We start from the raw sequence: 115,343 nt of genomic DNA, 5'->3' as shown, positions 1-115,343 counted from the left end.
TGACCTAAAGGCCTTTGAACCATTCGGGGTGCTAGCGTTCGTTACTCCCACTTAAACAACTTGATATACCCGTTTTTGAAGTGGGAGTCTTACGGACGGTTGCTCCGGGATGAAAATGAGATTGCCCAATTACCATTTCGGAAAATCGGTTCTGTTTTTCCAGATGGTGTGATCCCATCAATATCCATTGTTTCCGAACCAATCATAAAGTCTTCGTGGACAAGACTATCATTTACCCCATGATGATCCAGTTCATCATCAGACATCTCCGATCCGTTTTCAATAGTGGTCGGGTAAGCTTTCCCTAAAGCAAGATGACAGGAGGCATTTTCGTCAAAGAGTGTATTATAAAAAATCAATCCTGATTGAGATATTGGAGACTGGTGCGGTACAAGAGCAACTTCTCCTAACCTTTTGGCTCCTCCTTGATCTGTTTCTAATAAATTGTTAAGTGCTTCTTCTCCCGTTTCTGCAGTATATTCGATCACTTTTCCGTCTTTAAATGTTAGTGAGAAGTGATCAATTATTGTGCCACCATAGCTAAACGGTTTGGTGCTAGTAACCGTACCATTCACCCCATATTTGTGCGGCGTGGTAAAGACTTCTTCGGTTGGGATGTTTGCATTGAATAGAATACCTTCAGCAGATTTCCCTGCCCCTCCATGCCATATATGTCCTTTCGGTAACTCCATTTCCAAATGGGTACCTTCTGCTCGGAAAATTAGTTTCTCATATTGTTTTTCGTTTAGATACGTTCTTGCTTGACGAAGCTGTTCATTATGTTCGTTCCAAGCTACAATCGGGTCCTCCTGGTCGATTCGGGTAATCGCAAAGATTTGTTGCCAAAGTTTTTCTTGTGCGACCTCATCGGATAAGTCAGGAAATACTTTTTTCGCCCAAGCCATGGTTGGATAACCAATCAGTGACCATGTAACACGATCATTCATGACATAGTTACGATATTCACTTAACGCACGTGCACTTGCCTGACTTGTGGCTTGAATTCGTTCTGGCTCAATCCCATTCAATAGATCAGGATCTGGTCCATAGACAGATAACAGGGAATAGCCTTTTTTAACCATTGCTAGTAACCCATCTGCACGCCATTGGGGAAAGTTAGAAAGTACTTCCATTGGAGCATGTGCCATTTTTAAATAGGTTAACATATCATCACCCCACTCGATATGTACATCCTTTGCTCCTTGGTCGTATGCTTCCTTTACAAGTACACGAACAAAATCAACCGCTTCGATTGGAGCATTAATAATCAAGCCTTGATCTTTTTGTAGATTTACACCGTTCACAATTGCCAAACGTGCGTATTTTTGCAGAGAATGTTTCATTGTCATCTCTAGTCCTCCTCTTAAAATTGTCCTATTCCCCTCCAAGCATTGGGGATATGCTTCATTATCCAAAACTATTATTTCACACTTGGTTCTCTATTTATACTATTTTGTTAAGGACAGGTCCCAACGAAAATGCTATAATCAATATTGATATAAAGTGAAACTGTGATCAGTGGAGGTTAGTATGTATTTCGCCACTAATTGTTATCTAAAGACTTCGGGCGCTAGCACCTGTTACTCCGGCTAGAACAACTTGACCTTCTTGTTGCTTTGATTGGTAGTCATATGAAGGTTTGTTCCTGGATAGAACTCACATAAGAGGATACATCCAAAATGCCCTAAAGCGGTCAGCAGATTAGCTCCATTGACCTCATTTTTTTGTTTTTTGAACAAGTTTATTATTTTTATTTTGTTACGAAGAAGGATGTGGACGTTTTGACAGAGAAAAAGGTTTTTCGTTTTTTAGTAATCGCTGTTTTGTTTTTTACTTTGATGTTTTTAATGTCTATTACTAGCTTTATTTTTATGCCGATTGGAGCTTACTTAGCAGCAATCGCTGTACCTATTGTAGGTTCAGGTATTTTATATTATATTACAAACCCTCTTGTGAACCTTTTAGAGAAATATAAAGTGCCTCGATTGGTTGGGATTTTAATTGTCTTCCTCCTCTTGATTGCCTTTGTATTTTTTAGTGTGAATGTTCTAATTCCAATTGTACAAGAGCAATTTAATAAATTAGTCGCAAACACACCAAATATGGCTCGATCCATGGAAGAGTTTTTTGTCCTTTGGCAAAACCGTCAAAATTATTTACCAGAAAGTATTGAGAATGCCATTCAAAATGTGATCGATAATTTAAATACGTATGTCGAAGGAATTACTGGTTTCTTATTTAGTTTTATCGGACAAATTTTCTCGTTCTTATTTTCATTTGTTTTAATTCCTTTTTTCTTGTTTTTCATGTTGAAAGATGGAAAAAAGTTCGTTCCATTTGTTACTAGTTTTTTGAGTGATAAAAAAGCAAAAAGTCTTGCTGTTCTATTGAAAAATGTAAATAAGACGCTTTCATCCTTTATCCAAGGACAGTTTATTGTTAGTTTTAGTGTCGGAATCATGTTATTAGCCGGTTATTTAATTGTCGATTTAAATTACGCCGTGATGCTTGCATTATTTGGACTGGTAATGAACTTAATTCCGTTTGTTGGCCCGTGGATCTCAGCAATTCCTGCTGTAATTATTGGCTTTTTCCAAGATCCGATGGTTGGTTTATGGACTGCAGTGATTATGATTGTGGCACAGCAAATTGAAAGTAACTTAATTTCACCTAATGTCATGGGAAGAGTTTTGAAGATCCATCCATTAACCGTAATTACGTTAATATTGGCTGCCGGTGCCATTGCAGGTTTCATCGGATTGTTGTTCATTATCCCATCTTATGCAGTATTCAAAACGGTTATTAGCCATTTTTATCATGAATGGCAAGAGAATCAACCGGTTGGTGAAAAGAAATTATTTTAGACAATTTTGTGCCTATTGGGAAGAAACGGAAAGAAGCTCTAGTAGAAAATAAACTGCTAGCTTCTTTCTTTTTTTGATTAAGATCGTTTGATTTCCATGTTAAAATAGAAAAAGATTCTATGATTAAAGGATGAACCAATGTATGCTAGATCAAGCAAAAAAGATGTTAAAAGAATATTATGGCTATGATAATTTTCGCAAAGGACAAAGCGAACTTATAACCCATGCACTAAATAAGCAAAACACGTTAGGCATTATGCCAACTGGTGGCGGGAAATCCATCTGTTATCAGATACCTGGGCTATTACTGCCTGGGACAGCAATTATTATTTCTCCACTTATTTCGTTAATGAAAGATCAAGTTGATGCCCTAGAAGCATTGGGAATAAGGGCTACCTATATAAATAGTAGTTTATCTACTGAAGAATATCATCAACGTATGCGTGAACTACAAGCTGGACGATTTGACTTTATTTACGTTGCGCCTGAACGATTTGATAGCCCTTCCTTTTTACGCACAATTGAAACGATCGATATATCTTTTCTAGCGTTTGACGAAGCACATTGTATCTCACAATGGGGACATGATTTCCGTCCAAGCTATCGTTCGATCATTTCGACATTAGATCAACTATCCAACATCCCTTTTCACGTTGCATTAACCGCTACTGCTACACCAGAAGTGATCCGAGATATTCAAGAATTGCTCACTATCCAAGATGATAAAGTTGTGAATACTGGCTTTGCGAGAAACAACCTCGCTTTTCATATGATTAAAGGACAAGATAAGCAAGGATTTATCGTTAACTATCTCCAAGAACATAAACAAGATTCTGGAATTATTTATGCTCCAACGAGAAAGCTTGTTGAATCGACAGCATCCTACCTTACTGAGCTCGGCTATTCGGTTGCGAAATATCATGCTGGATTAGATGAAGAAACGAGAAAGCACGAACAAAATACGTTTATTCAAGATGAAGCAAACGTTATGGTGGCGACCAATGCTTTCGGTATGGGGATTGATAAATCCAATGTTCGTTTTGTTATTCATTATAGTCTACCAATGAATATTGAAGCCTATTACCAGGAAGCAGGAAGAGCAGGAAGAGACGGGGAACCTAGTGATTGCATTCTCTTATTTTCAGGACAAGATAGTCATTTACAGAAATTTCTCATTGAACAGTCAGGATTAGAAGAAGATAAGAAAATATTAGAATACAAAAAGTTACAAGCGATGATTAATTATTGTCATACCGACAACTGTTTGCAAGCGTATATGCTTGATTATTTTCATGACCACACCAAGATCGAAAATTGCGGACGCTGTACACAATGCACGAGCACAGGGGAAAAGGTTGATCGAACAAAAGATGCGCAAATGGTTCTTTCCTGTGTTATGCGGATGGAACAACGGTTTGGTGCTGGTTTGACGGCCAAAGTTTTAAAAGGTTCCAAAGATAAAAAAATCAAACAATTTCAACTAGATCGCTTGTCCACATACGGATTAATGGCGGCAAGGACAGAAAAGGAAATTACAAATTTCATACACTTCCTTGTTGCGGAACAATATCTCACGACTGGTGATCAACGCTTCCCTATTTTACAACTAACGAAAAAAGCAGCTGATGTATTAAAAGGGAAAGAACAAGTTTGGATGCGGCAAGAGAAAATTCAACAGACAGAACAAGTGGATTATCACACCAAACTATTTGAACAGTTACGGGCATTGCGTAAAGAAATTGCCGATCGAGATAAAGTGCCTCCATATGTTCTATATTCTGATGCCACCTTAAAAGACCTGAGTCGATATTTACCGAAATCCCGTGAAGATATGTTAGAGATCAAAGGAATTGGTGTTAAAAAGTATGAACAATATGGAGAACCTTTTCTGGAAATCATTCAACAATTCGTCGAAGAAAAAAGTTCAGAAACACCTAGTTATTTAATCAGCTACCTGTTATATGAAAAGGGAGAGCCGATTGAACGGATTGCGAAAAAGAGAGGCATTCAAGATCAAACAGTTGCTACTCATTTGTTCCAAGCGTATCAAGCTGGCAAATCGATCAATTGGATTGATTTTTTTACCGAAGAAGAGGAAGCGATCATTTTAGAGGCCCAGCAAAACGTGAAAGAATCTGGATTACGGGCTTTAAAAGATGAACTTGGCGATGATTACAGTTATCCAATGATAAAGGCAGCATTGGCGAAGCATCATCTTATTCACATCTAAACAGTGAAAAATGCCTCACAAAGCCTGTGAGGCATTTTTTATTGTTACAGCGCCCAAGCGCCCTTACGGAAGACTGGTTCTATTTTTCCATCTGCTGTAACTCCATCAATATCAAGTTCTGCTGAGCCAATCATAAAATCAACGTGTGTTAAACTATCATTTACTCCGTGTTTATCAAGTTCTTCATCGCTCATTTCTGATCCACCTTCTAAGTTGGTCGGATAAGCTTTTCCTAATGCAATATGACATGATGCATTTTCATCATATAAAGTATTATAAAAAATTAATCCCGATTGAGAGATTGGTGAAGCATCTGGTACTAGTGCCAGTTCCCCAAGACGCATTGCTCCTTCATCTGTCGCTAGTAAATGTTTTAATGTGTCATAGCCTTGTTCTGCTTGATAATCAACGACCTTACCGTCTTTGAAAGTTAGGCTAAAGTTATCAATCATGTTCCCACCATATATTAATGGTTTCGTACTCGCGACTGTTCCATTTACCCCGTACTTATGAGGCAATGTAAATACTTCTTCTGTTGGCATATTCGGATTAAAGTGACGTCCATCCGCTGTTTTCGCGCCTCCACCTTTCCAAATATGTCCTTCCGGTAAATCAAACGTAATATCTGTGCCTGGAGCTTTAAAAATTAATTGTTTGTATTGTTTTTTGTTTAATACTTCTCGGCCATCTTTTAGGGATTGGTTGTGTTCATCCCAGGCTGCGATTGGGTCTTCTTGATCGACACGAACAATTTTAAAGATTTGTTCCCACAGACTTTCGATTGCATCTTCTTTCGATTTGTTTGGGAAGATCTTTTGCGCCCAATCTCCTGTTGGAATCGAGATAATCGACCATGCAATGCGATCGTTCATCGTATATTTACGGAATTCTTGCATTGCTTCTGCTGATGCCTTTTGTGCTTTTGCAACTTTAGCTGGGTCAACATCTTTCAGTAAATCTGGGTTTGTTGAACGAATCGATAATAATGCTGCACCATCTTCTGCATAGGATAAGTATTTGTCTACTTGCCACTGTGGAACATCGGTTAACACTTCTTCTGGAGCATTTTGAAACTTTACTAACGTTAACTCATCATCTTGCCAGTTAACCAATACATCTTTCGCTCCTAATTCATAGGCTTTTTTTACAACAATACGTGTAAAGTCCGCTCCTTCAATCGATGAGTTGATCATCAGAGCTTGATCTTTTTGTAAGTTAACACCTGTACGCAGTGCTAACTCTGCATATTTCTCTTGCATTTGTACATCTGCCATCTTCTATCCCTCCAAATTTTTAATCCTTTTCTATTATTACATAATTATTTCGGATATTGAAATAGTTACACTTATTTTTCTAGCTCTTCAACTAAAAGGGATAATGTTTCCCATCGTTCCATTTTTTCTTCTAAAGCAGTTTCTAATTCTAGTTGCTTCTGATAATTGGATTGAACTTTTTCCGAGTCGCTTCCCGCCTCTATGATCGCTATTTTTGTCGCTTCAATTTTTGCTTCAAGTTCAGCAATTTGATCCTCGATTTGCTCCCATTCTTTTTGTTCCTTGTAGGAGAGTTTCTTTCTTTTGCTTTTTGATTCTACGGGTTTGGGTTTCGCAATTACTTTTTGTTTGCTTTCCTGTTGAATAGTTTTCGCTAAATACTCCGTATAATTCCCGAAGAAATTATTCGTTTTTCCTGGTGCATCAAAAACGATCAGTTGATCAACAACACGATCTAGAAAATAGCGATCGTGTGAAACGGTAATTACAACGCCTGGAAATGCATCTAGATAATCTTCAAGAATTGCTAGCGTTTGGGTATCGAGATCGTTGGTAGGCTCATCTAATAATAAAACGTTGGGTTCTTGCATTAAAACTTGCAGTAAATAGAGGCGACGCTTCTCTCCTCCAGATAATCTGCTGATGTAGGTCCACTGCTGTGCACGTGGAAACAAAAATCGTTCCAACATTTGTTCTGCAGTTATTGTGCCACCATCCTTCGTATGAATGACCTCGGCTGTCTTTCGAATATAATCAATGATTCGTAATTCTTCATCCATTTCTCGATGATCTTGTGTATAATAACCAAAATGTACAGTAGAGCCGATCTCCATTTCCCCATCATCTGGAGTGATTCGACCGGCAATAATATTTAAGAGTGTTGTTTTCCCGCTCCCGTTTGCGCCAACGATTCCGATTCGATCTTCTGGCTTGACTAGTAAATCGAATTGATCGACGACACGTAAACCTTGATATGCTTTCGTGATATTGTTTAATTCAATTACACTTTTGCCTAGTCGCTTCGACCCTACTTGAAATTCCAGTGATTCTGACTTTGTGTTAAATTTCTTTTCTTTCATTTCTTCTACTCGATCAATTCGAGCTTTTTGTTTCGTCGAACGAGCTTTGGCTCCTCGTCGTAACCATGCCAACTCTCGCTTCAGTGTATTGGCGTGTTTTTGTTCATTCTGTTGTTCTAGCTGCATCCGTTCTTCTTTTTTCTCCAAGTACGTTTGATAATTACCAATGTATGTATATAGATTTCCTTTATCTAATTCATAGATCCGATTGGTCACCCGATTTAGAAAATAACGATCGTGGGTGACAAGAATGATTGAGCCTTGATATTTTGGTAAATATTGTTCTAACCATTCAATCGCTGGATGATCTAAATGGTTGGTTGGCTCATCAAGAATGAGTAAATCAGCTGGTTGGATTAACGCTTTTGCTAAGGCTACTCGTTTCTTTTGTCCACCAGATAAATTTGCGATTTTTTGGTCAAAACCAGTAATCCCTAGTTTTGTTAAAATTGTCTTGGCTGTTGTATTCGCATCCCACGCTTCTAATTGATCCATTTTTTGCTGTTGTTGGAGAAAACGATCTTGAATTTTTGGATCATCTGGGTTTGTAGTAAGATCAAGAAGCACTTGTTCATATTGGCGAAGTGCGACCATAATTTCTGCATCTCCGGAATAGATCTCATCCAGAATCTTTTTTTGTTCTGCAAGGTCTGGTTCTTGTGCCAAGTAGGCAATCGTAAAATCCTTTGCATGCGTAATAGAACCACTATCCCTATCTTCTTCTCCAGCTAATATTTTCAACAAACTTGATTTCCCTGTTCCGTTCACACCAACAAGTCCAATTCGTTCTTGTTTGGCAATGGAAAAGGAGAGGTTATCAAATAATATTTTGTCTCCATACGATTTTGTTAAATTTTCAATCGATAATATTTCCATACATTCACCCTCTTTTTGTAAACAACTTTCTTTGCCTAGTATAGTATAGACAGTGAATTCAGACAAATTTTTGTTTGAGCTTTTAGTGATTAGATATGGAGTGTGGAGTGTGGAGTGTGGAGTGTTTTAATTTTGCGTGCATTCTCTGGGATTTGCGTGCATCTTTTGGATTTTGCGTGCATTCTCTGCAATTTGTTCACATCTTTTCTGATTTGTTCGCATTCTCTGCGATTTGTTCGCATCTTTTCCGATTTATTCGCATTCTCCGCGATTTGTTCGCATCTTTTCTGATTTGTTCGCATTCTCCGCGATTTATTCGCATCTTTTCTGATTTATTCGCATTCTCCGCAATTTGTTCGCATCTTTTCTGATTTGTTCGCATTCTCTGCGATTTGTTCGCATCTTTTCTGATTTGTTCGCATTCTCCGCGATTTGTTCGCATCTTTTCCGATTTGTTCGCATTCTCTGCGATTTGTTCGCATCTTTTCTGATTTGTTCGCATTCTACGCGATTTATTCGCATCTTTTCCGATTTGTTCGCATTCTCTGCGATTTGTTCGCATCTTTTCCGATTTGTTCGCATTCTCCGCGATTTGTTCGCATCTTTTCTGATTTGTTCGCATTCTCCGCGATTTGTTCGCATCTTTTCCGATTTATTCGCATTCTCTGCGATTTGTTCGCATCTTTTCCGATTTGTTCGCATTCTCCGCGATTTGTTCGCATCTTTTCCGATTTGTTCGCATTCTCTGCGATTTGTTCGCATCTTTTCTGATTTTTTCGCATTCTCTGCGATTTGTTCGCATCTTTTCTGATTTGTTCGCATTCTCCGCGATTTGTTCGCATCTTTTCTGATTTGTTCGCATTCTCTGCGATTTGTTCGCATCTTTTCTGATTTGTTCGCATTCTCTGCGATTTCTTCGCATCTTTTCCGATTTGTTCGCATTCTCCGCAATTTCTTCGCATCTTTTCCGATTTATTCGCATTCTCCGCGATTTGTTCGCATCTTTTCCGATTTATTCGCATTCTCCGAGATTTGCTTGCGACCTATTACCATATTCCCACACAAAGACTTGACCAAAAAAAGATCAGGACTACATACATAGCATTCTCCTGACCTTTTTTTAAAAAAATTATAAAATTGGTGCAATCAAACGTGCAACGGCTTCTTTGAATTTGATCGATAACGATCTTTGTTTATATGCTTCATAAGTGAATAATGTTGAGTTTATCATATCTTGTTTGAAATCTTCTACAAGTTGGGCAGTGATTTCTTCGTTGTACAGAAAAGCATTGATTTCAAAATTCAACCGGAAACTTCGAACATCAATATTTGCTGTACCAACTGAGGAAATTTTATCATCGACCATGATTGTTTTTGCGTGAAGAAAACCATTTTGATAAATATATACCTTCGCCCCTGCTTCTAGCATATTTCCGATATACGAGTAGGTAGCCCAATAAACAAACGGATGATCTGGTTTATTCGGGATCATAATCCGAACATCAATTCCCGATAAAATAGCAATTCTAATAACATCTGCTAAACTCTCATCCGGAATAAAATATGGGGTTTGAATATAAACATATTCTTGTGCTTCCATAATCATTTTTATGTAGCCGTTTTTAATTTGCTCCCATTCTGAATCGGGGCCACTAGACACGATTTGCATTCCTACATTACCCGTTGGTTCGGCGTTGTAGTAGAGTTGCTCATATTGTTCAATTTGATCACGTGAAGCTTGATTCCAGTCGAGAATAAAACGAGTTTGCATATTGCGGACAGATTCCCCGACCACACGCAAATGGGTATCGCGCCAATAACCGAATTTCAGTGACTCTCCCAAATATTCATCTCCAATATTAAAACCACCGATATAACCGATCTTGCCGTCAATTATTGCTAGTTTTCGGTGATTACGGTAATTGATTTTAAAATTAACCTTTGGAATTAATGGAGGAAAGAAAGCAGCTACTTCAACTCCAGCTTCTTTCAGTTTTTTTATGTAACTTTTTCCTATTCTCCTTGAACCCATGTCATCATACAAAAAGCGAACCTTTACTCCTTGCTGTGCTTTTTTGATAAGTAGATCTCGTATTTTTCGACCTAAATGATCATTGCGAATAATATAATAGAGGATATGGATATGTTCGGTTGCAGATTCGATATCTTCCAATAATGCATCAAACTTATCGTTTCCATCATTAAATATCTTCACTTCATTTTTTTGCGTCAAAATGGCATCATTGTTCCGTAAATGCAAATAAAATAAATCTTTATGTGGCAAATAGTTTTCCGGTATCGGGAAACTGTCCTCTTCTAAAAGTTGCAGCTGGGTTTCGACAGCCTTCTTGACACCAAGCTTACTTTTGTTATCCCAAATGAAGAGTTTTTTTCTGCTCAACTTTTGTCCAAATATTAAATAAAGAAAGAATCCTACTACTGGAACAAAAGTCAAAACTAATAACCATGCCCATGTAGAGGTAGGATTTTTTCTTTCTAGAAAGACAATGGCAAAAGCTAGAATAAAATTAAAAAAGAAAATAGTACCTAAGATAAATGCTGTTATACTCATGTAATCGCCCCCTCTAGAATCCTACATCCACAATATAACATAATATGACACATTATATGTTGTTTTTTGCATTCTCATCGAAAGAAAATAGCCGACTGGAAATCTTCCAATCGGCTATTCTATTCTTAATTGTGTTGTTTTTTGCTGTGGTTTTGGTCCGCGAACAATTAATATTCCATTTTCATAAATGGCTTTCGTTGTTGATTGATCAACTGGGTATGGCAATTGAATGGTTCGTTCCCTGTGCATATATCTGTGTTGATGATAATGATAATTTGCTTTTTCATCATCTACTTCTGTTGCCTGCTCATTTTTCGTTTGAACATGCAATTTATCTCCAATAATATTCAAATGAATATCTTCTTTTCGTAAACCGGGAAGTTCTAACTCTACCACCCATTCTGTTTGCGTTTCATAAACTTTTACTGGAATGCGACCAAATGCATTACTTTGCTGAAAAAAAGAATCAATCGACTCTAGAAAGTTATTATTTGGACGGTTAGCAAATAAATTATCCATCCTTTTAATTAGATCTTGCCCTACTTCCCATATTTCTGACTTTTTCTCGTTTTTATTTTCCATACAAAAATTTCACTCCTTGTCATTATATTAATTTCTTCATTATTTTATGCATCGTTAATAAAGTTTGCTAATTCAAATTCTCTAATCATTAATTGAAAGAATATTCTCATTCATCAAAAAAATATCTTGACGTACTGGTAACTTTCCCCTATAATCCAAACTAACATGAATAGCTCTTATCAAGAGTGGCAGAGGGACTAGGCCCTATGAAGCCCGGCAACCAGCAAATCTATTTTGTTAAGGTGCCAAATCCTACAGGTGATCATTTTCATCTGATAGATAAGAGGAGGAAATCGGTGTATAAACCTCTTCTTACGCAGAAGGGGTTTTTTGATTAGAGCAAACAGAAATCAAGTGGGAGGAATGTCAAATGTCAGAAAAAGTTTTTTCATTTCAGGGAACAGAAACACAATGTATTCACGGAGGTCAACAGGTAGATCCGACAACTGGAGCACAAGCAGTTCCAATCTACCAAACCACATCTTATGTATTTAAAGATACAGAACACGCTCAGAACTTATTTGCTTTAGCTGAAACCGGTAACATCTACTCTCGAATTATGAATCCAACGCTTGATGCCTTCGAACAACGAGTCGCTTTATTAGAGGATGGTGTCGCGGCAGTTGCTACAGCTTCGGGGATGTCAGCGATTACGCTAGCGATCCTAAACTTAGCAAACAGTGGGGATGAAATTCTAGCAGATAGCAATTTGTATGGAGGAACGTATAATTTATTTGCAAAAACCTTACCTAAATACGGAATTCATGTGAAGTTTGTCGATGGTACAGATCCTGAGAATTTCCGTGCTGCCATAACAAAGCAAACAAAAGCCATTTTTGGCGAAATCATTACGAATCCATCTTTAAACGTCTTTGATGTCGAGAGTGTTGCGACTATTGCACATGAACACAACATTCCTTTAATCATCGATAATACATTCGCTAGCCCTTATGGTGCAAAACCAATTACATGGGGAGCGGATATTGTTATTCATTCAGCAACCAAATGGATTGGTGGTCATGGAACTTCGGTTGGTGGTATTGTTGTTGATGGTGGACGTTTTAATTGGAATCAAGAAAAGTTCCCAGGATTCACCGAACCTGATGATAGTTATCATGGTGTTCGTTTTGGTATCGATGTTGGACCTGCGGCGTTTGCAATAAAACTTCGTGTTCAATTGTTACGGGATATCGGGCCTACCTTAAGTCCGCAAAATGCTTTTTACTTCCTACAAGGCCTTGAAACATTAAACTTGCGGATCAAACAGCACAGTGAGAATAGTGTAAAAGTTGCAAAATACTTAGTGGAACATCCACAGGTGGAATGGGTCAACTATCCAGGATTAGAGGAACATCCTTCTCATGCCTTAGCAGATAAGTATTTGACGGACACTTACGGCTCTATTATTACTTTTGGAATCAAAGGCGGTCGGGATGCAGGTAGAAAAGTTATTGATCAGGTGAAGCTATTCAGTCATGTTGCCAATGTTGGTGATGCAAAATCCTTAATTATCCATCCAGCGTCTACCACTCATCAGCAATTAAGTAGTGAAGGTTTAAAAGCAAGCGGAGTAACAGAAGAGCTAATTCGTTTATCGGTTGGGTTAGAGAGTATTGAAGATATTTTAGCTGACTTAGATCAAGCAATCGCTAAAGCCACAAATACTACACCAACGATTAGTGTAACAGAAGAGCAAGCCATTCGTTGGGCTCTTCAATCTCCTTTTGCACGTGAAGACGGTCAAATACGCCCGAAGAATTTTGTCGTTGTTGGCGATAAAACACAACATCGTTGCTTAACCAAATTAGAAAAGCTCGGTTATCAATTTACAGATTACAATCAGAATGAGGCAGTGATTGATTTATTATTTATTGCTGATCCAGAAGGGCTTGAAACGCTTCCTACTGATGCAAAAATTGTTTGGTTCCGAACATCTAAAGATTATACAACACTGAAAAATCAAGCAGAAGAAAATAATCAAATTATTGTAGAAAACAAATGCTTGTTTGGTACAGCGGATAAAATTCGTCGTAACCCAAATAATAAGTAGAATTTCTTTCGAACGAATGGGTCTTGTCTATTAAGACACTCCATTCGTTTTTTTGCTTTCCATTGCAATTATACCTTTTAGACCCTTATAATAAGAAAATAACCCTTCGTTTGAAGTGTTTGTTTTATTTTCTTATTAACGGGAATATATATATTCACATAATCTAAAATAAACGGGTGTTTATGTTATGACAAAACGAAAAAAGAGACAACTGATTGCTTTACTTTTTTTCCTTTTTATTCTAGCTATTATCATTTTTCTTAGTGTTCGACCTCTTCAAATATACCAAACCACCACGACTCAGCCTGAAGAAGACAATATTCAACAGGTAATTGAGCAAGTTCAAGAAAAAGATGAAGAAGCAAGCTCTCCAGCAGATGAATTATCCTTAAATCTTCGAGAAGCCGTTGATCAAGCATTAAATATTTTTGCTAGCCAAGACTTTCATATCACCGCGATTGGTGATTCTTTGACCCAAGGAGTCGGTGATGAAACCAATAGTGAGGGTTATGTCGGAGTTCTTAAGAACAAATTGTCTAATGAAGGCTATCGACTTCAATTTAATAATTTCGGAAGAAGAGGGAATCGAACCGATCAATTGATTGTTCGTCTAGAAGAAGAATCCGCGCTACAACGTTCTATTTCAAACAGTGATATTGTTTTAGTTACGATTGGGGCTAACGATATCATGCGTATCGTTCGGGAAAACTTTCTTAACTTACAAGAAGATATTTTTATTAATGAGCAATTAGAATACGAAGAACGATTAAATACAATCTTTGAGATGATTATCGATCTGAATGATCAAGCACATGTGTTTTTAATAGGTTTTTTTAACCCATTTGAAGGGTATTTTGATGAAGTAGAAGAATTGAGTACTATCTTAACAAGCTGGAATCAATCAGGCGAACAGTTAACAAATAATTACCCACTAATTCAATACATTCCGATCGATGACTTGTTTCAAATTGGTGGAGTCAATTTATTAGCAGAGGATAACTTCCATCCAAACTCTACTGGATACTCCTTAATCGCTTCCCGCGTACTGAATTATCTTCAACCAGCCCTTGAGGACATAATATTAGAACGGACGGCTCAGGCTCAATAAGGAATAAGGTTATGTATGGGGGAGATGTTGTTCTCCCCTATTACTCATTCGTTTTGGTTGAAGCACACTAGAGCAGGGTACTGATTAGAATAGGAGGGTGATGAAATGACAAACGAAAAACCGAAAAAAAAACGAAATTGGCGCTTACTTTTCCTCTCCTTACTTGGAATTAATATTTTTATCCTTATTGTAATTTTTATTTTAATTTTTTCGCCTACTCCAAACCAGCGCGAAATTCCTGATCCCAACTTCACACAGGATGATCCTGGGGCAGAATTTACGATTCAATCTACAAAACAAGATTTAAATGATTTAATCAACAACTATCTCGATCAAATACTTGTGGCCGACAATGCGAGGTTTAATGTTCATATTGATGAAGATGTTCACTTAATTGGTGCACTTACTGCATTTAATACAGAAATCCCATTATCAATCAGAATGGATCCTGTAGTTCAACCAAATGGTGACTTGATTTTAAAGCAAACAGAGATGTCGCTAGGCTTATTACATTTACCTAGGAACCGGATTATTCATTATGTAGGTATGCAAGTAGACACACCAGATTGGCTATATTTCGATTCAGAAAATGAACAGATTTATTTAGCTATTTCTCAGGTTGAAATACAAGACAATATGAGGATTCGTGTACAAGAACTAGACTTGGATAATGATTCTATTCATTTCCGCCTTCGTATTCCCTCATTGGTAGAGATGACAGAATAATGGAGCCTTTTGTGAATAATTACTTTAAAAGACAACTCCCCACTGATTGAAGGTTCTCTTTATCCATTCGACAAATGTGACATGCATTAGTATGACCGTTACTTCAAATTGAAAAAGACAGATGACTATAAACGGTCATCTGTCTTTTTCAATCATAAGAAGCTATCGTCATTCCTTGCTGTTCATATAGGATAGGAGAAATATTTACCAAACGCGAATATTTACACTGCCTATATCGACACTTGCTTCGATCGATGGTCCTCCAACCCCTACTTGTTCACTATGCTGCCTTGATCCGGGCTGGTTTAACTGATTAAAATCTCTAATTCGGAGATCGCCTAGACCAGCCTTAACATCTATTCGATATGCTTCAGGTTCTTCTGGAACTGTTACCGAAACTTCACCGATATTAACTTTTGCTTGAATGTCTTCATTCCATTGATCCATCTGAATGGATATATCTCCTATATCTGTTTTAACACCCCAACTACCGATTGCCCGATCTACTTTAACCTCACCCACATTTACGGAAATTTTACTATTTTGGGATACGATGGAGGACACCTCGACTGAACCTACATTTGTTTCTAAATCTAACGTATCAAACAGCCCGTCCCTTACTTGCAACTCTCCTACATCTAATTCTACTTTTAGCCTTTGATAGGATTGCTCCGGCAATGCAACAACTAATTGGACATTACTGTTGCCACCTATCGATAACCACGATAACCATATCTGTCTTTTTCGATTTAGTTCAATCCGCACTTCTTCACCATTATCTTCCACCGATAAATGTAATCTTTTTTTGTTTTGCTTAGAAATGTTCCCAACTAATGATACATGAATATCTTGATCACTACTTTTTTCGATTGAAACAGAACCTACATCCGCTTTTACAATAATGGATTCTTTGTCTGTTGCATCAATCGTTTGTTGCTCACTTACCGCTTCTGTTGCATTGGTAATAAAAAATTGATTCCCAAACATAAACAATCCCGCGACACCCAAAACAATGGACAATAAACCGATCATCGCAAACTTCTTCATCCGCTCACCCTCTTGCCAATTGATTCATCCAATTGAAGTATTTTTTACCAATTTGAAAACTAAACCTTGTTGCATAATACATCGCAATGCCTACAAAAATACCAATTCCAAATAAAATTAAAAGAATAGATAATTCACTTAGAACATGTTGAGGTATTCCCCATATAAAAGAAACGGACCATAAGATTGGGCTTGAAATAAATGCGATTGATACCGCCCAACCACCGATTAAGATACCGAATAATCCAAAGGCAGGTCCCAATACAAAAATTAGATTAAACAGTAATAAAAGAATAATAATTGCCACGTTAGGACTCTTTGTATTAGTTGTTGGTTCTTCTGTTTTACTAGATCCACTTAAGTCTGAATCATACCTTATGGCGAGTTCTTTTTCTGCAATTGCTTTAGGCTGTCCAAGCTCCAAAACAATATCTTGATCATTTTTCCCATCAATTGCTCCTATTTTAAAATGATCTTCATAGGTTTCAAGAATAGTTGCACGTTCCTGACTTGGTAGTGTGCGTAAATGATAAGCTAACTCACGAAGGTAGCGTTTTTTATCCATCACAATCCCTCCTTTTTACTGACCTACTAAATGATGTTGGTGAGCATAAATCGCTGCTTGGGTTCGATCATTTACCATCAGCTTACTTAAGATATTGCTCACATGTACTTTCGTTGTTTTTAACGCGATAAACAATAGATCAGAAATCTCTTGATTTGATTTTCCCTCTGCAATTAATAAAAGGATCTCTTTTTCCCTCGTTGTTAACGTCTCGTGTAAAGGGACCTCTTGGTTTGACCTCATTTTTGCTAATACTTTACTCGTTACCTCCGATTCAAAAACGGATTCCCCTTTATGGGTAGCACGAATCGCATCAGCAATGTCACTAGCCTTTGAGGTTTTTAATATATAACTCGTTGCCCCGGCATCTAAAGCTGGATACACTTTATCGTCATCAATAAAACTAGTCACCATCAAAATTTTTGCTTCTGGCCATTTGGCAATAATCTCTTTCGTTGCTTGCACCCCATCCATTTTGTCCATTACAATATCCATTAAAATGATGTCTGGACGAAGCTCTAAAGCTAAATCGATTGCGGTTATTCCATTATCCGCTTCTGCAATTACATTGATATCTGGTTGTGTGGATAAATACGTACTTACTCCAATACGAACCATTTCATGATCATCAACAAATAACACATTAATCATTACGAATCACCTACTCCTTTATCATTGGCACACGAACCTCAAGCTTTGTACCTTTATTTGGAATACTTATTATTCGAAAGGTTGCTCCAATTTCAGCCGCGCGTTCTTTCATGTTCGATAAACCATAGGAGCTCGTTTGATTGTCATTCATGTGAAAACCAATTCCGTCGTCGATTACGGTTAGAATCGCAAAACCTTCTCGTTTCAACAATAAAATATCTACTTGATTAGCTTTTGCGTGACGCAACGCATTTGAAACAGACTCTTGTAAAATCCGAAACAAATGGTCTTCCACTCCCCTGCTCGTCTCGATTTCCTCAATCCGCCATGAAATTGCAAGCGATACTTTTTCACTTAATTCCGCTAACAGCATATCAATTCCTTCTTTTAGCGTACTGTCTTTGAGTGCAATTGGTCTTAAATGCAACAATAGTGCACGCATTTCTAATTGCGCTTGTTGAATCATACTTTCCACTTGTTGAATCGGTTTTCTTATTTGGTCTTCTTTGGCGATCGGCATCTCATTGATTGCTGAAACTAACATGGAAGTAGCGAACAGTTCTTGACTAACCGAGTCATGTAATTCTCTCGCCAACCGATTTCTTTCTTCCGTAATTCTCTCTTCAATCGCCTGTTCTTGATCTTCGACACGATCACTAATCAGTTTTTGCGTCCGCTTTGTTTGCGCTTGAATGTTTCGTTGGATATCACTAATTTTATCCATCACCAAGGATATTTCCAGCGTTTTTCCTGGATAGAATAACTTCTCTTCACCAGATCCTCGTTGCAATACTTCTAAAGCATCGCTTACCGATGACAACTCTTTTTTCCAAGCTAGACCGTGCATCATTCCGCTTATCGCACCAATAAAAATACTAATAAAAAGAACAATTAGGATAAAAGGTACTTGCCAAACGGTACGTAGCCAAATGGACATCCAACTATCTACTGGAAAATGAATGAGGAAGATGCTTAGCAATAGACTAGTAAACAACAAACTACGAAAAATTTCTTTGAGCACAAGCATGTGTATGGCTCTTTTCATCCGCGTTTCACCTCAATCTTACCAGCAATCATCGAAGTGAAAATTTTCACCCGTTGATTAGATGATGGATAATCCGGTGTCTCGAGGTGGATTGTACGATTGGTTATTTGATTGTCACTATGTCCTAATAAATCAACCGAACCCGCTAAGACGGAATGGTGAATACTAACCTCGACATCAAAAGGTACGATGATCGTAATCGTTCCGGCGAGTTGTCGCACCATGATAATCGGCTCACCTTTAGGCAAAACAGTTTGATTTAGATCAATAATGGTTTCCCCAATGATCGATTGAATATTAATATCTCTCCATTGATAAGCATTTCGGTCCGTTTCTTGTTTGCCAAACCATTTATTTGTAAACAGTGTTTTTTCTTCTTTCCAATCATTATTATTGGACGGAAACTGTGGTTGATGATGGGTAGTCATTTCTTTCGACTGATACCAATGAAAAATCAGGATAGCAATTCCAGCAAATAAGATAAACTTAAAGATGGTCGTGTTCAATACGATAATACATAGAATGACCGCACCTACCCAGAACAGCGCTCTAGCATCTGAACGGTAATAATATTGCCAAGCGAGATAGGTAATAACGGACCAGATAACTAACCAAATGAACGTACTCGTCTGAATGAAAATTAATTCAAACAAGAAAAATAATACGAGTGCAATCAAAAGATAGTGGATTGTATTTCGATTATCGTGATTGAACATAGCGTTTCCCCTCTTTTTTCATTATCATAGGTAGTTAAGCTGATCAACACTTCCAAAACTTAACTACCTATAGCGTACACGATCTTATCTTGAAATAGAATCCTTTTTTTCTAATTCCGCAAATCTCGCATCCAATGTATGCAGTCGATAATTTGTTGTTACTTGTTGTTCCAGGCGTTCAATGTATGATTCCGCCTCACTAAACTTCGACGCGCTACGCTCTATATGTTCCGTGTGTAAAACTTTATTGATCCCTTGATGAACCCGAGCGATGTTTTCTCTGCCTTTTAACTCTAACCTTTTTACATACAAATTTTTCAGTTGATGTTGCATTTCTATATATTTCATTTCGATTTGTTCAATTTGTTTCGATGCAGCATCATTCATCTCGTGCAGTTGATCAAGACGCGTTTGGTACTTCGCTCGCTCCATGGATGCTTCTTGCTGTAGTTCTGTCTCACTCATTTCTTCCGCTAATTGTTCCTGACGAGTCCGTTTTTCCACCATCATTTTCGCTTGTTGCAATTCTTTCTTATATTCTTGCTTAATCACATATTGCTTTTCAATTAATAACTTTAGCTTTTTTACTTCATCTTCACAATTACGAATATATTGATTCAGGTGAGTCATCGGGTGTTTTTGCTCCTTCTGATCCAACAATTCATGAAAATCTGCCACAATTGTATCTTTTACTCTTGTAAAAATATTTGCCATGTTCATTCGCTCCCTTTTGTTTTATTCCATAATCCAGCCATCCGTTTTTTCGTATTCCACAGGTTTCTTCCAACAGCGATACGTATAATAAAGCAACACACATGCCACGATCCCAACAAACGCTGCTGAGTTAGAAATCGATAGCGACAAACCAATTAAACTGACAATCGCCCAACCGAGTTTACTGCCAAATGATTGAGCCAAAATAAATCTACGAATGGCATAATAGAGAATCGCTAGCGTAAGTACTAACGTAATTATTGGGGCTAACGTAGCCAATAAGATGATCCCAGTAACCATTACAACAAAAATAAGTAACAATGTTCGCATTCCCTTGCCCTCCTTCCTTGTAATTCAAGCTTAACGGAATTCATTTTATTTCTTAACAGGCTAAGGCTATATCTTTAACTAAGACCGGAGGCTTATTTTCTTTTTCTATAGCGGTTATATAACAGTGTTGTTCAGAAATAGCTTACTCAAGCAGTGAAAAAAACGCAGCGCTCCGGTTGAAAACGTAACAACTGAAGCGAATCAATAGAGGTAAGGGAATTGCGTTCTGCTTGCTAACCGATAAAGTGAAACTTCAATCAGTGGGGGTTTTTAGGTATTCCCCCACTGATTGTTAGCCCTAAAGGATGACCTAAAGGCCTTTGAACCATTTGGGGTGCTAGCGTTGATTGCTTCGTGGAGTTGCTCTACTTTTGTCGATCAGAACTGAACGTGGTTATATCTGTTGATTCGACTTGCTCAACGATTCCTAGCCATTAAAAAAACTCGGCAAGTTTTAGCCGAGTTTTACTGGTGGTTCTTGATATTCTAATTGAGCCGATTGCTCTTGACCATCGATAGTATAAAGATATTCTTGTAAACTTCCATGATATATTAATTTTAACTCATGCCAGGATTTTAAATCTTGTGGTCGAATCAATCCTGGTGGTTTCGGTAACTGGTAAGCCCCACAATCTTGCAATAATGTCGCAACAAATTGCGAACAGAAAAATGCATTGTCTCTCTGAAACTCTTTGTTTAAGATGATGCCGAATAGCCCTAAAAAATTATAACGGTATAAGTGCTTATGACTTTCCATCAGCATAATGCGTTGTTGCAATACTTCATATTGACTTTCTGATATCTTCAATTGATATATTGCACATTTTGCTTTCTTAAAGAAAGGTAAATGTAAATTTTCTCTAACAAAACCACCAATCAAAGGATTATAAGGTCTTTTACGACCAAAACTATACACATAGTTAAATTGCTGATCCAATGAAATCGAAACGTGATTTAACGACGTTTTTGTATACATATCAATTGCTCTTGCTAAAAATGTTCCTGTATCTAAAAAAATTAGATAGACAATTCTTTTTTTCATAAATTATCCCCCCTTAACCAATAACATCTGACCACTCCCTGTTTCGTTAATCTATTAAAAAAGCAATGGATTGAATCGTGCGACTTGCCAGAAAACAATGCTGTATTAAATATATTATACAGACCAGAAATTAACAAGTTTTATTTTATCTGATTAGAAAGAATATTTTTGATAAGGTATTTTTGTAGCCCCTAAAACGAGCACTAGTTGCTTTAGTTATTTTGCTTGAAGGATCAACCTATACGACGTTTTACATCATCTATAGGTTACATGAATCTAGATACCTAACCTAACTCAAGTAGATTAAACATGTACGAAAGAATCCACAGTTTACAATAATCAGGAAAAGTCGTCCTATACTTTAACGCCTTATTGATGATAGCCAAAAATTCGGCTGTAGAAATACAGTGTGCGGTTTCGGCTAACTTAAGGTTTAGCTAATTTCTGTCCGAATCACCCCCCCCATTTTCGGACTACTTTGACTGGTTTTTGCTGATTCTTGCTCGAATCCAGAATAACCTGTTCTTTCTCCATCTTACCCAGCCAGGCTTTTATCTTGTATTTTCAAATGCATGAAAAACCGAATCTACTGAAGAAAACTCCAATTAGATTCGGCTTCTTTATCCTTTATTTACTATTGTCTAGTTATTTTTTTAGTCTTTCTTCCACTTGGCTAACGCTTCAGCTAGGGCTGGATTAACAAAGTCATCATCCTGTTTTTTTACGTATTTATTCACATCACGCTTGGACGCTTTTTGTTTGTTATTTTGTTTTTTCCGTTTTTCAAAAGCGGATAACTTTTCACGATACCCACAGCTACAAGAGAAGGTTTGCGCTTCTCCCTCTCCGCGCATTTCCATTTTCTTATGACAATTTGGGCAACGCGCATTGGTTTTACGGGCAATATGCTTCTTTTCTCCACAAGAACGATCTTGACAGACAAGCATTCTACCTTTCTTCCCATTCACTTCTAGCATCAATTTGCCACAGTTGGGGCATTTCGTACCGGTCACGTTATCATGCTTAAAGCTTTCTTGGCTACGTTTTATTTCATGAACAACTGTTTTTGCATAATCCTTCATTTCTCTAATAAATGCTTCCTTACTCAATTTCCCTTGTGCAATTGCGGTTAGTTTTTGTTCCCATTCTGCGGTAAGCATTGGGGATTGCAGCTCGGTTGGGACAAGTTCTAATAATTGGCGACCCTTTGAGGTAATTGCTAAATACTTCCCTCTACTCTCGATATAGTGTGTCGCATATAATTTTTCAATGATATCCGCTCTTGTTGCTACTGTACCTAAACCACCCGTCTGATTGATTGTTTTCACAAGTGATTTATCTTCTTGATCCATATATTTTACCGGATTCTCCATTGCTTGCAGCAACGTTCCTTCCGTAAAACGTTCTGGTGGCTGTGTTTGACCTTCTGTTATCTGTACGACTATCCCAGAAAGTGTTTCTCCTTTTGTTAATGCCGGCAAGGTCTGTTCATTGGAAGGAAGATCATCACTTTGTTGATAAATTGCCTTCCAACCAAGATCCTTCACCTTTCTGCCCTTTGCAACAAAAACCTCTTTATCTAAAGTCACTTCTACCGTGGTTTGATCATATCGATATGGTTTGGATAAGACGGCAAAAAAACGTTTTACCACTAAATCATAAATTTTTCGTTCTTTGTCGTCCAACTCGGATAGGATGACCGGTTGTTCTGTAGGGATAATCGCATGATGATCAGAAACCTTCTTGTCGTCTACAAAAGACTTAGTTGCTTTGATTCCCTGTTGTAAAATTTGATTCGCATGCTTTGCATACTGATCTACACCACAAGCATCGAGGCGATCTTTCAAGGTGGGAACAATATCTGTCGTGATAAATCGCGAGTCTGTTCTTGGGTAGGTTAACACTTTATGCTGTTCATATAATTTTTGCATGATCGATAATGTTTGTTTTCCAGAAAACCCAAATGCCTTGTTTGCTTCTTGCTGTAGAGTAGTTAGATCATACAATGGTGGAGCAAAACTCTTCTTTTCTGTCTGCGCTAGCTTTGTAATCGTACCGTTTTTATTTTGCAATCGTGTCCGCAATTTTTCTGCTGTAGCTTTATCAAAAATACGACCATTATTTTTTTCATCCTGCCAAGTTAAGGTGAAACCCTTTTGTGTCTTTGCTTTAAGACCATAGAAAGTTGTCGGTTTAAATTGCTTGATCTCATCTTCTCGTTTCGCAATCATCGCAAGAGTTGGTGTTTGAACACGACCACTAGAAAGTTGTGCATTGTATTTGGTTGTTAAGGCACGTGTTGCATTTAGTCCAACATACCAATCTGCTTCTGAACGAGCTACGGCAGCTGCATACAAATTATCGAATTGTTTGCCTGGCTTTAATTGTTGAAAACCGTCTCGAATCGCTTTATCTGTGACCGAAGAGATCCATAAACGTTTGACCGGCTTATGGATACGAACTTTTTCCAACACCCATCGCGCTACCAGTTCACCCTCTCGACCGGCATCTGTAGCAATAACAACATCTTTCACGTCTTTACGGATCAGTTGTGCTTTTACTGTTTGAAATTGTTTATTCGTTTGCTTAATGACAACTAATTTTAAATGGTCAGGAAGCATCGGTAGGTCTTCCATATTCCATGTTTTGTATTTTTGATCATAAGCCTCTGGATCTGCTAAGGTAACCAAATGTCCGAGTGCCCATGTAACAATGTATTTTGAACCTTCAAAATAACCATGCTGTTTTTTCGTACAATTGAGTACGCGCGCAATATCACGACCAACAGAAGGTTTTTCTGCGAGAACTACTGTTTTACCCATACTATTCATTCCTTCCAAATTCACATTATTTCTAGCTTATCATATTTAGGGAACGGAGAGTAGGGAAGAAACTTCATTAGAAATGAATTCGGATGCTTGCTATATTTCGTGAAAATAACCAAATCCCCTTATCTCTTTAATCTTTTGGAAGTAAGGGGCTAACAGAGAATTATTATTAACACAAGTATTTACTACTAGTTCTTATTTGTAAGGTAGAAAATGTAACCGATAGTTAATTAAGCTAACGATTTCAACGATGGAGGGAACATAGGAACAGAATGAAGCCAGGGAAGATACAAACACGGTAACTTTCACAAAAATGAAGCGAAAAGACATGCTTGTAACCTTTCGCCTTTTTTTGGAAAAGTTTCCCTTCAAGGTATAGCAAGGCTATAGATAAAATGGATAAAATCCTAAAGATAAATCCAAATCACGTAAACCCCAATAGAAAAAGACCAAAATAAAGACAAGAAATAGACTAGCTTTAACAATGGTTATGATTGCTTGTTTTGGTTGGCTACTACTCTTCCATTCAAAAACAGCTCGAACAGCATCGATCAACGTTAACGATATAAAATACATAGCTAACACTGGCATGAGGCTGAAACTTATGTCATCAAAGTCAATCATAAATAAAAACCAAAAAAGACAGATAGTGATCCCCGAAGTAAAAATACGCATTGTCCAGTCAACCACGCGGTGAACGTCATTTACATGATTAAACGAAAAATGCGGTTTTCTTTCCACACTCAGATATTTTCTCAAAAACCATTTAACCACTTCCATAACGATGAGAAATATAATGATAATCAAACTGTACCACAAAGAAAATCACTCCTATATAATAGTTATTTCCATATTAACACATACGATAATAAAAAAAGGAAATTATATTTTTTTCACGAAAGAAGCGTTAACAAATACGCGATGTTCTATCCTCAATCCCAATAATTTGCTATAATTATCCTAACATACAAAGAGGAGTGGCTTGCGATGGATAGGAAAGGGATTATTTTTACGAACAATGGGTTTGTTCATTCTTCAACCGTACACTATCCCTATGAAGAGCGCGGTTTACAATTTGGGGATGGCATTTATGAAGTAGTTCGAGTCTACCAAGGAAAGTGTTATTTATTAGAAGAACATATCGATCGCTTATTTCGTTCAGCTAATGCAATTTCTCTAGTTTTACCTTTTTCAAAAAAAGAATTAATGGAGCATTTCATTACATTGCTTCAACTGAATTCATTTACTGATGATGGCATTATTTATGTCCAGATCACACGTGGTTCGGCAAAACGCAATCATATTTTCCCTAAAGTAGAACCAAATTTCTATGCTTACGTAGATCATTATCCACGACCAGTAGATTTTATTTCCCATGGTATATCCGTAATCACTTACCCCGATATTCGTTGGCAGTATTGTTATATCAAAAGCTTAAATTTATTGCCAAATGTCTTAGCAAAACAGGAAGCTGCTGAGCAACAATGTTTTGATGCCATTTTTCATCGTGATGAAATCATCACAGAATCCAGTGCAGCGAACGTTTTTATCGTGAAAGATCAGAGCCTCTACACCCACCCAGCAACAGAACAAATACTACATGGTTGTGTACGCAATCGCGTACTAACACTCGCTAGGAATGCACAAATCAATGTGATAGAAACTACTTTTACAAGAAAAGATTTATTGGATGCAGATGAAGTTTTCCTTACAAGTAGTGGGATCGAAGTCATGCCGGTTATTCAAATTGATGGAAAAACAGTGGGTAGTGGAACACCGGGAGCTGTTTCGAGAAAGCTCCAAAAATTATACGAACAGGATGCTCAATTAGTTACTTTGCAAGGAGGAATTTCGTGAAAAAAATCATTGTGATTGGGTGTGGTGGTTCGGGAAAATCAACGTTGGCTCGCAAACTAGGAATTAAATTGTCGTTGCCTGTTCATCATTTGGACAGGCTATTTTGGCAACCCGGATGGGTGTCGATTGACAAAGAGCACATGCGAGAACTTCAAGAAAAAATTGTGAGTGGAGAGGAATGGATTATGGACGGCAATTACGGGTCTACTCTGGATTTGCGTTTAGCTGCTTGTGATACGGTTATATATTTGAACTATCCCACCTGGCGTTGCCTCTACGGTATTCTAAAAAGACGTTTTCACTACCGGAAGAAAACACGTCCTGACATGACAGAAGGATGTAACGAAAGGTTAAATTGGGAATTTTTCAGATGGGTAGCACGTTTCCAAAAGGTTCAAGCACCAGTCATTCAGAAGAAGATCGTTGCATGTGAACACGAAAAAACGATATATTCCTTTTCCTCACCAAAACAAACGGAAGCGTTTCTGCAATCCTTGGATAAAGTGAAACTTCAATCCAGTGGGGGTTTTTAGGTATTTTCCCACTGATTGTTAGTCCTAAAGGATGACCTAAAGGCCTTTGAACCATTCTGGGTGCTAGCGTCCGTTACTCCCACTTAAACAACTTGATATTCTCGTTGTTTTGAAGTGGGAGGCTTACGGACGGTTGCTCCGGGATAAAGAACAAGCTTAGCACAATTTCATGCTAGTAAACTTCACCTGAAGACGCTGATTACAGTATAACTATGTAACCTTAAGAACGACAGAATTATCATGTTAACAGAAGGGAGTATGTTTGAGGTATGAAAAAAGCACTATTTTTTTTAGTTTTAGGAATATTCATAATGGATTGATTTTCACAAAAATATAAACAACCGCTTAAAATTTTTAAATCTAAAAATCAGTGGGAGTTCCCCCACTGATTAATACTTTATTTGAAAAATTTCACGCGTTCTTCTAATGGTTGAAATTCTTTTTCTCCTGCTGGTGAAGCTGGTTTTCCAAACGGCATTTGCGCGCGAAGTAACCAGTTTTGTGGAATATCCCATTTTTCACGTATTTGTTCATCAATTAACGGATTATAATGTTGCAGAGAAGCACCTAAACCTTCTAGCTCTAATGATGTCCATACAACGTATTGCAACATACCAGAAGCTTGATCAGACCAAATTGGGAAATTATCTTTATATAATTCCATTTGTTCTTGTAATCCCTTAACAACATCTTGATCTTCAAAAAATAAAACCGTACCGTAACCTGCTGCGAATCCATCAATTCGTTCTTCCGTTACCGCAAAGTCTTCCGCTGGAACAATTTTGCTCAACTCATCTTTTGCAATGTCCCAAACTGCTTGATGCTGCTCATCAAAAAGAACAACCACACGACCACTTGTCGCATTGAATGCGTATGGGGTATGTTTTACTGCATGATTGATAACTTCCTCTATTCGTTCCTCGGAAACCACTTTCTCATTATTGATCGCATAATAACTGCGACGTCCTTCCACTGCTTGATAAAAATCTTTCGTCATTTTCCATACCTCCGTGTAATGTAATTTGATGCAGAAAACTGCATTTATAATGTTTACCAACTTTCAGTATAATCATCCATTTATCTCATCGTCAAACAATTAGCTCGGAATCAAGATGTTTTTTTGGATCTTTGATTTTCTTACTTAGACTAAAGCAGTTCTTATGTAACGATCAAGCTTCTTTTCTATGCACCAGTAACCAATACAAGACACCACCCATAACTACCAAAACGGAGCCATGCAGGTATACCGTTTGAAAGCTGTAAATTGATATTACTACTCCAACAATATACGAACCAATTCCAATTCCTAATTCAAAAATGGATAGAAAGGTGGCCATCGCCATCCCTCTTTTTTCAGGCAACGCCTTACTAATCGCTAAAGTTTGAAAGGTCGGAAACAATGTGCCCCATCCCAACCCAATCAACGCTGCTGCTATTAAGAATATTGCACTATTATATGAAAGACTTAACAGCAATATACCAAGAGCAAAGAGGATAATGGAAGGGTACATTATCACATTGGCTCCATATACATCCATCCATTTTCCTGTAAAAGGTCTAGAGATTATCGTTACGATAGCAAAAACAATAAAAAAGTAACTAGATACATGAAGTAATCCAATATCTAATGCATACACAGGAATAAAGGATAATATTGACGAGTATACGATTGCAAATGCAGCACAAATTATCGAAATCCGGACAGCTGACTTTTCAAAAACATCTCGACTATTAACACCTGGATTTTCTGGTTGTTGCTCTCTTTCTGTGTTTGAAAGAAAAACACACATTATAATAGATAGGAAACTAAACAAAATGACAATCCCAAAAAAATAAGGTTTCTCCAAATTCCGAACCGCGTTTATCCCAAAGAACGGACCAAACACTACCGCCAAATTTAGTGATAACGTATAAAATCCAATCCCCTCCCCCTTTCTTGACTGTGGAATTATATCTGTCAAAAATTCTCCTGTCGTTGCCGTTGCTAAACCGAAACCAATACCGTGTAGCATCCTCACTACAAGGAAGCCAATTCCAGTAGTAGGAAATAGGTACAAAACAGAGCTGACTAGGTATACGATTAAACCTGCATATAAAATGGATTTATTCCCAAACCTAGATATCCATAGTGGAGTCAACGTGCGAACAATAATAGCAATAAAAAGAAATACTGTCGTTATCATGCCTGCTATGATTTCGCCACCAGCTATATGTTCAATAATGTAAATAGGAAGTGTAACAAGTAAATAGTAAAACACTAAATATATAAATAAGTTACACAATGTAATACAAATGAAATCCTTTGACCATAATTTATCGTTCGTATTCATTCGATATATTTCTCCTCACAAAACAAGCTTTGTCTCAAAAATAGAAGCCTTCATTCTTATGCGCTAATTCATGCATAAAAATGAGGCTTAACGTACTTCTTTACATCCGTGAAATAATTAATTTTCCGTAATTTCCTGAATAATTTCTGCAATGTTTCTTAGATTTTCTACTTTATATGTTATATTTGTCCCAATGACTGCGTGGCCAACTCCTATTACTTGCATACCCGCTTGTTGTGCACTTTCTACTCCTGCTATTGCATCTTCTACTACAACACATTCGTTTGGATTTACCTGTAACAAGTTACTTGCAGATAAGAAAACTTCAGGATCTGGTTTAGATTTTTCAATCATAGTTCCGTCAATGATTGCATCAAAAGTATCATCTAAGCCTAGTTTCGATAAAATGAATTTTGCATTCTTACTTGAAGAACCAATTGCAATTTTTATCCCATTTTCTTTTAACATTTTAATCGTTCTTACTACATAAGGAAGAATATCCTTATGCGACAGTTCTTCTAAATATTTACGGTACAAATCATTTTTCCGTAACAAAAGCTCTTCTTTTTCTCGTAACGTATAGCTTCGATTTGCATTCTTCAAAATGATATCAAGGCTTTCTTTTCGACTTACTCCTCGAAGTCGATCATTGTATTCCCTATCAAAATAGATAGATTCATCGTCAGCTATATGTTTCCAAGCTCTATAATGGTATTCGTCCGTTGATACTATGACACCATCCAAATCGAATATTACCGCTTTCACTAACATACTTTATCCCAACTTTTCTCTGTTTTTTCATTTGTTTTGTTAAACGGCCTATCATATTTAACTTATTTATTATGCAAGATTTCTTTGTTGAAGCCATTTTACGCTTAAGTCAAACCATACTGATAAACTAAGCCCACTTATTTGTTGTGCAGTCTTAACACTTTCATCACTCAATGACATACCATGCGGTCCTTTTTCAAACATGTGCAATTCGCACGGTATTTTGTACTCTATTAGTTTTGAGCTTAAACCAACTAAATCTGTCGGTGGTATAACGCTATCTTCATATGTTCCCCAGATAAAAGTTCTCGGCACTTCTTCGTGAATATAATTCAACAAATTTAATGATTCAATTTCTTCCTTTGTTACGTTTTCTTTTCCTAAAAGTATTTCTTGAATATTTGGCCCACGCATATCTGGTATTAGTCCTTGTTCCATCATTTTTATAATTGCTTGAGGTGTCTCAGTTGTTCTAGGTTCCAAAGAAACAGCTGGATATCCCAATATAAGGTTGTTTGGTTTTACTTGTTCTACTTTTAGAGAAATGTCTGTTGTGAGCATTGGAGTGTTGTAGTATATTCCTAAACTTAACGCAAGGTTTCCTCCTGCCGAAAAGCCAACTACAGAAATGTTATCAGAGTCTATTAACCATTCCTGTACATTGTCTCTTACCACAGATACCGCTTTTGCAAGCTCTCTTAATGCTGTAGGGAATGGATTGTCTATCTTTACGGAATAGTTTAAAACAAATGCATGATACCCCATACGTGCATAAGCTAATGCGACAGGTTCACCTTCATTTTTTGAAACGACAGTGTAACCTCCTCCAGGACAAATGATGACTGCTGGTCTAATCGTATTCTTTCGATCATATTCTCCATCATCCAATATATATGTTGTTAATTCAGCGGATGAATCCGCCATAAGTTTTATTGTTTTATTTATCATTTTAAGCACCTCATTACAATCTCGTATCCCATTTACCACAGAATGGATCGACCGGGCTAACACCTTTAAATGCTGATTTACCCAACAGCTTCTCTAGCAATAATGGTAACGTGAAATTATTTACTCCATAAGTATTGATGTATGTCTTTATTCTAGGCACGTCCAACAAATGATAAGGATTTTCTGTTGAAATAAAGATTGTTGGAATGGATGTAATATAATTCGGTACGTTTACTCCCATTGGGTTCAACCATTCAATTCTTACTGTCGTTTGATTAGACTTTGTTGCTAAATTGCACAGATATAAAATTAAGTCATATTCCTTTACCATTTCTTCAAAAGAATTTTGTAATCCTTCATACACACCAGTTGGTTCGAATCTAGTTACTTGAAACCCTTCCGATTCTAGCAATGGAATAAAGGCGTTCGCTATTCCTGAAGCCTTGTTGTAGCCAAGTGCATTTGCTTCATTTTCAATATCGTACAGTAGTATCTTTTTATATTTATCACTAGAGAGGGGTAGTACACCTTTTTCTTCTTTCACTAAGGTAATTGATTTATCCGCAACTTCTTTCGCTTTTTGAAGGTGATCTTTCCATTGTAAAATTTCATTCGCTTGTTGGACAGAAGGAATGTTATTTTGCTTGTGGAGCTGTAAAGACGCTTTTAATCCTAATATTCTTAATACAGCCTCATCCAACCTTCTCTCGCTCAACAACCCTTGCTCTAATCCTCGCTCCATAAAACGAATGTCTTCTGCTAAATTTTTGGTGAACAAAAATAAATCGCAACCATTTTCAATTGATTTTGGAACCAATTCATTTCGTGGCATTGCAATATTCATTCCCGCCATCGTAGTTGCATCCGTAATAATCAATCCATTAAAGCCTAACTTTTCTCGCAAAAGACCATTAAGAAGTTCACTTGCTAAAGAAGCTGGTAGAATATCCTCGTCTTTTAAAGATGGATTTAGCTTTTTGGAATATTCAGGCAATGCAATATGCCCAATCATTACTGTCTTTGCACCTTCTGCAATTAAATGCTCGTATACACTTCCATAAGTTTGATCCCATTCTTCAGGTGACAAACTATTAACTGATGTAACTAAATGTTGATCTCTATCATCAACACCATCTCCAGGAAAATGTTTAATAGATGTAGCTAGACCATTCTCTTGACAACCTTTTACATACGCAGCACCCATTTCTTTCACTTGTTTTGGATCGCTTCCGAATGTTCTTGTATTTGTAATTGGGTTATGAAAATTGTAATCAATATCCACCACAGGAGCAAAAGAATAGTTGGCACCTACACTTTTTGCTTCTCTCGCGCATATTTTTCCTAATTCATAAGCGTAGTGAGTATCATTCGTTGCTGCCACAGCTAAATTTGATCCCACTTTTGTTCCATCACTTGTGATTCCACTTCCACCCGCTTCTAGGTTTGCAGAAATTAACAGTGGAACCTTTGTTGAAGATTGCAACGTAGAAACCGTTCCTATAACATCTTCTTTAGCCATAGCTCGACACATTAGTCCACCAATACCGATTTCTTCTGTTAATTTTTTTAAAAACTCTTCATCTTTTTGGTATCCTACCATAAAAAACAGTTGCCCTATTTTTTCTTTTATTGTTAACGATTGAAAAGTTTCCTTCACCCAACTAATATCCTCATCTTTTAAATTAAACGGCTTATTTCTTAATGAATTTATATCCATGATTTTCCCCCTTAAAAACTTTAAAAAGCAATTTATTAAGCTACCTGCCCTTCTAAATTCCTGTCTTTCTTTGCTGCATATCCCATAAATACTACAATAAACACACCGATGACAACGGTCTGCATGGAAGGATGTATACCAATAATAACCATGCCATAAGATAAAGCATTCATTGTTAAAGAGCCCGCAAATATTCCTAATGCCATATTGCTGTATCTAGCTAGAAATAATCCAATTAACACTGGACCCATAGAAGAAAACATTAGAGCAGTGGAGATTAAATTATTTGCAGGAGAGACCAAAACAGTGGATGCATTAAGCACACCTGCAACACCTAACAAGATGCCTACCACTAAATAGGTTTGCATAATATTCTTTTTTTCTTGAATTCCTGTGTTAACTGCAAGACGTGGATTAATCGATAAAGCTCTCGTGTCGTAACCAAATTTCGTATAGGTTAGTAAATAGTAAACAAAAAACATTACTACTCCTAAGATCACATAAACCAAAGGAGCTCTAGCAAAAATGGTTAAATCACTATACATGTAAAGCTGTGCGCCAGATCCATTAAACACAATTCCAGAAATGGCTTCATAAATCATAACAACTCCTAATGATACAATGATTGTAGGCACTCTTAATCCTAAGTAAATTGCACCTACAATTAAGCTCAACAGCATAGCTATGGCAACCGTTATTATCAATAGAAAAATAGGCCCCATATCCATTTGTATCGCAATATTACTTCCCAAGATTCCTGACAAAATAATAATAATGCCTGGTGTAAAATCCCATCTACCTCCGGAAAGTGGTAATGCAATGGCATATGCAATTATTGTTGATAATACGCTATTTCTTATGATCCTATCAAAAGCACCAGCCGATGCATAACCCGATTCTCCGAGAATAAATGTAATCAACAAAATACCGGTGTAAACTGCTATCGGAAAAAGGAATGTATGAATTGTCTTTATCAAGTGATTTTTATAAGTAAATTTCATCAGCTCACTCCATCAACTTTTCTAAAAAAGGAGATACCTATATTAATCTACAAATATCTCCTTTCGAAACATGTTCTACTGTCTGTTTTCTTTAATCTCATCTATCGTTCTATTCGTTAATTCTTGCAAATCTTCCCATGTTGCATTCTCATTAAATGTTCTCATTACTTCTTTTAATTCTTCTATCGTAACTGAACCTTCAGATTTATTATCAGGAATGACATATGTTTGAATATCCTCCACATCACTTGTCTCTTGAACTGTTGGATAATCAATATATCCATTAAGTTGTCCATCTGGATACTCATGTCCATTTAGACGATCATACAATCGAGCAAACATACTAGCCATAATTTGGCTGTAATTATTAAAACCCGCCATGATGACACTATCATTTTCTAACGCAGCCGGGGTAGAATCATTGTATCCTAAGGCCAAAACTTTTATGTCAGGCTTGGTACTATTAAGAACTGCTGGATACACAAAATCCATCCCTGATCCTAGACCGAAAATCGCATCTACTTCTGGATTATCCGATATAATCGATGTTACAGCATCCACAACATCGTTAGGTGAAAACATATGAGTAACTGTATCGTATACCGTAACTTCATCATCTAGCTCTTCTATCCTTTCTCTAAACCCATTTATGATGGGAACTGCATCATAAAAAGCGAATTCTGGAAATGTAGTTACAGCAATATTTTTCACTCCTGCTTCAACAGCTGCTTCTGCATATTGAGCACCTAACTTTTCTGGATTTTCTCCAAACTGTGATAACCCCCCCACTAGATAATCACTTGAAATATCTTCTACAACTTCACCAAGCGCAACACTATAATAGACATTAGCTTGCTCTGATAGGGCAATACTTTGCTCCAACGCCGTATCATATCCACTAATAATGGCATCAACTCCTGAAGCAATTAAATTTTCTAATGCTGTAATATGATCTTCTTCACTACTTCCTACTGTTGCATAATCAAATTTCACATTAAAATGTTCTTCTAGATAATCTCCATAACTTCTAATCTCTTTCCCTTGAATATCTGTGTAGTTATACAGCATGACACCAATTGTCACAACGTCTTCTCCGCTATCATTATTGCTATTACTGTTTCCCGTATTGTTCGTGCCGTTATCTCCACAGGCACCTAGTAATACAAGTAATAGTAAAACCCCTAGCCATTGAATAATCAGATTTCTTCTTTTCATAAAAGCACCTTCTCTCGTTAATTTTAACTTTCTTGTTATCTAGGAACTACTTTCTCAGATCTAGGTCTTCTTAGTATTAAGAAAATTACTAGAAGGAAAATGATTCCCCTTACTAAGGAAACTACTTCTGCTGGAACCCCTATCATGGTCAGTCCATTATTCAATAGAACTAAGGTGATACTACCTACGATTGCAGAACTAATTTTCGATTTACTACCACCACTTAAAGCCATACCACCAAGAACCAGCGCAACAATGACGTCCATTTCTAAACCCATTCCGGAATTTTCACTAACAGTAAGCGATCTTGCCAACGAAAACATAGATCCATATCCCACCAACAAACCAGCGATAATGTATGAAATGACTTTGCTTTTTTTTACATTCACACCACTTTGCGTTGCGGATAGCATGTTATCTCCTATTGCTTTGTTCTGCTTACCAATTTTCTTATAGTTAAACAAAACGACACCAATAATACCTACAATAATGATGGATAGTATCATAAAGGTTAAGTTATTATATAGGTTTAACACCGCTATCTCTGTTACACGTATAGACATATTCGTAGTTGAAACAATATATGTGACAATCCCTCTAGCGATAAACATAATAGCAAGTGAAGAGATTACAGCCATTAATCCAAATTGATTTGCTACATATATGTTAAGAAGATAACAAGCCACTGATACAGACATGGCTATCATTGTTGAAAACCATACAGGTGCGCCTGCATTTAAGGAAAACGCCGCTACCATCGAACTTAAAGCAACAACTGCTCCAACTGAAATATCCATATTTCCATGAGAAAATACAAATACTAATCCGACAGATATTGTAAAAATAACAACCAACTGCCTAATAATTGTCTGTATGTTTATACTAGAAAGTAACTTCCCATCCGAAAGCACAGTAAATATAACCACTACAAGAAGTAAACTACTATATTGAATAATAATGTTTTTATTCATTTTCAAGAAATTTAATAACTTATACAAACTATCACCATTTTTATTTTTTATTGCCGTTTCATTTTTCATTGATTCACCACCTTTCCATAGTTGATCATTAAATCATATAATCTATCAACGTAGATTCATTTAAATTTTTATTTCTTGCAAATTCTTTATTAATTCTCCCTTCCTTCATCATCAGAATTCTATCACTCATACCAATAAGTTCTTGCAGCTCCTCTGAAATAATTAAAATAGAATACCCTTGTTTTTTTAAGTCATATAGAAGTTTATACATTGTTGTTTTCACACCAACATCTACACCTCTCGTCGGACTGTCTAAGATTAGAATACGAGAGTTGTTACCAATCCACTTTCCAAAAGATATTTTTTGTTTATTTCCACCTGATAGTTCCCTTACATTTTGATTCATATTTCTACATTTGATGTTTAGCTCATTGATTTGTTTTTCAGCAAATCGCCTTTCTGATCCAGGTAAAATGAACCCATATTTTTTTAGCTTGTCTAATGCAGATATTGCTAAATTATCCTTTACTGAAGCATCTAATATTAATGTCTCTTGATCCCTATCTTTAGAAACATAACCAATTTTATTATCTATCGCTATTTTAATCGTACGCAGTGGAATTGGTTTAGGATTTTTCTCTGATTTATTTCTAGTAGAGCTTTTCAAAAATGGCGATTTCTCCTCTCCATAAACAAATACCTCCCCTTGTGTTGTTTTCAATCCGCCATACATCAGCTTACCTAATTCATGCATACCGCTACCCGACAACCCTCCTATTCCAAGGATTTCTCCTTTATGAAGATCTAACGTTATATCCTTTAACTTTTTAGCGCTTACATTTTTCACACTTAGTACCACTTGAGAATCAAAGTTACCATCATAATCACTGCGATAAAAATCACCTTCAATTTTTCTCCCAACCATGGATTGCTTTATCCTGTCCTCTTCAAAATCTTTTTTATCAAATTCAGTGATAAATTCTCCATCTCTTAAAATGGTTAACGCATCACAAACCGAGATTAATTCTGGTAAATCATGAGAAATAAACAACACGGCTTTGTTTTCTCTTTTTAATTTTTTGATTATTTTATGAATCATCTCACGCCCTTCATGTGATAATGCTGTCGTCGTCTCATCAACAATAAAAAGAGTGGGATTGTAATACAATGCCCTAGCAATTTCAACTAGTTTTCTTTCTTCAAAGTCAAGTGTACTAATTGATTTTGTTACATCAAGTCCGTCTAAATCCACTAATTCCAATGCCTTTTCTGCTTCTCTAATCATTTTTGACCTATCAATAAAACCGTTCTTACGAAAACGAGCCTCATCTCCAAGAAATATATTATCGACAATTGGCAACTGATTTAATGTTCCTGTCTCTTGAACAATCATAGATATTTTGTTATCCCTTGCCTCCAAAGGGTTTTTGGGTTGATATTTTTCTCCATTAATAAACATTTCTCCATTCGTTACAGGGTGAATACCACAAATCATAGAGGAAACTGTTGATTTTCCAGAACCGTTTTCTCCTATTAATCCTCTTATCTCTCCTAGCTTCACCTGTAAATTAACGTTATTAACAGCTATCGTTTCTTCAAACTTTTTCGTTAGTCCTACCGTCTCTAGAAATACATTGCTCTCCATGATAAACACCCTTTTATAAAAAATGATAATGCTTACATTTTTACTTACATAAAGCTTAACATTTAGCTAGACTAAATTTAAGTAGTAAAATTATCTTCAGTAGTTCAAATTTTTAATCATTTTACTCAATACAAGTGATAAAATTGAAAAAAAGCTTAATTAATTGTATACTCTTTGTAGCATGAAGATTAAAATTTTACACATAGAGGTGATCCATATTGGAATTCCGACATGAAATAATCAATTTTAATAATAATCTTCCTATTAAATTCTTTTTACATAGAATAGGATCGGTGAAACGACATTGGCATCAAACCCTTGAACTTATCTTGAACATTAGAGGCGATGTAAAAATCGTTGTTAACGAGGAAGCGTTTCATTTGAAGAGTGGAGACATCATTCTAATAAATTCTAACGAAATTCACGAACTATACTCAGACGATGCAGTAATGATTGCTTTACAAATAAAGCCTGAACTATTAAAAGATATAGTTATTGATACAAAGAAGCTCTATTTTGATTGCAATTCCGTTCGTTCTAATAAACCTGATCGATTCCGAAGTATAAAGAGAGTAATCGCGCAAATTATAAAGTATAACATGGATACTAACGAGCTTATTGACTTGAAGAACGCTTCGTTAGTGTATGAACTTATTTTCGAGCTTTGTGTTAACTTCTTAAGTGATAAGAAAGATGCGCAACAATATACAGAAGAAACGTTAGACCGTCTAAGTGGCATTCTTGGTTATATTAACAGCAACTATAATGAACAAATTACTTTAAACGAGTTGGCCGAAAAAGAGTTTCTTTCAGTTCCCTACTTATCTAAGTTTTTCAAACAAAGCATGGGAATATCTTATAGTGATTATATCAAGCAAGTACGTCTTCATCATGCAGTTATTGATTTGTATAACGATACATTGACAATCGATAACGTCGCTTCAAAAAATGGATTTCCAAATACCCGATCCTTTGTAACTGCTTTTAGGGAGAAATATAATGAGTTGCCCAGTACATGGAGAAAGAAGAATGTTGGAAAAGCATTAGGCAGTATCGAGGCTACAAAAGAGAGCTCTGTGAATTATTTACACAACGAACCTCTATCTTATTACAAAGACATTGCAAATTTTATTGAACAATATGCAGAATTAGAATCAACGATTGCTTTAGCTGATGATAAGACACCAAAATACTCAACCAATATCTCTGCTGATGTTTCCAAGTTCAAAAGAAAACTTTATCATTCATTTAAAACCTTTACTGGTGTAAGTAGAGCCAAAGAGATTTTAACTGTCCCTGTTCAAGAAGCTTTAAAGTTAGTGCAAAAAGAAATTGGTTTTACGTATATTAAAATGCATAGCATATTAGATGACGACATGATGGTATATAATGAGACAAGTAGTGGTTCACCTATCTATAACTTTCGATTAATTGAAAATGTCTTTGACTTTCTTCTTTCCATTAATTTGAAACCTCTTGTCCAGTTTTCGTTTATGCCGAAGAAATTGGCTAGTAATTCAGAAAAAACTGTATTCTATACAGAGATAAACACTAGTCCCCCTATTGACATGGATAAATGGAAACAACTGATCCACGCACTTACGAACCACTTAATAAAAAGATACGGAAGAAAAGAAGTAAGAAGTTGGTTATTTTGTGTGTGGAATGAGCCTAGTACTTCTAATCATCTATTCGGCTTTGAAAAAAATGAAATCTTTTATAATCTATACAAAAACACCTACCAGGTGATAAAAGAAATTGACAGTTCCTTGTCTTTTGGAGGACCTGCCGCCTTTTCCACTTACGGTAAATCAGAGGATTGGTTTTTCCGTTTTCTAGACTTTAGTATAACTAACCAGTGCAAACCTGACTTTATCACGATTCACTATTATGATATTGACTTGTCTACAGTTAAAGATAGTACAATGGACAACCTCTATTTTCCTCAGATAGAAAATAAGGAATTATGTCTTAGTCCAACTAAAAACTCATTTACTCAATTCATCGATAGGGTGAAAAAAGGTTTGCAGAAGATTGGTTTCGATGATGAGAAAGTTTATTTAACAGAATGGAACTCCACGGTCTCACATCGAGATTTAATGAACGATACATGTTTTAAGGCTTCCTATATTATTAAAAATATTACTGAAAACTATGATCGATTAGATTCCTTTGGGTATTGGTTATTGACTGATTATCATGAAGAATACCTAATGAATAAATCACTTTTTCATGGTGGCCTAGGTATGTTAGCCTACGACAATATTAAAAAACCTTCCTACCATGCATTTTTCTTACTAAATAAGCTGGGAGATGTGTTGGTAGAAAGTGGTGATGGGTACATGATCACAAAAAGGGAAGATGATTACCAAATTATTTTGCACAACTACCAACATTACAATGACACCTATGCTAAGGGGATAGCAATTAACATATCTTATAACAATAGATACTCTAATTTCACCAACAACTCAAAACGAGAATTTTATATTGAGCTCTCAAACATTGAGGGAACATATGAAATTAGGCACACGTTAGTAAATAGAACTCATGGAAGTGCCTTTGATAATGAAGTTCGTTTAGGAAAAACGGAAGGATATCACACGATCGATGAACTAAATTATTTAAAAGGAATTTCTGTGCCAAAAATTAAAATTGAATATGCTGATTCTTCCTCTAAGAGCATAACGATACAAACAATTCTAGAACCGCACGAAATAAGATTAATAGAGTTATCTAAATTAAGCGAATAAGCAGAAGGAGTTGTAAAGACCTACTTGTGAAGGGGATGATGGTGATAAGTGATCAATCGGCAGTATCAGAATACTGTAGTATTACAAATTTTTGTTTTCTACAGTATCAACAAGGAAAAAGCCATTTCAGAAGTAACAATACTTCCACCGTACCTGTTTTACAAGAAAAAACTCCTTACTTTTCAATAACAAGAAAAGCAAGGAGTTTTTTAATAATTGTCACGCTTCATAATTTCATCTAATGACTTATTGATTTGACGATAATAATCTGCTGCAACTTTATATTTACGCTTCTGATAATAATAATCTGCAGTTATTCTATAATATACTACAGAGAACACATACATTTCTCTTTCTTCTATATACGGCAATACTTCTTTTATCATTAACTCTTCAAACGATTCATCAAAACCATAAATTAAATAATAATAAACCTTCACTTCATAAACAAGATACAATGTTTCTTTTTCTAATTTCTCTACTAAATCATTTGCACGGCGATACCATACTTTAGCTTCATCCAACTGATTTTGTAAAAAATATGACTTCATTAATCCTATTGCCGCTTCCAATTCTGCTCTAGTGAGCCTAGATTCCGAAAGCTGATAGCTAGACATATAATAGATGATTGCTTCTTTTGTTTCTTCTTTTTTCAAGTAATAATGACCGATTTGGAGATCACAATCAATTAAGATATCTGTATAATTATGATTATTCGCAATTTTCTTTGCAAAGTGAAAGCTCTCCAGTGCATCTTTACTATCATGCATACGGTGATATCCCACAGCAATAATAATATGACAGATTGCACAACGTTTTAGATGATACGTGTTTTGATAGTATGCTAATGCTTTTTCTGCATACACCGTTGCATGGTAAGTATAGTATAACTCTAATGCCACCAGTGCAATTTTTTGATAAATATCATTTAGTTCTTCTTGATGATTTGCTATACTAATTGGTATTTTTTGTTCTGCTTGTAACAACAAGTCAAAAGAAAGATTATAATTGGCATTCATTTTTCCATATAACGCGGAAAATTTCAACCAGTAGAACAGCTCTAATTCGTCAAAATGTGGAGCAGCATGTTCTAAATATGCGTATTTCTTTTTTGCTTTCTGCTTTTGATTGGATAAAATAAAATAATAAAGTTCATGTATCTCAACAAGCCAATTTAACTTTGCATCGATTAATTTTTCCATTTGATTTTCTATATGCATATACGTATGATGCGCTGCGAACAAATCTTCATTCAATAACTCCTTAAACCATTTCCAAGCTAACCGCTCCACCTCTGAATCAGCGATACTTTCAGGATGAATCCCTAATCTATCACACAACATTTTAATGATTTTTGCATTGGAATCTACACCATTACGTTCAATTTTAGATAAATAGGAAATAGATACAATACCTTCTGCCAATTCTTCTAACGTCATGTTCTTCTTCATACGAAAATATTTAATTTTGCTACCTATACACTGAGCCATATTTACCCCCCTCCTAAATACATATATTATAAAAAAATGATCGTTTCGTCATTATAAAGATACATATTTCGTATTTGTTTCGCTAATCTCGGTAATTTAAAAGAACGTTTGGAATTTATTATTACTCGGAAAATGTGTTGCGGACCATTTTAGCTTGAGCAACTCTGTCCTCCTTATTCGTCTTATTATAACGAAAATGATAATCATTATCGACTATTTTGTTCTATTTTTTTCATCTGGTTTTCTTTACTAGTACCTGGTTTGTGATTATTCAATCGATATGCAGGTCTTTCGATCGTTACTTATAACGATAACAAGGATTGACTTAGTGACCGATTTCGCTTAAGCTAGCTTTGATTATGTTTTTTCTGGAGGTAATGATAAAGATGTTACAAGCTACAAATGTTGGATTGCGTTATGGTGATAAGAAATTATTTGAAGATGTTAATATAAAGTTTACGCCTGGCAATTGTTATGGGTTAATAGGTGCAAATGGTGCTGGAAAATCTACGTTTTTAAAAGTATTGTCCGGTGAAGTTGAGCCCCAAACTGGTCATGTCTCTTTAGGTAAGGATGAGCGGCTTGCAGTTCTGAAGCAAGACCATTTCGCATATGAAGAGTACCCAGTAATTGAAACAGTTATTATTGGCCATTCACGTCTTTATGAAGTAATGAAAGAAAAAGACGAAATTTATGCAAAAGCGGAATTCTCTGAAGCGGACGGAATGCGTGCTGCTGAATTAGAAGGTGAATTTGCCGAAATGAATGGTTGGGAAGCTGAATCGGATGCAGCCATCTTATTAAAAGGTTTGGGTATTGAAGAAGCACTTCATGATAAAAAAATGGCCGAACTGAATGGTTCAGAAAAAGTAAAAGTACTATTAGCACAAGCATTATTCGGTTCACCAGATATTCTTTTGCTTGATGAGCCTACCAACCACTTGGACATTCTAGCGATTCAATGGTTAGAAGAGTTTTTAATAAACTTTGAAAATACTGTTATTGTTGTATCACACGATCGACATTTCTTAAACAAAGTGTGTACACACATTGCTGATGTTGATTTTGGTAAAATTGAGCTGTATGTTGGTAACTACGATTTCTGGTACGAATCTAGTCAGCTAGCTTTGCAAATGGCCCAAGATCAAAATAAGAAAAAAGAAGAAAAAATGAAAGAATTACAAGATTTCATTGCCCGATTTAGTGCAAATGCATCGAAATCGAAACAAGCAACTTCACGTAAGAAAATGCTTGAGAACATTACGTTAGATGATATAAAGCCGTCTTCTCGCCGCTATCCTTATGTTGCTTTTCAAGCTGGTCGTGAGATTGGGAATGATTTGTTACGTGTAGAAGGTTTATCAAAAACCATTGATGGCGTTAAAGTGCTAAATAATGTTAGTTTCACCTTAAATCGTGATAATAAAGTGGCTTTTGTTGGTCGTGATGAATTAGCTAAATCTACCCTATTTGATATCTTAATGGGGGAAATTGAAGCGGATGAAGGAACATTCAATTGGGGAGTCACAACCTCACAATCCTATTTCCCTAAAGATAATAGTAAATTCTTTGAGGAAAATGAAATGACACTAGTCGAATGGCTTCGTCAATACTCTCCAGAAGATCAAACAGAAACATTTTTGCGAGGATTTCTTGGTCGGATGCTATTCTCTGGTGAAGAAGCCTTGAAAAAAGCGAATGTTTTATCCGGTGGGGAAAAAGTACGTTGTATGCTATCAAAAATGATGTTAAGTCATGCAAATGTGCTTTTATTGGATGAACCGACAAACCACTTAGACTTAGAATCGATTACTTCTTTGAACAATGGATTGATAAAATTCAAAGGAGCAATCCTATTCACTTCTCATGATCATCAGTTTATTAATAGTATTGCAAATCGATTAATTGAAATTACGCCGAAAGGAATCATTGACAAAGAAATGAGCTATGATGAATATGTCAGTGATAAAGCTTTACAAAAAAAGATTGAAGCGATGTATGAATAATCGAACTCCCCGCCTTTTCTTGGTGGGGATTTTTTTGTTTTCTTTTGTAAGCAAACGTGTGGAATAAGTTCGCAAAGAATATATGTATCTTTTTTCTATTCTGGTGAAATAATGAACCTAAATGGAGGATGATACACAGATGAAAGTTGCAGTTATTGGTTGTACACACGCAGGAACAGCCGCTATTAAAAACATAATGACTTTATATCCGGATGCAGAGATCGACGTTTTTGAACGGAATGACACCGTTTCTTTCTTGTCATGTGGAATTGCTCTTTATGTTGGGGGTGTTATTCCAGAACCGGAAGGCCTTTTTTATGCTTCTGTTGAAGAGTTTGAAAAAAAGGGGATAAATATGCACATGGAACACGAGGTGTTGCACTGTGACACTGCCCAAAAACAATTGGAGGCTCGCGACAGAAATACAGGAGAAGAAACGATTCATTCTTTTGATAAACTAATCGTAACAACTGGTTCATGGCCAATCACACCACCTATTCCAGGATCCGATCTAGATAATGTGGTATTGTGTAAAAACTATGAGCACGCAAAAGAAATTATTCGCCGTTCAGAAAACGTTGACAACGTAACCGTTGTAGGTGGAGGTTACATCGGGGTAGAACTTGTGGAAGCGTTTGAGGAGAATGGAAAGAACGTTACATTAATTGACGCAGAGTCACGCATATTGAACCGATACTTAGATAAAACCTTTACCGATCCGGTTGAAGCGTCTTTCCGTGAAAAAGGTGTCCACTTGCTCTTGAATCAAACCGTGTCTGGCTTCGAAGGGAACGGAAAAGTGGAAAAAGTACTTACGAATCAGGGAGAAGTCAAAGCTGATTTGGTTGTTATGTGCATTGGTTTCCGCCCAAACACTGAACTGGTTAAAGGACAGGTAGACACCTTACCTAACGGAGCAATTGTGGTTGATGAATATATGCAAACCAATGTAAAAGACATCTATGCTGCTGGTGATTGTTGTGCTGTACAATATAACCCAACAAAACAACCCGCATACATTCCATTGGCAACAAACGCAGTACGGATGGGTACGCTTGTGGCGCAAAACCTAGTCGAAACTAGATTATCCTATCCAGGAACACAAGGTACATCTGGATTAAAAATCTATGACCATTATATTGGCTCTACTGGATTAACCGAAACAGCTGCAGACGCAAGTGGCATTCAGGTTAGAACTGCATATATCGAGGATACGTACCGTCCTGATTTCATGCCAGAAAACAGTATTATTAAATTACAATTGGTTTATGAAGTTGGAACACATCGTGTTGTGGGTGCGCAGGTGATTGCTGATACTGATTTAACTCAAGTAGTAAATACAGTTAGTGTGGCGATTGCGAATGATATGACGATCGAACAATTAGCATTGACAGACTTCTTTTTCCAACCACACTTTAACAAACCAGTGAACTATCTAAATGAAGTTGCTTTATTAGCAATGACGCAAGAAGCACAACAATAATAATTTTTTCCTAACATTGAGATGTGACACAAACTACACGGTAAATGCTCGTTTAACCGCTTCTCAAATGTATAGAGTTTTGCATTATCTATACCACAAATTTCAACACTTGACTTAGCACGCAAAAACGCTTGGATAATTATTTATCCAAGCGTTTTTTATTGTTACTTAGGAAACAATAGAATCTTGATTTGTGGACATTTCATTTCTTGGAACAGATGTAGCCACGTCCAGCTCCGAGCGTACAAATCTAGGCAACTTCACGAAGCATTCTACAATAAGTCATCATCGATTCGCTCTAGTTGCTACGTTTTAAACCGGTGCTCTGGGCTTTTGTTCTATTATTAGTGCTTCAAATCAATAGAAACTTATTGATCTGTAGCATCCATTCATTATTAATTAGATACGGAATCGTTTAATTTTTTTAATAAATTAGCTAGCATTTCTTCAGTGAAGGATTCGTTGAAAGATACGAGCGTTCGGAGTGGCATATACTTCATCATTGCCGCCATCATCTCGGATTGTTCTCCTTCTCCCTCCCCCATCATCGGACTATCTTTGTTGATTTCAGCAAGCGCTTCTTGTAATACTGGCCCAGCATGAGGGTGTGCCATAATATCTCCCATCGTTGATGTTCTTGAGAAACTAACTGGAAGGGAAACCGTAGATTCTACCTTCACTTTTTCTGATAACAAAATATCATGAGATGATTTCCCTACTAAAATTTCAAACGCTCCCGTTTCCACATGCCAATCTTTTAATTGGACGTTATAATAAGCGAATGATCGCTTATCAAGGGTAAACGTAACGGTTGTTTCTTCCCCGGGTTCGAGTGCAACTTTTTCAAAACTTTTTAATTCTTTGGCCGGTCGAATAACGCTTGGATTCACATCACGTACATAAAGTTGAACCACTTCTTTACCAGCAACTTTTCCAGTATTTTTCACCGTTACATGAACATCCACTGTTTCTGCATCCGTTAATTCCTTTTTATCCACTGAAATAGCGGTATAGTCAAAAGTAGTGTAGCTTAACCCGTAACCGAACGGGAATAACGGTTCAATTTCCTTTGTGTCGTAATAACGATAGCCAACGAAAATTCCTTCTTTGTACTCTACTTTGTCGCCTTCTCCAGGAAAATTAAGGTGAGATGGATTATGACTAAGTTTCTGCGGGAATGTTTCCGCCAGTTTACCAGATGGGTTCACATTTCCGAACAGGACATCTGCTACGGCACCACCTAACGCTTGCCCTCCTAGATAGACTTCAAGCAAGCCTTCTACATTTTCTAACCAAGGCATCTCTATTGGCGCTCCATTACTTAGAACAACAATCACATTGGGCTGCACTTCCGAAACTGCTTCAATAAGTCGACGATGATTTGCAGGAATGTGTAAGTGTGTACGATCGTACCCTTCTGATTCATAACGGTCTGGAAGTCCCGCAAACACTACCGCCACATCAGACTGAATAGCAAGATCTTTTGCTTCTGAAATAAGCTGATCGTCGATGTCGTCTGAGTCTAATTTATACCCTTCTCCATAGTGGATATCCGCATTTCCAGCCAACTTCTCCATTTCTTCAAACACACTATCTAGTTTGGTAGGGTTAACGTGAGAGCTTCCTCCACCTTGATATCTCGAGTGTTTGGCAAAAGCACCAAGTACCGCAATCTCCCCTTCCTTTTTCAGTGGAAGAATATCGTCTTCATTCTTAAGAAGCACCATACTTTCACTAGCTACTTGTCTAGCTAGTGCGTGATGAGCTTCTTTATCATATGTTGCATTTTCTTTTTTCTCGTCTACTGATCTAAGTATAATCGTTAACAGTCTTTCTACTGCATCGTTAAGAACCTGTTCGGATAGACTACCGTTTTTCACCGCTTCAACAATTTTCTTGTCTCCTTCTCCATTACTCGAAGGCATTTCAAGCTCCATTCCTGCTTCTAATGCAAGAGCTCTTTCATTGACAGCACCCCAGTCAGAGACAACGAAGCCCTGATGACCCCACTGCGTTTTCAAGATATCTGTTAGTAACGTTTTATTTTCGGAAGCAAATTCTCCATTTACTTGATTATATGAACACATTACCGTCCACGGTTGTGCTTTTTTTACGGCTCCTTCAAAGCTAGCAAGATAAATTTCACGAAGCGTCCGCTCATCAATCACTGCATCGGTTGACATTCTGCGGTGCTCTTGATTATTTGCAGCAAAATGCTTTAAGGATGTACCAACACCTTGGCTTTGTACCCCGTCTATATGACTTGCTGATAGTTCAGATGAAAGATAAGGATCCTCAGAAAAATATTCGAAGTTACGTCCACATAATGGAGACCGTTTAATATTGGCACCTGGTCCAAGAAGTACCGCCACATCTTCTGCTTGGCACTCTTCCCCTAAAGCAATCCCTACTTTGTTAATAAGGGCTCTATCCCAAGATCCTGCTAAACCCGCTGCTGATGGAAAACAAGTGGCAGGTACACTGTCGAAAAGTCCAAGATGATCGCCACTGCTCTTTTGTTTTCGTAAACCATGTGGTCCATCCGTAACCATAATGGAAGGAATCCCTAATCTTTCTATTGGTTTTGTATGCCAAAAGTTTAATCCAGAGCATAGCCCCGCTTTTTCTTCTAAAGTTAATTCTTGGATAAGTAGTTTGATAATCTCTTTATGATTCATAAGAACCTCCTATTAGAGTTTTTTATCTTGATTTGAATTTTAACCGTTTTCATAGTAACATTTTAGTATTTAAAAAGCACACCGGAACCACTCCGAAAAAATTCAGATCCAAAAAAAGAGGAAATAAGAAGCTTACCCAATAAATTAAAACTTTACAACATCAGAGTCAGTTTGGTTGGAGACTGTTTGACTGTATTTAGCGTTAAAGCTTTACAAACTTACCTCCTAATGTACTCATCACTCATTTAACTATACGTGTGCTCTTTTTCTTAGCAGGGCAATTAATTGTTCTGAACTGATGAGCATCAGTACAATATAAACAACGATAAAAAATGGGAAAATCCCTATGGTTGTACTGGATGCAATGAAACCAAGAATAGGTGGCATTAAGGTGCCACCAGTATAAGCTAATGCCATTTGATAGCCCATAATAGTCTGGGAATGCGATTTACCAAACCGATATGGTGTTTCATGTACCATACATGGAAAGATCGGAGCTAGTCCAAATCCTATCACGATAAAACCTACCAGTGAAACGGTAGATGGTAATGGCAGTAACAGAAGTGAAGCACCAACTAGTGCTATTATTTGTCCTGTTCGAATGAGCATACGGTTACTCATTTTAAATGTAACAAAACCGGTTAAAAATCTACCAATGGTTAGTCCTCCCCAATAGAAGGAAACCCATTGTGCGGCTACTGCTGCTGGAATATCCTTAACATTTACAAGGAAGCTACTTCCCCAAAGTCCGACTGTTGCTTCCACCCCACAATAAAAAAGGAAGGTTAACAATGACAGCTTGACTCCTTTAATTTGTAAAGGCTTCACCTGCTTTGTGGCTTCATAGAGGTGTACCTCATCATCTTCTTCCACGACATTATTGTTTTTCGAGACTCTATTCCACAATGGTAGCGATAATAGGAGGACAACTGCCAATGTAAACTGAATCCCTGAAATTGTAAGATAACCACTTCTCCATGCATGTTGTGTTGAAATAAACTGGGCCATGATGATAGGACCTAAGGTAGCTCCTACTCCCCAAAAGCTATGTAACCAGCTCATATGGTGTGCCTTGTAATGATTAGCAACATAGTTGTTTAATGCTGTGTCGACAGATCCTGCGCCCAATCCAAGAAGTATCGTCCATACAACCAGCCAAAGTATGGATGGAGCAAAAGCAAAGCCTAGCAAAGCACCAGCAGTCATTAAGCAACTAATCAACGTAACCTTTCCAGTCCCAAATCTATGTATTACTTTTCCACTTACTAAACTTGAAACAATAGTACCTCCAGCTGTCACCATTGAAAGTATTCCAGCTGTCTCAAGCGGAACCTCGAAATCCTGTTGCATTACTGGCCAGGCAGCACCCAATAGTGGATCAGGTAATCCTAAGCTAATAAATGCTAAATAAATAATAATCAAAAGTAATAGCGTCATGTTTACACTTTTTCTCCTTTGTGTTTTAAATATGTTGTGTCCATAAACCGTGTGGTAACCAATCTAGGTTTAAGTGGGCGTTTCGATAAGGTTGCAGCTCATATTTGGTTCTACCTCGTCAAGATTAGCCATTTTGACGAGGTTCGAGTCTTTTTTCATCCTCAACCTAGGCAAGATCGACTTTCTTGACGAGGTTCGAGCCGTTTTTCATCCTAAACCTAGGCGTAAGTGGCTGTTTCGACGAGGTTGTAGCACTTTTTGGGCATCAACCTAAGCATAAGTCCACGTTTCACCGAGGTTATAGCTATTTTTCTTACTCAACCTAGGCAAGATCGGCTTTCTTGACGAGGTTAGAGCCATTTTTCACCCTCAACCTAGGCGTAAGTGGCTGTTTCGACGAGGTTGAAGCACTTTTTGGGCATCAACCTAAGCATAAGTCCACGTTTCACCGAGGTTACAGCTATTTTTCTTACTCAACTTAGGCAAAAGCATGCCTTATGACGAAGTTACAGTACTTTTTGCTCCTCCATCCTCACTAATGTGAAGAAGATAAAGTAAAATTTCAATCAGTAGGGTTTTTTAGGTATTCTCGCACGGATTGTTAGCCCTAAAGGCCCTTGAAAGCCTTCGGGGTGCTAGCGTCCGTTACTCCCATCTTAAACAACTTGATATTCTCGTTGTTTTGAAGTGGGAGTCTTACGGACGGTGCTCCGGGATAAATCATTTATTGCACTGTTTCGGTCTACAGGGCATTACTATTTACGACTTACTTATCGTTGGAAAAAGACAACTGCACAGGCAGTTGTCTTTTTCATTATCGCACATTCACACTATTTTTCGAAGCAGCAATTAATGTTTCGATTGTTTGTTTGTCACCAGCATGTAAGCTATCGACAATTTTACTTCCCACAACTACACCATCGCAATGTTTACTTAATGAACGGACATGCTCTGGGGTTGATACTCCAAATCCAGCTAGTACAGGGGCTTTACTCATTTCCTTTAATTGAGCTAAGTATGTTCCAACGTGATCAGAAAAATCAATCCTTGCGCCTGTTGTACCCGTCACGGTAACCGCATATAGAAAGCCTTCTGTTCGCTTGGCAATTTCCTCAAGCCGTGCTTGTGGACTTGTTAAAGCGGCTAATCGAATCAAAGCAATATCATGTGCACGTAAACTTTCCACTACTAAACTCTCTTCTTCTAGAGGAAGGTCAGGAATAATAAGACCATCGACACCAGACTCTTCACAGGCTTTTGCAAACTCCGCTACACCAAATGTATAAATCGGATTGATATAGGTCATTAACACAATAGGAATATCTCGATTTTCTTTTGATTCTGCTAATTTATCCAATACCTTTTGCAAGCTTACTCCTTCTTTTAAAGCACGAATGCCTGCCTCTTGAATCGTTGGTCCATCAGCTACTGGATCGGAAAAAGGAATTCCTAATTCAACTACTGTAGCACCTGCCTGTTCTAAGAAAGCTAACTGTTCATCCAACTTTGCTAACCCACCATCTCCTGCCATGATGTAAGGTACAAATGCTTTGTCTCCTTGAATTCGAACCTGATCAAACGCCTGATCAATTCTAGCTTTTGGCATGTACTTCACCCCCAAGTGCTTCTTTTACCGCTTCTACATCTTTATCTCCTCGACCAGATAGGCAAACAACAATCGTTTGATCAGGTCGCATTTCGTTCGCTAGTTTTTCTGTATAGGCAATGGCATGAGCACTTTCTAGCGCAGGAATTATACCTTCTGTTTTCGATAATAGTTGTAAACCAACTAATGCTTCTTGATCGGTAATGGATTCATATTGCACACGATTTATTTCCTTAAAATGACTATGCTCGGGACCGACACCCGGATAATCAAGTCCTGCCGAAATCGAATGTGCTTCCTCAATTTGACCATCATTGTCTTGCAGTAAATAGGTCATTGTTCCATGTAAGATACCAACTTTTCCATCGGTTAATGTAGCAGCATGCTTACCAGTCTCCACACCAGATCCACCTGCTTCGACACCATACAGTTTTACTTCTTGATCATCGACAAACGGATAGAACATTCCCATCGCATTACTACCACCACCAATGCAAGCTACTACTGCATCCGGTAATTTTTCTTCAACTGCTTGAAATTGTTGTTTTGTTTCGCTTCCAATTACACTTTGAAAATCTCGAACAATTTGCGGAAATGGATGTGGACCAACAACAGAACCAATAATATAATGCGTATCTTCCACATGACTAACCCAGTAACGAAGCGCTTCATTGACCGCGTCCTTTAATGTACCACTCCCTTGACTAACGCCAACAACCTTAGCTCCTAATAACTCCATTCGAAATACATTCAGTTTTTGACGGCGGATATCTTCTTCTCCCATAAAAATGACACACTCTAGACCAAGCAATGCACAAACCGTTGCGGTAGCTACACCATGTTGGCCAGCTCCAGTCTCAGCAACAACTTTTTTCTTTCCCATCCGTACCGTTAATAACGCCTGCCCGATCGCATTATTAATCTTATGGGCACCCGTATGGTTAAGATCTTCTCTTTTTAAGTAAATTTTGGGTCCCCCAAGATGTTTCGTAAATCGTTCTGCATAATATAATGGGGTTTCTCTCCCTACATATTGCTTAAAGTAATAGTTTACTTCCTCAACAAAAGCAGGATCTTGCATCGCTTCTTGATACGCCCTCTCTAATTCAAGGACTGCTGGCATCAGAGTTTCTGGCACAAAACGTCCGCCGAAAGAACCGTAATGTCCTGTTTCATTTGGTTGTTGATAGTTTGCCATAATCTTCACCTATCTTTCTTTCGCCTTTCTAATAAAAGCGTTGATTTTTTGATGATCTTTCTTTCCATCCGTTTCCACACCACTAGATACATCAACACCTACAGGATCAGCAATGTCTATCGCAGTAGTAACATTCTCTTGATTTAAGCCACCCGCAAGAATGATTTTATGTTGATTACTCGTTACGTGCTTTGCTAGTTTCCAATCAAAACTTTCTCCATTTCCACCCTGATACTGCCCAGCCGGGCTATCTAGTAAATAATAGGAACAAGAATAATTGTCAAGCTGAGCAAAATCCGCTGATGTTTTGATTTGAAAAGCTTTAATGACAGGAACCGATAGTTGTTCACAATAAGATGGCGATTCTTGGCCATGTAGCTGAGCATAATCTAGCCCAACCGCTTCGATTACTCGTTCAACCTCTTCTAGCGATTCATTCACAAAAACACCAACCTTCTTTAACTCAGGCGGTAAGAGCGTGCTAATCGCCCTTGCCTGCTCAGGTGCTACCTGGCGTTTACTTTTTGCAAAAACAAAACCAACCATATCGGCCCCCGCGTTAGCAACCGCTAAACCATCTTCTACTGTTGTAATGCCACATATTTTTACTAGCATTATCCAAACTCCTTTGTTATCTATTCACACGTAATGTTTGAAAGGTTGCCGTTAGATCTTTTGATCGCATCATTGTCTCACCTACTAAAATCCCACGCGCGCCAGCTTTTTGAACACGCATTACATCTGCTGTCGTTTTAATTCCACTTTCACTGATCAATAATGTTTTGGTTAGATCGATTTGTTTTGCTAACTCTTCGGTAATGGCTAGATCGACTTCAAACGTTTTTAAATTACGATTATTCACTCCGATGATTTGCACACCAATTTCCTGTGCGATCGATAATTCCGCTGCATTATGAACTTCAAACAAAACTTCTAGTCCAGATTGAATGGCATAATCATATAATTCTTCTAACCTTGTTTTTGGCAAAGCTGCAGCAATCAATAAAATGACATTCGCTCCGTAATCTTTCGCACGATCGATTTGGATCTCATCAATAATAAAATCTTTATTTAAGATAGGAAGATCAACGACGGAGCGAACCATCGCTAAATCTTCCATCGTTCCTTGGAAAAAAGGTTGGTCGGTCAGCACTGAGATCATACTCGCCCCAGCTGCTTGATAATCACTAGCTTGCTTGGCAGGGTTAACATTCGGGTTAATTATCCCTTTTGAAGGAGATGCCCGTTTGATCTCAGCGATAATTTTCATCTGATCTGATTCCATGAATGTTCGATAAAAAGAGCTAACGGTTTGATTGTTTGCTAGATTTTCCGATTGATAGTTTTGTTTTAATTGCTTTACCTCTTTTTCTTTTTCCACTAAAATATCTGCTAATATCGTCATGTTTACACCTCTTGTATGCCAGCAGCACTATATTTAATTAAGTACTCTAGTTTAGCTAATGCTGCGCCCGTATCAATGCTTTCTTTTGCTAATTCAACACCCTCTTGAATCGTTTCTGCTTTTCCATTGGCAAAAATACCGAGTCCTGCGTTTAAAACAACCGTATCTCGATGTGGACCTTTTTCACCCTCTAAGACAGATCGTAATATTGCCGCGTTTTCTTTGGCGTTTCCACCTCTAATGGCATCATTACTTGCTGGCATTAAACCAACTTCTTCTGGACGAACGGTAAATTGAAGCAATTCACCACGATCTAATAAAACACAGTGATTTTCTCCGGCTAATGAAGCTTCATCCATATAACCTGCTCCATTGAGCACTAGTGCTCGTTTTCGTCCCAATTGATGTAAAACATTCGCCATCTGTTCTAATAAGTCGCGACGATATATACCTAAAAGTTGTGTGGTTAACTCAATGGGATTGGTTAATGGGCCAATCAAATTGAAAACAGTTGGTATTTTTAACGTTTTACGCACTTCCATCATTTGCTTCATCGCTGGGTGAATATGTTGAGCAAACAAAAACGCAATGCCATTTTCCTTTAATACTTCGGTCACTTGTTCTTGCGTTAACGTCAAGGAAACTCCGAGTTCTTCCAACACATCCGCACTGCCTGTTTTACTCGAGATACTCCGATTTCCGTGTTTTGCTACTTTAATTCCTGCTCCCGCCAATACAAATGCTGCGGTAGTACTTATATTAAAACTTTGTGATCCATCTCCACCCGTCCCACAGTTATCCATTGCACCAGGAATAATCGTCGGTGTAATCAATGATTTTTCACGAATGACACGAACGAGGCCGGTTATTTCGTCCGCTGTTTCCCCTTTTGTTTTTAATGCCGTCAAAAAGGCGCCTATTTCAATCGGTGAAGTCTCTGCCTTAAAAATTTGCCTAGAAGCATCCTCCATCTCACTGACAGTTAACGAATGATTTTTTGTTAATTGATCAAGATATGCTTTCATCGAATTCCTCCTTTCTTATTGTGCGAAAGAAGTTCGCTAATAACTGCTTACCATCTGTTGTTCCGATCGACTCTGGGTGAAACTGCATCCCATATACCGGAAGCATCTGATGTTTTACTGCCATGATAGCATGATCATCCTTTGCAGTAGCTGTAACAAGTAAACATGCTGGAACAGTTTCTGGAAGGATCACTAAGGAATGATAACGCATCACTTCTAAGGGATCATCTGTATTTAGGAATACATCATCGTGATGGTGCGTAATTTGTGATGTTTTTCCATGCTTGATTTGTTTTGCGTGACTAACTGTTGCACCATAAGCAACACCGATTGCTTGATGTCCTAGGCAGATCCCAAGGATAGGAATTTTTTGATCAAAACGTTTAACCACATCGATACAAATTCCCGCTTCTTCTGGTGTACCTGGGCCTGGCGAGAGGATAATCGCCTCTGGGTTTCGTTGTTCAATTTCTGCTAAAGTAATTTTATCGTTTCTTACTACCTCAACTTCTTCTCCGAGCTCTGCTACGTACTGATACAAGTTATACGTAAAAGAATCATAATTATCAATTAGTAAAATCATCGGTTGCTACCTCCAATAACGATTTTGCTTTATTTAATGTTTCTTCGTATTCACTAACTGGATTGGAATCATAGACGATACCTGCTCCCGCTTGAACATATGCTGTTTTTCCTTTCACGACCATTGTCCGGATGGCCAAAGCTAGATCCAGGTCGCCATTCATATTAATGTAACCAACAGATCCTGCATAAACTCCACGTTTTTTCGTCTCTAACTGATTAATAATTTGCATTGCCCGAATCTTTGGCGCACCGGAAACTGTTCCTGCCGGTAAAGTGGCAATCAGAGCATCGATGCCAGTATATTTTTTCGTTAATTGTCCTTTCACCTCAGAAACAATGTGCATCACATGTTGATAACGTTCAATGATCATATATTTAGGAATCGTAATGGTGCCTGTTTCACAAACACGCCCTAAATCATTGCGACTCAAGTCGACTAACATTTTGTGCTCTGCTCGTTCTTTTTCATCCGCTAGCAATTCTTCTGCTAACTCTAAATCTTCTTGTTCTGTTTTGCCACGAGGTCTTGTTCCTGCAATTGGATTGGTGATAACCTCCCCTTTGTATGTTTTAATTAAGCTTTCTGGTGAAGCCCCTAATACAATATAAGAATCAAAATCAATATAAAACATATACGGTGATGGATTTGCTAATCTGAGCCGACGGTAAAACGCAAACGGATCAACCGTAAAGTCAGCTTTCATTCGTTGGGATAAAACGACCTGAAAGATATCACCATCAATAATGTGTTGTTTTGCAATATCAACCATCTCAACGAACTTTTTCTGGTCAATCGATGGTTCGAATTGGAGTTGGGAAGTCCCTTCTTCTTGTTCCAATACATCTGTTGCTATTTGTTGTTCAATCTGATGAATGTGATTGATTAAATCCTCCCTAGTACGGTTGCCCGATAAATTGGTTGTAATAATTGTAACCGATTGTTTCTTATGATCAAACACAATAACATTTTGATAGAACATCACATGCAACTCTGGCATCTCTATCTCATCTTCTAAAATTGCTCCAATGTCCTCATATTGTCGGATTGAATCGTAACCGATATAGCCTATCGCCCCACCGTAAAAAGCATACGGAATTTCTAATTGAAGATGTGGAATATGTTGTTTCACAACCTCTAAAGGCTTCTCTCTGACTTTCGCTTGCTTTCCTGCTTCATGATCGATAATCGTCGCTTCATTTTCCGCCCCAATGATCTCTTTAAAAGGATCACAACCAATAAAAGAGTATCGTCCTTTTTCTCCATGTCCTGTTGAGCTTTCCAAAATGAACTTTTTCCTTCCTTGAATCCGATTAAATACAGATATTGGGGTTAAGGTATCTCCATTCAACCTTTTTTTTTGATAAAGAATGGAATCTTTGTTTTCCAGCATTCTCGATCACTCCTTCTCTCATTTGTTTTCCCAAAAAATAAAAAACCCTATGTAAACAAACAACGATGTTTACATAGGGGACGGTTTTTCTTACCGCGGTACCACCACTAATTCAGAATTACTTCTGCGCTTTGATCCCGTAACGGGGATTAACCGTCTTTCCCTATTTGAATACCGTTCGGGAAAGCTCTCTTAAGTCCATTCCACGTTATTGTCATACCGGTTTCCCAGCAAGCCCGGCTCTCTTTTATGAACAATCTAACGTGTACTAATCTTATGTCCTCAATTTATCTTGGTTTCATTGTTCGTGATCTTCTGTATTATTTACATTCGATACGTTCGGAAAGAATAATAGTGCTGAGCACTGATAAAAAACGTAGCAGCTGAACGTGATTATATCTGTTCCGAAAAAATAAAAAAGGGTCCCTGATCCAAAAGGACGAGGAAACCCGTTATACCACCTTAGTAAAAAGTTCGTAGACTATCCAAATGAATAGCTGTCCATGATAACGACGGACAAATTCGTCAAAGCCTACTATCCTTTTGGAGTTCGGTTTGAAAGCTCAGAAGTCCATTCCCTTAGTTCTTTACACTAGTTCGCACCAACCACTAGCTCTCTTTTGTAAAAGAATTAAGCTACTACTCTTCGTCAACACTTGTTTCGTTAATAATTGTTATTTATCATATTATGTATGTGTTGATTTGTCAACCTGAAAAAGAGAATTTTCTAACTTTTTGGATAATTCAACAATAAACATATGTTCAGCTACGATTCTAGTATTCTTTGATTTCTTCTTCTATCTTCTTTCCAAGATGACGGCCTGGTTCGTCAGGATAGCAAAGAATCCGATCACCAGCCTTTAATTCTAGAACTGGTTTCGCTGCTTGATCTACTGTCATGACGTGAACGCTATCTGCTTCTTGTACGGTTGCTGATATTTCTTGATCATCATTCTCGACCCGACAAACAACGCGTAAAAAAGGACGTTTCTCCATTTTCACACGGCCAACTGATACTTTTCTTACTTTTCCTTTGCACCATAAAGGCACTTCTAATCCTGGTTTCGCTTCAGCTAAATAGGTTGTTCTCTCTTCACCTAGGTAGAGGTAGTGGTGAAACGCACCTCCGTTGATTCGGAATGGACGTGGTGGATACGTCTCTGTGGAACGATTTTCAGATAAAACCAATAAGTAACCGTGCCCCGTATTGCCAATTAACATACCTTCCAACGGATCAAGCTGATCAATCACGTCGATACAAACTCGCGTACCCTCTCCTATCTGGTTAACTGAAATAACTTCAGCAGCTACTAATTCCTCCAAAATACAATCCCCTTTCTTCCTTTTATTGATAGTAATTATTTTACAAATTAATTTTCATATTTTTATAGCCAACATTACTAGTTATCATATACAATATAGAATAGAATGACAAATAAGGAGGATAGGTGGAATGCGGAAAGGGTTGATTTTTTTATTACTTCTTTTAATCATTAGTTTCGGCGTAATTGGGGTCAGACAAGGTTCTTCCACGGATTACGACGTAAAAATAGAGCAAGAAGCAAAAACGACATTGGTTGAAAATCTGTAATTATTGATTGATAAACCGAGAAAGTTCACCCGGTCCTTTAAAAAAACATTAAGAAGATATATTTTGTAAAGGGCTGATGGTGACAAGCTACTGCTTGTCATGTCACGCTATAGCGTGACACTTTCCAACAAGTAAAACGACAGATGATCATAAGTGGTCATCTGTCGTTTTACTTGTTGGAAAGCAACCATCAGACCTACTGTGATACTAGAAAATCTATTGCATCTATTCAGTGGGGGTTTTTAGGTATTCCCCCACTGATTGTTAGTTGAGCCATTCCTGGTCCTAGTGTACCTGTTACTCCCACCGAAATCTGTTTGATTTTTCTATTGTATGGAAGCAGGAGTTTTAGGGACAGTCTTCGGGTAAAACAAGTGGTACGCACTTTCTGTATTAGTTCTCGGAAATAATCTCCACTGTAACCTCTCTCACGCCCCACTGAAACGCTTCTTCTTTGGTTGGAACATGAATATCAATTTTATTTCCTTTAATAGCCCCTCCTACATCACCTGCGATTGCTTCTCCATAACCCTCTACATAAACCAAGCTGCCCAATGGAATAATATCCGGGTCTACTGCCACTACTTTTTTGTTACGATCATTCAATAGATTTATCCCCGTTGCTGTGATTCCCGAACAACCATCACACTCTGCCGTATAAGCAGTTGCAGTCATCGTCATCGTTCTTTGTACAGATACTTGTTCCGTATCTTCTTGCTGAACCGATTCTGCTACAGCTTCTACTACTTCTTCTGATTCCTCTTGTGGTAAATCGACAGTTTCCATTTCTGGATTAATGACCAGTTCTTGATCAATTAAAATAAGGTCTGAGGTTAACTCGTTCCAAACCATTAACTCTTCCACCGTAACTTCATATTCTTGTGAAATCGCAAATAAAGTATCTCCCTCTTCCACTTTATAATGTAACTCCTCATCTTTATCTATATCTTCTTCTACGGACTGATTTGTGAATAAATCACTTGATTTAAAGCGATCAATAGATCTAGTTGTGAACACAGCCGACGGATAGCTTTCTTCCAATCTTCGGATATATTGTTCTCTCTCACTAGCACTCATTTCTGCAAATGCTACTTTTGGCACCATACTGATAAATAGTACGCTTATCAATAGAACCTTTGCAAACTTATTCATTCTGTTGCCTCCTCATATAGTAAGCACCGACATTATTTACAACACTTCTGTGCAGATAACAATGATTAACCTGCTGACTAAGTGTTCTATCAGCCAGTTTAGGCAACAAAATTATTTTTATACCTACAATATTTTCAATTGATTAGCTAATTTGTTTAATTTTCACTATAATAGTCTATCAGAGGGTATTAGAAGAGGAAGAGGGGTTACCATGTTTACAAACAAGCAAATTGCTACTTTTTCTGATTTAGAGCATTCTTTATACAATTATATTTTTAAAAACATCGAAAAAGTAATACACATGCGGATTAGAGACTTAGCAACAGCCACCCATGTTTCTACGACAACGATTTTACGTTTTTGTAAAAAACTCGATTGTGATGGGTTTTCCGAATTTAAAATCAAATTAAAAATGTACATGGAGGAACAATCAGACCCGAACTCCTTAATACGAGGGGAAAAAGGCTTAACAGAATTTCTCGAGCGAACATTAAGTGAAGACTTTCAACATAAAATCACCGTTATCGCTAAGGCTATTGCAAAAGCAAAACGTGTTATATTCATCGGGATTGGAAGTTCTGGCATTTTAGCCGAGTATGGTTCTCGGTATTTTTCTGGACTAAGAAAATTTGCACTATATATTAAGGATCCTTTCCTTCCTATCCATGAGCAATATTTAGAAGATAGTGTTACGATCGTCTTATCTGTTTCTGGAAATACAAGTGCAATTCTTTCGCAAGTAAATCAATTCAAGCAAGAAGGCAGTGAAATTATTAGTATCACCAATAATGCGGATAGTCCTCTTGCCAAAATTGCTGACTATAATTTGTCTTATTATGTTAGTACAGAATTCCTTGGCAACACAAATTTAACAACCCAAATTCCAGTCGTCTATCTGCTAGAACATCTGGCCAAAGCTACCTATCACGAAATGGAGCTCTAAGATAAAGCGGGGAAACCAACCGATCCTTTTAAAAAAACAATAAGAAGCTATATTTTATAAAAGGCTGATGGTAACAACCTATAGTGTGACACTTTCCAATAAGAAAAACGACAAATAACCATTCATGGTATTTGTCGTTTTTCTTATTGGAAAGCAACCATTAGACCCTACTGTTATACTAGAAAATCTTTTGCATCTATTTAAAGATAAAAAAGGCAAAATATCCCCAAAAGTAAATAAGCGTATTTCTTCGGTTTCTTTCGGAATAATAGATAATTATATTGATAATACAGGCAGAGTATGGTAAAGTTAATTTAATTAATAAATTAATTTAATTAAGTCTTCAAAGGAGTGAACGAATTGGACACCTCAAAATTAATCCAAACATTTAAAGATGTATTTCAGCAAGTGACAGACCCACGCGTTTTTTTTGCACCAGGTAGAATCAATCTAATTGGTGAACATACAGATTATAATGGTGGTTATGTATTTCCTGCATCGATTTCTTTTGGAACCTATGCCATTGCAACAAAACGAAAGGATCAACAAATCCGTTTCTATTCGATGAATTTTGAAGAAAAAGGAATCATCACCACATCATTGAATCAACTAGCATACGATAAGAAAGATGACTGGGCGAATTATCCCAAAGGAATGGTTCATGCTTTTAGTGAATATGGCTTTGCTTTTGATCATGGATTTGATGTATTATTTTTTGGGAATATACCAAACGGAGCTGGCTTATCTTCTTCCGCTTCAATTGAATTAGCAACAGGAGTAATGTTAGAAGGATTATTCAACTTAACAATTGATCGTATTCAAATGGTTCAATTAGGACAACAAGTAGAGAATAATTATATTGGCGTTAACAGTGGAATTATGGACCAATTTGCTATTGGTATGGGAAAGAAAGAACATGCCATTCTATTGGATTGTAATACGTTAGACTACCAATATGCACCCGTTGAACTTGGTGATTATGTCATTATGATTATCAATACAAATAAACGACGTGAATTAGCAGGCTCTAAATACAATGAGCGGCGGATGGAATGCGAACGCGCTCTAGCTGACTTACAAACAAAATTATCTATTACTAGCCTTGGTGAGTTGTCTGTTGATCAATTCGAGGCAAATAAAAAGTTAATAAAGAATGAGACAGATAAAAAACGGGCAAAACATGCCGTTTACGAGAATCAACGAACAAAAGATGCATTAAAAGAATTACAAGCAGGAGATCTTGTTAGCTTTGGTAAGCTACTTAATGAATCTCACCTTTCTTTGCAACATGATTATGAAGTTACGGGCTTAGAGTTAGATACACTTGCAGAAACTGCTTGGAAACAACCTGGCGTACTTGGTGCAAGAATGACAGGTGCAGGTTTCGGTGGATGTGCCATCGCTCTAACCAAAAAAGATCAGGTTGAAGCATTTATTAAAAATGTAAATAACGTTTATCGTAATAAAATTGGCTATGAAGCTACTTTTTATCAAGCAACGATAGGTGATGGGGCCAAAGAACTTAAATTAGAAGGAGAGATAATATGAACGTATTAGTAGTAGGAGGAGCCGGATATATCGGTTCTCACGCTGTTTACCAATTAATCGAACAAGGTCATTCGGTTGTTGTCATTGATAACTTAACGACTGGCCACGAAGATGCTGTTCATCCAGATGCACATTTTTATCAAGGCGATATTCGTGATATTGATTTTTTACGTGAAGTGTTCGACCACGAACAATTGGATGCAGTTATTCATTTTGCCGCGAACTCACTTGTTGGTGAATCGATGGAAGACCCACTTAAATATTTTGATAACAATGTCTATGGAACCCAAGTTTTATTGCAAGCAATGCAGGAGTATGATGTAAAGAAAATTGTCTTTTCTTCTACAGCAGCTACGTATGGAGAACCAAAAACTGTTCCCATTACAGAAAACATGCCTACCATGCCTACCAGTACGTATGGGGAAACAAAGTTAACGATGGAAAAGCTGATGCACTGGTGTGAAGAGGCATATGGAATTCGCTATGTATCTTTGCGTTACTTTAATGTTGCAGGTGCTCGAGCTGATGCAGTTATTGGTGAAGATCATCAGCCAGAAACACACTTGATTCCCATTGTCCTTCAAGTCGCACTTGGCCAAAGAGAATATATTACTATTTTTGGTGAGGACTATCCAACAGAAGATGGTTCTTGTATACGTGACTATATTCATGTGGAAGACTTAATTGATGCACATATTCGTGCCATTACGTATCTCGATAATGGTGGAACAAGTGATATTTTCAATCTTGGTAGCAGTCAAGGATTCTCCGTAAAAGAAATCATTGCTGCAGCTAGAAAAGTTACTGGTGAACCGATTCCAGAACAGACCGGAGAGCGTCGAGCTGGAGACCCTAGCACTCTAATTGCTTCTTCAAAGAAAGCAAAGGAAATACTCGGTTGGAATCCATCAAAAACGGAAATCAACCGGATTATCACTGATGCATGGCAATGGCACCGTAAGCATCCACATGGTTACCGAAAGGACGTGTAAACATGGAAGCTATTTTCACTCGAATCGATCAATTAATTGATCAGGCTATTCAAGCAGCGTTAATTAACGAACGTGATCGAGTGTATTGTCGTAATCAAATTCTTGGTATGCTCAACATGGATTTCTTCATCGAATCGAACCAAGACCAGACAAACAAATCCATCCCTGGCTTACTTAACGATATCCTTGAATACGCCATTGAAAATGAGGTCATTGCAGATGTATTGGATGAAAAGGAAGTATTTTGTGCAAACATCATGAACTGCTTCCTTTCAAAACCTTCCGAAATAAGCGATAAATTTTATCAGTTATATCAAAAAGGGCCAGAAGAAGCAACGAATTATTTTTATCAACTTAGTAAGGATAGCAATTATATTCAAACAGAACGGATCGCCAAAAACATTCATTATCAAACAACTACAAAATATGGCGATCTAGATATTACCATTAATTTATCCAAACCAGAAAAAGATCCTGAGCAAATTAAACGCGAGCGCCAAATGAAACAAACAATTAACTACCCGAAATGTTTACTTTGTGCAGAAAATGAAGGTTATGTTGGCCGAACTGGACATCCGGCTCGTTCCAACCATCGCATTATAGGACTGGAATTAGCAGATGAGGATTGGTTCTTCCAATATTCACCTTATGTTTACTATAATGAACACAGCATTGTGTTTTCAAAAGAACATCGTCCAATGACGATTACGAAAGGAACATTTGAGCGTTTAACAAGTTTTGTTGAACAGTTCCCGCATTATTTTGTTGGATCGAATGCAGATTTGCCGATTGTCGGTGGGAGCATTCTTAGTCACGATCACTACCAAGCGGGTAATTATACGTTTGCAATGACGAAAGCAGAAGATGAATTTACTTTTGATCTTGAACAGTATCCAGATATTCAAGCAGCTGTTGTGCGTTGGCCAATGTCTGTTATTCGTCTACGCAGTGAAAATCGTACTAGTCTTGTTGATGCAGCAGATTTGATTTTGAAAAATTGGCGTGCTTATAGTGATTCCAGTGTAGATATACTTGCTTACACGGAAGATACTCCTCATAACACAATCACACCAATTGCTCGCATGCGGGATGGAAACTTTGAATTGGATCTTGTCTTACGTAACAACAGAACTTCGGAAAAACATCCAGACGGGATCTTCCATCCACATCAAGATGTGCATCATATTAAAAAAGAAAATATCGGTCTAATCGAAGTAATGGGGCTAGCTGTCCTGCCTCCTCGATTAAAAGAAGAGCTAGAAGCGGTGCAAGCCTTTTTAGTTGATGGTAAGACAAACGTTGAGGAGTATCATCAAGTTTGGGCAAATGATATCAAACATAAATACAAAGATATCACGAATACCAATGTCGAATCCATTGTTCATGATGAACTAGGCAAAAAATTTGTCACTGTTTTAGAGGATTCTGGTGTGTTCAAGTCGAATAGTAGAGGGAAAGCGGCATTTAAGCGTTTTCTTTTATCACTAAAATAAAGTGAAACTTCAATCAGTGGGGGTTTTTAGTTATTCCCCCACTGATTGTTAGCCCTAAAGGATGACCTAAAGGCCTTTGAACCATTCGGGGTGCTAGCGTCTGTTACTCCCTCTTAACAACTTGCTTTTCTCGTTGTTTTGAAGTGGGAGTCTTACGGACGGTTGCTCCGGGATAAATGAGACAGGAGGATGTAGGTAAATATGCAAACAAATGCAGTGGAGCTTACGGTTGATGGACAGAAGTGGACGGAATATACGTTACTCAATGATAATGGGATGGAAGTTAGTTTCTTAGATTATGGTGGAATCATTACAAAAATGGTGACACCAGATAGGTTAGGAACACTTGAGAATGTTGTTATTGGTTATAAAAATTATGAAGATTATCTTAAAAACCCAAATTTCTTTGGTGCTTTAATCGGACGTGTTGCTGGTCGGATTGAAGGATCTCGTTTTGCATTAGATGGAATAGAATATCAACTCCCTACCAATGAGGGACGTAATCACCTACATGGAGGGGAAGTTGGTTTCCATCAAGTATTATGGCAAGTTGAGTTAGTGGAGCATGCTACAAGCGTTGGTGCGATTCTGCACTATACTACTAGTGATGGTGATGGTGGTTATCCTGGAAATGTTGCTGTTAAAGTTACGTATACATTGACGAATGATAATCAATTCACGATAGATTACGAGGCGGTTTCAGATAAAAAAACAGTCCTTACTTTAACCAACCATGCATACTTTAATTTAAGTGGTAACTTAAAACAAGATATCTTACATCATGAAGTTACAATGGATGTTAGTCGTTTCGTTGAACTGGATGATGAACTAATTCCGACTGGTACTATGTTGCCGGTAGATGGAACAGTATTCGATTTTCGTGCTGGACGATTGCTTAAAGATGGTGTAGATTCAGGAAACCCACAAAACGCTTTTGCTAAGAATGGTTATGACCATTACTTCCTGTTTGACCACACCAAGGAAGATAAAGTAGTTGTTCATGAACAAACAAGCGGTCGTGTCCTTAGAGTAAAAACAGACCAGCCAGGTATTGTCATGTACACTTCAAATGGGCTTGATGATTCTTTATCATTAAGAGAAAGAAGCTCAGCGAAATATTTAGGTGTTTGTCTAGAAACACAATCCTCACCAGCATCACTCGAACATGAAGGATTTCCAAGTATCGTATTGGAAAAAAATAAGATGTATCAAGCAAGTACAACATTTGATTTTGGGGTAAAATAAGAAGCTATATTTTGCATCTATTTCAAGATAAAATAAGTACAAAAGGTAGTCTTCGGAGCGATGACTACCTTTTGTACTTTAGGGAAGAAAAACATCAAACTATTCTTTTCTTTTGGTATCAAACATAGTTCCGGTTGCAAAGAACGATTGTCAAACAATTACCTCTCCATTTTTTGCAAACAATTCAACTAAAACAAGGGCAACCGCACCTAAACAAGTTGATTGATCGCCAAGATCCGATAGGACAATTTTGGTTTCTTTTGCCTCTTCTGTTAACGCACGATCTTTTACTGTTGAGGTGATGGTTGGAAGTAAATATTCCCCGGCTTTAGAAACCCCTCCAGTTAGGACGATTTTGGTTGGATTAATCGTATGAATGACGTTCGTTAACCCGATCCCGATATAAACACCCGTATCGCTAAACACTTGTTGTGCAAATTCATCTCCAGCTTGTGCCTCTTGAAAAATAGTAACAGCGGTGATTTCTTCTTCTTGTTCAACAATGGATTGCAAAGTACTTGTAACACCTTTTTTTAACTGTTGTTTCGCTCTTCGTACAATGGCCGGTCCTGAAATAACTGTTTGTAGGCATCCTCGATTTCCACAAGCACAACGTTCTCCATGGATATCAATAATCATATGGCCAATTTCTCCGGCGATAAATGCTTGTCCGTGGTATAATTCTTTGTTAATAACCAAACCAGCACCAACACCAGTACCTACGTTAACAACAACGAGGCGATCCAAATCTTTTCCTTGACCAAACCACGTTTCAGCTAACGCTAGTGCACGAGCATCATTTTCCACTTTGACCATGTAAGGAAAGTGATTCATTAATGTTTCTTTAATAGGTATATCTCGCAAATGCAAGTTAGGAGCAAATAACGCCTCTCCTTCTTCAGCATCTACGACACCGTGCATCGCAACACCAATGCCAATAATTTGTTTTGTTAATTTTGGCTCTTTTGAAATTACTTTTTCAATGACGTTCACTAGCTCAGCCAAAAAACTCTCTTTTGTATTGTTCGTAGAAAGTTCCACTGATGCTTCTGCAAGGATTTCACCGGATAGATTTGTGAAAATAGCTTCTATTCCACTAGGTCCAGCATCAACACCTACAATATAGAAGGCTTGTTCATTAACCACAAGTAGTGTCGGTTTCCTTCCACCTTGTGATGTTCCTTGTGCGCTTTCTATGACAATCTTTCGTTCTAATAATTCTTTAACTAAACTCCCCACGGTTGGTGGTGTAAGATTTGTTTCTTTGGCAATTTGGGCTCGCGAAATGGGGCCATCATTTAGAATTTTGGTTAAAATAATCGATTTATTTAAGGTTTTCATTCCTTGAAAGCTTCCTCTTTGCATTTTGTCACCCTCGATTTAAAAGTATTATCTAATTTTTTATACTACCACATTAATTAAATTAATTAAATTAATATTAAGAAATTACTTGTTAAATTTTGAAAAAAGTCTTTTCAGACGATAAAGGCGTGTTAAAATGGGGTAATAAGCAGTTTAGACAGTGGAATTTCAACATTTCGAAGAAACTAATTGGAGGGCGGTGAATACAGTTGCAAAATAAGTTAAGAAAATCAGCCAAAGAATGATCTATTTATGGCGTTTGTGGTGGCATTGCAGAATTTTTTGGTATATCTGCTTTCGGTGTACGACTAATCTTTATCGTGTTACTCCCATAAGCTTTCTTATCTATATAATTCTTGCAAACTCTATGCCTGATAGTCCTCGATCTCTATAAAGCGCAACTTCAATCCGTGGTTTCCCACACTGGTTATTAGTTAAACCATTCGGGGTGCTAGCGTCCGTTTCTCCCACTAAACTAACTTTGATTTTTCTTGTTGGTTGAGTCGGGTCTCACGGACGGTTGCTCCGAGATAAAAGAATCATGTTTTGCTTGCGAACCGATGATAACTTATCGTAAATTGCTTCGTGAAGTTGCCTAGTTTTTGGCGATCGGAGCTGAACGTGACTATATTCTGTTCCAAAAAATTATCCACTGCTAACGCATTTTATAATTTATTGAAAAATAAAGTAGCCATTTTCTTCAGGCAAATGGCTACTTTACTATTTTTCTAAACAGATTGGATTACATCGATTAATTGAAAATTGGTTACATCCACTAATCCACGATTGGAAATGCGAATCGAAGGGATCACTGGTAATGCGATGAGTGAGAAGGTCATAAATGGAGCGTGTATTGAACAACCTAACTTCTCCCAACCTTTTACTAAATCACGAACTTGTTCCACGACGGTTTCTGCTGGTGCATCTGACATTAGACCAGCAATTGGCATTGGAACTTCTGCTATGACTTCTCCCCCATCCACAACTACCATTCCACCGCCTAATTCAATGAGTGCATTAGCTGCAACAACCATATCTGCTTCCTTTGCCCCCATAACTAATAAGTTATGACTATCATGTGCAACTGTGGAAGCTACAGCTCCTGATTTCAATTCAAACCCATGCGCAAACCCTACAGAAATATCACCAGATTGATGATGACGATCGATACAAGCCAGTTTAATCACATCTTGATTTAAATCAACCGTCACTTCTCCAGACTCTGTTACCGGCAATTCGAATGTCACTAACTCTGTTCTTGCACTATTTTCAATAACTTTAATGACATTGGCTGTAGCTACATCATGATTTTGTTTTGCCTGTACTGCAAAATCCGCTTCCTCTACTTTACGTTTCACATGAACAGATTGTTTAATATGTGGAGGATAATCAAAATTCGGGATTTCAGTAACTAGTTGTTGATTGCGAGAAACTATTTCCCCACTAACAATCACCGTACTCGGTTCCATATTTTTTAAATCATCCAGTATTAAAACATCAGCAACTTTCCCTGGTGACACACTACCAAAATCCTCAGCCATCTTAAAATAACGCGCAACATTTATAGTGGCTAACTTAATTGCAGTTACAGGGTCCACCCCCTCTGCTATCGCTCGCTGGACTACGTGATTCATGTGGCCTTTTTCCACTAGAGTTTGCGGGTAAACATCATCTGTCACCAAAAGAATTTGATCTGTATTTACCTTATCTTCTGTAATGATCTTGATAACTTCCTTGACATCTTGCCAAGCAGAACCTTCACGAATCATCAAGTACATCCCTAAACGTAATTTCTCAAGTCCTTGTTCACGTGTTACTGTTTCATGATCAGAATTTACACCAGCAGCCAAATATGCTTGAAGCATTTGATCACTTCCATCCGGAAAATGACCTGTAACTGTTTTTCCTGCTTTCATTGTTGCATTAACTTCTCCGATCATTTTGGAATCTCGATTAACAACGCCGGGAAAATTCATCACTTCACCGAGTCCAACCACATTATCCCATGTTAACCCATCTTCAATATCTGCAACCGATAACGTAGCCCCCGCATCTTCAAGTCCTTCTGTGGCTGGGACACAAGACGGAAAAGTAGTGAATACATGAAGCGGTAATTGTTGGCCCTCTTCATGCATCAAGCGGACACCCTCAACTCCGAACACATTAGCAATCTCATGAGGATCCATAAAAATACTAGTTGTTCCTTTGGTTAAAGCAATTCGTGCAAATTGCGTCACGGTAAGCATGGTACTTTCTACATGCATATGGCCATCCATCAAACCTGGCGCAATGTATTTTCCTGTTGCATCAATAGTCGTAGTACCTTTCCCGATCGTATGATCAGCATTACCAACATATGCGATCCGACCAGATGATATCGCAACATCGACTTTTTCATTCAATTCTCCTGTAATTACATTGACAAAAGTCCCATTCTGAATGACAATATCTGCTTTTTCTTCCCCTAATGCTACCTTTATTAACTTTTGATTTACTTCATATAAGCGATTTTTCATCCCAAAACTCCCCTTCAGCTGTTTCTTCTTAACCGACGAATATACATAGCATTAATTTTATCTACAAAAAATAGCCCAGTTTTCCCAGGCTATCACATGCTTCATACCGACAAAAAATACCGTGTGTAAAACACCAGTACTTTAGTCTTTCTTTAGCACATGTAGTCCAATGATTTACGGTCCTTCGGTAGAAACGCTTATGCCTATTCATAAGCTTATACATGTTTTTATTTATTCATTCTTTTTTATCACAGCTACTTACACAAGTCAACCAAATGAAAAGATTAGTTAACGTTGTTGTTAATTGAATTATTCGGGGAGAGAGCGTTCGATGCTCTCGTTTAAACGGCCCTAATTTTCTTGTTGTTTTGAAGTGGGAGTCTTACGGACTGCTGCTCCGTGATAAAGATACTACCACTTTTCAATCGCTAGACTTTTTGTCTATTATGAATGATTCGTCTTGCGCATGCTTTCTTCAGGAAAAAAAACGGTCCATTAAATAGTGGTAAACACCATCGTTGTCGCAAGTAAACGTAGTCACATCATCAACCATTGTTTGAATGTCTGCTGGTGCGTTTTTCATTGCAACAGCCTGACCAGCTAATTCAAACATCGTTAGATCATTATAACTATCCCCTATGGCTAGAATATCATTCTTCGATAGATTTAGATGCTCAAGAAAGGATTGAATTCCAGATGCTTTAGTAATACCAGCAACCATTATTTCCACGTTATGTTTTGAGGAAGAAGATGTTGTAAAGTCAATCCAAGGTTTCATTTGGTCTAATGTTTTTTGCCATTGCACAATATGATCTTGGTCCTTAGCAAAACAATAAAACTTTGAATAGGTGTCGGGCTTAATCTCTTCCACCCAATCTATTTCGTGCTCTAAAGCCTTCTTTCTAGATAACCACTCATTAATTCCAACACTCTCCGGTTTCGGATCTTCTACTTCCTTCTCTAATAGACTTTGATCTTGCTTTAACACCATTCGTTCGCCACTCGCAGGAAATAATTCATAGTATACTTGTTGCTCTTGAGCTTTCTCTATTATCTTTTTCACAAGAGGTAATGGAAGCGAATGTTCAAAGACCTTCTCTTCTCCAATATAACCTGTCATTCCATTAGAACTAATAATTCCATCGACTTCAAAACCCTCTGGTAGTAATGGATAGATTTCTCCTTGACCTCTTCCCGTAGCAATAAATACATAAAATCCTTTTTCTCGCATTCTAGCGACTACTTCTTTTGTTTTTTCGCTTACTTCATTATAGTGATTTAAAATGGTACCATCCATATCTAAAAAAATTGCTTTTGGCGTTTGACGAGCATTCATCTAACATTTCCCCCTCCGTATGTTCATCCTGTTTCTTTTCCTTCCAGTATAGCACGATTTTCTAGTCAGGAGCATCTGTAGCAATTGTGGGAGATACAAACTTTTCCCTTGGTTCACAACAGTATTTTGCTATAAAGTGAAACTTCAATCAGTGGGGGTTTTTAGGTATTCAACCACTGATTGTTAGCCCTGGGAGTCTCACGGACGGTTGCTCCGGGATAAAAATCTCTTAACCCCTGGTAACACAAAAAAACTAACTTTACTACAAGTTAGTTTTTTTGTTGTTTACTTTGTAATTAGTGGGGTTAAGTTAGATTCAATTTCAGATCGTTGCTTTTCTAAAAATGGAGGGAGTGCCAAAGATTCTCCTAAATGCTCGGAACTTTCATCAGTGGTAAATCCAGGACCATCCGTTGCTAATTCATAAAGAATCCCATTGGGTTCACGAAAATATAATGATTGAAAATAGTAGCGATCCACAACACCTGAATTGGGAATACGTTCTTGTTTTAATCGGTGATGCCATTCTTCTAATTCTTTTTTATCTGAGACACGGAATGCAACGTGGTGCACACTGCCTCGTCCTGGTTTCTCTTTTGCTAAATCCACCCTTATTTCCAGATGAACCTCTGCTCCGGTTCCTCCTTCACCCGTTTGATATACCTCGACTTCAGGTTGTCCCTCCTGATAAGCAGAATAAGATCCGACCTTTCGAAAGCCCATTATTGTTGTTAACACCTTTGCACTCATTTCTTTTTCAGGAACGGTCAATTTAACCGGCCCTAGACCTGTTATACCATATCGCTGTGGAACTGGACTCTTTTCCCACGGGATACCACTTGCTACACCTTTATTTTCTTGGTCGGATACTAGCATAAGTCGTTGTCCTTCTGGATCTTGAAAAAATAACACGCTGCGGCCAAACTGTTTTTCAATTCCTTGATGTTTTACCTCATACTGATTAAAACGTTCGACCCAGTAAGAAAGTGCTTCGTCATTCTGTACCCGTAAACTGGTTAACGATATGCTATTATTACCTTCGTATGTGTGACCAACACCAATCATCTCAAAAAATGTTAAATCGGTTCCAGGGCTACCAATCTCGTCTGCGTAAAACAAATGATACATATTAGGTGAATCTTGATTGACTGATTTTTTCACTAGTCGCATACCCAAAACTTCCGTATAAAATGTATAATTCTTCTTAGCACTTGCTGTTAGTGCAGAAACATGATGAATTCCTGTCAATTGCATGGCGATATCCTCCTCTTTGTCGCACCCTTTTTTTATCTAATTTTACTATACCATTAATTTATCTCGAATTCAAGATAAATGATTTGATCATTATTTATGATGTTATATATCGATAACATCCATTACAAAAACTGAAAAATGGACGTCTTACGAACGGTTGCTCCGGGATAAAGCTTTTCTTAAACTTTCTTATCTTCTAAAAAAAGTAGCAATCACAAATACGCTTGATGAAAAAATTACCAAGCATTTTTCTGTGATTGCTACCCTACTCATACCGTTTTACTTTTGTGTAATATAATTTCCTTCCGCATCGGTAAACTTACCTAAGATGATCATAATCATATCAATTAATGCCCAAATTCCAAATCCCCCAAAAGTTAAAAGCATAAGTATTCCTGTTCCAATTTTTCCAACATAAAAACGATGTATTCCTAAAGGACCAACTAAAATAGATAATAATACCATGACCAACCAATCTTTATCTGAATTCATTTTCCTTCACCTCCCACAGATCACCCTATCGGATAGTATGTTTTAATGGCGAAGATTATGATGATTCATTCCTCCTATTTACACATTGCTATTAATGAAAAAACGGATAAAGACTGGTCTGAAAATCCTCGCTTTACTAATCTACCTATACTCTGTTATGCTAAGAAGGAAAAGCATACAAGTTTCACTACTAGGGGTGCCTATGAGCATAGGCTGAGAGAAAAGCGCGTTTACGCTTTTTAACTCTTATGGACCTGATCTAGTTTATACTAGCGTAGGGAAGTAGACTCATTATTATGATGATACAATCAGGTCCTATTTTATTTTGGGAGCTGTTTTTTTGTGCTCCAACAATATAATAGGAGGTTTTTTATGAATCGAACAAGGTTATTGACAATGATGGCAATTTTTATTGCGCTAGGAACTGTAGGGGCACATTTATTGTGGTTTCCAACCGGTATAGCTAGAGCATATCCCGTTCAACATGCGGTAAATGTAATGGCCGCAGTAGTGCTCGGGCCAATACCAGCAGTTATTATTGCTTTCGGAATCGGATTAATCAGGAATTTATTGAGTCTCGGTACACTGCTTGCTTTTCCAGGTGGTATGATTGGCGCGCTTATAGCTGGTTATATGTATAAATTCACGAAGAAAAAATCCATGGCTGTTGCTGGGGAGATAATCGGTACCGGCGTGTTTGGTTCTTTATTATCTGTACCAATCGCTAACCTTTTTATGGGTCAAGCAGCCGGGGTATTTGCTTTTGTACCGGGATTTGTTGTTAGTAGTTTTACTGGAGCGCTTATCGGGGGCTTCGTCTTATCTCGAATCAAAGAACCGAGCAAACTTGTACATTTAGATAAAAAATTTAAAAATTAGTTTTCCAGACATTTGAATCGATATAGGTACGAATATCATAAAAAAACAGGGATGCCCGCTAAATGGATCCCTGTTTTTTTATGGTCTGATTCTATATTACGCTCGGTTAAACTCGTCTGGGTCAGGACCAACTCGTTCATCTTTATTTAAACCATCAATTGTATTCATTTCTTCCGTTGTTAATTCAAAATCAAATACATCTGAATTGGCTACAATTCGGTGTTCCTTCACAGATTTCGGAATCGTAACCACACCACTTTGTAAGTCCCAACGTAAAATTACTTGAGCAGTTGATTTCCCGTACTTGTCAGCAATAGCGGATAAAGTCGGGTCATCAAGCAACTTTCCTTGTTTTAACGGCGACCATGCTTCTAGTTGAATTTTATGCTCGTTACAATAAGCACGAAGCGACTCTTGCGTTAAGTGTGGATGGAACTCTACTTGATTTACCATGGGAACAATTTCACTATCTTTGATTAAGTCCTCTAAATGACTTTCTTTAAAATTACTAACTCCAATCGCTCGGATCTTTCCATCTTTATATAACTTTTCCATCGCTCGCCATGTTTCTTTATACTTTCCTAGGGCTGGAACTGGCCAGTGAATTAAATACAAATCTAAATAGTCTAAACCTAATCTTTCTAAACTCTCTTCAAACGCTTGAAGTGTCGTCTCGTATCCCTGAGAGCCGTTCCAAACTTTCGATGTAATAAATAAATCCTCTCGAGGAATGCCTGCTTGTTTAATCGCTTGCCCAACGCCGGCCTCATTTTTGTAAACAGCAGCAGTATCAATACTACGATAACCGTGCTTAATGGCAGCAACCACTGATTCTGTTACTTCAGATCCATCTTCCATCTTAAAAACTCCGAGACCCAACCACGGCATTTTCACACCGTTATGTAGTGTTGTTGTCGATTGAAAATTGTTTGGCATGTGATCTTCCTCCTAAATATTTATTTGTTTCCATTCTCTCATATTTCCATCTGAAATCAAAAAAATTTGATTTATTTGTTTCCATTTTATTCATTTATACATAAAGTGAAACTTCAATCAGTGGGGTTTTTTAGATATTCCCCCACTGATTGTTAGCCCTAAAGAATGACCTAAAGGCCTTTGAACTATTCGGGGTGCTAGCGTCCGTTACTCTTACGTAAACAACTTGCTTTTCTCGTTATTTTGAAGTGGGAGTCTTACGGAGGGTTGCTCCGGAATAAACTAGAAAAACATCGAGTCCTTTCAAAAAACAATAAGAAGCTATAGCGTGACACTTCCCAATATACTAACAAAAAAGCGCTATTATGCGGTAAAGAGGGGCAATGATTTTGACCCTTTTAGCATAAATAACGCTTTTCCTATTATTTTTGCTTCTCAATTGCATGTACTTTATAACAGGTGAATGTTTCTCTTGGTGCTTTTCTTATATAATCACTTAACTCACCAATGGAGATTACCGTTAATTCATGCATCGCTCTTGTACACGCAGTATACAGTAAATTTCGTTCAAGCTCATCTTGATATTGCTCTCTTGAGGCATCCCATACAATAACCGAGTCAAATTCGATGCCTTTTGCCAGGTAAGCAGGTATCACGTTAAAACCTTTTTGATACGTATGCGTATCAAAATCTATTAAGGTGACTTCGGGAAAAGACCTTTTTAGTTGTTGATAAAGTGATCGACTTTGTTTCATCGTTTTCGTAATAACAGCAATTGTCTTATAATCATTCTGTTGATCGTTTTCCATCGCTGTTATTACCTTATCCAATGCAATATCCCGGTTATCCACTTCGATCACATCCGGTAACCTACCGGAACGATGAAAAGACTCTATTTTCTCTCCATTCGGCATCCAGCTTTTCGTAAATTCTACAATTGGCCTCGTTGATCGATAGCTTCTAAGTAAAGTAATTCGTTCTTGCCCTCCCTTTTCCTCTGGCGAAAGCGGATTAACATCTTCCAATGAATGTAAGTATATCGCTTGATTGATATCTCCTAATAACGTCATTCGGCTATTCGGATAGACTTTTTGTAAATAAGCCAATTGAAAAACAGAATAATCTTGTGCTTCATCAACAAAGATATGCTGAATTGATCGATTTTCATGAAAACCAATACACATTCGTTCAAAATAAAGAAATGGTGTTGCATCTTCCCATGTTAGAAAATTCTCTCGTATATTTGATTTTGTATCCTGACACATCAAGTCCCAATGATCCGGAAAAACATCATGTTGGTCTGTTTGATTTGAAAATAATTGTATATAGGTGTTTTTCACATCGAAAAAATGAAATCTTTTTATCTTTTTACGTAACGGGTGTAATTTTTGTTTGATTACTTTCTTCCTAAGGATTGCTTCTTCACGATTACGATCATCAAAAACATCTGATTGATACGCATATTCTTCTTCTAGTGACTGAAAAGCTTCTTGGTAATCATCTTTATCCAACAATTGCGTTTCTTCCAGCACCCAATCTGCCATTTCTTCTGTTTTTTCTATTTTTTTTAGTTCTTTCAACAACCATTGCATTACTTTTTCTAACCGGACAGGGATACTTAGCGAAGAAGGTAATGCATAAAAATAATTACGAATTTTCTCTTTCCCTACAATAAGATCACCTCGAAAACGGACATTTCGAAAAGTCATTCCATCTCTCTTTAACCTTTCTAATAAATGATCGACTTGCTCTTTAAAGGCTAAGCTAGCTTTAAAACTCATGCTTGCTATTCGAGGGTCTTTGAGCTCACCATTTTTTTGTAAATAATATTCGATTTGGTCAAACGGTGATTCAATGACGAAACGATTTCCTAATTGTTGTTCGATATAATGATAAAAGGTTGTTTGTTTCATATTGTCTTCCCCTAATTCAGGCAACACCGTAGATACATAACTATTAAATAGTGGGTTGGGTGAAAACAAAATGATTTGATCTGACGTTAATTGCTCTCGGTATCGGTACAATAAATAAGCAACACGTTGAAGAGCTGCTGAAGTTTTACCACTGCCAGCAACACCTTGAACTACTAACATCTTGCTACGTTCGTTGCGGATGATCTTGTTTTGCTCTTGTTGTATCGTTGCAACAATGCTTTTCATTTGCGTGTCTGCACTTTTACCTAGAACAGACTGGAGTAAATGATCCCCAATTGTCAGACCTGTATCAAACATACCCTTTAATTCCCCTTGACGAATAACGTATTGTCTTTTCAGGGTAATTTCACCTTCGATTTCTTCATCAATTGCCTGATATTTAGCTGGTCCTGGTGGATAATCATAATACAAACTTGCGATTGGAGCTCTCCAATCATATACAAGAAATTCATTTTCCTGCTCATCCATCAAAGAGGTCGTACCTATATAAATTGAATCGTAAACATTCTGATCGTTTTCTACAAAATCAATTCGGCCAAAATATGGTGTGTCACGCATCCTTTCCAGTTTATCTAGTTGTTTAGACAATTGGCCATGACTCCGTTCCCGTTCAGATAGAAACTCGGCTTGTTGCTTTAAACTTGCTTGTGTCTCTATAATGTCATCCATTTCTGATAAGTTAACGGTTACGTCATCCCAAAAATCTTTCCTTATGTCAATGACACGATTTTTTAATGTTTTTGCATACTTACTCAATTTTTTTATGCTTTTCTTTACTTGGCGGACAACAAGTTCTACACGCTTTTCTTCTTCAGGCCAATCTTTTTCTTTTTCATCCATTGGATTCAACTCCTCTACTCGCAAAACTCGTTGGTAAAGCATTATATTCTAGCTTATATGTTAAAAGATTTCCTACTATGATTCGTCCCAAACATCATTTTACAGGACATTTGATTTTATCACAACGCATGAGGTTATCTGTTAAAAAGTTAAATAATATCTCGTTCTTCACCTATGGGGGAAGTTACTTTTTTCCTGAATTCTTGCAAATGCCTTCCCTAAACTTCATCTAAGAGTTATCATATATATTTAGAGTTACGAAATATCAAGAAAGAAGTGATTACGATTCATCAAGATACAATAATCAAAAAGAATGTTGCAATCATGTGGTTTGCTAACTTTTTTATTGCAGGCAGTATTACAATGGTCTTACCTTTTTTATCCCTTTACATTAATACACTAGGTGATTATTCAGAAGCCTATGTTCAAAATTGGTCTGGTATTATTTTTAGTGTTACTTTTGTTACGGCCTTTATCTTCTCACCAATCTGGGGAAAGATTGGGGACCGCTTTGGACGAAAACCTATCCTTGTTGCTTTTGGGTTTGGCTTAGGTCTGTCTGTCTTTTTCATGGGTTTTGTTACCTCTATTGCACAGTTGTTTTTCTTACGCCTCTTTATGGGTATATTCACTGGTTTTGTTTCTATGTCTCAAGCATTGATCGCGACTCAAACTTCAAAAAAAATGGCTGGCAAGGTTCTTGGAACACTGCAAACAGGTAGTGTTACGGGTACGTTGTTAGGACCGCTGATAGGTGGTGTTCTAGCTGACGCATTCGGTTATGCCGCCACGTTTAAATGGTTGGCGTTATTTCTATTTTTCTCTAGCTTTTTAGTATTATTCGGTGTGAACGAATATCGAATAAAGGAAGAAGATCAACCGACTCGATTTTCAAGCAAACAAGTTATTTTGCATATTCTTCGCCACCCTATGCTACTAATAGTTATGTTGATTTCGATGGTCGTACAGATTGCTCACTTTAGTGTTCAACCGATTTTATCACTTTATGTTGGCCAAATTAACGGACCTGAGAATATCGCTCTCGCTTCAGGAATTGCTTTTTCCGCTGCTGGTCTAGGTAATTTATTGATGGCTCGTAAATGGGGAGCTATTGGTGATCGGATTGGCTATGTAAAGTTATTAAGCCTGTTATTGTTTTATGCAGCAGCCGTTTATTTTCCAGCTGGTTTTGTTACTAGTCTTTGGCAACTGGTTATTTTACGTTTCTTACTCGGTGTTGCGATTGGTGGAATCATTCCTGTTCGTATTGCTTATATTCGACAGGAAGCACCGATTGCGATGCAAGGGGAAGTACTCGGCTATAACACCAGTATTCGTTTTTTAGGTAATGTGATTGGACCACTTATAGGCGGTGCAATTTCTGCTGGATTTGGTTTTTCAGCTGTTTTCGTTCTTACAAGTACATTATTGTTTATCAGTGGTATCGGCATGGTCTTCGCTCAAAAACAATATCCAAGACATGTTGCAAATCAACATTAGTGGAGAGAAAGAGAAACAGCACGAATTTTCACGTGCTGTTTCTTTTTTAATAATAGACAGTAGGCTGCCTTCTCTATTACGAAAATAGGTTTCTTATACCATCGATCATGCTTTTAAAGAAACTTTTTACCGCTTCCCAAAAACCAGTATCTCCTGTAATTTCATCTAATTTATTTTGAATGCTCTTTGCAATATCTTGCAATTGATTGGAAACTTGACTAAAGTCAATATTAATTGATCGCATCTTATCAAATAAATTCGCTAACCTTTCAATGTCTGCTGGACTAAGTTCAATATTTAAATTATCTAATTGTTCGCGAACAATTTGTTCTACTTCCTCTCTGGAAACAGGGTTTTGTTCTGCAATTTTTTGTTTGATTTGTGTTAAAAGTTCTGTAACGCTTTCTTGATCAACATCTTCTAATTCTGCTAAGTCCGTTGCTAATTCTAGTTCTTCGTTAGCCACTTCCATTCGATCTTGGTCTAACGATTCACCATCGACATTAAATGCTTTGTAAATACCTGTTAAAGCAGAATGACCACTAACTCGGACCGGAGAAACAACCTTGACGTCTGCATTCTCTACTCCTGCAGTCAGCATAGCATTTGCATACATGTCATTAGTAACTTGCGTGATATTATCATCAGTTACAATTTGCACGACAATTCCGTGCCCATCATTTTTTCTCGTGATTTTTGCAGAAGAATACATATTAGAACTTGAATCTCCACCAATATATTCAACAAGATCTGCTGCCGTAACGGTATACTCTTGTACCGTATTTCGATCAGTAACTCCTAATAATCTACGAACTTCCTCTTGTTGTGACTCAGATAAAGCATCTCCATAAACTACGCGTGGTAAACCGTGTTTTTCATCTATACCTTGATCATTATCTTGTTCACTCGCTAATACATTTACCGTAAATATCCCCATGAAGAGGAAAAAACTAAGCACGATCCATTTTACTTTTTTCATTTTCTGTGCTCCATTTCTATTGAAATTTATTACATATATTATGCACGGAAACACTCTAGAAGGGAAGTCCTATTTTTACATTATGCTCATATATTTGAAATATCCCTTCATTTAGGCATTTATTTGTTCAATTTTCTGTTGCTCAGGTCTATGTTGAGAAAAAAAGACAGCGTGAGCTATGAAACTCACGTTGTCTTTTTTTTGATTATGATATTTACCATAGCTTTAATCTTCGAAATCGAGATTGAATTATGCTTACCTTTTTGCTATCGCATCCATTTCGATACGAACACCTTTTGGTAGTTTACTTACTTCTACTGTCGCTCTTGCTGGATATGGGGTTGATAAAAATTTGGCATACGTTTCATCAACAGCCTTAAAATCTTCCATATTCGTAATATAAATCGTAAACTTAGCAACATTCGCAAAAGTTAAATTTGCCTCTTTTAAAATTGCTTCTAAGTTGTTCATCACTTGAGCAGTTTGCGCGGTAATATCCCCTTCAACAACTTCCATCGTACTTGGATTTAATGGGATTTGGCCAGAAATAAATATGAAATCGCCTAAATCAATTGCCTGTGAATAGGCACCAATTGCTTGTGGTGCTTGATCTGTTTGGATCGCTTTACCTGTCATTTGTTTATCCTCCTATTTTAGAAACAATGATAGTAAAAATTTTAACATATTACTGATTTTTTAGTAAACTTAAGTTAACATTAAATATTTTGAAAGGGAGCGTTTTAATAATGGAACAGACTTTTTCTCTACAAACAAAAGATCACAGTGAGATGGTTGAAATTACCGGGGGAATTAGCAACTGGCTTAGCGAGCGAAAGATTAAAGATGGGATTGTCATTGTTTCCTCTTTGCACACAACGGCTGGAATTACGGTCAATGAAAATGCCGATCCTGATGTGAAAACAGATTTTTTACGACGCTTGGATGAAGTTTATCCTTGGCATCACAGTAAAGACTTACACATGGAAGGGAATACAGCTGCTCACCTAAAAACGAGTACAGTCGGACATGCTCAAACCATTGTCATACAAAATGGTCAACTATTGCTTGGCACTTGGCAAGGGATCTACTTTTGCGAATTTGATGGTCCACGTTCAAGAAAATACCACGTGAAAGTGATGGAAGGATAAAGGAAGATCCTTTTCAAGAAAAGTTGAGGGGATCGGGTTGGGCATGAGAAATCATTTAGTGCAAATAGATGGAGTATTGTGGGTCTTTAGGATTTTGCGTGCGTTCTCCGGGATTTGCGTGCGACTTTTTTGATTTGCGTGCGTTCTCCGGGATTTGCGTGCGACTTTTTTGATTTGCGTGCATTCTCAGGGATTTGCGTGCGACTTTTTTGATTTGCGTGCGTTCTCCGGGATTTATTCGCATCTTTTCTGATTTGTTCGCATTCTACGCGATTTATTCGCATCTTTTCTGATTTGTTCGCATTCTCCACGATTTATTCGCATCTTTTCTGATTTGTTCGCATTCTCCTCGATTTATTCGCATCTTTTCTGATTTGTTCGCATTCTCCGCGATTTATTCGCATCTTTTCGATTTTGTTCGCATTCTCCGCGATTTGTTCGCATCTTTTCAGATTTGTTCGCATTCTCCGAGATTTATTCGCATCTTTTCTGATTTGTTCGCATTCTCCGAGATTTATTCGCATCTTTTCTGATTTGTTCGCATTCTCCGAGATTTATTCGCATCTTTTCGATTTTGTTCGCATTCTCCTCGATTTATTCGCATCTTTTCGATTTTGTTCGCATTCTCCGCGATTTATTCGCATCTTTTCTGATTTGTTCGCATTCTCCGCGATTTATTCGCATCTTTTTCGATTTGTTCGCATTCTCCGAGATTTATTCGCATCTTTTCTGATTTGTTCGCATTTTCCGCGATTTATTCGCATCTTTTCTGATTTGTTCGCATTCTCCGAGATCTGCATACGCCCCCCCAACTTCAAAATCCCAATAAAAACAGCAGACCTCACATCAAACTATGCAAGGTCTGCTATCTTTTAGTCTACTGCTTTTACATGATAGAGTTTTGTTCGAAAGTCATTTGGATGGTGGTGTTTATGTTGGTGAATCCGTGGGTTATCTAAGACAATACCGATATACATTAATTCATCACCATAATAGGTTCCTGGTATGCCGACAATTTCATATTCCAAATTCTCGTTCAATCCGGTAAAATAAATCCTTCTAAACCCATCGTTCGGAATTTCGGACCATTGATAGTATGCAAGAATTGCTTCTGTTTGATCTGCTGAAACGACACTCCAGCTTGTTACATTACCCTCAAATGGACTACTAATTCGATGAAACTTACCATATTGGAACAGTTTTCTTGTTTCTTTATAAAATTCAATTTGCTGTCTCATTATAGCTTTATCTTCCTCAGACATTTCAGTTACATCTAACTCATAACCGAACGCGCCAAAATAGGCTACATGTGCTCGCGCATCCATGCTAGTCATTCGACCTACTTGATGATTCGGGACTGCAGATACGTGTGCGCCCATTGAGCTAATAGGATATACAAGAGAAGTACCATATTGAATTTTCAATCGCTCCATCGCATCCGTATCATCACTCGTCCAGCCTTGCGGAGCATAATAAAGAATGCCTGGGTCAAAACGAGCACCACCACTGGAACAAGATTCAAACAATACATCAGGAAAACTCGCAATGAGACGCTCATATAATTGATATACACCTAAAATATAACGATGAGCTACTTCTTGCTGACGTTCGGACGGCAACTCCGCTGAACCAATCTCTGTTAAATATCGATTCATATCCCACTTCACATAGCTAATGTTTGCTTTCGATAATGTTTCTGCCATACTTTCGTATATATAGTCTACTACCTCTTGACGTGAGAAATCGAGCACATGCTGGTTCCGCGTAGGTGTTTGATTTCGGCCTGGTGTTTGAATAAGCCAGTCGGGATGTTTTTTATAAAGTTCACTTTTCTTGGATACCATTTCTGGTTCAAACCATAAACCAAAATCCATTCCTAGTTTAGTAATATCGTCTGCAAGTCCGGTAATTCCGTTTGGAAGTTTTTCTTCATTTACGAACCAATCTCCTAAAGAAGTCGTATCATCATTTCGTTTACCAAACCAACCATCATCTAAGACAAAAAGCTCTACACCAAGCTGTTTTGCTTCAGATGCGATCGCGATTATTTTTTCTTCGGTAAAGTTAAAATAAGTCCCTTCCCAATTGTTCACTAAAATTGGACGTTCAAGATCCCGCCACTTTCCTCTCGCTAACCTAGATTGATACAATTTGTGATACGCTTGACTCATCCCATTTAAACCCCGATCTGAATATACCATCACTACTTCAGGTGCTTGAAAACTTTCATTACTTTGTAATCGCCAGTTAAAATCGAACGGATTAATCCCGATCGACACACGAGTTACATCAAAATGGTCGACTTCTACTTGCGCCAAAAAGTTACCACTATATACAAAACTAAAACCATAAACTGATCCATTGTCTTCTGTTGTTTCTGGCCTTTTTAAAGCAAGAAACGGATTTTGTTGACTACTACTAGCACCTCTTGTACTAGTAATACTTTGTAAGCCAGGTTGGAGCTTTCGTTGTTTCACGTGACGTTCTCTTCCCCAAGCACCAGCTAAATGAATCATCTCATAATTGGAATCGGGATAATCAATACTCATGCTTAGTGCTCGAGTTAACTCAATATCCTTTTCACCATGATTGATGTATCTCACTGATCGTGTTATTGCGTTATAAGATTCAAAAACAGAATAAGATAAAATGATTTCTACATCGATTAAAGAATCAACTAAAGAAATTTCCAATGTTGTTGCCTCTTCCGCTTCTTCTACATAAGTAGCAGGTAGGTTCTCTAATTTCTTTTTCCCTTGATAAATCTGATGACTTTGGTAAGTGAAATCAGTTATACGACTGCCGTTCGCTTGTAACAATTGAAAAGCAGGCTCCCTAAAATCACCTGTACCGTAAGAAGGAAACTCTTGCTTAATCAATTCTAGTGAAAAAGTATGATCTTCTTCAACCACGTTTGCAATCGTTGCGCGGAATCCACTAGGAAATAAGTGTGCGAATGAGTCTCGGTGCTTCACTTGTTTTCCATAATAATAGTGTCCTAGTTGATTATTTTTTAAAATGGCAAAAATATAGCTCGTATCACTCGTTTGTAGATGGAATTCTTTTGTCGTCTCATTAAAATATATCGACATAGTTACAACTCCTTTATTTTACTTGTCACAATGGATAGTCGATTAAATCTTTCTTAAATTGATTGATTAACAACAAACCAGTGCATCGATCACGTAAATGCTGTGCTTCATTTAGACTCTTTTTCACCAATTCATTGGTTAGTTCTAACTGTTCGGTAGTTTGCGGCCCACCTATTATCTTCAACAACGTTTGAATTTCTTCTGCTGTTGGAAGGGTATTAATTAATTGTTTTATTTCATCCCAGTGTTTTTGGATGTTACGATAATAACGATGATCCTGTGGAACACTACTTGGTTCAAAGTTTTCTACGAATTGGTGGTATAGGTTTGAAATTATTGCCGTTGCTACACCAACTTTTGCTCCATGTAAAAGTTGCTCTTTATTTTTTTCTAGCAAATTCATCTCCCAATAATGAGACAAGTGATGTTCACCACCTGATGCTGGTCGAGAAAAATCCAGCACGAGCATGACCAAACCAGATTCGATCAAGGCCTGGGTTAATACCTGTATGCCTGCTTGATCACGAGCGGCAATTTGCTCCACACGTTCTACGCAACTTACCAGTGATTTTCTTGTAAGTTCTGCCGCTATCGGGTAGTAAGGTTCACTTCCGATTAATTCAGATATTTTCCAATCTAGTAGCGAGGTGTATTTTCCCAGAATATCGCCAAAACCTGCGGCAGTTAGTGCTTGAGGAGCAGATATCAATACATGTACATCTGCAAACACTGCGATCGGTGAGGCTGTCTGAATCGTTTTCTTCACTCCGCGTAAAATTAGTGGGGCTCCTTTTGAAGTAAAACCATCGACAGAAGCAGCCGTTGGTACGGAAATGAACGGACGATTCATTTTACTTCCAGCAAACCGAACGATGTCATGTATCGTGCCTGAACCTACTGCTAAAAATAGATCTACATCAGAGTCCGTTTCCACAAGCAATTGAACTAACGACTGTTCATCAGCAATCACTTGCCCATGATCCGTTTCCTCTAGCTGTACTATTTGATAATCAATCGATGCTACGCGTAATGTTTTTTCAATAGTTTTTCCTGCAGCTTGGTACGTATTGTGGTCGACAACAAGGGCAACTTTCTCTGCTCCTTGCCTTTGAATGTAAGGAGCGATTTTAAATAATGCGTCTTTTTCTAATATGAGCTCTGGTAGCGTAATTGATGGATTTCCCGTTTGTTCCATTAACCGATAGAGTTGGTCTGAGATTTCCACTTGTTCCCCTCCTAAAATATACAATAAGTCGATAAGGAAGGCCCCATCGACTTATTGTTTCGGTATTTACTTATCTTACACTTAACATAACTACGGACATTGGTGGTAATGTAACCACTACTGCATTATCTTTTGTATCAAAACCAGTGAATTCTACCGGTTTCACTTTATCAGGATTTTCAAATGTATTGTGATCATTCATTTTTTCAGAAGTAATCACTTCACCTGTCATGTTACCCAACAACTCCATACCACGCAATTCAAAATCAATCGTTGCTTCATTATCTTTATCCGTGTTACACAAACTAATGTTTACTGTACCATCTGCCGCTTTTGAAGCAGATGCGCTAACTTGTGGATATTCTTTGCCATCCACAGATAACATTTTTGTATCGATATCTAATGCAACACGTTCTGCATCTTGATGAACTTTATACATTTTAAACACATGGTATGTTGGTGTTAAGATCATCTTCTCTTCATCTGTTAAAATCATCGATTGAATAACATTGATCATTTGTGCGATGTTTGCCATACGTACGCGATCATTATGATTGTTAAAAATATTCAGCGTAACACCCGCAATGACGGAATCACGAACAGTATTTTGTTGATAGAGGAATCCTGGGTTCGTCCCAGGCTCCACATCGTACCAAGCACCCCACTCATCAAAAATGATTGCAACACGTTTTTCTGGATCGTATTTATCCATAATTGTGCTATGCTTTTCAATTAGTTCTTCAGTGAAATATGCTTTTTGCATGGAAAGTTCCCATTCTTTCTCAGAAAATCTCACTGCATCACCTTTATTAAAAAAGCCACCTGGATGAACATAATAATGCAAGCTCAAGCCATCCATAAACCGCGCTGCTTCTCGCATTAGCACTTCTGTCCAGTTATAATCGTCTACGTTTGCTCCACCAGCGATTTTAAAAATCTTGTTATCTCCATAATTACGCACATATGTCTGGAAGCGTCGGTATAAGTCTGCGTAGTATTCTGGCCTCATGTTACCACCACAACCCCAGTTCTCATTCCCTACACCGAAATACTTTAACTTCCAAGCTTTTTCTTGACCGTTTTCTTTTCTCCAGTTAGCCATGGGTGATTCGCCATCAAAAGTCATATATTCCACCCATTCAGACATTTCTTGAACAGTCCCGCTCCCTACGTTTCCATTGATATATGGTTCCGTCTCTAACATCTCACATAACATCATAAATTCATGTGTACCGAAGTGATTGTTCTCCACAACACCACCCCAGTGTGTGTTGATCATACGTTTCCTGTTCTCACGTGGTCCTACCCCATCTTTCCAATGGTACTCATCAGCAAAACATCCACCTGGCCAACGAAGATTTGGAATGTTCAATTCTTTTAATGCTGCGACAACATCATTTCGAATACCGTTTGTATTTGGAATCGGCGAATCCTCGCCAACCCAGATTCCTTCATAAATACAACGACCTAAATGTTCAGCAAAATGTCCATAGATGTGCTTGTCAATTTTACCTCTTGATACGTCCGCGTTAACGACTACTCTTGTTTCCAAATTAGCACCTCATTTCATTCTTTTCTAAAAAAGCAATTCGTTTTTCACGATTTTTTTAAGCGGATGACATTCCATGATGTTTTCGCTAGGTTTGCAGAAAGCACACCATTGTCTAATTTCGAATCCTTATTCGATTGTGGTGCTACTGCTTGATGATCAGCTGTATTAACTGCTTTTAGATCATCATTTACTAATTCAATGTGCTCTACTAATTTATAGTCTTCAAAACTCCTTAAATCGATATCAATCGGCATAGATGATTCCAAATGCTTGTTCACTAAGAAGATCGTTACTTCTTCGTTTTCTTCATTGTATACTGCGGCACTATCTACGTATGGTACATCCGTAAAGTCTTTGGAGTCGTATTTTGGTGTTGTTAAGATTGGCTTCAACGAAATACCGCGCCCGAATACAGATGTATGCATATATGGATAGAAGATCGTTTGTTTCCAAGCTCGACCATTGTTTTCCGTCATAATTGGCGCAATAACATTAACCAATTGTGCCATCGCAGCCATTTTTACGCGATCCGCATGTTGTAAGAAGGTAATTAACATACTTCCAACAAGTAACGCATCTTCAAAATTGTAATGATCCTCTAATTGAGGTGGTGCGATTGACCAAGGTTCTATTTCTCTATCCGCTTGATTTGAGTGATACCATACATTCCACTCATCAAAACTTAGATTAATTGATTTTTTGCTACGTTTTTTCGCTTTAATATAATCGCAAGTAGAAATAACCGTCTTGATAAAATGGTCCATATCTAAGTTTTTCGCTAAAAAGTTGGCGGGATCATTGGAACGATTGCCGTAATATTGGTGTAAAGAAATAAAATCTAAATGGTCATATGCAAGATCAAGTGTCGTTGCTTCGTACTCAGGAAATGTAGGCATGCCTGAACTTGAACTTCCGCATGCAACTAGTTCAATCGTAGGATCTACAAGTTTCATAGCTTTTCCAGTTTCTTGTGCAATTCGTCCATATTCATGCGCTGTTTTATGACCTATTTGCCACGAACCATCCATTTCATTTCCTAAACACCATGTTTTGATGTTGTGCGGTTGCTCATAACCATGTGATCTTCTTAAATCACTCCAATATGTACCACCAGGGTGATTGGTATACTCAATAAAGTTTCTTGCCGCATCAATTCCTCTAGTACCTAAGTTAACTGCCATCATTACCTCGGCACCAACTTTTTTCGCCCAATCTGCAAACTCGTTCGTACCAACTTCATTCGTTTCAATTGTTCGCCATGCTAATTCTAAACGACGTGGTCGGTCTTCTTTCGGACCAACACCATCTTCCCAATTATAGGCAGATACCATATTACCACCAGGGTAACGCACAATCGGAACTTGTAGTTCTTTTACGAGGTCGATAACGTCTTTACGGAATCCTTGTTCATCTGCTTCAGGGTGACCAGGCTCATAAATCCCTCCATAAACTGCACGTCCCAAGTGCTCAATAAAGGAACCATAAATTCGTTCGTCTACTTTTGCGATTTGATAATTTTTATCCAGAATCATCTTTGCTTTTACATTTGCCATACTCCATCCTCCTATTTTTGATAACGGTTACAAAACAACGGATCATACGCACAGTTTTTGCAATAAAAACATGCGAATCACTAAATCCATTTTGTTCAAGTTATCAAATTTACTATTTGTACGTATAACTAACTTCATTATATATAAAATTATTGGTAATTTCAATGCAAAAACTAAGGATTAGGTTTAACTTTTTAAATTTCATTTTATGCTAGATTTGTATTTTCCAATAAAGTGAAACTTCAATCAGTGGGAGTTTTAGTTATTCCCCACTGATTGTTAGCCCTAAAGGATGACCTAAAGGCCTTTGAACCATTCGGGGTGCTAGCGTCCGTTACTCCCACTTAAACCACTTGATATTCTCGTTGTTTTGAAGTGGGAGTCTTACGGACGGTTGCTCCGGGATAAAAGAAACTCTTATATTCTAAAAGAAATATAAGAGTTTCTAAATTACAAACATTCATTACTTATACGGCTTTCACTTGTTTTTCTGAAAGTCGTATTGCTTTGTTTTTTGATAAATAAAACACAAATGCTAACATATAGAGTAGAAATCCGATGATATCCATTGATAATAGTTGAATAACCATCCAAATACAGAGCCATACGGTAATCTTTTTTTGAATTTGATTATCCTTCAGATGGACACCAACAAGGAAATTCATTATTGCCATCACGAACATAAATAACCCAAAAGTTAAAATTACACTTGAGATATTTTCCATCATAGAGGTTCCCGTAACAAGAAGTTCTTGATTAGCACCTTGGAGCGCTTTTATTCCTTCATCATGAAACCAACCGTAGTAACCAAATAACGTTACTAGTGCTGTGAATAAATTCCATGTGGCACCCATCATCACTAATTTTCTTTCTAATCCTCTCTTCAATTCCTATCACCTCTATTTCTAAAAATATTATTATGTCCATATCCTTCAATTCTTTTAACCCTTAAGCCCTGCATTTAAGTTTATCGCAGATACAAAGTGTTTCTGTGCAAACAAGAAGAGTAATAGAGTCGGAATGATTGCTAAGATTGCTGACCCCATCAATCTACCCACCATTTGATAATTTCCATAAATATCTTGTAAGAGCAGCAAACCTGCTGTTACCGGCATTCTTTGTACATCGGTAAAGACAATTACCGGCCATAGGAAATCGTTCCAGGAACCAATAAACGAGAATAGACCGGCAACAATCAATACAGGCTTAATTAACGGAAGAATAATTCTGAAATAAATCGTAAAATCTCCAGCTCCATCCACCCGGGCTGATTCATCCAATTCCATTGGTAGCCCTTTCATAAACTGCCTTACAAGGAAGATGTTCCCCATACCTGCTAAACCAGGTACAATCATTGCCCAAGGAGTATTTACCCAACCGAATAAATCCATAATTCGGTACATTGGAATAATATTAACAACATTAGGGAAGAAAGAAATACCTAATAAAGTGAAGAACAGTACATCTCTGCCTTTAAACTTCATTCGTGCATAACCATATCCTGTTACAGAAATGACAACAACCACTAACAGAGTGTGGGTAATCGAAATAAACAACGAGTTTCCAATCCAACGAAGAATTGGAGCAGAGGATGTATTTTCTAATATGGTAACATAATTATCGACAATCCAATTCACTGGCAAAAGTCTAAACCCTTCATTCACCACTTCTGCTTGTGATCGAAATGAAGTACTAATACCAAATATCAATGGAATAACCCAAATCAGACATACTGTAATTAAAAATAAGTAAGCAAAGTATTTTGATACATCAATCTTTTTTTTCAAAGAAACTCCCACCTTTCCTTATCATTACTGACTTCGCATAGATACATTTATAAAATTTATTTAAGCTGAGTTTCTATTCATGATATAGTACTGACAGGCAGAAATCACAAGCAGCACCATTCCAAGTAATACCGCCATAGCTGACGCCATACCCGCAATTGACTGACCAGATCCAAATGCTAAGTCTCGTATATACATCATTAGTACAGAAGTGCTTTCTCTTGGCCCTCCACCAGTCATCATTAGTGGTTGACCAAAAACATTAAATGACCCTGCTGTCGTCATAACAACTGTATAAATTAACGGAAACTTAATCGAAGGTAATGTTATACTAATAAATTTTCGAATTGCACCCGCACCATCAATTTCTGCGGACTCATATAAATCTTGAGATACACTACTGATAGAAGCACGATAAATAATCATATTTCCACCGATTCCACCCCAGACTGTCATGATAAAGATCGTCATCCAAGCATAAGGCTGGGTAGCTGTCCACACTGTATCAAATCCAAATAAATTATTCATAACCCCTAACTGACTATTGAATATTAGGGACCAAATCAGTGCTGCTGCTGATATCGAAATTAAACCAGGAATATAAACAATCGATTGAAAAAAGTTTTTGTATTTCACTTTTTTGTGTTCAATTGAAGTTGCTATTAATAACGGAATAACAACCATTAAAGGTACACTCACACCTACAAATATTAACGTGTTTTTCATTCCGTTAAAAAACTCTCGATGGAACGATGAGTCTTGATTAAAGAGAATCGTGCGATAATTTTCTAATCCCACAAAATTAGGTGCGGTCATTAAATTCCAATTAGTAAACGATGCGTATATTCCGTAAATTGAAGGGATTAAGATGAACGCAATAAAAAGAATGATGTGTGGTCCTACAAAAAACCATTGTGAATATTTTTTTTTGTTCATAAAGATTCCTCCTTCTTTTAAAAATAAAAGTAATGCGCCAAAGTAAATTTCTCGGCGCATTACTTTAGCACGTAGATTAATCTACATCATCAGCAAAGTCTTCTACAGCATCTGCAGCATCTTCAAGTTCTTGATTACCTTGATCAACTCGGTCTTCAACAAATCGCTGCATTTCTTCTAATCCTTCTTCGATACCCATTTCTCCATGTACAATATCAGCAATAAAGCTATCCATTGCATCCACTACATATGGGTAGTGTTCATAAGTATAAATGTGAAGCGATTCTTCTTGTCTTTCATCTTTTGTATAGAATGATTGCATGAACTGATCATAATCAGGATCCTCGATCACTTCTCGTGATGCTACAATTTGACCAGCTTCTGCCCATTCAATGGAATGTTCACGAATATATTCTAAAAATTCTCCTATTCCTTCTTCTTTTTCAGGTGTTCTGTCTTCATTTCTTAACATCGAGAATAAGTGTGCAGAAGAACGATTGTGGAATATATCAGCACTATGAGAATAAACATTTGTTATCCCAAAATTTAATGATTCTACTTGAGCATGTGCTAGTCTACTCCATGTACCATCTGTTGAGAAAAGTACGTTCCCTGATTGGAACATGAGATAACCATCTTCTCCGAATGGGGTCATTAATCCAGCTTCATTAATTTGGCGTAAGGAATCAATAACTTGTCGCATTTCTGGCGTGTTTATTGTAGGCTCTCCATCTGGACCTTCAACATCGCCTCCAAAATTCTGAAGTTGCCCTAAAGCAACCCAACTAAGCAAGGCATCATTTACGACATACTGCCCTTCTTCTAGTTGCCCTTCTAACTCAAGCATTTCATCAATTGTTACAATATCATCGTCTAACCAATGGGTAACACCATACTCTTCCATTAAATCAATATTATAATACATCGCACTTCCGTGAATATCTAATGGAACTGTATATTGCGTTCCATCTATGATACCTGCTGTCCATGCTTCTTCCAGAAAATTATCTTCATTTAATTCAGGTTGTTGCGATAAAATATTATCCATTGGGACTAATAATTCATTGTTGGCAAAACTAGGAACCCGATCAGCGTGAATCAAAGTAAGATCTGGAATTCCGCTTCCCGATTGTAAGACTGTGTAAATTTGTGTGTATAAATCAGACGTAATAACGTGATTTACCGGAAACTCAGGATCTGTGTCATTATAGTCACTAACTAGTTGATCCATATAAGCACCGTCTTCACCAGTTAATGGTGTCCAAAACTGAATCGTGTTCTCATCGCCACCGCAACCTGCTAATAGAACTAATGTAACTAAGGCTGAAGCTAAAAATGCAATTGATTTCTTCTTCATGTTTTCTCCCCCACTTTATTAATTGATTTTGCAAACAAAAGTTTCATGATTTTCTCCCTAACAAATATAATAAGTAAGCGCTTTATTTAATGTCTTTAGAGAATCTCGTTGTAAAACATTAATCAGGGACCTTCTTTATACATTTATGGGAAATTAAATCATACGTATATGTTTACGTTTACATTATATCTTATGATATACGTAAGATCAAATATAACCACTTGAGTCATTAAAATATCTTAAATGTTATATTAAATAACGTTTTTTTTCGGACAAGTTTATCCTTGCTCTTGAGCGTACGTGTTTCTAGTTTAACGCTTATTATTACAACACTCTTTCTCTCCTCGCTCAACAATCATATTTTTTTGTTCTTCAACACGAGCTTCGCTAAGTTGATTACGAATTGTGACCGAACAAATTGACTTTCCTTTCGATCATTAATAAAGTCAGTATCTTGTTGGAAAGCAACCATCAGTCCCTATTGTTATACTAGAAAGTCTTTTGGATCTATTTAACCATTGGCATATCAACAAAAAACTTACATTCTCCTATAAGAGTAAAAAAACGACAATCCTTCCTTTGGAAGAATTATCGTTTTTTTATATTTTCCCGTTTTAACTCGGGACATATGATTTATCATTCTATTTTTTTACCTAAAGTAACGCGACCTTTTCCATCATATCCTGCAAATACAATCGTCTTTCTCCAGTTTTCCCAGTCCCAACTCTCGATGACTTTTCCGTCAATCACTTTATCATCAATGAATAGTTTGTAAGAATTCTCATTTGGTTTCTGAATAAAATGTGGCCGATCTTCCGGTTCTGTGACAATTACCTTATAAGGAATATCTTGCTTGTCATTGTTCTTTTCAATATCGATAAACTCCCACTGCCCCATTAATTCAACAATTTTCACACTTCGCTCTGTTTCTCCAGCATATCGTTGTGGAGAAACTAATGGCCAACCGTCATCTGTCCATAAAATTTTTCTGATGTGAAGATAATTCCAATGCTTATCCTTGGCTGCTCGAATATGGTGGCACACATAATAATCATCTCCGTCTTTCAAGACAGAATTATGTCCAGGTGCTACCCAACCATCATCCCCATCAAAATGATAACCACCTAGTATTTTCATCCCGACATCATGTTGAGGAGATTCAATGTCAGTCATTTCTAAACCATTAAAATCAACAAATGGTCCAGAGATATTTTTTGATCTAGCAACTCTAATATTGTAATCAGCAAACAGAGAATCATAAGAAACGAACAGATAATAGTAATCTAAGTCTGGGTTATAAACAATATATGGGCCTTCGATGGCACGATCAACCGTTGTACTTCTTCTTGCGATCAATTCCCCTCTACCATATTCAACAAATTTCCCTGTGCTGGGATTAATTTTATTTACGTAAAGTCCTCCAAAGAACGAACCATAGACCATCCACGGTTCACCGTTTCGATCAAATGTAATATTGGGGTCAATTGCATTTGGACCTTCTTCTCCTTGTTTTGATTTGAATACCAAACCTTGATCTTCATAAGGCCCCTCTATTCTACTACTGGTTGCAACACCAATAAAAGATTGTGTTTTACCAAATTGACTTGCTGCATAGTACATATAATAAACATCAGCATATTTCACTACTTCAGGTGCCCATAAACCTTTTGCACCTGTCCACGCATAAGCTTCGTCTGGAACCCCCCTCTCAAAAGCTCGTCCGACCCAATCCCAATTGATTAAATCTTTTGATCTGCGAATCTGGACACCTGCCATAAAGTTATCTTTTCCGCCTGTATCTGTTGAAAACACATAATACCATTCCCCATCTTTATAGATAGCAGGATCGTGAGCACCATAAGTCCCCCACTTATTTTCGTCTCTTAGTATTGTCTCGTCGAACAAATTATCTTTTGGTATATTATTTTTATCTATCACTTTTTTGTCTCCTCCTAAAAATATATTTACATATCAACAAGTTCACAATTTTACGATGATACTACGATCTATACTCCGTTATCACTTAACTTTATGTTCTATTAAGGTAACAACGAAGAAAACGCTTACATCATTGTTATTATTTAACTATTTTTTCAAACGAAATAACCGTAATCATTCCAAAAGGTAAAATTACGGTTATTGATTATTTAGTGTGATTTAACTTAGCAGTAGAATTACGAACAACCAATTCCGGTGTAAAAGCAATGGAATCAACCGTTTCCTTCACTTTCTTAGGGTTGCCATTCGATTCTTTTACTATATCCAAAATAACTTTTGCTGCCGTTTCTCCCATTTTACTTTGAGGGTGCTGCACACTTGTTAACTTTACTTCAGAAACTTCCGTTAAGAATGAATTATCAAATCCAATAATGGAAATATCATCAGGAATGCTAAGATTTTTGTTGCGCAGGACATCTAATAAAGCGATGGCTAATTCATCATTATAACAAATAACTGCAGTAGGCCGTTCAGACTCTGGTAATTCCAACAATTTTTCTAACTCTTCTGCAGGCTTGAAATATTTCTCCTCTGTTTTATAGGTAACGATATTATTTGGATTAATGGGCAGATGATGTTTTCTGTGCGCTTTCAAATAACCTTTCATCCGCTTCGTACCTTGAATATCGTCATTTTTAAAGAATCCAACAATGTTTTTATGCCCTAAATCAATTAAGTGCTTTGCTTGTAAGTGACCACCAGCTTCATCATCTAACGTGATGCTTAGTGGTTCTAGTTCATCATAATATGCATTAATCATAATATAAGGAATATTTTGGCGCTCTAAATTCAAATAATAATTAATGTTAGGGTTTGCAATAGCACTTTTGGTAGGTTCTACAATGACTCCGTCAAAGTGTTGTGTTAATATTTTCTCCAAAAAACGCCGTTCATTATCATGATCATTATTCGTACTAAATAAACTAACATGATAACCAAGTTGACTTAAATAGGATTCAGCCCCTCTTATGATCGAAGGGAAAATATAGTCTGAAATATAAGTCGTTATAATCGCAATACTTTTTTGATCTTTCATCGTTTGCACATTTTCTTCTTTTGAGCGATCTGCACAGAAAGTTCCTGCTCCTTGTTCTCGATACAGCCAACCTTGATTCACCAATTCTCCAATAGCTAAACGAACTGTATGCCTGCTAACATTGAATTGCTTCATCAATTCACTTTCCGAACTGATTTTTTGGTGTGGCTGAAAAGTCCCATCTAAAATTTTTGACTTTATTGCTTGCTTCACAATATTGTATTTTGTCTGCATAACTACACCTCATAAATCGAATTAACTTATTGAAATTCATCTATTAGCTATATCATAACATTTTTTTCGTTTCATTTCGCTATTTTTTTGTGTTTCCGCTCAAAAATTGGTGAAAAATAACTATAGTATTCCATTATAGAAAGGTAGCAGAGACTCACTGTATGAATCCCTGCTTTTCATTTACTCTTATCTTCGATAAGAAGCTTCATTCCATCTTAGTTCATTTTTAAATGGACGTAGCTTTGTATCACGATCAATGACAACACATTCGATGTCTGTCAACTCTGCAAAATCACATAGTTGTTCTGTCGTTACATCAAAAGAGAATACGGTATGATGTGCTCCACCAGCATAAATCCAGGCTTCTGTTGCTTCACTTAAGGAAGGTTCTGGCTTCCACAACACTTTCGCAACTGGTAATTTAGGTGTTTCTATTTTAGGTTGCTCAGCTTTCACTTCGTTAACAACTAAACGGTAACGTCCACCAAGTTCGATCAGTGATGCATTTACAGCGTCTCCGCCTTTTCCATCAAATACAAGTCGGGCTGGATCGTCTTTGCCACCTATTCCGAGTGGATTTACAACAATCTTCGGTTTCGTTGCAGAAATTGTTGGGCATATCTCTAGCATGTGTGATCCTAAGATCATTTCATTACCCGGCTCTAAGTGGTACGTATAGTCTTCCATGAATGAAGTGTTTTTATTGTCTGAAATAATTTTCATTAAACGTGTTAACGCAGCAGTTCTCCAGTCACCTTCACCAGCAAAACCATAGCCTTCTGCCATTAAACGTTGCACCGCTAATCCTGGCAATTGTTTCATACCATGTAAGTCTTCAAAGTTCGTTGTAAATGCATTGTAATTTCCTTTTGCTAAAAATGCTTTTAACCCGAGTTCAACTTTACCTTGGTATAAAATAGAGTCACGAACCGGTCCTGGTTGTGCTGCTTCAGCTGGCAATTCATACAATTCTTCATATTCTTTATATAATTCTGCTAATGCACCATCAGTAATTTTGTCTATTTCCTCAACTAGATCCCCAATTCCATAATAGTCAACCGTCCATCCAAATTTAATTTGTGCTTCAATTTTATCTCCGTCTGTTACTGCCACATTACGCATATTATCGCCAAAGCGAGCGACACGTATGTTTGTTCCTTCAACGACAGCGACGGCTGTTTTCATCCATCCAGCAACTTTTACTACTACTTCTGGATTCTCCCAGTGTCCTACAACAACTTTTCTACCAAGATTTAAACGAGTACCAATAAAGCCATATTCACGATCACCATGAGCTGCTTGGTTGGTATTCATGAAATCCATGTCAATCGTTTCCCAAGGAATGTCGCGATTATATTGGGTATGCAAGTGTAGTAATGGAGTTTGCAATGCCTTTAAACCGGCAATCCATGATTTTGCTGGGGAGAATGTGTGCATCCACGTGATTACCCCTGCACAATCTTCGGCAGCATTTGCATCTAAAGCTAGTTGATAAATATTTTCTGCTGTTGTTACTACTTGTTTAAACTCAATTGGGTAAGGTAAGTTACCTGTGTTATTAAGTCCATCTACTACCTTTTTAGAATTTTCTTCCACTTCACGTAATGTTTCCTCACCATATAGTGGCTGGCTACCCGTTATGAACCAAAATTTATAAGGTTTTACTGTTAACATATCAATTCCTCCAAACAATTTTTAGTGTTCAACAGTTGTTATCATTAGCATCTGTTGAAAAATTTATCTTTTGTTTTTTAATACCCGTTTTTTGTTGTATAGGCTTACACTACTAAGACAGCAAGAGTAATGCACGCATTTTTCTATTGACCATAGTAAGCATCTTTTCCATGCTTACGTAGATAGTGTTTATCCAGTAATGTTTGTTGCATATCTTGCGTATTCGGATTAATCTGATACGTACGCAAAGCCATTTTGGCCACTTCTTCTACAACAACTGCATTGTGAACTGCTTCATCTGGGTCTTTCCCCCAATTAAACGGAGCGTGACTATGCACCAAAACACTAGGAACAGCAAGCGGATCGATATCTCTAAAGGTCTCCACAATAACATTTCCCGTTTCCCGTTCATAATCACCTTTAATTTCTGTTTCTGTCATTTTACGTGTACAAGGGATTGCACCATAAAAATAATCGGCTTGTGTTGTTCCTAAAGCAGGTATTGCTGTGCCCGCCTGTGCCCAACTCGTTGCCCACGGAGAATGTGTATGTACAACACCACCGATTCCCGAAAAGTTCTTGTATAAAACTAAGTGAGTTGGCGTGTCTGAAGATGGTTTCTTATCTCCTTCTACAACATTTCCGTCTAAATCTACAACAACTAAATCGTCGACTGTCATTTCGTCATAAGGTACACCGCTTGGTTTAATCACGACAAGTCCGGATTCTTTGTCGAAACCGCTTACATTACCCCAAGTAAACGTTACTAAATTATACTTAGGTAAGGCTAAGTTCGCTTCAAGCACTTGCTTTTTTAATGCGTCTAACATAGTTCTCAGCACCTTTCTCAAAATCACTTCGTTGTACGGATGTTTATTTGTTTAATCTTATATTAATATAATTCGTACGTACATTCAATATGTAAGTTGTTTTTTTCTGCATTTTTCCTATAAATAACATGATATCTTAAAATGTTTGTTGCTTTCCTTTAGATATCCCGCCAAATAATCCATTATATTACAAACGGTGCAATGAACCATACAAGTTAATCGATATGTTTACTTATTCATCTATAACATAATTACCCATAAAGTGAACCTTCAATCAGTCGGGGGTTTTACGTATTCCCCACTGATTGTTAGCTCTAAAGGATGACCAAAAGGCCCTTGAAGCCTTCGGGGTGCTAGCGTTCGTTACTCCTACGTAAACAACTTGATATTCTCCTTGTTTTGAAGTGGGAGTCTTACGGACGGTTGCTCCAGGATAAAAAAAGGGAGATTTTCTACGAATATTGGTTAATAAATATTCATAGAAAATCTCTACAATTCCAATTATTATTTTATTTTAACGATAAGCCTACCAAATGTCTTTGTTTCTAGTAAAGTTGGAAGGTACTGCCCTAACTCATTTAAACCTATTTCTTTGGTTGATATCGTAGAATACTGTTTGTCACTTAAGCTTAAATCCCTAGACATTCGTTCCCATATTTCTCTCCTGTAATCGTATGGACAATAAACAGAATCAATTCCAATCAATCGTATCCCTCGCAAAATAAAAGGATGAACAGTCGTTGGAACATTCACACCACCAGCTAAGCCACTCACCGCAACTGCACCATTGTATTGCAATTTACTTAAAATAGCTGCTAGCGTTTCTCCACCAACCGGATCTACAGCTCCTGCCCATAGTTGTTTATCAAGTGCACGAATTTTCCCGCCTACCACTGCATCTCTATCAATCGTTTCTTTCACACCTAAATCATTTAAAAATGTTTCTGCCTTGTCTTTTCCTGAACTAGCAACTACATGATAACCATTATTCGCTAACATAGTAGCTGCAATACTGCCAACTCCACCGGTAGCTCCGGTAACCAACACCTTACCTGCTTCAGGGGTTAATCCGCTTTTCTCCAATTGATCAATCGATAAAGCTGCAGTGAAACCAGCTGTCCCTAAAATCATGGCTTTTTTCAATGTTAATCCATCTGGAAGAGGAAGAACCCATTCTGCTTTCAATCTCGCATACTCACTGTACCCACCATCATGGGTTACACCAATTTCGTAACTCGTTGCAATGACGGGATCGCCCGGGGAAAAACGGTCATCTGCCGATTCTACTACCTCACCCGCTAAATCAATTCCAGGAGTAAATGGATAGTTCTTTACAATTGGACTATTTGTAAGGTTTGCTAGAGAGTCCTTATAATTAATTCCGGAATAGTGAACGCGAACAAGCACCTCGCCTTCAGGTAAATCATCAACAGTAAGGTCTATCACCTTACCAATTACTTGATCGGATTCTTTCATTAATCGATATGCTTTTATTGTTTGATCCATCATGAAACGACTCCTCTTTTTCTCTATGTAAAAATCTAATTCTCTCTACCTACTCTATCAAATTGACCTTCCCTTTGCAAAAGATTGTGATGATATTAACAAATTCAACTTATATAAACTACAAGTAGTGTGAAATTTCTTTTTGGGACGGTTTTTATATGAGGTGCTAATAACTACTAACACTGCGCGTACACAATAAAATAAAACGGGAAAAGCACCCGGTCCTTTTTCAAAAAAATTTGAAGCTATAGTTTGTAAGGGACTGATGGTGACAAACTACCGCTTGTCATGTCACGCTATAGCGTGACACTTTCCAACAAGTAAAACGACAGATGACCATGAATGGTCATCTGTCGTTTTACTTGTTGGAAAGCAACCATCAGCCCCTACTGTGATACTAGAAAATCTATTCCATCTATTTAATGATCAATTTAAAGATGGAAATACCCAGAAATATCATCATAAAACTAAATTTATATATCACTCTTACCTTGTAAAAAAAAAGAGGCAGGGACAAAAGAAAAAAAGGCAGTATAATAACCGAACTATAGTAGAGGTTTAGTCAATTATGGTTCGGTTATTTTTCCAAGAAATGTAATTAAGCACCTGAAATATGCGGGAGTCCTGCGAGCTGAAGATCCACTCGGAAAGCGAGTAATTTCAGGTGCGGTGCTCTTCCACTTATTTATGCGAGAAGATTATTCATATTTTGAGTAAAGGGATTTTGCTTTGTCCCAGCCTCTTTCAGCCCACTTTTACGTCTGGAGCATAAGGTTGTATGTTTTTTTCTTTTCGCGCAATAGCAACGAAAAGATAAGTGAATGGTGTATCAACAATAGCGACGATAAATTTAAACACATATTGCGTCACAACCATACTGATCAGCACGTTTGTTGGTACCGTTCCAACAAATGCAACCACAATAAAGATCCCCGTATCAATCAACTGACTAGATGCTGTAGACAAGTTATTACGAAGCCATAGTTTCTTGTTTCCATGTTTTCTTTTCAACTGATGAAAAACAGAAACATCAATATGCTGACTAACGATATACGCTAGCAAACTTGCAAACATCACGCGGAAACTTCCACCTAATATCGCTTCAAATTCTGCTTGCATGCCAAAGACTGCGGCTTCTGGCAAGTGAATGGCTGCGAACACGAAAAACAAGGCGATCACCTGTGTAATAAAACCTGCTCGTACTGTTTTCATTGCCGCTTCTTTTCCATACACTTCACCAATAACATCGGTAATCAAATATGTCAAAACATAGACAATAGCTGCTGCAGGTAAAATAAATTCACCGATACTAAAAAGCTTTACCGAGATAATATTCGATAAGATTAATAAGCCGACAAATAAACCATTTAAATAAATAAACATTGTATTGTACACTCCTTTATTCTTGTGATAGAAAAGGAGGCTTCAACGCTAACCCTCATTAGCGATTATCAACTTTTTCTGGGTACATATCGTGATTGAGCATACGGTGCTCTGCCATTTGTTCATATTTCGTGTTTGTTTTTCCATAATTACAATAGGGATCAATCGAAATCCCACCTCTAGGTGTAAATTTACCCCAAACCTCAATATAGCGTGGATCCATTAATTGAATTAAGTCATTCATAATAATGTTCATACTATCTTCATGAAAGTCTCCATGATTTCTAAAGCTGAACAAATATAGCTTGAGAGACTTACTTTCCACCATCTTCTGATCCGGAATATAGCTAATATATACCGTACCAAAGTCTGGCTGGTTTGTTTTTGGACACAATGTAGTAAATTCAGGGCAATTAAATTTTACAAAGTAATCACGATTCGGATGTTTATTATCAAACGTCTCTAATACTTCTGGTGTATAATCAAAAGAATAGGCTGTTTCTTGACTACCTAGTAACGATAGATCTTTTAATTCTTTATTTTCACGACCACTCATGTTGGTGACCTCCTTCTATTTTTGCCAATAAAAAAGCCACACCCGGCTAAGGATATGGCTGTAATCACGTCATATGCCCTTAGTTTTTTATAGAGGGTTTACGCTAAGAACCTCTTTCATTTGTAATGCTTAACCATGCAATTACTCACCTATTATATAGAGCAAAGGATAGCCTGTCAATAAGAACATTTTTAGTCAAAACTAGAATATGTTTGTTAGTATCGCCAACGCCTGATCGACTTCTTCTTTCGTCGTTGTCAATGGAGGTAAGATACGGACAACATTAGGTCCAGCCACTAGGATAAGTAACTGATGTTCCTCTCTAGCCTCTGTCACCAATTCAATTGCCGGACAATCTACTTCAAGGCCAATCAAAAAGCCTTTCCCTCTAACCTGTTTTATTTTATCTGAACGTTCTGCTAGTTCTTCGAGTTTGCCCCAAAGATATGCACTCGTTTCATTCCATTTGGTTAACGCATCTGGTGTCATTAGTAGTTCAAGCGTACGAAGACCTGCAGTTGTTGCTAGAGGGTTTCCACCAAAAGTACTACCATGCGTTCCTGGCGCGAACGCTTTAGCAACATCTTCTTTTGCGATCATAGCCCCAATCGGAAATCCTGACCCTAGTCCTTTTGCAATCGTAATAATATCTGGTTCAAAATCATATTGTTCATAAGCGAATAACGTTCCCGTTCGACCCATACCCGTCTGGATCTCATCGATTATAATGAGGACTTCTTGTTCCTGACATTGTCGAACCAATTCTTTCACCCAAGCATCATCTGCCGGAATAACTCCACCTTCCCCTTGAACAAGTTCTAGCATCACTGCACAAGTTTCTGGAGCAATTAAATCTTCCAAAGCCGCTTGATCATTGTAGGGTAAATAGCGAAAACCAGGCATGGCCGGACTAAATCCTTCTTGAATTTTCTCCTGTCCTGTTGCCGATAGGGTTGCTAGCGTACGCCCATGAAAAGATTGTTTGAATGTAACAATTTCAAACTTATCATTATTCTTTACCTTTTGCGCATAACGTCTTGCTATTTTTATTGCCGCCTCATTAGCTTCCGCACCGCTATTACAGAAAAACACCTGATCACCACAACTATGAGCAACTAATTTTTCTGCCAAAGCTGTTTGGGATGGGATATGATACAAATTTGAACAATGCCATAATTTGTCTAATTGCTCACTGATTGCTTTTTGCACCTCGGGTGGACGGTGACCTAAATTACACGTTGCAATTCCTGATGTGAAATCCAAATATTTTTTTTCTTGCTCATCCCACACATAAGATCCCAACCCTTTTGTTAAGGTAACAGGAAAACGATTATATGTCGGCATCACCGGAACAGGTTTTTCTACCGTATATTGATCAGACATGACTTACCTCCTTCAACTGAATCCGCGTTCCTACTGATTTTCCATCCATGAAATCTAGTAAACTAGTTGGATCTGTTCCGTTTACAATCGCGACTTCAGGTACATGATGCGCTAATGCCTGTAAAGCTGCCTTCACTTTTGGAATCATCCCGCCTTGGATTACTTTCGTTTGGATCAATTCATCAATTTGAGCTTCATTGGTATGATGCAACGTTTCTTTTTTACCGTTTTCTTCTATATAAATCCCTGGTATGTCACTGATAAAACACAATGGAGCTTCCAAAGACTCCGCAATAGCTGCCGCAGCACTGTCTGCATTAATGTTATACCGTTGTGAATCTGTTCCAATCGCGAGTGGTGAAACAACAGGAATATAACCTTCATTGATCATGTTTACTAACAGTTTTTTGTTCACAGTGGTTACTTCACCAACATAACCAATGTTATTGGCATGTTGCACTGGGATTGCTTGCAATAGATTACCGTCAACACCACTAACCCCCATCGCTTGTGCACCTTGTTGAACCATTTTTCGAACGATTTGTTTATTTACCGATCCACTTAAGACCATCTCAACGACATCTAATACTTCATTCGTTGTGACACGCAAACCATCAACAAATGTTGTCACAACACCTAATTGTTTTAACTGAGAAGAAATCATCGGTCCGCCACCATGAACAATAATTGGTGTCACATTTTTCTCTTTATATATCGTTACAATATTCTGAAAAAATCGATCAGGTAAATCCGCTACAATGCTACCACCGCATTTAATCACTACATACTTCATTTGATCATCCCCTTACGTTCGATAAGAAGCATTAATTCTGACATATTCATAAGATAAGTCACAACCCCAACCGACAGCACTTTCCATTCCATTACCGATTGATACATCGATTAGAACCGTATCTTTAGTTAAGTATGCTTTAACTTCTTCTTCATCAAAAGCAACCGGAACACCGTTTTTCACAACGGATATTGGGCCCAAAGCAACAGATACATGATCAGGGTTTATTTTTGCACCACTATATCCAATTGCCGTTATAATTCTACCCCAGTTTGCATCCGCACCATGAATGGCAGTTTTGACGAGGTTTGACGATATAATGGCTTTACTAATTGCTTGTGCCGCCTGCTTTGCGTCCGCACCTTTTACTTGGACTTCGATTAGCTTTGTTGCGCCTTCACCATCACGCGCAATTTCTTTCGCCAACGTTTGGCAGACAAATCCTAGCGCCTCCACAAAAACATCCCACTCTGGATGATTCGGATTTAACACCTCATTTTCAGCCAATCCATTTGCTAGCAGTAGTACCATATCGTTCGTACTGGTATCTCCATCCACCGTAATCATATTAAAGGATTGATCAGTCAATTGTTTTAACGCTTGATCTAAAGCAGAAGGATCTACATTGGCATCCGTTGTAATAAACCCTAGCATAGTCGCCATATTCGGGTTAATCATTCCTGACCCTTTCGCAGCCCCACCAATCGTTACTTTTTTTCCGTTAATTTCAATGGAAACAGCAACCCCTTTTTCTCTCGTATCTGTTGTTAAGATCGCTGTTTCAAATTGTTCACTACTTTGTTTTTCTGGATCAATGGCAGAGATACCCGCTCGGATATTATCCATCGGTAATAACTCACCGATTAACCCCGTGGAAGCTACTGCAGCATAATTTGGTTCTACGTTAAATTTTTCCGCAAGAAGCGTTCGCATTTCATACGCATCTGCTAAGCCTTGTGACCCAGTACAAGCATTGGCAATACCCGAGTTAACGACAACCGTTTGTAACAGTTGCTCTTCTGCGATACTTTCTTTTGTCACCAGCAATGGCGCTGCTTGAAAGGAATTCATTGTATAAACCCCTGCTGCTTTCGCTGGAATCTCTGAATAGATCCACCCAAGGTCAAGTTTCTTTTTTCGAACACCACAATGCAGACCACCAGCAGAAAAACCTTTTGGTGCTGCAATATTTCCATTTGCTATAATATTTATTTTCTCTGTCGTTATTGTTTGATTCATTTCTGCTTCCCCCCTATGGATAAATTGGTGCAACATTCAATCCAGCCATCTCATCCCAATCATTCATAATATTCATGTTCTGAATCGCTTGCCCAGCAGCACCTTTCACTAAGTTGTCAATAACGGAAACAATAATTAATTTCCCTGTCCTTTTATCTACATGTAAGGCAATGTCACAATAGTTACTTCCATAGACTTCTTTTGTTGATGGAATACTACCTGATTTCCTTATTCGAACAAATGGAGCGTTTTGATAGAATGCTTGATAAAACGCTTCGATCTCGGATTGCGTGATTTCTTCTTGAAGATCCGCATAAATCGTGGTCATAATTCCCCGCGTCATCGGTACAATATGTGGAGTGAAGTTTACTTGCACAGAGTCTTTTGCTTCTTTTGTTAAAAACCGTTCCATTTCTGGAATGTGTTTATGAACACCTAGCTTATAGGCTTTTGTATTATCATTCATTTCTGAAAAATGAACCGGTAAAGAAAGGCCACGACCGGCACCTGAAACACCTGTTTTCCCATCTACAATAATCGATTGGTGCGTGATAAACTTTTCCTGGATCGCAGGAATTAATCCCAATAATGTTGCTGTTGGATAACAACCAGGATTAGCAATTAATTTGGCTTCTTTAATTTCTTGACGATAAATTTCACTCAAACCATATACCGCTTGATCCAAATAATCTTGTTCAGCAGCCGGAGCACCGTACCACGTTTGATATAGTAATGGTGAATCTAATCGAAAGTCTCCAGAAAGATCAATACAAGTTACCCCTTGTTCAACTAAAGCTGGTGCAATATCTTTGCTCACATTAGATGGTGTTGCAAAAAACACGAGGTTTACCTTCTTACTTAACGCTTCCACATCTAATGATTCCATGGATTGATCAATAATCTCTGCCATATGTGGATATACCTCGGAAAAAGATACGCCATCTTGAGAGTGAGAAATAATTGTTGTTAACTCTGCATAAGGATGACCTTGCAAGAAGCGCGCGAGTTCCACCGCCCCATATCCAGTTCCTCCAATAATTGCTACTTTCATCTGTAAAAACCACCTTTACTCCGTACATGTTTGTGGTTAATTATTATACTTTAAAATGTATGTTTATACAACAGTTAATTTATATATTTTTGTTTCCTTTACAAAAAATGAATAAATATACGTGTTATCTGTATATTTAGAGCGAATCCATTCTTTACATTTTACAATTAAAATAGTTTTACTTAGCCGGTTGATGAAGTACTTTGACTACTTCAACGGATAAAGTGAAGCTTCAATCAGTAGGAGTTTTTAGGTATTCCCCACTGATTATTAGCTCTAAAGGATGCCCCAAAGACCCTTGAACCATTCGGAGTGCTAGGGTCCATTTCTCCATTTAAACACCTTGGTATTCTCGTTGTTAGTGGGAGTCTTACGGACGATTCCTCCAGGATAAAAAAGAACACAGAAAAGCACTTGGAGTTATTCCAAGCGCTTTTCATCGGTTTACTATTCTAAACTTTATTAATCATTTAAGAAATTACTTCGGTTTTGAGTATTCCATAATAAACAAGATCAAGATATTCTTCACACTTTTTCACTTGTTCTCTTAGGATACCTTCTTTCTTCATCCCTAATTTCTCGATAACTCTGCTTGATGCCGGGTTTGAATGGAAACAGCGAGCAAACACTTTATTGTAATCTTTTTCAATGAAAGCAAATTCCAGTATAGCTTTGGCAGCCTCCGTAGCATAGCCGTTCCCCCAAAATTCTTCTCCAATCCAATAAGCAATTTCTCCATTATTGAATGTTTGATGGTTAGACAATGCTATTGCTCCATATAATTTGCCCGTAGTTTTATCTGTAATAGCGAATTCGAAAGACTTATTGTTGTCAAAATGATCAAGGTGATGTTCCATCCACGAGATAGCGTCTTCTATTGAATACGGATATGGTAGATTTAAAGTCGTTTTATAAAGATTATAATTATTACAAAGTTTAACTACCTCTGGTGCATCTTCTTTAGTGAATAAACGAAGAATACACCTGTTTGTTTCGATTGTTTTATCCTTTTCCTTGTAAATCACAAGACCACCCCATTAAAATTTTTTCTATTGCTACATTAAAGTTACTTTTTCGTGTTCCCTAAACGATGCTATGTGATCGCGTCAGCAATCATGTACTATGTTTTTTAAACTTCCGATGCCTTCAATTTCTAGAACTACTTCATCACCAGAGCGAAGAAATTTTGGTGGTTCTTGAGCAAAACCAACACCATCTGGCGTTCCGGTTAAAATTATATCACCTGGTTCAAGTGTCATCAGTTCAGAAATAAACGCAATTAAATTCGGCACAGAAAAAATAAGTTGATCTGTATTTGATGACTGTCTTTGCTCTCCATTTACTTTTGAAGAGATTCCTAGTTTACCAGGATCTGCTATTTCATCTGTCGTAACTAACCATGGCCCCACTGGTGTAGAACGATCTAATGTTTTTCCTTGTAACCATTGAACAGTCCTTTTTTGCAAATCACGTGCGGAGATATCATTTGCTATGGTGTATCCAGCAACATAGTCAAGCGCGTTCGCTTCTCGAACATTCTTTGCTTTCTTTCCAATAACAACAGCTAATTCTACTTCATAATCTAATTGTTTTGTAACAGACGGCTTTTCAATGTTATCTTCAGGGCCAATTAAGGCATTCGCATATTTTGCAAATAAGACCGGATGTGTTGGCAATTCACTTTTCATTTCCACTACATGATCTCGATAATTCGTCCCCACACAAATGATTTTACTAGGGTTTGTTACCGGTGGTCCAAGCTTCACTTGATCACCCGAGTAACTTGGGAGGTTATCCGTCTTCTCAACATATGCAGATACTTTTTTTGCACGGTCAAAACCTACTTTTCCCAACTGATAAAACATCGTGGGGTTTGACGGGCATAATGTTTCTGATGTATATGCTAGATCACTCTCACCTTTGGCAACTAGCATTGCATGATAATTCGTTTGCAAATCAAATACCCGGTCTTGGTAATAAAGTCCTGTCCGGTAACCGTCGAGCGTTTGTTTTGTTTGATAGGTAATAAACTTCATTGTCCCACTCCTTTTCTTGATCTCTCTTATTCAGAAAATTCTTTCATTCTATTACCTTAAACATTAATTTAAGATCGAAAAAAATGCAACAATACTTCATTTGATTCCCTTCATGCTGGAACCAGTAAAGTTTGAATCTTTTTAGATTATCTTTGAGTAATCACGTGTTTACTTACACTTCAACAACTTTGATTTTCTCGATGTTTTTGAACTAGGTTTACTTGTCGATTAATGTTCAACCTCAACAATCATCCATCTTGTGTTTAGGTTTCTACCGTTTTTTTAAAAGGCTAGAAAAAAGCCAACAAAAGAGTTCTATTACTTCCCTTTTGTTGACTTTTTTGATTAGTCTGCTTTTATTCGGCAACCACATGAATTTCAGCGCTCTGCTCAATCGTATTTCCAATCGTACAACCACGTTTTGCTAGCATAATCAATTTCTTTTTTTCTTTATCTGTGAGTTCACTTTCAAATTTCAGACGAACATCGAGACTTTCAAATCGAGACGGTCGATCCTCTGCTTTGTTCATGCTAACTTCTATCGTATAGCCTGCAACGTCCAATTGATCCCTTGCAATAACTGCATCTAGCGTTAGACCCATACACAATGCAACAGAACTAGCTAAATAATCTACCGGAGTGTATCCTTCAGTTGAGCGCTTCGACCCTGTCCCAATCGTAACCACACCATTATCATTCGTTATTTTATGAGCAAGATTTTGTTCTTTTTTTAAGGTAATCATTTTGTCATCTCCTTACGTAAAATATCTCTTATCATCATGACCTCATCAGTAACCATTCATACCGTTTCGATCATATTTACTCTGCAACCTTTTCCACTTTGCACTTCGAATCATCTGATTGATGATTTCAGAAAACACCAAACCTAAAGCAATAGCTCCCGAAATGAGAATTGCCCTTGCAGCCAACTGAACCGCCATGTCGTAATCGTTTCCAACAAAATTCCGCATTGCATCATAAGCGAGCCCACCGGGTACTAATGGAATAATACCAGAAACATTAAAAATAATGATTGGTGTTCGAAACCATTTCGCAAACACCTGACTAGTAACCGCGACAACTACTGCTGCTGCGATCGTTGCAACAACGGCATCTACTCGATTGATGGTTAAGACCGTGTAAACGAACCATCCGATCATCCCTACACTACCACATTGAATAAGAACATTTTTTGGCGCATTAAAAATGATGGCAAATCCGGCTGCTGCAACAAAACTAGTAACTAATTGTTCAAAAATCATGTGTGCGCCCCCATTCAAAAATCATCGAATCATTTAGACAATAAAAAAGACCACCGCAATACCAGCACCAATTGCAAAAGCCGTCAAAAAAGACTCCGCACCCTTAGAAAGGCCAGATACAAGATGGCCTGCCATGAGATCGCGAACTGCGTTAGTTATTAATAAACCAGGTACTAATGGCATTACTGCACCAATAATAATCCGATCCATTTCCAAACCAACTTCAATCCGAACAAAGAAAAAGGCAACCAAACCTATGATCAGCGATGCCAAAAACTCGGCAAAAAAGCGGATTTTTACAATATAATGAAAATAAATCATGGCAGAAAAACCAATTCCTCCTGCTATTACTGCTGGAAGAAAATCTGTCCATTGCCCTTGAAACATAATGGCAAAGCATCCACTAGCTAGTGCGGCAGCGATAATCTGAACATACCTGGGATACGCTAATTTTTCTTGATCAATCTCTTTCAAACTCTCTCTCGCTTCCTCTAACGTCAAGTTGCCATTGGAGATACTACGTGAAATACTATTCACTTCGGTAACCTTGTGTAGATCTGTGGAACGTTCTAAAATACGAACAAAATTTGTCGGTTCCGTTTCATTGATAGCAAACATAAGACCAGTTGGCGTCGCATGAACTTGGGCATTTTCCGCACCAAACGCATGCGCAATTCGCCACATCGTATCTTCAATCCGATACGTCTCTGCTCCACTTTGCAACATAACTTTCCCCGCTAACAAACAGACTTTTGTAATTAACTGTTTATCCAAGCTACTGCACCACCTATAACTTTTTCATGGTAACTGTATGATAAAATGCGATAAGAATAGACCCAGCGATTGTCATGCATCCCATAATAAAATACATTGTATTTCCACCGAAATTCTCCATCAACATACCACCACTCAAAGAGCCGATAATTCCTGATATACCAAAAAATACAGTCATAAATACAAGGTGTCCTGTTGATTGCAGTTCTCTCGGTATGAGACGTGCGACATACTCAAACGCTGCTGAGTAAAATACACCAAAAGATAACCCATGCATGACTTGGAAAATCACAATTAATAACGGTGCATCTATCCACGCATATAAGAACCAACGAATGGAATATAACAGCCCTGCTGAAATCATAAACACTAATGGATGATACTTACGAAACCAGTAACCACCTGTTGCAAATACAGCTGCTTCACTCGCAACCCCCATAAACCAAGCCCAACCAACCAAGGTATCGTGACCACCTAATTGACCAATAAACAAACTGACAAAGCTATCATTCATTCGGTGCGTGATCGTAACAAGCAGCAACAATAACAAAAAGATAATCAATGGTCGATTTTTAATTAATTTTTTCAAATCACCAAATTGGATTGGTGGAACATCTACTTGTACATCAACCAGTCGAAAACTAATTATCAATAACATTCCAACCATAAACAAGTACGGAATAACCAAATGTTGAATTCCAATGAGATCCATCAATGTCCCTACTAAGAGCGAATTGATCGCAAAACCGAGTGAACCCCAAGTTCGAATCGAACCAAATGATACACCAATTGCCTCTGCACGTCGGTGTGATAAGCTGTCTGCTAAAGATCCAATTGGAGTAGCAAAGAAATAAAAGATAAATGCAAAACCTAAAATGAGACTTATTGTTGTCAACTGAAAGAAGATAGCACTACTTATCATCAAGCCAATGGTACAGAGGATAATTATTCGGCGAACCGTTTGGAATTTATCACTCATATAACCCCAAAACGGCTTTGCGAAAATCGAGACTGCAGGCCCTATCGCGAGCACCCAACCAATTTCTCGACCACTTAAACCTCGATATGTTAATAATAAAGGCAAAAAACTTACTACCATTGTATTAGCGCCGTGAAAACTGAACAATAACATTTTTAATGGAACAAGCGAACCTTTTTTTGTCAATGTACTCTCCCCTTATGTAAGTAACTATTATGTACATTGAACTATTATACGGATTTTAAGTAGGAAAAGAAAGTCGGACTACACGAATAAGAGCGTAAAGAATCGTCTTAAAATCCAACTACTAGAGGAAATCAATGGAGATAAAGTGAAACTTCACTTTAACGCGCTTCAAGCACTAAGACAAATCGTGAAAAACCACCCGTACCTTCAAAACCTTCTACACAGTGGATGTGTGGAAACTCCAGTTACAGACGGTCTCTTTTCTTCCCTTGAAGTCGCCGTCTTTCACTTCCGTTTTCTCCTATTCTTTTCAGAACAATATCAAGAAGAGAATATTTTTTACGAACGGAAGAAGCCGGCAGACTCTTTAGAGAATATCAAATTAAAGTTCTTTTTCTTTTTTGATTCTTTTTTCGGTGTTTTTCATTTAAAAAACCCTAAATTCTGATACACCAACACAAATTTTATATTTTCTTATAAGTCAAAAAAAGCATCCAATGAGATGCTTTTTCATACTATCCTTTAAAATACATTTTGTTCCCGACCAGGTCGAACCGGTTTTTTTTCACCTTCTTCTTCATCAAGATCAAAAGAATTTATACTTTTTTCTGCTGAGAACACACCAATTGTACGTTCGTCATGACTATTTTCGAACACTACATTTTTATTCCATCCAGAAAACAATAAGATTCCTAATACTGTTATTGTTAGTAAAAATATATGTCTCATCAATTATCCCCCTAGTCTTTTTTTTGCTATATCCAATGTAAAAAGAGAGCTAAAAACAAACCAAAAGTTGTCACAATCCCAACAACAGCCCCCCCCTGCTTGTATGCTTCTGGCATCATCGCTGTGGAAATCATAGCGATGATTGCTCCACCTGCAAAAGCACTCAATATTGCTTTTATGCTATTTGGGGCTGTTGTTAGCAACACTCCTCCAGCAGCGCTAAGTGCGGAGAAAAGGACAACTGCTAACCATAAGAAAATAATTAAGCGGGTGCGATATCCGTATTTTTTTAGACTATCCGTACTCGAAAACCCTTCCGGAAAATTGCTAATAAAAATCGAAACAACTAACGCCAGACTGACAACATTACCACGCCCTATGCTCATCCCTATCATTGCTGACTCTGGCAAAGTGTCCATAACCGTTCCAATGAACATGCGTAATCCAGTTCCTTTTTCACCGCTCTTTCGGTTTGTTTTTTTGTCATCACTGTAAGATATTCGTTTTTTCCGCTGACCACCTTGTTTAGACAAAAAACGATCGAGTAAAGTAAACAAAATAGCGCCACCAAAAAAACCAATGGCTATTTCAATAAATCCACTTATCTCCAAAGCTTCTTCTAACAACTCATAACTTGTCGCCCCAATTAGCGCGCCTGCACCCAAAGCCATAATCATCCCCATCACTCGCTTCGGCATTTTAATAAATAATGCAACTAGAGCGCCAAGTAATGTTGCTGAAGCGGCAATCGTTCCCCAAAGAATTCCTTGAAACATTTATCCCCCTCCAGATCTATTTCCTCCAAACATTTTCACACTTTTTTAATGTACACGAGTTCTTGCAAAGTATGCAGAAGCTCTCCAATAAACTTTATTGTTTTCCTTCCTGCTTTTTTCCTTTATAATTAATTGAAGAACTTACATAGAAAGGAAATGATTTGATGAAAAAAATTGTAATAGTTATTATATCTCTATTTATCCTTGCAATACTTGGGATATCACTTCTTAGTAATAGAGAAGTTCAAACAGTTGAAGATATTGACCAAATTTCCTATCAAGATACATTTACACAAAACGAGGAAGAATACATTGTTTATTACTGGCAAGAAGGTTGTTACTTCTGTGAATTAATCGATGATGACGTCACTGATTTCGCTAACAACGGAGGCATCCCTATCTATGTAGTGGACATGCAGGAAAACATTAACCAGAACGCTTGGTATGATTGGCAGCTCCACCATGATACTTACGATGAAATAATAGGTGAAGTTGTTAACGGTGAAGAGGAGTTTTTCTCAGAAATTAACGTAGAAGATTATACGGAAGATACAGAGATTCGTTGGGATATTGTTCAAAATGATAACAATGAAATTATCGCAAAGCACCGAACACCTTTCCCAAACATTGATATAACATCTGCAGATCAAATTGAAATAACCGGCACTCCTACCATGATTCATATTAAAAACGAAACCGTAGCAAATTATACGATTGGGGCCGATGAAGCAATTGAACTTTTAAACAGTCATCGTTAAGTACAGGTACGCTTAAAATGAAACGACGTTATAGGACGGGTATAAGATGATGACAAAAAAATACTTGTCATTCCAATACTGTCAGCGTAATAAAAAAAGAAGGGTGTCTATTCTCCCTTCTTTTTTTATACACATATCCATTTGTTTTCTAATGCTTTTAACACCGCATTTGTGCGATCAGGCACATTTAATTTCCGCAATATAGAACTTACATAATTTTTTACTGTCTTATCTGACAAAAATAATTCTGTTGCGATGTCTACATTATTATAACCTTTCGATAATAACTGTAGCACTTCCCACTCTCGATTCGATAAGATATGTAGTGGAGGAGAAGGTTTTTTCCATTGGGTTTGTACATATTCTTCCAATAAGTTTGTCACTAACAGTGGATGAATAAATTTTTCGCCAGCTAAAACCTTTGTAATTGCTTCGATCATCTCTTTTTCTTCCATTTCATAATATAAATATCCACCTAAACCAAAACCAAACAAACGACTAAGTATCGGAGATTCTTTATCCTCTACCCAGGCAATAATTTTACTCTCGGTTGAAGTTTGGTAATATTGAATAATTGTATCAACCGGGATATCCTTATGTACGTCCAAAATAACCAAATCAAATGTTCGACAACCATCAAGATATTCATAACAATTGTTATGATCACAAGTGAACACTTCATCATTTGGAAATTTACGTTTTAACAATTGGACTATCCAATCACGTAATAAAGACGGTTTTTTTACAAACAATAATTTCATTTGATCACCAGCCACTTCTATGAGTTGTTTAATCTGTTTTAATGAACAAACTGTTTGAAACCATTTATCTAAACAATAACAAGCGCCGTTATTAATAATTATATGTTACTTATTTTTACGTTTCTCGTCAATATAATGAAGCATTATTTACTCGTTCCTTTAAACATTACTTATGTATTGGATCTAATTACTCACACTACCCATGTACTTTGAATAGGGTAAAATTAACTATTTCTAATCAAGTAAGATTTTTCAAAAAAAGACAGCGCTTTCATTTGCTGATTTTATAAGGCTTGGTAAATAACTTTTTTTGGAAATACATTTTGATCCAAAATACCAGTACTATATACTCTTTTTTCGACAAATTAGGTACAATCGACTAAATACGACAATATACAACAAAATAAAAGAAACTAAACGGACGTGGCTCACTTCTCTTCTGTAAACATATCCACCAATCGTATCACAACTTCTTTATCAACTCCATTTGCACTAAATACTATTTTAATTCTCTTGGTCCATCTGTCAATATTCTATTTGTGCACTTTTTTTATTCACTTTGGCATTTACAAATATGACTAGCGGAATATTGTTTCCCTAGTGGAGTTCTGTTTCTCTCCATACTACTTCACCCTCCTATTTATTGGCGATACATTTTAACACAACTTTTCCATCATCTCTTTTTCGTTAGTTCGTTGCTCTTTTTATTTTTTACCATTGTCCATTTAACTTCTCTATATAAGCGTATTTCCCCATACAAAAACACCATAGATAGTATAAATTTGATTATACTAATTCTATGGTGCTATTTATCCCGGAGCAAACGTCCGTAAGACTCCCACTTCAAAACAACGAGAATATCAAGTTGTTTAAGTGGGAGTAACGGACGCTAGCAACCCGAATGGTTCAAAGGCCTTTCAGGTCATCCTTTAGGGCTAACAATCAGCGGGGGAATACCTAATGATTGAAGTTTCACTTTATTGATCCATTATATTGTGTTAGTCTATTTTCTGTATTTTTCATACTTAAGCTTACTATTCTCTTTGAATTCCAAAACGAGCATTGATTTCACCTCGTAATAATTCTTTTCGATTTAGCTTTGCTTCTTTTCTTTCTTTCCGAAGCATTTCTTGTCTAATCTCGTATGTCTGCACACCTTCTTCTCTTTTATTTGCGATATCCATTAATTGTTCGACATCTAAGAAAGAGTATTTACGATTCCCTTTAGGAGAACGCTCCGGAAAAATTAACTTTCTTTCTTCATAATAGCGAATTTGCCTCTCAGATAAACCTGTTAATTCACTAACTACACCAATAGTAATTACTTTGCGCTCTTTATACGATGGACTTCCTGCCAATTGATTCACCACCAGAAATTTATTTAGTCAGGATACTATTTCTTCC

Annotated in this window: 100 protein-coding genes, 4 riboswitches and 2 other annotated features; of the genes, 21 read left to right on the top strand and 79 right to left on the bottom strand. The window is 37.4% G+C overall.

Going from position 1 to position 115,343, the window contains the following annotated elements; translation table 11 throughout:
- Positions 1-89 precede the first annotated feature (89 nt).
- Positions 90-1,349: an aminopeptidase gene (locus tag OWO01_RS04845; RefSeq protein WP_268779309.1), complete on the bottom strand. Its 1,260-nt coding sequence runs from the start codon at positions 1,347-1,349 to the stop codon at positions 90-92.
- 423 nt (positions 1,350-1,772) lie between these two features.
- Here OWO01_RS04845 and OWO01_RS04840 point away from each other — a divergent pair, with 423 nt between their 5' ends.
- The gene (locus OWO01_RS04840; RefSeq protein ID WP_336283749.1) at positions 1,773-2,864 is read left to right on the top strand and encodes an AI-2E family transporter; all 1,092 of its coding nucleotides are present in this window, start codon (positions 1,773-1,775) and stop codon (positions 2,862-2,864) included.
- A gap of 142 nt (positions 2,865-3,006) precedes the next feature.
- Positions 3,007-5,094 carry a DNA helicase RecQ gene (gene recQ / locus OWO01_RS04835; RefSeq protein WP_268779307.1) on the top strand — a complete coding sequence of 696 codons (2,088 nt, stop codon included), beginning with the start codon at positions 3,007-3,009 and terminating at the stop codon, positions 5,092-5,094.
- 44 nt (positions 5,095-5,138) lie between these two features.
- On the opposite strand, the gene OWO01_RS04830 is transcribed toward recQ, so the two are convergent.
- The 6 genes from OWO01_RS04830 to OWO01_RS04805 all read right to left on the bottom strand — a co-directional run bounded on the left by OWO01_RS04830 (position 5,139) and on the right by OWO01_RS04805 (position 11,477).
- Positions 5,139-6,368, bottom strand: coding sequence for an aminopeptidase (locus tag OWO01_RS04830; RefSeq protein WP_268779306.1), 1,230 nt, complete (start codon positions 6,366-6,368; stop codon positions 5,139-5,141).
- 71 nt (positions 6,369-6,439) lie between these two features.
- Positions 6,440-8,323 (bottom strand): ABC-F family ATP-binding cassette domain-containing protein, encoded by a 1,884-nt coding sequence (locus OWO01_RS04825; protein ID WP_268779305.1) that lies wholly within the window; start codon positions 8,321-8,323, stop codon positions 6,440-6,442.
- A 196-nt stretch (positions 8,324-8,519) separates the two neighbouring features.
- Entirely contained in the window at positions 8,520-8,885 is a 366-nt protein-coding gene (locus OWO01_RS04820) for a hypothetical protein (RefSeq protein WP_268779304.1), read from the bottom strand.
- Complete coding sequence (locus OWO01_RS04815; protein ID WP_268779303.1) at positions 8,836-9,345, bottom strand: hypothetical protein; 510 nt, start codon at positions 9,343-9,345, stop codon at positions 8,836-8,838. Before OWO01_RS04815 ends, OWO01_RS04820 begins: the two co-directional genes overlap by 50 nt.
- Before the next feature lie 107 nt (positions 9,346-9,452).
- Positions 9,453-10,895, bottom strand: coding sequence for a cardiolipin synthase (gene cls / locus OWO01_RS04810; RefSeq protein WP_268779302.1), 1,443 nt, complete (start codon positions 10,893-10,895; stop codon positions 9,453-9,455).
- Between the two features lie 114 nt (positions 10,896-11,009).
- A complete protein-coding gene (locus OWO01_RS04805; RefSeq protein ID WP_268779301.1) occupies positions 11,010-11,477 on the bottom strand; it encodes an Hsp20/alpha crystallin family protein in 468 nt (155 codons plus the stop codon).
- Between the two features lie 173 nt (positions 11,478-11,650).
- Positions 11,651-11,763, top strand: a riboswitch (SAM riboswitch).
- Positions 11,764-11,847: 84 nt separating this feature from the next.
- On the opposite strand from OWO01_RS04805, the gene OWO01_RS04800 reads away from it, so the two are divergent.
- The 3 genes from OWO01_RS04800 to OWO01_RS04790 all read left to right on the top strand — a co-directional run bounded on the left by OWO01_RS04800 (position 11,848) and on the right by OWO01_RS04790 (position 15,361).
- Positions 11,848-13,527 (top strand): O-acetylhomoserine aminocarboxypropyltransferase/cysteine synthase family protein, encoded by a 1,680-nt coding sequence (locus tag OWO01_RS04800; protein ID WP_268779300.1) that lies wholly within the window; start codon positions 11,848-11,850, stop codon positions 13,525-13,527.
- A 187-nt stretch (positions 13,528-13,714) separates the two neighbouring features.
- Positions 13,715-14,635, top strand: coding sequence for a GDSL-type esterase/lipase family protein (locus OWO01_RS04795; RefSeq protein ID WP_268779299.1), 921 nt, complete (start codon positions 13,715-13,717; stop codon positions 14,633-14,635).
- Between the two features lie 105 nt (positions 14,636-14,740).
- Complete coding sequence (locus OWO01_RS04790) at positions 14,741-15,361, top strand: YpmS family protein (RefSeq protein WP_268779297.1); 621 nt, start codon at positions 14,741-14,743, stop codon at positions 15,359-15,361.
- Positions 15,362-15,565: 204 nt separating this feature from the next.
- Here the strand turns inward: OWO01_RS04790 and OWO01_RS04785 are convergent, their stop codons facing one another.
- The 10 genes from OWO01_RS04785 to OWO01_RS04740 all read right to left on the bottom strand — a co-directional run bounded on the left by OWO01_RS04785 (position 15,566) and on the right by OWO01_RS04740 (position 25,118).
- Positions 15,566-16,408, bottom strand: coding sequence for a DUF4097 family beta strand repeat-containing protein (locus OWO01_RS04785; protein WP_268779296.1), 843 nt, complete (start codon positions 16,406-16,408; stop codon positions 15,566-15,568).
- A 4-nt stretch (positions 16,409-16,412) separates the two neighbouring features.
- Positions 16,413-16,973, bottom strand: a complete 561-nt coding sequence (locus tag OWO01_RS04780; protein WP_268779295.1) for a DUF1700 domain-containing protein — start codon at positions 16,971-16,973, stop codon at positions 16,413-16,415.
- Positions 16,974-16,988: 15 nt separating this feature from the next.
- Entirely contained in the window at positions 16,989-17,624 is a 636-nt protein-coding gene (locus tag OWO01_RS04775) for a response regulator transcription factor (RefSeq protein WP_268779294.1), read from the bottom strand.
- A gap of 10 nt (positions 17,625-17,634) precedes the next feature.
- Entirely contained in the window at positions 17,635-18,669 is a 1,035-nt protein-coding gene (locus OWO01_RS04770; RefSeq protein ID WP_268779293.1) for a sensor histidine kinase, read from the bottom strand.
- A complete protein-coding gene (gene liaF, locus OWO01_RS04765; RefSeq protein ID WP_268779292.1) occupies positions 18,666-19,385 on the bottom strand; it encodes a cell wall-active antibiotics response protein LiaF in 720 nt (239 codons plus the stop codon). Before liaF ends, OWO01_RS04770 begins: the two co-directional genes overlap by 4 nt.
- 84 nt (positions 19,386-19,469) lie before the next feature.
- Positions 19,470-20,099 (bottom strand): PspA/IM30 family protein, encoded by a 630-nt coding sequence (locus tag OWO01_RS04760; protein WP_268779291.1) that lies wholly within the window; start codon positions 20,097-20,099, stop codon positions 19,470-19,472.
- A gap of 21 nt (positions 20,100-20,120) precedes the next feature.
- Positions 20,121-20,429, bottom strand: coding sequence for a lmo0954 family membrane protein (locus OWO01_RS04755; protein WP_268779290.1), 309 nt, complete (start codon positions 20,427-20,429; stop codon positions 20,121-20,123).
- Positions 20,430-20,883: 454 nt separating this feature from the next.
- Entirely contained in the window at positions 20,884-21,471 is a 588-nt protein-coding gene (locus OWO01_RS04750; RefSeq protein ID WP_268779289.1) for a hypothetical protein, read from the bottom strand.
- Positions 21,472-22,124: 653 nt separating this feature from the next.
- The gene (locus OWO01_RS04745) at positions 22,125-24,293 is read right to left on the bottom strand and encodes a DNA topoisomerase III (protein ID WP_268779288.1); all 2,169 of its coding nucleotides are present in this window, start codon (positions 24,291-24,293) and stop codon (positions 22,125-22,127) included.
- A 390-nt stretch (positions 24,294-24,683) separates the two neighbouring features.
- Positions 24,684-25,118, bottom strand: coding sequence for a DUF4181 domain-containing protein (locus OWO01_RS04740; RefSeq protein WP_268779287.1), 435 nt, complete (start codon positions 25,116-25,118; stop codon positions 24,684-24,686).
- 168 nt (positions 25,119-25,286) lie between these two features.
- On the opposite strand from OWO01_RS04740, the gene dat reads away from it, so the two are divergent.
- Entirely contained in the window at positions 25,287-26,156 is an 870-nt protein-coding gene (gene dat / locus OWO01_RS04735; protein ID WP_268779286.1) for a D-amino-acid transaminase, read from the top strand.
- Positions 26,153-26,689, top strand: a complete 537-nt coding sequence (locus tag OWO01_RS04730; RefSeq protein ID WP_268779285.1) for a DNA topology modulation protein — start codon at positions 26,153-26,155, stop codon at positions 26,687-26,689. Before dat ends, OWO01_RS04730 begins: the two co-directional genes overlap by 4 nt.
- 397 nt (positions 26,690-27,086) lie before the next feature.
- Here the strand turns inward: OWO01_RS04730 and OWO01_RS04725 are convergent, their stop codons facing one another.
- From OWO01_RS04725 to OWO01_RS04685, 9 genes are all read right to left on the bottom strand, one after another.
- Positions 27,087-27,686: a nitroreductase family protein gene (locus OWO01_RS04725; RefSeq protein ID WP_268779284.1), complete on the bottom strand. Its 600-nt coding sequence runs from the start codon at positions 27,684-27,686 to the stop codon at positions 27,087-27,089.
- Positions 27,687-27,858: 172 nt separating this feature from the next.
- Positions 27,859-29,019: an MFS transporter gene (locus OWO01_RS04720; RefSeq protein WP_268779283.1), complete on the bottom strand. Its 1,161-nt coding sequence runs from the start codon at positions 29,017-29,019 to the stop codon at positions 27,859-27,861.
- A 117-nt stretch (positions 29,020-29,136) separates the two neighbouring features.
- Positions 29,137-29,790, bottom strand: coding sequence for a beta-phosphoglucomutase (gene pgmB, locus OWO01_RS04715; RefSeq protein WP_268779282.1), 654 nt, complete (start codon positions 29,788-29,790; stop codon positions 29,137-29,139).
- Between the two features lie 69 nt (positions 29,791-29,859).
- Complete coding sequence (locus OWO01_RS04710) at positions 29,860-30,738, bottom strand: alpha/beta hydrolase (protein WP_268779281.1); 879 nt, start codon at positions 30,736-30,738, stop codon at positions 29,860-29,862.
- A 13-nt stretch (positions 30,739-30,751) separates the two neighbouring features.
- Complete coding sequence (locus OWO01_RS04705; RefSeq protein ID WP_268779279.1) at positions 30,752-32,455, bottom strand: glycoside hydrolase family 3 protein; 1,704 nt, start codon at positions 32,453-32,455, stop codon at positions 30,752-30,754.
- A 35-nt stretch (positions 32,456-32,490) separates the two neighbouring features.
- Entirely contained in the window at positions 32,491-33,456 is a 966-nt protein-coding gene (locus OWO01_RS04700; protein WP_268779278.1) for an ABC transporter permease subunit, read from the bottom strand.
- Between the two features lie 75 nt (positions 33,457-33,531).
- Positions 33,532-34,671 carry a sugar ABC transporter substrate-binding protein gene (locus tag OWO01_RS04695; protein ID WP_268779277.1) on the bottom strand — a complete coding sequence of 380 codons (1,140 nt, stop codon included), beginning with the start codon at positions 34,669-34,671 and terminating at the stop codon, positions 33,532-33,534.
- A gap of 35 nt (positions 34,672-34,706) precedes the next feature.
- Positions 34,707-35,711 carry an ABC transporter permease gene (locus OWO01_RS04690; RefSeq protein ID WP_268779276.1) on the bottom strand — a complete coding sequence of 335 codons (1,005 nt, stop codon included), beginning with the start codon at positions 35,709-35,711 and terminating at the stop codon, positions 34,707-34,709.
- 28 nt (positions 35,712-35,739) lie between these two features.
- A complete protein-coding gene (locus tag OWO01_RS04685) occupies positions 35,740-37,296 on the bottom strand; it encodes a sugar ABC transporter ATP-binding protein (RefSeq protein ID WP_268779274.1) in 1,557 nt (518 codons plus the stop codon).
- Positions 37,297-37,589: 293 nt separating this feature from the next.
- Here OWO01_RS04685 and OWO01_RS04680 point away from each other — a divergent pair, with 293 nt between their 5' ends.
- Positions 37,590-40,049: a GH39 family glycosyl hydrolase gene (locus OWO01_RS04680; RefSeq protein ID WP_268779273.1), complete on the top strand. Its 2,460-nt coding sequence runs from the start codon at positions 37,590-37,592 to the stop codon at positions 40,047-40,049.
- A 209-nt stretch (positions 40,050-40,258) separates the two neighbouring features.
- Here OWO01_RS04680 and OWO01_RS04675 read toward each other — a convergent pair whose 3' ends face one another.
- Complete coding sequence (locus OWO01_RS04675; RefSeq protein ID WP_268779272.1) at positions 40,259-41,539, bottom strand: helix-turn-helix domain-containing protein; 1,281 nt, start codon at positions 41,537-41,539, stop codon at positions 40,259-40,261.
- Positions 41,540-41,925: 386 nt separating this feature from the next.
- Between OWO01_RS04675 and OWO01_RS04670 the strand changes: the two genes are divergently transcribed.
- Positions 41,926-43,545 carry an ABC-F family ATP-binding cassette domain-containing protein gene (locus OWO01_RS04670; protein WP_268779271.1) on the top strand — a complete coding sequence of 540 codons (1,620 nt, stop codon included), beginning with the start codon at positions 41,926-41,928 and terminating at the stop codon, positions 43,543-43,545.
- 139 nt (positions 43,546-43,684) lie between these two features.
- A complete protein-coding gene (locus OWO01_RS04665; protein ID WP_268779270.1) occupies positions 43,685-45,028 on the top strand; it encodes an FAD-dependent oxidoreductase in 1,344 nt (447 codons plus the stop codon).
- 395 nt (positions 45,029-45,423) lie between these two features.
- Here OWO01_RS04665 and OWO01_RS04660 read toward each other — a convergent pair whose 3' ends face one another.
- The 10 genes from OWO01_RS04660 to OWO01_RS04615 all read right to left on the bottom strand — a co-directional run bounded on the left by OWO01_RS04660 (position 45,424) and on the right by OWO01_RS04615 (position 57,676).
- Positions 45,424-47,706 carry a beta-glucosidase family protein gene (locus OWO01_RS04660; RefSeq protein WP_268779269.1) on the bottom strand — a complete coding sequence of 761 codons (2,283 nt, stop codon included), beginning with the start codon at positions 47,704-47,706 and terminating at the stop codon, positions 45,424-45,426.
- 249 nt (positions 47,707-47,955) lie between these two features.
- The gene (locus tag OWO01_RS04655; protein ID WP_268779268.1) at positions 47,956-49,143 is read right to left on the bottom strand and encodes an MFS transporter; all 1,188 of its coding nucleotides are present in this window, start codon (positions 49,141-49,143) and stop codon (positions 47,956-47,958) included.
- Between the two features lie 814 nt (positions 49,144-49,957).
- On the bottom strand, positions 49,958-50,749 hold the full coding sequence (trpA, locus tag OWO01_RS04650) for a tryptophan synthase subunit alpha (protein WP_268779267.1): 792 nt from the start codon (positions 50,747-50,749) through the stop codon (positions 49,958-49,960).
- On the bottom strand, positions 50,736-51,947 hold the full coding sequence (gene trpB / locus OWO01_RS04645; protein WP_268779266.1) for a tryptophan synthase subunit beta: 1,212 nt from the start codon (positions 51,945-51,947) through the stop codon (positions 50,736-50,738). Before trpB ends, trpA begins: the two co-directional genes overlap by 14 nt.
- A 9-nt stretch (positions 51,948-51,956) precedes the next feature.
- Positions 51,957-52,562, bottom strand: coding sequence for a phosphoribosylanthranilate isomerase (locus OWO01_RS04640; protein WP_268779265.1), 606 nt, complete (start codon positions 52,560-52,562; stop codon positions 51,957-51,959).
- Positions 52,563-52,578: 16 nt separating this feature from the next.
- On the bottom strand, positions 52,579-53,352 hold the full coding sequence (trpC, locus tag OWO01_RS04635) for an indole-3-glycerol phosphate synthase TrpC (RefSeq protein ID WP_268779264.1): 774 nt from the start codon (positions 53,350-53,352) through the stop codon (positions 52,579-52,581).
- 2 nt (positions 53,353-53,354) lie between these two features.
- Positions 53,355-54,377, bottom strand: a complete 1,023-nt coding sequence (gene trpD / locus OWO01_RS04630; protein ID WP_268779263.1) for an anthranilate phosphoribosyltransferase — start codon at positions 54,375-54,377, stop codon at positions 53,355-53,357.
- On the bottom strand, positions 54,361-54,960 hold the full coding sequence (locus OWO01_RS04625) for an anthranilate synthase component II (RefSeq protein ID WP_268779262.1): 600 nt from the start codon (positions 54,958-54,960) through the stop codon (positions 54,361-54,363). Before OWO01_RS04625 ends, trpD begins: the two co-directional genes overlap by 17 nt.
- Entirely contained in the window at positions 54,944-56,353 is a 1,410-nt protein-coding gene (gene trpE / locus OWO01_RS04620; protein ID WP_268779261.1) for an anthranilate synthase component I, read from the bottom strand. The genes OWO01_RS04625 and trpE overlap by 17 nt, the downstream gene beginning before the upstream one ends.
- A gap of 73 nt (positions 56,354-56,426) precedes the next feature.
- Positions 56,427-56,645 (bottom strand) — a binding site (T-box leader).
- Positions 56,646-56,785: 140 nt separating this feature from the next.
- Positions 56,786-57,015 (bottom strand) — a binding site (T-box leader).
- A gap of 112 nt (positions 57,016-57,127) precedes the next feature.
- A complete protein-coding gene (locus tag OWO01_RS04615) occupies positions 57,128-57,676 on the bottom strand; it encodes a 3-dehydroquinate synthase II domain-containing protein (protein ID WP_268779259.1) in 549 nt (182 codons plus the stop codon).
- 130 nt (positions 57,677-57,806) lie between these two features.
- Between OWO01_RS04615 and OWO01_RS04610 the strand changes: the two genes are divergently transcribed.
- Positions 57,807-57,944, top strand: coding sequence for a hypothetical protein (locus OWO01_RS04610; protein ID WP_268779258.1), 138 nt, complete (start codon positions 57,807-57,809; stop codon positions 57,942-57,944).
- 393 nt (positions 57,945-58,337) lie between these two features.
- Here OWO01_RS04610 and OWO01_RS04605 read toward each other — a convergent pair whose 3' ends face one another.
- Positions 58,338-59,096: a 3D domain-containing protein gene (locus OWO01_RS04605; protein WP_268779257.1), complete on the bottom strand. Its 759-nt coding sequence runs from the start codon at positions 59,094-59,096 to the stop codon at positions 58,338-58,340.
- A gap of 211 nt (positions 59,097-59,307) precedes the next feature.
- Here OWO01_RS04605 and OWO01_RS04600 point away from each other — a divergent pair, with 211 nt between their 5' ends.
- The 5 genes from OWO01_RS04600 to OWO01_RS04580 all read left to right on the top strand — a co-directional run bounded on the left by OWO01_RS04600 (position 59,308) and on the right by OWO01_RS04580 (position 65,317).
- Positions 59,308-60,039, top strand: coding sequence for a MurR/RpiR family transcriptional regulator (locus OWO01_RS04600; protein ID WP_268779256.1), 732 nt, complete (start codon positions 59,308-59,310; stop codon positions 60,037-60,039).
- Between the two features lie 360 nt (positions 60,040-60,399).
- A complete protein-coding gene (locus OWO01_RS04595; RefSeq protein ID WP_268779255.1) occupies positions 60,400-61,587 on the top strand; it encodes a galactokinase in 1,188 nt (395 codons plus the stop codon).
- A complete protein-coding gene (gene galE / locus OWO01_RS04590; RefSeq protein ID WP_268779254.1) occupies positions 61,584-62,579 on the top strand; it encodes a UDP-glucose 4-epimerase GalE in 996 nt (331 codons plus the stop codon). Before OWO01_RS04595 ends, galE begins: the two co-directional genes overlap by 4 nt.
- 2 nt (positions 62,580-62,581) lie before the next feature.
- On the top strand, positions 62,582-64,072 hold the full coding sequence (gene galT / locus OWO01_RS04585) for a UDP-glucose--hexose-1-phosphate uridylyltransferase (RefSeq protein ID WP_268779253.1): 1,491 nt from the start codon (positions 62,582-62,584) through the stop codon (positions 64,070-64,072).
- A 201-nt stretch (positions 64,073-64,273) separates the two neighbouring features.
- Positions 64,274-65,317: an aldose epimerase family protein gene (locus OWO01_RS04580; RefSeq protein WP_268779252.1), complete on the top strand. Its 1,044-nt coding sequence runs from the start codon at positions 64,274-64,276 to the stop codon at positions 65,315-65,317.
- A 150-nt stretch (positions 65,318-65,467) separates the two neighbouring features.
- On the opposite strand, the gene OWO01_RS04575 is transcribed toward OWO01_RS04580, so the two are convergent.
- Positions 65,468-66,682 carry an ROK family transcriptional regulator gene (locus tag OWO01_RS04575; RefSeq protein WP_268779251.1) on the bottom strand — a complete coding sequence of 405 codons (1,215 nt, stop codon included), beginning with the start codon at positions 66,680-66,682 and terminating at the stop codon, positions 65,468-65,470.
- A gap of 245 nt (positions 66,683-66,927) precedes the next feature.
- Between OWO01_RS04575 and OWO01_RS16125 the strand changes: the two genes are divergently transcribed.
- Positions 66,928-67,014 carry a PspC domain-containing protein gene (locus OWO01_RS16125; protein ID WP_418936201.1) on the top strand — a complete coding sequence of 29 codons (87 nt, stop codon included), beginning with the start codon at positions 66,928-66,930 and terminating at the stop codon, positions 67,012-67,014.
- A 393-nt stretch (positions 67,015-67,407) separates the two neighbouring features.
- Here OWO01_RS16125 and ade read toward each other — a convergent pair whose 3' ends face one another.
- From ade to OWO01_RS04550, 4 genes are all read right to left on the bottom strand, one after another.
- A complete protein-coding gene (gene ade / locus OWO01_RS04565; protein WP_268779250.1) occupies positions 67,408-69,195 on the bottom strand; it encodes an adenine deaminase in 1,788 nt (595 codons plus the stop codon).
- Between the two features lie 142 nt (positions 69,196-69,337).
- A riboswitch (purine riboswitch) is annotated at positions 69,338-69,438 on the bottom strand.
- Positions 69,439-69,670: 232 nt separating this feature from the next.
- On the bottom strand, positions 69,671-70,531 hold the full coding sequence (locus tag OWO01_RS04560; RefSeq protein WP_268779249.1) for an HAD family hydrolase: 861 nt from the start codon (positions 70,529-70,531) through the stop codon (positions 69,671-69,673).
- 285 nt (positions 70,532-70,816) lie between these two features.
- The gene (locus OWO01_RS04555; RefSeq protein WP_268779248.1) at positions 70,817-71,785 is read right to left on the bottom strand and encodes a ring-cleaving dioxygenase; all 969 of its coding nucleotides are present in this window, start codon (positions 71,783-71,785) and stop codon (positions 70,817-70,819) included.
- Positions 71,786-72,064: 279 nt separating this feature from the next.
- On the bottom strand, positions 72,065-72,277 hold the full coding sequence (locus OWO01_RS04550) for a TM2 domain-containing protein (protein ID WP_268779247.1): 213 nt from the start codon (positions 72,275-72,277) through the stop codon (positions 72,065-72,067).
- A 182-nt stretch (positions 72,278-72,459) separates the two neighbouring features.
- Positions 72,460-72,575: riboswitch (TPP riboswitch) on the top strand.
- 74 nt (positions 72,576-72,649) lie between these two features.
- Between OWO01_RS04550 and thiW the strand changes: the two genes are divergently transcribed.
- Entirely contained in the window at positions 72,650-73,156 is a 507-nt protein-coding gene (gene thiW, locus OWO01_RS04545) for an energy coupling factor transporter S component ThiW (RefSeq protein ID WP_268779246.1), read from the top strand.
- A 96-nt stretch (positions 73,157-73,252) separates the two neighbouring features.
- On the opposite strand, the gene OWO01_RS04540 is transcribed toward thiW, so the two are convergent.
- Positions 73,253-74,092: an aldo/keto reductase gene (locus OWO01_RS04540; protein WP_268779245.1), complete on the bottom strand. Its 840-nt coding sequence runs from the start codon at positions 74,090-74,092 to the stop codon at positions 73,253-73,255.
- A gap of 422 nt (positions 74,093-74,514) precedes the next feature.
- Entirely contained in the window at positions 74,515-76,866 is a 2,352-nt protein-coding gene (gene helD / locus OWO01_RS04535; protein ID WP_268779244.1) for an RNA polymerase recycling motor HelD, read from the bottom strand.
- 324 nt (positions 76,867-77,190) lie between these two features.
- Here helD and OWO01_RS04530 point away from each other — a divergent pair, with 324 nt between their 5' ends.
- Positions 77,191-78,366: an MFS transporter gene (locus OWO01_RS04530; RefSeq protein WP_268779243.1), complete on the top strand. Its 1,176-nt coding sequence runs from the start codon at positions 77,191-77,193 to the stop codon at positions 78,364-78,366.
- A 76-nt stretch (positions 78,367-78,442) separates the two neighbouring features.
- Here the strand turns inward: OWO01_RS04530 and OWO01_RS04525 are convergent, their stop codons facing one another.
- Both OWO01_RS04525 and OWO01_RS04520 read right to left on the bottom strand, forming a co-directional pair.
- Positions 78,443-79,345, bottom strand: coding sequence for a DUF1002 domain-containing protein (locus OWO01_RS04525; protein WP_268779242.1), 903 nt, complete (start codon positions 79,343-79,345; stop codon positions 78,443-78,445).
- Between the two features lie 255 nt (positions 79,346-79,600).
- Positions 79,601-79,981, bottom strand: coding sequence for a RidA family protein (locus tag OWO01_RS04520; protein WP_268779241.1), 381 nt, complete (start codon positions 79,979-79,981; stop codon positions 79,601-79,603).
- Between the two features lie 110 nt (positions 79,982-80,091).
- Between OWO01_RS04520 and OWO01_RS04515 the strand changes: the two genes are divergently transcribed.
- Positions 80,092-80,493, top strand: a complete 402-nt coding sequence (locus tag OWO01_RS04515; RefSeq protein ID WP_268779240.1) for a secondary thiamine-phosphate synthase enzyme YjbQ — start codon at positions 80,092-80,094, stop codon at positions 80,491-80,493.
- Positions 80,494-80,579: 86 nt separating this feature from the next.
- Here OWO01_RS04515 and OWO01_RS04510 read toward each other — a convergent pair whose 3' ends face one another.
- The 30 genes from OWO01_RS04510 to OWO01_RS04365 form a co-directional block, all read right to left on the bottom strand.
- Entirely contained in the window at positions 80,580-80,804 is a 225-nt protein-coding gene (locus OWO01_RS04510) for a hypothetical protein (RefSeq protein WP_268779239.1), read from the bottom strand.
- Positions 80,805-80,807: 3 nt separating this feature from the next.
- A complete protein-coding gene (locus OWO01_RS04505) occupies positions 80,808-81,017 on the bottom strand; it encodes a hypothetical protein (protein WP_268779238.1) in 210 nt (69 codons plus the stop codon).
- 150 nt (positions 81,018-81,167) lie between these two features.
- Positions 81,168-81,293, bottom strand: a complete 126-nt coding sequence (locus tag OWO01_RS04500; protein ID WP_268779237.1) for a hypothetical protein — start codon at positions 81,291-81,293, stop codon at positions 81,168-81,170.
- A 72-nt stretch (positions 81,294-81,365) separates the two neighbouring features.
- A complete protein-coding gene (locus OWO01_RS04495) occupies positions 81,366-83,585 on the bottom strand; it encodes an alpha-galactosidase (protein ID WP_268779236.1) in 2,220 nt (739 codons plus the stop codon).
- Between the two features lie 25 nt (positions 83,586-83,610).
- Positions 83,611-84,810, bottom strand: a complete 1,200-nt coding sequence (locus OWO01_RS04490) for a sn-glycerol-1-phosphate dehydrogenase (protein ID WP_268779235.1) — start codon at positions 84,808-84,810, stop codon at positions 83,611-83,613.
- Between the two features lie 70 nt (positions 84,811-84,880).
- Positions 84,881-86,362 carry an alpha-N-arabinofuranosidase gene (locus OWO01_RS04485; protein WP_268779234.1) on the bottom strand — a complete coding sequence of 494 codons (1,482 nt, stop codon included), beginning with the start codon at positions 86,360-86,362 and terminating at the stop codon, positions 84,881-84,883.
- Between the two features lie 44 nt (positions 86,363-86,406).
- A complete protein-coding gene (arfA, locus tag OWO01_RS04480; protein WP_268779233.1) occupies positions 86,407-87,915 on the bottom strand; it encodes an arabinosylfuranosidase ArfA in 1,509 nt (502 codons plus the stop codon).
- A 467-nt stretch (positions 87,916-88,382) separates the two neighbouring features.
- The gene (locus OWO01_RS04475; RefSeq protein WP_268779232.1) at positions 88,383-88,802 is read right to left on the bottom strand and encodes a hypothetical protein; all 420 of its coding nucleotides are present in this window, start codon (positions 88,800-88,802) and stop codon (positions 88,383-88,385) included.
- Positions 88,803-88,856: 54 nt separating this feature from the next.
- Positions 88,857-89,702: a carbohydrate ABC transporter permease gene (locus OWO01_RS04470; RefSeq protein WP_268779231.1), complete on the bottom strand. Its 846-nt coding sequence runs from the start codon at positions 89,700-89,702 to the stop codon at positions 88,857-88,859.
- A gap of 60 nt (positions 89,703-89,762) precedes the next feature.
- Positions 89,763-90,638 carry a carbohydrate ABC transporter permease gene (locus OWO01_RS04465; RefSeq protein WP_268779230.1) on the bottom strand — a complete coding sequence of 292 codons (876 nt, stop codon included), beginning with the start codon at positions 90,636-90,638 and terminating at the stop codon, positions 89,763-89,765.
- 76 nt (positions 90,639-90,714) lie between these two features.
- On the bottom strand, positions 90,715-91,995 hold the full coding sequence (locus OWO01_RS04460; RefSeq protein WP_268779229.1) for an extracellular solute-binding protein: 1,281 nt from the start codon (positions 91,993-91,995) through the stop codon (positions 90,715-90,717).
- Positions 91,996-92,631: 636 nt separating this feature from the next.
- Positions 92,632-93,933, bottom strand: a complete 1,302-nt coding sequence (locus OWO01_RS04455) for a family 43 glycosylhydrolase (protein WP_268779228.1) — start codon at positions 93,931-93,933, stop codon at positions 92,632-92,634.
- A gap of 205 nt (positions 93,934-94,138) precedes the next feature.
- The gene (locus tag OWO01_RS04450; protein WP_268779227.1) at positions 94,139-95,263 is read right to left on the bottom strand and encodes a GntR family transcriptional regulator; all 1,125 of its coding nucleotides are present in this window, start codon (positions 95,261-95,263) and stop codon (positions 94,139-94,141) included.
- A 186-nt stretch (positions 95,264-95,449) separates the two neighbouring features.
- Positions 95,450-96,937, bottom strand: coding sequence for an L-arabinose isomerase (gene araA / locus OWO01_RS04445; RefSeq protein WP_268779226.1), 1,488 nt, complete (start codon positions 96,935-96,937; stop codon positions 95,450-95,452).
- Positions 96,938-97,080: 143 nt separating this feature from the next.
- Positions 97,081-97,767, bottom strand: a complete 687-nt coding sequence (araD, locus tag OWO01_RS04440; protein WP_268779225.1) for an L-ribulose-5-phosphate 4-epimerase — start codon at positions 97,765-97,767, stop codon at positions 97,081-97,083.
- Positions 97,768-98,271: 504 nt separating this feature from the next.
- The gene (locus OWO01_RS04435; RefSeq protein ID WP_268779224.1) at positions 98,272-99,273 is read right to left on the bottom strand and encodes an acrylyl-CoA reductase family protein; all 1,002 of its coding nucleotides are present in this window, start codon (positions 99,271-99,273) and stop codon (positions 98,272-98,274) included.
- Positions 99,274-100,017: 744 nt separating this feature from the next.
- Positions 100,018-100,656 (bottom strand): queuosine precursor transporter, encoded by a 639-nt coding sequence (locus tag OWO01_RS04430; RefSeq protein ID WP_268779223.1) that lies wholly within the window; start codon positions 100,654-100,656, stop codon positions 100,018-100,020.
- A gap of 58 nt (positions 100,657-100,714) precedes the next feature.
- A complete protein-coding gene (gene queF / locus OWO01_RS04425; RefSeq protein ID WP_268779222.1) occupies positions 100,715-101,212 on the bottom strand; it encodes a preQ(1) synthase in 498 nt (165 codons plus the stop codon).
- A gap of 73 nt (positions 101,213-101,285) precedes the next feature.
- Positions 101,286-101,332, bottom strand: a riboswitch (PreQ1 riboswitch).
- Positions 101,333-101,413: 81 nt separating this feature from the next.
- On the bottom strand, positions 101,414-102,595 hold the full coding sequence (locus OWO01_RS04420) for an acetylornithine transaminase (protein WP_268779221.1): 1,182 nt from the start codon (positions 102,593-102,595) through the stop codon (positions 101,414-101,416).
- Positions 102,588-103,388 carry an acetylglutamate kinase gene (argB, locus tag OWO01_RS04415; RefSeq protein ID WP_268779220.1) on the bottom strand — a complete coding sequence of 267 codons (801 nt, stop codon included), beginning with the start codon at positions 103,386-103,388 and terminating at the stop codon, positions 102,588-102,590. Before argB ends, OWO01_RS04420 begins: the two co-directional genes overlap by 8 nt.
- Before the next feature lie 12 nt (positions 103,389-103,400).
- Positions 103,401-104,627, bottom strand: a complete 1,227-nt coding sequence (argJ, locus tag OWO01_RS04410; RefSeq protein WP_268779219.1) for a bifunctional ornithine acetyltransferase/N-acetylglutamate synthase — start codon at positions 104,625-104,627, stop codon at positions 103,401-103,403.
- A gap of 13 nt (positions 104,628-104,640) precedes the next feature.
- Positions 104,641-105,678, bottom strand: a complete 1,038-nt coding sequence (gene argC / locus OWO01_RS04405) for an N-acetyl-gamma-glutamyl-phosphate reductase (protein WP_268779218.1) — start codon at positions 105,676-105,678, stop codon at positions 104,641-104,643.
- A gap of 470 nt (positions 105,679-106,148) precedes the next feature.
- Positions 106,149-106,703, bottom strand: a complete 555-nt coding sequence (locus OWO01_RS04400) for a GNAT family N-acetyltransferase (RefSeq protein WP_268779217.1) — start codon at positions 106,701-106,703, stop codon at positions 106,149-106,151.
- Between the two features lie 81 nt (positions 106,704-106,784).
- Positions 106,785-107,714: a fumarylacetoacetate hydrolase family protein gene (locus tag OWO01_RS04395; RefSeq protein WP_268779216.1), complete on the bottom strand. Its 930-nt coding sequence runs from the start codon at positions 107,712-107,714 to the stop codon at positions 106,785-106,787.
- Positions 107,715-108,070: 356 nt separating this feature from the next.
- Positions 108,071-108,457, bottom strand: a complete 387-nt coding sequence (locus tag OWO01_RS04390; protein WP_268779215.1) for an OsmC family protein — start codon at positions 108,455-108,457, stop codon at positions 108,071-108,073.
- A 45-nt stretch (positions 108,458-108,502) separates the two neighbouring features.
- On the bottom strand, positions 108,503-108,976 hold the full coding sequence (locus OWO01_RS04385) for a threonine/serine exporter family protein (RefSeq protein ID WP_268779214.1): 474 nt from the start codon (positions 108,974-108,976) through the stop codon (positions 108,503-108,505).
- A 33-nt stretch (positions 108,977-109,009) separates the two neighbouring features.
- A complete protein-coding gene (locus OWO01_RS04380) occupies positions 109,010-109,750 on the bottom strand; it encodes a threonine/serine exporter family protein (protein WP_268779213.1) in 741 nt (246 codons plus the stop codon).
- Positions 109,751-109,763: 13 nt separating this feature from the next.
- Positions 109,764-110,915, bottom strand: coding sequence for an MFS transporter (locus OWO01_RS04375; RefSeq protein ID WP_268779212.1), 1,152 nt, complete (start codon positions 110,913-110,915; stop codon positions 109,764-109,766).
- Between the two features lie 522 nt (positions 110,916-111,437).
- Positions 111,438-111,644 carry a hypothetical protein gene (locus OWO01_RS04370; protein ID WP_268779211.1) on the bottom strand — a complete coding sequence of 69 codons (207 nt, stop codon included), beginning with the start codon at positions 111,642-111,644 and terminating at the stop codon, positions 111,438-111,440.
- A gap of 26 nt (positions 111,645-111,670) precedes the next feature.
- Entirely contained in the window at positions 111,671-112,420 is a 750-nt protein-coding gene (locus tag OWO01_RS04365) for a ZIP family metal transporter (protein WP_268779210.1), read from the bottom strand.
- Between the two features lie 164 nt (positions 112,421-112,584).
- Here OWO01_RS04365 and OWO01_RS04360 point away from each other — a divergent pair, with 164 nt between their 5' ends.
- Positions 112,585-113,178: a hypothetical protein gene (locus OWO01_RS04360; RefSeq protein ID WP_268779209.1), complete on the top strand. Its 594-nt coding sequence runs from the start codon at positions 112,585-112,587 to the stop codon at positions 113,176-113,178.
- A gap of 125 nt (positions 113,179-113,303) precedes the next feature.
- Here the strand turns inward: OWO01_RS04360 and OWO01_RS04355 are convergent, their stop codons facing one another.
- Together OWO01_RS04355 and OWO01_RS04350 are read right to left on the bottom strand one after the other, a co-directional pair.
- Positions 113,304-113,939 (bottom strand): response regulator transcription factor, encoded by a 636-nt coding sequence (locus OWO01_RS04355; RefSeq protein WP_268779208.1) that lies wholly within the window; start codon positions 113,937-113,939, stop codon positions 113,304-113,306.
- Between the two features lie 1,034 nt (positions 113,940-114,973).
- The gene (locus OWO01_RS04350; protein WP_268779207.1) at positions 114,974-115,297 is read right to left on the bottom strand and encodes a MerR family transcriptional regulator; all 324 of its coding nucleotides are present in this window, start codon (positions 115,295-115,297) and stop codon (positions 114,974-114,976) included.
- Positions 115,298-115,343: the final 46 nt, after the last annotated feature.

Origin of the sequence: Natronobacillus azotifigens (assembly GCF_026805325.1) — a bacterium.
GTDB lineage: Bacteria > Bacillota > Bacilli > Bacillales > Amphibacillaceae > Natronobacillus > Natronobacillus azotifigens.
The sequence above is the reverse complement of the archived record's forward strand: the minus strand, read 5'-3'. Positions and strand labels throughout refer to the sequence as shown.

Coding starts and splice junctions, on each gene's coding strand:
- OWO01_RS04845 (WP_268779309.1), bottom strand. CDS start 1,349: ATGACAATGAAACATTCTCTGCAAAAATACGCACGTTTGGCAATTGTG.
- recQ (WP_268779307.1), top strand. CDS start 3,007: ATGCTAGATCAAGCAAAAAAGATGTTAAAAGAATATTATGGCTATGAT.
- OWO01_RS04830 (WP_268779306.1), bottom strand. CDS start 6,368: ATGGCAGATGTACAAATGCAAGAGAAATATGCAGAGTTAGCACTGCGT.
- OWO01_RS04825 (WP_268779305.1), bottom strand. CDS start 8,323: ATGGAAATATTATCGATTGAAAATTTAACAAAATCGTATGGAGACAAA.
- OWO01_RS04820 (WP_268779304.1), bottom strand. CDS start 8,885: ATGCGAACAAATCGCAGAGAATGCGAACAAATCGGAAAAGATGCGAAT.
- OWO01_RS04815 (WP_268779303.1), bottom strand. CDS start 9,345: ATGCGAATAAATCGGAAAAGATGCGAACAAATCGCGGAGAATGCGAAT.
- cls (WP_268779302.1), bottom strand. CDS start 10,895: ATGAGTATAACAGCATTTATCTTAGGTACTATTTTCTTTTTTAATTTT.
- OWO01_RS04805 (WP_268779301.1), bottom strand. CDS start 11,477: ATGGAAAATAAAAACGAGAAAAAGTCAGAAATATGGGAAGTAGGGCAA.
- OWO01_RS04800 (WP_268779300.1), top strand. CDS start 11,848: ATGTCAGAAAAAGTTTTTTCATTTCAGGGAACAGAAACACAATGTATT.
- OWO01_RS04795 (WP_268779299.1), top strand. CDS start 13,715: ATGACAAAACGAAAAAAGAGACAACTGATTGCTTTACTTTTTTTCCTT.
- OWO01_RS04790 (WP_268779297.1), top strand. CDS start 14,741: ATGACAAACGAAAAACCGAAAAAAAAACGAAATTGGCGCTTACTTTTC.
- OWO01_RS04785 (WP_268779296.1), bottom strand. CDS start 16,408: ATGAAGAAGTTTGCGATGATCGGTTTATTGTCCATTGTTTTGGGTGTC.
- OWO01_RS04780 (WP_268779295.1), bottom strand. CDS start 16,973: ATGGATAAAAAACGCTACCTTCGTGAGTTAGCTTATCATTTACGCACA.
- OWO01_RS04775 (WP_268779294.1), bottom strand. CDS start 17,624: ATGATTAATGTGTTATTTGTTGATGATCATGAAATGGTTCGTATTGGA.
- OWO01_RS04770 (WP_268779293.1), bottom strand. CDS start 18,669: ATGAAAAGAGCCATACACATGCTTGTGCTCAAAGAAATTTTTCGTAGT.
- liaF (WP_268779292.1), bottom strand. CDS start 19,385: ATGTTCAATCACGATAATCGAAATACAATCCACTATCTTTTGATTGCA.
- OWO01_RS04760 (WP_268779291.1), bottom strand. CDS start 20,099: ATGGCAAATATTTTTACAAGAGTAAAAGATACAATTGTGGCAGATTTT.
- OWO01_RS04755 (WP_268779290.1), bottom strand. CDS start 20,429: ATGCGAACATTGTTACTTATTTTTGTTGTAATGGTTACTGGGATCATC.
- OWO01_RS04750 (WP_268779289.1), bottom strand. CDS start 21,471: ATGAAAAAAAGAATTGTCTATCTAATTTTTTTAGATACAGGAACATTT.
- OWO01_RS04745 (WP_268779288.1), bottom strand. CDS start 24,293: ATGGGTAAAACAGTAGTTCTCGCAGAAAAACCTTCTGTTGGTCGTGAT.
- dat (WP_268779286.1), top strand. CDS start 25,287: ATGGATAGGAAAGGGATTATTTTTACGAACAATGGGTTTGTTCATTCT.
- OWO01_RS04725 (WP_268779284.1), bottom strand. CDS start 27,686: ATGACGAAAGATTTTTATCAAGCAGTGGAAGGACGTCGCAGTTATTAT.
- OWO01_RS04720 (WP_268779283.1), bottom strand. CDS start 29,019: ATGAATACGAACGATAAATTATGGTCAAAGGATTTCATTTGTATTACA.
- pgmB (WP_268779282.1), bottom strand. CDS start 29,790: ATGTTAGTGAAAGCGGTAATATTCGATTTGGATGGTGTCATAGTATCA.
- OWO01_RS04710 (WP_268779281.1), bottom strand. CDS start 30,738: ATGATAAATAAAACAATAAAACTTATGGCGGATTCATCCGCTGAATTA.
- OWO01_RS04705 (WP_268779279.1), bottom strand. CDS start 32,455: ATGGATATAAATTCATTAAGAAATAAGCCGTTTAATTTAAAAGATGAG.
- OWO01_RS04700 (WP_268779278.1), bottom strand. CDS start 33,456: ATGAAATTTACTTATAAAAATCACTTGATAAAGACAATTCATACATTC.
- OWO01_RS04695 (WP_268779277.1), bottom strand. CDS start 34,671: ATGAAAAGAAGAAATCTGATTATTCAATGGCTAGGGGTTTTACTATTA.
- OWO01_RS04690 (WP_268779276.1), bottom strand. CDS start 35,711: ATGAAAAATGAAACGGCAATAAAAAATAAAAATGGTGATAGTTTGTAT.
- OWO01_RS04685 (WP_268779274.1), bottom strand. CDS start 37,296: ATGGAGAGCAATGTATTTCTAGAGACGGTAGGACTAACGAAAAAGTTT.
- OWO01_RS04675 (WP_268779272.1), bottom strand. CDS start 41,539: ATGGCTCAGTGTATAGGTAGCAAAATTAAATATTTTCGTATGAAGAAG.
- OWO01_RS04670 (WP_268779271.1), top strand. CDS start 41,926: ATGTTACAAGCTACAAATGTTGGATTGCGTTATGGTGATAAGAAATTA.
- OWO01_RS04665 (WP_268779270.1), top strand. CDS start 43,685: ATGAAAGTTGCAGTTATTGGTTGTACACACGCAGGAACAGCCGCTATT.
- OWO01_RS04660 (WP_268779269.1), bottom strand. CDS start 47,706: ATGAATCATAAAGAGATTATCAAACTACTTATCCAAGAATTAACTTTA.
- OWO01_RS04655 (WP_268779268.1), bottom strand. CDS start 49,143: ATGACGCTATTACTTTTGATTATTATTTATTTAGCATTTATTAGCTTA.
- trpA (WP_268779267.1), bottom strand. CDS start 50,749: ATGCCAAAAGCTAGAATTGATCAGGCGTTTGATCAGGTTCGAATTCAA.
- trpB (WP_268779266.1), bottom strand. CDS start 51,947: ATGGCAAACTATCAACAACCAAATGAAACAGGACATTACGGTTCTTTC.
- OWO01_RS04640 (WP_268779265.1), bottom strand. CDS start 52,562: ATGCTAGTAAAAATATGTGGCATTACAACAGTAGAAGATGGTTTAGCG.
- trpC (WP_268779264.1), bottom strand. CDS start 53,352: ATGACGATATTAGCAGATATTTTAGTGGAAAAAGAAAAAGAGGTAAAG.
- trpD (WP_268779263.1), bottom strand. CDS start 54,377: ATGAAAGCATATCTTGATCAATTAACAAAAAATCATTCGTTAACTGTC.
- OWO01_RS04625 (WP_268779262.1), bottom strand. CDS start 54,960: ATGATTTTACTAATTGATAATTATGATTCTTTTACGTATAACTTGTAT.
- trpE (WP_268779261.1), bottom strand. CDS start 56,353: ATGCTGGAAAACAAAGATTCCATTCTTTATCAAAAAAAAAGGTTGAAT.
- OWO01_RS04610 (WP_268779258.1), top strand. CDS start 57,807: ATGCGGAAAGGGTTGATTTTTTTATTACTTCTTTTAATCATTAGTTTC.
- OWO01_RS04605 (WP_268779257.1), bottom strand. CDS start 59,096: ATGAATAAGTTTGCAAAGGTTCTATTGATAAGCGTACTATTTATCAGT.
- OWO01_RS04600 (WP_268779256.1), top strand. CDS start 59,308: ATGTTTACAAACAAGCAAATTGCTACTTTTTCTGATTTAGAGCATTCT.
- galE (WP_268779254.1), top strand. CDS start 61,584: ATGAACGTATTAGTAGTAGGAGGAGCCGGATATATCGGTTCTCACGCT.
- galT (WP_268779253.1), top strand. CDS start 62,582: ATGGAAGCTATTTTCACTCGAATCGATCAATTAATTGATCAGGCTATT.
- OWO01_RS04580 (WP_268779252.1), top strand. CDS start 64,274: ATGCAAACAAATGCAGTGGAGCTTACGGTTGATGGACAGAAGTGGACG.
- OWO01_RS04575 (WP_268779251.1), bottom strand. CDS start 66,682: ATGCAAAGAGGAAGCTTTCAAGGAATGAAAACCTTAAATAAATCGATT.
- ade (WP_268779250.1), bottom strand. CDS start 69,195: ATGAAAAATCGCTTATATGAAGTAAATCAAAAGTTAATAAAGGTAGCA.
- OWO01_RS04560 (WP_268779249.1), bottom strand. CDS start 70,531: ATGAATGCTCGTCAAACGCCAAAAGCAATTTTTTTAGATATGGATGGT.
- OWO01_RS04555 (WP_268779248.1), bottom strand. CDS start 71,785: ATGCAATTGACAGGAATTCATCATGTTTCTGCACTAACAGCAAGTGCT.
- OWO01_RS04550 (WP_268779247.1), bottom strand. CDS start 72,277: ATGAATTCAGATAAAGATTGGTTGGTCATGGTATTATTATCTATTTTA.
- thiW (WP_268779246.1), top strand. CDS start 72,650: ATGAATCGAACAAGGTTATTGACAATGATGGCAATTTTTATTGCGCTA.
- OWO01_RS04540 (WP_268779245.1), bottom strand. CDS start 74,092: ATGCCAAACAATTTTCAATCGACAACAACACTACATAACGGTGTGAAA.
- helD (WP_268779244.1), bottom strand. CDS start 76,866: ATGGATGAAAAAGAAAAAGATTGGCCTGAAGAAGAAAAGCGTGTAGAA.
- OWO01_RS04530 (WP_268779243.1), top strand. CDS start 77,191: ATGTGGTTTGCTAACTTTTTTATTGCAGGCAGTATTACAATGGTCTTA.
- OWO01_RS04525 (WP_268779242.1), bottom strand. CDS start 79,345: ATGAAAAAAGTAAAATGGATCGTGCTTAGTTTTTTCCTCTTCATGGGG.
- OWO01_RS04520 (WP_268779241.1), bottom strand. CDS start 79,981: ATGACAGGTAAAGCGATCCAAACAGATCAAGCACCACAAGCAATTGGT.
- OWO01_RS04515 (WP_268779240.1), top strand. CDS start 80,092: ATGGAACAGACTTTTTCTCTACAAACAAAAGATCACAGTGAGATGGTT.
- OWO01_RS04505 (WP_268779238.1), bottom strand. CDS start 81,017: ATGCGAATAAATCTCGGAGAATGCGAACAAATCAGAAAAGATGCGAAT.
- OWO01_RS04500 (WP_268779237.1), bottom strand. CDS start 81,293: ATGCAGATCTCGGAGAATGCGAACAAATCAGAAAAGATGCGAATAAAT.
- OWO01_RS04495 (WP_268779236.1), bottom strand. CDS start 83,585: ATGTCGATATATTTTAATGAGACGACAAAAGAATTCCATCTACAAACG.
- arfA (WP_268779233.1), bottom strand. CDS start 87,915: ATGGCAAATGTAAAAGCAAAGATGATTCTGGATAAAAATTATCAAATC.
- OWO01_RS04465 (WP_268779230.1), bottom strand. CDS start 90,638: ATGAACAAAAAAAAATATTCACAATGGTTTTTTGTAGGACCACACATC.
- OWO01_RS04460 (WP_268779229.1), bottom strand. CDS start 91,995: ATGAAGAAGAAATCAATTGCATTTTTAGCTTCAGCCTTAGTTACATTA.
- OWO01_RS04450 (WP_268779227.1), bottom strand. CDS start 95,263: ATGCAGACAAAATACAATATTGTGAAGCAAGCAATAAAGTCAAAAATT.
- araA (WP_268779226.1), bottom strand. CDS start 96,937: ATGTTAACAGTAAAACCTTATAAATTTTGGTTCATAACGGGTAGCCAG.
- araD (WP_268779225.1), bottom strand. CDS start 97,767: ATGTTAGACGCATTAAAAAAGCAAGTGCTTGAAGCGAACTTAGCCTTA.
- OWO01_RS04435 (WP_268779224.1), bottom strand. CDS start 99,273: ATGGATCAAACAATAAAAGCATATCGATTAATGAAAGAATCCGATCAA.
- OWO01_RS04430 (WP_268779223.1), bottom strand. CDS start 100,656: ATGTTTATTTATTTAAATGGTTTATTTGTCGGCTTATTAATCTTATCG.
- queF (WP_268779222.1), bottom strand. CDS start 101,212: ATGAGTGGTCGTGAAAATAAAGAATTAAAAGATCTATCGTTACTAGGT.
- OWO01_RS04420 (WP_268779221.1), bottom strand. CDS start 102,595: ATGTCTGATCAATATACGGTAGAAAAACCTGTTCCGGTGATGCCGACA.
- argB (WP_268779220.1), bottom strand. CDS start 103,388: ATGAAGTATGTAGTGATTAAATGCGGTGGTAGCATTGTAGCGGATTTA.
- argJ (WP_268779219.1), bottom strand. CDS start 104,627: ATGAATCAAACAATAACGACAGAGAAAATAAATATTATAGCAAATGGA.
- argC (WP_268779218.1), bottom strand. CDS start 105,678: ATGAAAGTAGCAATTATTGGAGGAACTGGATATGGGGCGGTGGAACTC.
- OWO01_RS04395 (WP_268779216.1), bottom strand. CDS start 107,714: ATGAAGTTTATTACCTATCAAACAAAACAAACGCTCGACGGTTACCGG.
- OWO01_RS04390 (WP_268779215.1), bottom strand. CDS start 108,457: ATGATTACCTTAAAAAAAGAACAAAATCTTGCTCATAAAATAACGAAT.
- OWO01_RS04385 (WP_268779214.1), bottom strand. CDS start 108,976: ATGATTTTTGAACAATTAGTTACTAGTTTTGTTGCAGCAGCCGGATTT.
- OWO01_RS04370 (WP_268779211.1), bottom strand. CDS start 111,644: ATGAGACATATATTTTTACTAACAATAACAGTATTAGGAATCTTATTG.
- OWO01_RS04365 (WP_268779210.1), bottom strand. CDS start 112,420: ATGTTTCAAGGAATTCTTTGGGGAACGATTGCCGCTTCAGCAACATTA.
- OWO01_RS04360 (WP_268779209.1), top strand. CDS start 112,585: ATGAAAAAAATTGTAATAGTTATTATATCTCTATTTATCCTTGCAATA.
- OWO01_RS04355 (WP_268779208.1), bottom strand. CDS start 113,939: ATGAAATTATTGTTTGTAAAAAAACCGTCTTTATTACGTGATTGGATA.